108 protein-coding genes and 2 pseudogenes (1 of these 110 cut by a window edge) are annotated in these 111535 nt (G+C 63.6%); 67 read left to right on the plus strand and 43 right to left on the minus strand.

The features are described from left to right. A pseudogene (locus tag ACODRZ_RS12600) lies at positions 1 to 432 on the plus strand (hypothetical protein); the annotation flags it as partial. A gap of 9 nt (positions 433 to 441) precedes the next feature. On the opposite strand, the gene ACODRZ_RS12605 reads toward ACODRZ_RS12600, so the two are convergent. Beyond that, positions 442 to 2562, minus strand: coding sequence for an acetoacetate--CoA ligase (locus ACODRZ_RS12605; RefSeq protein ID WP_488970747.1), 2121 nt, complete (start codon positions 2560 to 2562; stop codon positions 442 to 444). A gap of 426 nt (positions 2563 to 2988) precedes the next feature. Between ACODRZ_RS12605 and ACODRZ_RS12610 the strand changes: the two genes are divergently transcribed. From ACODRZ_RS12610 to ACODRZ_RS12665, 12 genes are all read left to right on the plus strand, one after another. Next, a complete protein-coding gene (locus ACODRZ_RS12610) occupies positions 2989 to 4191 on the plus strand; it encodes an acyl-CoA dehydrogenase family protein (protein ID WP_488970746.1) in 1203 nt (400 codons plus the stop codon). An 81-nt stretch (positions 4192 to 4272) separates the two neighbouring features. Further along, a complete protein-coding gene (locus ACODRZ_RS12615) occupies positions 4273 to 5397 on the plus strand; it encodes an acyl-CoA dehydrogenase family protein (protein ID WP_488970745.1) in 1125 nt (374 codons plus the stop codon). A gap of 54 nt (positions 5398 to 5451) precedes the next feature. Beyond that, positions 5452 to 5775 carry a 2Fe-2S iron-sulfur cluster-binding protein gene (locus tag ACODRZ_RS12620; protein WP_488970744.1) on the plus strand — a complete coding sequence of 108 codons (324 nt, stop codon included), beginning with the start codon at positions 5452 to 5454 and terminating at the stop codon, positions 5773 to 5775. A 20-nt stretch (positions 5776 to 5795) separates the two neighbouring features. After that, on the plus strand, positions 5796 to 6935 hold the full coding sequence (locus tag ACODRZ_RS12625) for an acyl-CoA dehydrogenase family protein (protein ID WP_488970743.1): 1140 nt from the start codon (positions 5796 to 5798) through the stop codon (positions 6933 to 6935). A gap of 31 nt (positions 6936 to 6966) precedes the next feature. Continuing rightward, a complete protein-coding gene (locus ACODRZ_RS12630; RefSeq protein WP_488986205.1) occupies positions 6967 to 8019 on the plus strand; it encodes a phosphotransferase family protein in 1053 nt (350 codons plus the stop codon). A 151-nt stretch (positions 8020 to 8170) separates the two neighbouring features. Continuing rightward, the gene (locus tag ACODRZ_RS12635; RefSeq protein WP_488970741.1) at positions 8171 to 8902 is read left to right on the plus strand and encodes a TetR/AcrR family transcriptional regulator; all 732 of its coding nucleotides are present in this window, start codon (positions 8171 to 8173) and stop codon (positions 8900 to 8902) included. 224 nt (positions 8903 to 9126) lie between these two features. Then, a complete protein-coding gene (locus ACODRZ_RS12640) occupies positions 9127 to 9861 on the plus strand; it encodes an SDR family NAD(P)-dependent oxidoreductase (RefSeq protein ID WP_488970740.1) in 735 nt (244 codons plus the stop codon). 23 nt (positions 9862 to 9884) lie between these two features. Beyond that, positions 9885 to 10877, plus strand: a complete 993-nt coding sequence (locus ACODRZ_RS12645; RefSeq protein WP_488970739.1) for an NADPH:quinone oxidoreductase family protein — start codon at positions 9885 to 9887, stop codon at positions 10875 to 10877. Further along, positions 10874 to 11635: an SDR family NAD(P)-dependent oxidoreductase gene (locus tag ACODRZ_RS12650; protein ID WP_488970738.1), complete on the plus strand. Its 762-nt coding sequence runs from the start codon at positions 10874 to 10876 to the stop codon at positions 11633 to 11635. The genes ACODRZ_RS12645 and ACODRZ_RS12650 overlap by 4 nt, the downstream gene beginning before the upstream one ends. 12 nt (positions 11636 to 11647) lie before the next feature. Further along, complete coding sequence (locus ACODRZ_RS12655) at positions 11648 to 12733, plus strand: CaiB/BaiF CoA transferase family protein (protein ID WP_488970737.1); 1086 nt, start codon at positions 11648 to 11650, stop codon at positions 12731 to 12733. Between the two features lie 23 nt (positions 12734 to 12756). Then, the gene (locus tag ACODRZ_RS12660; protein ID WP_488970736.1) at positions 12757 to 13599 is read left to right on the plus strand and encodes an alpha/beta fold hydrolase; all 843 of its coding nucleotides are present in this window, start codon (positions 12757 to 12759) and stop codon (positions 13597 to 13599) included. A 16-nt stretch (positions 13600 to 13615) separates the two neighbouring features. Then, positions 13616 to 14398 carry an enoyl-CoA hydratase-related protein gene (locus ACODRZ_RS12665; RefSeq protein ID WP_488970735.1) on the plus strand — a complete coding sequence of 261 codons (783 nt, stop codon included), beginning with the start codon at positions 13616 to 13618 and terminating at the stop codon, positions 14396 to 14398. Between the two features lie 30 nt (positions 14399 to 14428). On the opposite strand, the gene ACODRZ_RS12670 is transcribed toward ACODRZ_RS12665, so the two are convergent. From ACODRZ_RS12670 to ACODRZ_RS12685, 4 genes are all read right to left on the minus strand, one after another. Next, entirely contained in the window at positions 14429 to 15409 is a 981-nt protein-coding gene (locus ACODRZ_RS12670) for an NADPH:quinone oxidoreductase family protein (RefSeq protein WP_488970734.1), read from the minus strand. Continuing rightward, positions 15406 to 16803, minus strand: a complete 1398-nt coding sequence (locus ACODRZ_RS12675; RefSeq protein ID WP_488970733.1) for an FAD-dependent oxidoreductase — start codon at positions 16801 to 16803, stop codon at positions 15406 to 15408. Before ACODRZ_RS12675 ends, ACODRZ_RS12670 begins: the two co-directional genes overlap by 4 nt. A 17-nt stretch (positions 16804 to 16820) precedes the next feature. Further along, positions 16821 to 18452 (minus strand): FAD-dependent monooxygenase, encoded by a 1632-nt coding sequence (locus tag ACODRZ_RS12680; protein WP_488970732.1) that lies wholly within the window; start codon positions 18450 to 18452, stop codon positions 16821 to 16823. 117 nt (positions 18453 to 18569) lie between these two features. Next, entirely contained in the window at positions 18570 to 19544 is a 975-nt protein-coding gene (locus tag ACODRZ_RS12685) for a LysR substrate-binding domain-containing protein (protein WP_488970731.1), read from the minus strand. A 216-nt stretch (positions 19545 to 19760) separates the two neighbouring features. Here ACODRZ_RS12685 and ACODRZ_RS12690 point away from each other — a divergent pair, with 216 nt between their 5' ends. Then, entirely contained in the window at positions 19761 to 20846 is a 1086-nt protein-coding gene (locus tag ACODRZ_RS12690; protein ID WP_488970730.1) for a phosphotransferase, read from the plus strand. Positions 20847 to 20863: 17 nt separating this feature from the next. Here the strand turns inward: ACODRZ_RS12690 and ACODRZ_RS12695 are convergent, their stop codons facing one another. Genes ACODRZ_RS12695 through ACODRZ_RS12705 form a run of 3 tightly spaced genes read right to left on the minus strand, consistent with a single transcriptional unit; the run spans position 20864 to position 24197 of the window. Continuing rightward, positions 20864 to 21637 (minus strand): SDR family NAD(P)-dependent oxidoreductase, encoded by a 774-nt coding sequence (locus ACODRZ_RS12695; protein ID WP_488970729.1) that lies wholly within the window; start codon positions 21635 to 21637, stop codon positions 20864 to 20866. Continuing rightward, positions 21634 to 22110: a MaoC family dehydratase gene (locus ACODRZ_RS12700; RefSeq protein WP_488986206.1), complete on the minus strand. Its 477-nt coding sequence runs from the start codon at positions 22108 to 22110 to the stop codon at positions 21634 to 21636. The genes ACODRZ_RS12695 and ACODRZ_RS12700 overlap by 4 nt, the downstream gene beginning before the upstream one ends. 20 nt (positions 22111 to 22130) lie before the next feature. Then, positions 22131 to 24197 carry an oxidoreductase gene (locus ACODRZ_RS12705; protein WP_488970727.1) on the minus strand — a complete coding sequence of 689 codons (2067 nt, stop codon included), beginning with the start codon at positions 24195 to 24197 and terminating at the stop codon, positions 22131 to 22133. Between the two features lie 205 nt (positions 24198 to 24402). On the opposite strand from ACODRZ_RS12705, the gene ACODRZ_RS12710 reads away from it, so the two are divergent. Both ACODRZ_RS12710 and ACODRZ_RS12715 read left to right on the plus strand, forming a co-directional pair. Then, positions 24403 to 25464: a phosphotransferase gene (locus ACODRZ_RS12710; protein ID WP_488970751.1), complete on the plus strand. Its 1062-nt coding sequence runs from the start codon at positions 24403 to 24405 to the stop codon at positions 25462 to 25464. A 47-nt stretch (positions 25465 to 25511) separates the two neighbouring features. Beyond that, a complete protein-coding gene (locus tag ACODRZ_RS12715) occupies positions 25512 to 26846 on the plus strand; it encodes an MFS transporter (protein WP_488970726.1) in 1335 nt (444 codons plus the stop codon). Positions 26847 to 26855: 9 nt separating this feature from the next. Here the strand turns inward: ACODRZ_RS12715 and ACODRZ_RS12720 are convergent, their stop codons facing one another. Beyond that, a complete protein-coding gene (locus ACODRZ_RS12720; protein WP_488970725.1) occupies positions 26856 to 27716 on the minus strand; it encodes a DMT family transporter in 861 nt (286 codons plus the stop codon). 386 nt (positions 27717 to 28102) lie between these two features. On the opposite strand from ACODRZ_RS12720, the gene ACODRZ_RS12725 reads away from it, so the two are divergent. From ACODRZ_RS12725 to ACODRZ_RS12735, 3 genes are all read left to right on the plus strand, one after another. After that, positions 28103 to 29407, plus strand: coding sequence for an aromatic ring-hydroxylating oxygenase subunit alpha (locus ACODRZ_RS12725; protein WP_488970724.1), 1305 nt, complete (start codon positions 28103 to 28105; stop codon positions 29405 to 29407). Continuing rightward, a complete protein-coding gene (locus tag ACODRZ_RS12730) occupies positions 29404 to 29916 on the plus strand; it encodes an aromatic-ring-hydroxylating dioxygenase subunit beta (RefSeq protein WP_488970723.1) in 513 nt (170 codons plus the stop codon). The genes ACODRZ_RS12725 and ACODRZ_RS12730 overlap by 4 nt, the downstream gene beginning before the upstream one ends. Positions 29917 to 30018: 102 nt before the next feature. Then, positions 30019 to 30849, plus strand: a complete 831-nt coding sequence (locus ACODRZ_RS12735; RefSeq protein ID WP_488970722.1) for an SDR family NAD(P)-dependent oxidoreductase — start codon at positions 30019 to 30021, stop codon at positions 30847 to 30849. A 72-nt stretch (positions 30850 to 30921) separates the two neighbouring features. Here the strand turns inward: ACODRZ_RS12735 and ACODRZ_RS12740 are convergent, their stop codons facing one another. Beyond that, positions 30922 to 31911, minus strand: coding sequence for a zinc-dependent alcohol dehydrogenase family protein (locus ACODRZ_RS12740; protein WP_488970721.1), 990 nt, complete (start codon positions 31909 to 31911; stop codon positions 30922 to 30924). A 17-nt stretch (positions 31912 to 31928) separates the two neighbouring features. Continuing rightward, on the minus strand, positions 31929 to 32912 hold the full coding sequence (locus ACODRZ_RS12745) for an NADPH:quinone oxidoreductase family protein (RefSeq protein ID WP_488970720.1): 984 nt from the start codon (positions 32910 to 32912) through the stop codon (positions 31929 to 31931). A 282-nt stretch (positions 32913 to 33194) separates the two neighbouring features. On the opposite strand from ACODRZ_RS12745, the gene ACODRZ_RS12750 reads away from it, so the two are divergent. Genes ACODRZ_RS12750 through ACODRZ_RS12760 form a run of 3 tightly spaced genes read left to right on the plus strand, consistent with a single transcriptional unit; the run spans position 33195 to position 35503 of the window. Then, the gene (locus ACODRZ_RS12750) at positions 33195 to 33992 is read left to right on the plus strand and encodes an enoyl-CoA hydratase-related protein (RefSeq protein ID WP_488970719.1); all 798 of its coding nucleotides are present in this window, start codon (positions 33195 to 33197) and stop codon (positions 33990 to 33992) included. A gap of 4 nt (positions 33993 to 33996) precedes the next feature. Continuing rightward, entirely contained in the window at positions 33997 to 34815 is an 819-nt protein-coding gene (locus ACODRZ_RS12755) for an enoyl-CoA hydratase/isomerase family protein (RefSeq protein ID WP_488970718.1), read from the plus strand. 1 nt (position 34816) lies between these two features. After that, positions 34817 to 35503 carry a nitroreductase gene (locus ACODRZ_RS12760; RefSeq protein WP_488970717.1) on the plus strand — a complete coding sequence of 229 codons (687 nt, stop codon included), beginning with the start codon at positions 34817 to 34819 and terminating at the stop codon, positions 35501 to 35503. Between the two features lie 45 nt (positions 35504 to 35548). Here the strand turns inward: ACODRZ_RS12760 and ACODRZ_RS12765 are convergent, their stop codons facing one another. Further along, a complete protein-coding gene (locus ACODRZ_RS12765) occupies positions 35549 to 36109 on the minus strand; it encodes a VOC family protein (RefSeq protein WP_488970716.1) in 561 nt (186 codons plus the stop codon). A gap of 17 nt (positions 36110 to 36126) precedes the next feature. Here ACODRZ_RS12765 and ACODRZ_RS12770 point away from each other — a divergent pair, with 17 nt between their 5' ends. The 4 genes from ACODRZ_RS12770 to ACODRZ_RS12785 are packed head-to-tail and all read left to right on the plus strand — an operon-like array spanning position 36127 to position 39407. Next, positions 36127 to 36888 carry a short-chain dehydrogenase/reductase gene (locus tag ACODRZ_RS12770; RefSeq protein ID WP_488970715.1) on the plus strand — a complete coding sequence of 254 codons (762 nt, stop codon included), beginning with the start codon at positions 36127 to 36129 and terminating at the stop codon, positions 36886 to 36888. After that, a complete protein-coding gene (locus tag ACODRZ_RS12775; RefSeq protein WP_488970714.1) occupies positions 36888 to 37799 on the plus strand; it encodes an NAD(P)-dependent oxidoreductase in 912 nt (303 codons plus the stop codon). The genes ACODRZ_RS12770 and ACODRZ_RS12775 overlap by 1 nt, the downstream gene beginning before the upstream one ends. An 11-nt stretch (positions 37800 to 37810) precedes the next feature. Beyond that, positions 37811 to 38587 (plus strand): enoyl-CoA hydratase/isomerase family protein, encoded by a 777-nt coding sequence (locus tag ACODRZ_RS12780; protein WP_488970713.1) that lies wholly within the window; start codon positions 37811 to 37813, stop codon positions 38585 to 38587. 31 nt (positions 38588 to 38618) lie between these two features. Then, on the plus strand, positions 38619 to 39407 hold the full coding sequence (locus tag ACODRZ_RS12785) for an enoyl-CoA hydratase/isomerase family protein (RefSeq protein WP_488970712.1): 789 nt from the start codon (positions 38619 to 38621) through the stop codon (positions 39405 to 39407). 10 nt (positions 39408 to 39417) lie between these two features. On the opposite strand, the gene ACODRZ_RS12790 is transcribed toward ACODRZ_RS12785, so the two are convergent. Both ACODRZ_RS12790 and ACODRZ_RS12795 read right to left on the minus strand, forming a co-directional pair. Next, entirely contained in the window at positions 39418 to 40275 is an 858-nt protein-coding gene (locus ACODRZ_RS12790) for a MaoC/PaaZ C-terminal domain-containing protein (protein ID WP_488970711.1), read from the minus strand. Between the two features lie 17 nt (positions 40276 to 40292). Next, positions 40293 to 41096 carry an SDR family NAD(P)-dependent oxidoreductase gene (locus ACODRZ_RS12795; RefSeq protein ID WP_488970710.1) on the minus strand — a complete coding sequence of 268 codons (804 nt, stop codon included), beginning with the start codon at positions 41094 to 41096 and terminating at the stop codon, positions 40293 to 40295. 269 nt (positions 41097 to 41365) lie between these two features. Here ACODRZ_RS12795 and ACODRZ_RS12800 point away from each other — a divergent pair, with 269 nt between their 5' ends. From ACODRZ_RS12800 to ACODRZ_RS12810, 3 genes are all read left to right on the plus strand, one after another. Then, positions 41366 to 42256 carry an SDR family NAD(P)-dependent oxidoreductase gene (locus ACODRZ_RS12800; RefSeq protein WP_488970709.1) on the plus strand — a complete coding sequence of 297 codons (891 nt, stop codon included), beginning with the start codon at positions 41366 to 41368 and terminating at the stop codon, positions 42254 to 42256. A 62-nt stretch (positions 42257 to 42318) separates the two neighbouring features. After that, on the plus strand, positions 42319 to 42807 hold the full coding sequence (locus tag ACODRZ_RS12805; protein WP_488970708.1) for a nuclear transport factor 2 family protein: 489 nt from the start codon (positions 42319 to 42321) through the stop codon (positions 42805 to 42807). Positions 42808 to 42975: 168 nt separating this feature from the next. Continuing rightward, entirely contained in the window at positions 42976 to 44526 is a 1551-nt protein-coding gene (locus tag ACODRZ_RS12810) for an acyl-CoA synthetase (RefSeq protein ID WP_488970707.1), read from the plus strand. A gap of 25 nt (positions 44527 to 44551) precedes the next feature. On the opposite strand, the gene ACODRZ_RS12815 is transcribed toward ACODRZ_RS12810, so the two are convergent. Next, positions 44552 to 45355, minus strand: a complete 804-nt coding sequence (locus ACODRZ_RS12815; protein ID WP_488970706.1) for an IclR family transcriptional regulator — start codon at positions 45353 to 45355, stop codon at positions 44552 to 44554. Between the two features lie 131 nt (positions 45356 to 45486). On the opposite strand from ACODRZ_RS12815, the gene ACODRZ_RS12820 reads away from it, so the two are divergent. The 7 genes from ACODRZ_RS12820 (at position 45487) to ACODRZ_RS12850 (ending at position 53165) form a co-directional block, all read left to right on the plus strand. Beyond that, complete coding sequence (locus tag ACODRZ_RS12820; protein WP_488970705.1) at positions 45487 to 46272, plus strand: 2-keto-4-pentenoate hydratase; 786 nt, start codon at positions 45487 to 45489, stop codon at positions 46270 to 46272. After that, positions 46269 to 47210 carry an acetaldehyde dehydrogenase (acetylating) gene (locus ACODRZ_RS12825; RefSeq protein WP_488970704.1) on the plus strand — a complete coding sequence of 314 codons (942 nt, stop codon included), beginning with the start codon at positions 46269 to 46271 and terminating at the stop codon, positions 47208 to 47210. Before ACODRZ_RS12820 ends, ACODRZ_RS12825 begins: the two co-directional genes overlap by 4 nt. Continuing rightward, on the plus strand, positions 47210 to 48244 hold the full coding sequence (dmpG, locus tag ACODRZ_RS12830; RefSeq protein WP_488970703.1) for a 4-hydroxy-2-oxovalerate aldolase: 1035 nt from the start codon (positions 47210 to 47212) through the stop codon (positions 48242 to 48244). The genes ACODRZ_RS12825 and dmpG overlap by 1 nt, the downstream gene beginning before the upstream one ends. Before the next feature lie 131 nt (positions 48245 to 48375). Next, positions 48376 to 49563: a CaiB/BaiF CoA transferase family protein gene (locus ACODRZ_RS12835; RefSeq protein ID WP_488970702.1), complete on the plus strand. Its 1188-nt coding sequence runs from the start codon at positions 48376 to 48378 to the stop codon at positions 49561 to 49563. A 64-nt stretch (positions 49564 to 49627) separates the two neighbouring features. Then, positions 49628 to 50668 carry a class III extradiol ring-cleavage dioxygenase family protein gene (locus tag ACODRZ_RS12840; RefSeq protein ID WP_488970701.1) on the plus strand — a complete coding sequence of 347 codons (1041 nt, stop codon included), beginning with the start codon at positions 49628 to 49630 and terminating at the stop codon, positions 50666 to 50668. Between the two features lie 42 nt (positions 50669 to 50710). After that, positions 50711 to 51880 carry an acetyl-CoA C-acetyltransferase gene (locus ACODRZ_RS12845; protein WP_488970700.1) on the plus strand — a complete coding sequence of 390 codons (1170 nt, stop codon included), beginning with the start codon at positions 50711 to 50713 and terminating at the stop codon, positions 51878 to 51880. 31 nt (positions 51881 to 51911) lie between these two features. Then, positions 51912 to 53165 carry an acyl-CoA dehydrogenase family protein gene (locus ACODRZ_RS12850; RefSeq protein WP_488970699.1) on the plus strand — a complete coding sequence of 418 codons (1254 nt, stop codon included), beginning with the start codon at positions 51912 to 51914 and terminating at the stop codon, positions 53163 to 53165. 70 nt (positions 53166 to 53235) lie between these two features. On the opposite strand, the gene ACODRZ_RS12855 is transcribed toward ACODRZ_RS12850, so the two are convergent. From ACODRZ_RS12855 to ACODRZ_RS12865, 3 genes are read right to left on the minus strand one after another with little or no spacing between them, the layout of a single operon-like run. After that, complete coding sequence (locus ACODRZ_RS12855) at positions 53236 to 54189, minus strand: SDR family NAD(P)-dependent oxidoreductase (protein WP_488970698.1); 954 nt, start codon at positions 54187 to 54189, stop codon at positions 53236 to 53238. Between the two features lie 2 nt (positions 54190 to 54191). After that, positions 54192 to 54824: a 2-hydroxychromene-2-carboxylate isomerase gene (locus ACODRZ_RS12860; RefSeq protein WP_488970697.1), complete on the minus strand. Its 633-nt coding sequence runs from the start codon at positions 54822 to 54824 to the stop codon at positions 54192 to 54194. Further along, on the minus strand, positions 54814 to 55530 hold the full coding sequence (locus ACODRZ_RS12865; protein ID WP_488970696.1) for a glutathione S-transferase N-terminal domain-containing protein: 717 nt from the start codon (positions 55528 to 55530) through the stop codon (positions 54814 to 54816). The genes ACODRZ_RS12860 and ACODRZ_RS12865 overlap by 11 nt, the downstream gene beginning before the upstream one ends. A gap of 315 nt (positions 55531 to 55845) precedes the next feature. Between ACODRZ_RS12865 and ACODRZ_RS12870 the strand changes: the two genes are divergently transcribed. The 8 genes from ACODRZ_RS12870 to ACODRZ_RS12905 all read left to right on the plus strand — a co-directional run bounded on the left by ACODRZ_RS12870 (position 55846) and on the right by ACODRZ_RS12905 (position 62579). Then, positions 55846 to 57396, plus strand: coding sequence for an acyl-CoA synthetase (locus ACODRZ_RS12870; RefSeq protein ID WP_488970695.1), 1551 nt, complete (start codon positions 55846 to 55848; stop codon positions 57394 to 57396). A 34-nt stretch (positions 57397 to 57430) separates the two neighbouring features. Further along, positions 57431 to 58453, plus strand: coding sequence for an amidohydrolase family protein (locus tag ACODRZ_RS12875; protein WP_488970694.1), 1023 nt, complete (start codon positions 57431 to 57433; stop codon positions 58451 to 58453). After that, positions 58450 to 59214, plus strand: a complete 765-nt coding sequence (locus ACODRZ_RS12880) for an enoyl-CoA hydratase (protein WP_488970693.1) — start codon at positions 58450 to 58452, stop codon at positions 59212 to 59214. The genes ACODRZ_RS12875 and ACODRZ_RS12880 overlap by 4 nt, the downstream gene beginning before the upstream one ends. Positions 59215 to 59250: 36 nt before the next feature. Then, a complete protein-coding gene (locus ACODRZ_RS12885) occupies positions 59251 to 60153 on the plus strand; it encodes an alpha/beta fold hydrolase (RefSeq protein WP_488986207.1) in 903 nt (300 codons plus the stop codon). A gap of 111 nt (positions 60154 to 60264) precedes the next feature. Then, positions 60265 to 61284, plus strand: a complete 1020-nt coding sequence (locus tag ACODRZ_RS12890) for a zinc-dependent alcohol dehydrogenase family protein (protein WP_488970691.1) — start codon at positions 60265 to 60267, stop codon at positions 61282 to 61284. Next, positions 61268 to 62068, plus strand: coding sequence for a tyrosine-protein phosphatase (locus ACODRZ_RS12895; RefSeq protein WP_488970690.1), 801 nt, complete (start codon positions 61268 to 61270; stop codon positions 62066 to 62068). The genes ACODRZ_RS12890 and ACODRZ_RS12895 overlap by 17 nt, the downstream gene beginning before the upstream one ends. Before the next feature lie 48 nt (positions 62069 to 62116). After that, positions 62117 to 62254: a hypothetical protein gene (locus tag ACODRZ_RS12900; RefSeq protein ID WP_488970689.1), complete on the plus strand. Its 138-nt coding sequence runs from the start codon at positions 62117 to 62119 to the stop codon at positions 62252 to 62254. Further along, on the plus strand, positions 62217 to 62579 hold the full coding sequence (locus ACODRZ_RS12905; RefSeq protein ID WP_488970688.1) for a hypothetical protein: 363 nt from the start codon (positions 62217 to 62219) through the stop codon (positions 62577 to 62579). Before ACODRZ_RS12900 ends, ACODRZ_RS12905 begins: the two co-directional genes overlap by 38 nt. Before the next feature lie 81 nt (positions 62580 to 62660). Here the strand turns inward: ACODRZ_RS12905 and ACODRZ_RS12910 are convergent, their stop codons facing one another. Next, a complete protein-coding gene (locus tag ACODRZ_RS12910; protein WP_488970687.1) occupies positions 62661 to 63932 on the minus strand; it encodes an acyl-CoA dehydrogenase family protein in 1272 nt (423 codons plus the stop codon). A 209-nt stretch (positions 63933 to 64141) separates the two neighbouring features. Here ACODRZ_RS12910 and ACODRZ_RS12915 point away from each other — a divergent pair, with 209 nt between their 5' ends. The 5 genes from ACODRZ_RS12915 (at position 64142) to ACODRZ_RS12935 (ending at position 68446) form a co-directional block, all read left to right on the plus strand. Further along, the gene (locus tag ACODRZ_RS12915; protein WP_488970686.1) at positions 64142 to 65284 is read left to right on the plus strand and encodes an acyl-CoA dehydrogenase family protein; all 1143 of its coding nucleotides are present in this window, start codon (positions 64142 to 64144) and stop codon (positions 65282 to 65284) included. A gap of 25 nt (positions 65285 to 65309) precedes the next feature. Further along, positions 65310 to 66098 (plus strand): crotonase/enoyl-CoA hydratase family protein, encoded by a 789-nt coding sequence (locus tag ACODRZ_RS12920; RefSeq protein ID WP_488970685.1) that lies wholly within the window; start codon positions 65310 to 65312, stop codon positions 66096 to 66098. Beyond that, positions 66095 to 66871 (plus strand): SDR family oxidoreductase, encoded by a 777-nt coding sequence (locus tag ACODRZ_RS12925; RefSeq protein WP_488970684.1) that lies wholly within the window; start codon positions 66095 to 66097, stop codon positions 66869 to 66871. Before ACODRZ_RS12920 ends, ACODRZ_RS12925 begins: the two co-directional genes overlap by 4 nt. Before the next feature lie 34 nt (positions 66872 to 66905). Beyond that, positions 66906 to 67727 (plus strand): SDR family oxidoreductase, encoded by an 822-nt coding sequence (locus ACODRZ_RS12930; RefSeq protein ID WP_488970683.1) that lies wholly within the window; start codon positions 66906 to 66908, stop codon positions 67725 to 67727. Between the two features lie 98 nt (positions 67728 to 67825). Continuing rightward, positions 67826 to 68446: a TetR/AcrR family transcriptional regulator gene (locus ACODRZ_RS12935; protein WP_488970682.1), complete on the plus strand. Its 621-nt coding sequence runs from the start codon at positions 67826 to 67828 to the stop codon at positions 68444 to 68446. 2 nt (positions 68447 to 68448) lie between these two features. Here the strand turns inward: ACODRZ_RS12935 and ACODRZ_RS12940 are convergent, their stop codons facing one another. From ACODRZ_RS12940 to ACODRZ_RS12965, 6 genes are all read right to left on the minus strand, one after another. Beyond that, a complete protein-coding gene (locus ACODRZ_RS12940) occupies positions 68449 to 69279 on the minus strand; it encodes an SDR family NAD(P)-dependent oxidoreductase (protein ID WP_488970681.1) in 831 nt (276 codons plus the stop codon). A gap of 43 nt (positions 69280 to 69322) precedes the next feature. After that, positions 69323 to 70756, minus strand: coding sequence for an NAD-dependent succinate-semialdehyde dehydrogenase (locus ACODRZ_RS12945; protein ID WP_488970680.1), 1434 nt, complete (start codon positions 70754 to 70756; stop codon positions 69323 to 69325). Continuing rightward, on the minus strand, positions 70746 to 71327 hold the full coding sequence (locus tag ACODRZ_RS12950) for a 3,4-dihydroxy-2-butanone-4-phosphate synthase (RefSeq protein ID WP_488970679.1): 582 nt from the start codon (positions 71325 to 71327) through the stop codon (positions 70746 to 70748). Before ACODRZ_RS12950 ends, ACODRZ_RS12945 begins: the two co-directional genes overlap by 11 nt. A 74-nt stretch (positions 71328 to 71401) precedes the next feature. Continuing rightward, the gene (locus ACODRZ_RS12955) at positions 71402 to 73039 is read right to left on the minus strand and encodes a long-chain fatty acid--CoA ligase (RefSeq protein WP_488970678.1); all 1638 of its coding nucleotides are present in this window, start codon (positions 73037 to 73039) and stop codon (positions 71402 to 71404) included. A gap of 69 nt (positions 73040 to 73108) precedes the next feature. Beyond that, positions 73109 to 74257 (minus strand): LLM class flavin-dependent oxidoreductase, encoded by a 1149-nt coding sequence (locus tag ACODRZ_RS12960; protein WP_488970677.1) that lies wholly within the window; start codon positions 74255 to 74257, stop codon positions 73109 to 73111. A 1-nt stretch (position 74258) separates the two neighbouring features. Continuing rightward, complete coding sequence (locus ACODRZ_RS12965) at positions 74259 to 75035, minus strand: alpha/beta fold hydrolase (protein ID WP_488970676.1); 777 nt, start codon at positions 75033 to 75035, stop codon at positions 74259 to 74261. A 242-nt stretch (positions 75036 to 75277) separates the two neighbouring features. Between ACODRZ_RS12965 and ACODRZ_RS12970 the strand changes: the two genes are divergently transcribed. From ACODRZ_RS12970 to ACODRZ_RS12985, 4 genes are all read left to right on the plus strand, one after another. After that, positions 75278 to 75586, plus strand: a complete 309-nt coding sequence (locus tag ACODRZ_RS12970) for an NIPSNAP family protein (RefSeq protein WP_488970675.1) — start codon at positions 75278 to 75280, stop codon at positions 75584 to 75586. Positions 75587 to 75708: 122 nt separating this feature from the next. Next, positions 75709 to 76500: an alpha/beta fold hydrolase gene (locus ACODRZ_RS12975; protein WP_488970674.1), complete on the plus strand. Its 792-nt coding sequence runs from the start codon at positions 75709 to 75711 to the stop codon at positions 76498 to 76500. Beyond that, positions 76470 to 77393 carry a LysR family transcriptional regulator gene (locus tag ACODRZ_RS12980; protein WP_488970673.1) on the plus strand — a complete coding sequence of 308 codons (924 nt, stop codon included), beginning with the start codon at positions 76470 to 76472 and terminating at the stop codon, positions 77391 to 77393. Before ACODRZ_RS12975 ends, ACODRZ_RS12980 begins: the two co-directional genes overlap by 31 nt. After that, on the plus strand, positions 77390 to 78385 hold the full coding sequence (locus ACODRZ_RS12985) for a LysR family transcriptional regulator (protein ID WP_488970672.1): 996 nt from the start codon (positions 77390 to 77392) through the stop codon (positions 78383 to 78385). Before ACODRZ_RS12980 ends, ACODRZ_RS12985 begins: the two co-directional genes overlap by 4 nt. Here the strand turns inward: ACODRZ_RS12985 and ACODRZ_RS12990 are convergent. Next, positions 78372 to 79163, minus strand: a complete 792-nt coding sequence (locus ACODRZ_RS12990; RefSeq protein ID WP_488970750.1) for an SDR family NAD(P)-dependent oxidoreductase — start codon at positions 79161 to 79163, stop codon at positions 78372 to 78374. The two genes, ACODRZ_RS12985 and ACODRZ_RS12990, sit on opposite strands and share 14 nt — an antisense overlap. 221 nt (positions 79164 to 79384) lie before the next feature. On the opposite strand from ACODRZ_RS12990, the gene ACODRZ_RS12995 reads away from it, so the two are divergent. The 3 genes from ACODRZ_RS12995 (at position 79385) to ACODRZ_RS13005 (ending at position 82997) form a co-directional block, all read left to right on the plus strand. Next, positions 79385 to 81592 carry a TonB-dependent receptor gene (locus ACODRZ_RS12995; protein ID WP_488970671.1) on the plus strand — a complete coding sequence of 736 codons (2208 nt, stop codon included), beginning with the start codon at positions 79385 to 79387 and terminating at the stop codon, positions 81590 to 81592. Positions 81593 to 81738: 146 nt separating this feature from the next. Beyond that, positions 81739 to 82572 (plus strand): alpha/beta fold hydrolase, encoded by an 834-nt coding sequence (locus ACODRZ_RS13000; protein ID WP_488970670.1) that lies wholly within the window; start codon positions 81739 to 81741, stop codon positions 82570 to 82572. A 50-nt stretch (positions 82573 to 82622) separates the two neighbouring features. Further along, the gene (locus ACODRZ_RS13005) at positions 82623 to 82997 is read left to right on the plus strand and encodes a carboxymuconolactone decarboxylase family protein (RefSeq protein ID WP_488970669.1); all 375 of its coding nucleotides are present in this window, start codon (positions 82623 to 82625) and stop codon (positions 82995 to 82997) included. Between the two features lie 179 nt (positions 82998 to 83176). On the opposite strand, the gene ACODRZ_RS13010 is transcribed toward ACODRZ_RS13005, so the two are convergent. The 3 genes from ACODRZ_RS13010 to ACODRZ_RS13020 all read right to left on the minus strand — a co-directional run bounded on the left by ACODRZ_RS13010 (position 83177) and on the right by ACODRZ_RS13020 (position 85956). Next, complete coding sequence (locus ACODRZ_RS13010; protein ID WP_488970668.1) at positions 83177 to 83470, minus strand: putative quinol monooxygenase; 294 nt, start codon at positions 83468 to 83470, stop codon at positions 83177 to 83179. Between the two features lie 383 nt (positions 83471 to 83853). Then, complete coding sequence (locus tag ACODRZ_RS13015) at positions 83854 to 84936, minus strand: IS5 family transposase (RefSeq protein WP_488970667.1); 1083 nt, start codon at positions 84934 to 84936, stop codon at positions 83854 to 83856. Positions 84937 to 84981: 45 nt separating this feature from the next. Next, on the minus strand, positions 84982 to 85956 hold the full coding sequence (locus ACODRZ_RS13020) for an AraC family transcriptional regulator (protein ID WP_488970666.1): 975 nt from the start codon (positions 85954 to 85956) through the stop codon (positions 84982 to 84984). A gap of 145 nt (positions 85957 to 86101) precedes the next feature. Here ACODRZ_RS13020 and ACODRZ_RS13025 point away from each other — a divergent pair, with 145 nt between their 5' ends. From ACODRZ_RS13025 to ACODRZ_RS13035, 3 genes are all read left to right on the plus strand, one after another. Further along, positions 86102 to 87109 carry an aldo/keto reductase gene (locus ACODRZ_RS13025; RefSeq protein ID WP_488970665.1) on the plus strand — a complete coding sequence of 336 codons (1008 nt, stop codon included), beginning with the start codon at positions 86102 to 86104 and terminating at the stop codon, positions 87107 to 87109. 670 nt (positions 87110 to 87779) lie between these two features. Continuing rightward, positions 87780 to 88085, plus strand: coding sequence for a sugar phosphate isomerase/epimerase family protein (locus tag ACODRZ_RS13030; RefSeq protein WP_488970664.1), 306 nt, complete (start codon positions 87780 to 87782; stop codon positions 88083 to 88085). A gap of 213 nt (positions 88086 to 88298) precedes the next feature. Further along, the gene (locus tag ACODRZ_RS13035; protein ID WP_488970663.1) at positions 88299 to 89210 is read left to right on the plus strand and encodes a histone deacetylase family protein; all 912 of its coding nucleotides are present in this window, start codon (positions 88299 to 88301) and stop codon (positions 89208 to 89210) included. 11 nt (positions 89211 to 89221) lie between these two features. Here ACODRZ_RS13035 and ACODRZ_RS13040 read toward each other — a convergent pair whose 3' ends face one another. From ACODRZ_RS13040 to ACODRZ_RS13075, 8 genes and pseudogenes are all read right to left on the minus strand, one after another. Next, entirely contained in the window at positions 89222 to 89473 is a 252-nt protein-coding gene (locus tag ACODRZ_RS13040; protein WP_488970662.1) for a hypothetical protein, read from the minus strand. 210 nt (positions 89474 to 89683) lie between these two features. Further along, complete coding sequence (locus tag ACODRZ_RS13045) at positions 89684 to 90715, minus strand: c-type cytochrome (RefSeq protein WP_488970661.1); 1032 nt, start codon at positions 90713 to 90715, stop codon at positions 89684 to 89686. Further along, positions 90712 to 91302, minus strand: a complete 591-nt coding sequence (locus ACODRZ_RS13050) for a cytochrome c oxidase assembly protein (RefSeq protein WP_488970660.1) — start codon at positions 91300 to 91302, stop codon at positions 90712 to 90714. The genes ACODRZ_RS13045 and ACODRZ_RS13050 overlap by 4 nt, the downstream gene beginning before the upstream one ends. Next, complete coding sequence (locus tag ACODRZ_RS13055) at positions 91299 to 91676, minus strand: hypothetical protein (RefSeq protein WP_232495463.1); 378 nt, start codon at positions 91674 to 91676, stop codon at positions 91299 to 91301. Before ACODRZ_RS13055 ends, ACODRZ_RS13050 begins: the two co-directional genes overlap by 4 nt. Further along, entirely contained in the window at positions 91676 to 94198 is a 2523-nt protein-coding gene (gene ctaD, locus ACODRZ_RS13060; protein ID WP_488970659.1) for a cytochrome c oxidase subunit I, read from the minus strand. The genes ACODRZ_RS13055 and ctaD overlap by 1 nt, the downstream gene beginning before the upstream one ends. Then, positions 94195 to 95145: a cytochrome c oxidase subunit II gene (gene coxB, locus ACODRZ_RS13065; RefSeq protein ID WP_488970658.1), complete on the minus strand. Its 951-nt coding sequence runs from the start codon at positions 95143 to 95145 to the stop codon at positions 94195 to 94197. Before coxB ends, ctaD begins: the two co-directional genes overlap by 4 nt. A 321-nt stretch (positions 95146 to 95466) precedes the next feature. After that, positions 95467 to 95802 carry an Lrp/AsnC family transcriptional regulator gene (locus ACODRZ_RS13070; RefSeq protein WP_488970749.1) on the minus strand — a complete coding sequence of 112 codons (336 nt, stop codon included), beginning with the start codon at positions 95800 to 95802 and terminating at the stop codon, positions 95467 to 95469. A 12-nt stretch (positions 95803 to 95814) separates the two neighbouring features. After that, positions 95815 to 95871: pseudogene (locus ACODRZ_RS13075) on the minus strand (hypothetical protein); the annotation flags it as partial. Here ACODRZ_RS13075 and ACODRZ_RS13080 point away from each other — a divergent pair. Next, a complete protein-coding gene (locus ACODRZ_RS13080; protein WP_488970657.1) occupies positions 95855 to 96136 on the plus strand; it encodes an AMP-binding enzyme in 282 nt (93 codons plus the stop codon). The pseudogene ACODRZ_RS13075 and the gene ACODRZ_RS13080 overlap by 17 nt on opposite strands. Further along, positions 96136 to 97359 carry a thiolase family protein gene (locus ACODRZ_RS13085; RefSeq protein ID WP_488970656.1) on the plus strand — a complete coding sequence of 408 codons (1224 nt, stop codon included), beginning with the start codon at positions 96136 to 96138 and terminating at the stop codon, positions 97357 to 97359. The genes ACODRZ_RS13080 and ACODRZ_RS13085 overlap by 1 nt, the downstream gene beginning before the upstream one ends. A 198-nt stretch (positions 97360 to 97557) precedes the next feature. Here ACODRZ_RS13085 and surE read toward each other — a convergent pair whose 3' ends face one another. Then, a complete protein-coding gene (surE, locus tag ACODRZ_RS13090; protein WP_488970655.1) occupies positions 97558 to 98328 on the minus strand; it encodes a 5'/3'-nucleotidase SurE in 771 nt (256 codons plus the stop codon). A gap of 144 nt (positions 98329 to 98472) precedes the next feature. Between surE and ACODRZ_RS13095 the strand changes: the two genes are divergently transcribed. From ACODRZ_RS13095 to ACODRZ_RS13110, 4 genes are read left to right on the plus strand one after another with little or no spacing between them, the layout of a single operon-like run. Beyond that, complete coding sequence (locus ACODRZ_RS13095; protein WP_488970654.1) at positions 98473 to 99222, plus strand: PEP-utilizing enzyme; 750 nt, start codon at positions 98473 to 98475, stop codon at positions 99220 to 99222. Then, positions 99222 to 99836 (plus strand): hypothetical protein, encoded by a 615-nt coding sequence (locus ACODRZ_RS13100; protein ID WP_488970653.1) that lies wholly within the window; start codon positions 99222 to 99224, stop codon positions 99834 to 99836. The genes ACODRZ_RS13095 and ACODRZ_RS13100 overlap by 1 nt, the downstream gene beginning before the upstream one ends. A gap of 2 nt (positions 99837 to 99838) precedes the next feature. After that, positions 99839 to 101545 (plus strand): pyruvate, phosphate dikinase, encoded by a 1707-nt coding sequence (locus tag ACODRZ_RS13105; protein ID WP_488970652.1) that lies wholly within the window; start codon positions 99839 to 99841, stop codon positions 101543 to 101545. Between the two features lie 4 nt (positions 101546 to 101549). Further along, positions 101550 to 101945 carry an acyl-CoA carboxylase biotin carboxyl carrier protein subunit gene (locus ACODRZ_RS13110; RefSeq protein WP_488970651.1) on the plus strand — a complete coding sequence of 132 codons (396 nt, stop codon included), beginning with the start codon at positions 101550 to 101552 and terminating at the stop codon, positions 101943 to 101945. Positions 101946 to 102168: 223 nt separating this feature from the next. Here ACODRZ_RS13110 and ACODRZ_RS13115 read toward each other — a convergent pair whose 3' ends face one another. The 5 genes from ACODRZ_RS13115 to ACODRZ_RS13135 all read right to left on the minus strand — a co-directional run bounded on the left by ACODRZ_RS13115 (position 102169) and on the right by ACODRZ_RS13135 (position 106907). After that, on the minus strand, positions 102169 to 103158 hold the full coding sequence (locus ACODRZ_RS13115; protein WP_488986208.1) for a phosphatase PAP2 family protein: 990 nt from the start codon (positions 103156 to 103158) through the stop codon (positions 102169 to 102171). Positions 103159 to 103366: 208 nt separating this feature from the next. Continuing rightward, on the minus strand, positions 103367 to 104350 hold the full coding sequence (locus tag ACODRZ_RS13120; RefSeq protein WP_488970649.1) for a phosphotransferase family protein: 984 nt from the start codon (positions 104348 to 104350) through the stop codon (positions 103367 to 103369). A gap of 6 nt (positions 104351 to 104356) precedes the next feature. Beyond that, entirely contained in the window at positions 104357 to 105565 is a 1209-nt protein-coding gene (locus ACODRZ_RS13125; protein ID WP_488970648.1) for an Rv3169 family protein, read from the minus strand. A 1-nt stretch (position 105566) separates the two neighbouring features. Next, a complete protein-coding gene (locus ACODRZ_RS13130; protein ID WP_488970647.1) occupies positions 105567 to 105899 on the minus strand; it encodes an EthD family reductase in 333 nt (110 codons plus the stop codon). A gap of 261 nt (positions 105900 to 106160) precedes the next feature. After that, complete coding sequence (locus ACODRZ_RS13135; protein WP_488970646.1) at positions 106161 to 106907, minus strand: GntR family transcriptional regulator; 747 nt, start codon at positions 106905 to 106907, stop codon at positions 106161 to 106163. Between the two features lie 275 nt (positions 106908 to 107182). Here ACODRZ_RS13135 and ACODRZ_RS13140 point away from each other — a divergent pair, with 275 nt between their 5' ends. Continuing rightward, positions 107183 to 109504 (plus strand): TonB-dependent receptor, encoded by a 2322-nt coding sequence (locus tag ACODRZ_RS13140; RefSeq protein WP_488970645.1) that lies wholly within the window; start codon positions 107183 to 107185, stop codon positions 109502 to 109504. A 186-nt stretch (positions 109505 to 109690) separates the two neighbouring features. Then, on the plus strand, positions 109691 to 111535 hold the 5' portion of the coding sequence (locus tag ACODRZ_RS13145) for a linalool dehydratase/isomerase domain-containing protein (protein WP_488970644.1). 96 nt of this gene lie beyond the right edge of the window; the window shows 1845 of its 1941 coding nt (coding positions 1-1845); its start codon is at positions 109691 to 109693; the stop codon falls past the right edge of the window.

A 111535-nucleotide genomic window follows, 5' to 3' on the forward strand; every position in this document is an offset into this window, starting at 1 on the left:
CCTGACGATGGCCCACGGCCACAGCCGAAATTACACCACCTTGACGGACGCGACCCGCTGACGCTGCTGATGCCGGCCGATGGGAGTAATGCCTGCGGGGTGGCAACTTTGGCAGGTATACAGGTCGCCAAGCTTAGCCGAGCCCATGGCGTGCTGCTGTCCGAGGCGGTGGCGCACTGGCTGTCTCGGCAAGGGGCGGTGCTTGCTGATTTTCCGGAAGGTGATGCGCCCTCTCTCATGCGCTATGCGGCGATGCTACGTCGCCCTGCGGTGTCGCTTGGCTGGTTCGGCCCGCCGCCGCAGGGGCTGGTCGAAGTGCCGCTGGCCAATCCGCTTTACACGGCTCTGGTCGTGCTGACCCGCCGCGGAGAACGCCGCCGTACAGCCGAGCGTTTCCTTGCCGGGCTTCCGGCACCGGAACCCGGCGGGTAGGCTATAAGGTCAGGGCGTGGTGAGGCGGGGCGTGCCCATGCAGGGCAGCGCCTGCGCGTAGGCTGCATACCATCGCGCCGCTGCAGGTTCCGCCATGCTGCTGGGTTGGAAAAGATCCTGCACCTCAGCGCCTTCGAGCAGCAGTCGGAGCGGCACTTCCATCCGCTTCCCGGTAGCGGTGTAAGGGATGAACGGCGCTTCAACGATCAGGTCGGGCACATGACGGCGGCTGGCGCGGCGGGTCAGGGTTTCCGTGATCCGCATGCGCAACCCCGCGTTTAGTCCAGCGCCGGGAGCAAGCTGTACGAACAGCACCAGCAATTCTTTATGTGGGCCGGACTGAGGGTAGAGCGCGATCGCGTCCGCGACTGCATCGACGGTATCCAGGGCGCGGTAAATCTCTCCAGTGCCAATGCGGATGCCGTTGCGCTTGATCGTCGCATCCGACCGACCGAGCACATAGCAGCCGCCCTCGTCGGTGATGCGCAGGAGATCTCCCTGTCGCCATACGCCGGGGATCGTCGCGAAATAGGTGGCTTCAAACCGGCAGCGCTGCGGATCGTTCCACAACCCGATCGGCATATTTGGAAATGGGGAGCGGATGACCAGTTCGCCGGCGGCCTCTCGCACCGGCGCGCCGTCCGGCCCGAGCGCTTCGACATCCATGCCCAGTGCGCGGGCGCTGATCTCTCCGGCGCGGGTAGGGATCGTCCGCACTCCACCGGCATAGGCCCCGCACAGTTCGGTGGAGCCGGACTGTGAAGTGATCCGTGTGCGGGGTGGCAGCGCGTCGGTTAGCCAGTCGAACAACTCGGGGCTGGCCGGGGCGCCGCCCATGATCAAGAGTTCGAGAGCGTCGAGCGCATGGCAGTCACGCGGGCGATATCCCTGTGCTATCAGCTTGTTGACGTACGTAGGGCTGGCGCCGATCACGGTAGCGTTGGTTTCCGCGGCGATGGCCCAGAGTCGCCCGAGATCAGGGTGGAAGGGGCTGCCGTCATAGATGGCGATTTTCGCGCCCAGCAGCATGGCGCAGATCGTGGTGTTCCAAATCACCCAGCTCGTCGTCGAATAGAAGAAGATCGTCGACTGCCTGGTGATCTCTGCGTGGAAGAAATTGTCCTTGAAAGCGCCCAGCAGCATTCCGCCGTGGCTGTGGACGATGGGCTTGGGCAGTCCGGTCGTGCCGGATGTGAAGAGGATCCACAGAGGATCGTTGCTTTCCACCTGTTCGAAATGGAACTCTGCGCGCGCAGGCGCCGGTGTGGCAATCAGCGCTGCCCAATCCCGCAGGCGCGGATCGGCGTCTGCGGGATTGCCAGCTCCCAGCGCCGGAAGCATGATCAGGTGCTCAACTGAGGGCAACCGGTCGGCGATTTCGCGCACCAGCGCTCTGCGATCGTGCTCGATCCCGTTGAAGTGGTATCCATTTACCGCGAACAGAACTTTGGGTTCTATTTGCGCAAAGCGGTCCACGACGGCGGGAGTCCCGAATTCGGGGCTGCAACAGGACCATATCGCGCCGATCGCGGTCACGGCCAGCATGGCGATGGCCGTTTCGGCGATGTTCGGCATATAGGCGGCGACACGGTCGCCGGATTTGACTCCCAGCGCGCGCAGGCCTGTGGCCACGCTGCGCACAGCATTGCCCACCTCGCCCCAGTTCCAGTCGCGCCGCAGCCGTGCTTCGGAGTAGCAGTGCAGCAGGGTACGGTCCGTCAGCTCCGCTTCCATCTGCAGCATGTGCTGCGAGAAATTGAGCCGCGCGCCGGGAAACCAGAGCGTGTCGCGCATGGCCTCGCCTTCACAGACGGCGTGCCAGGGGGAGGACGCTTGAACGTTGAAAAAGTCCCAGAGCGTAGACCAGAAGTCATCGCGTTCGGTGACGGACCAGTGCCACAGCGCATCGTAGTTGGGCAAGTGGATACCGCGCTCTGCGGACAGCCAGTTCAGGAACAGCGTGATGTTGGAGTTTGCGCTGTCCTCGGCCGAAACCGCGCGCAGGACGGTGCCTTCGGCGACCAAGCGCCGCGACGGGCAGCCGACCGCGCGAATCGCTTCAGGCCGCTGGGTATCGCCCCCGGTCGACGGCCGCTGCCGGCCATCGGCACTGGCTGGCTGCTGCACCATGGCATCCTCCTTGGTCTTGTTATCGGCCGCACTATGATCGTTTCAGCGATAGGCGGCAAACGGCAAGACGTCGAATTCACCCGCTTCCTCCCGCCATGTGGGGAACTGCGACGAGGCGTGCCGTTATGGATCAGGCGTCAGATTGTCAGAATCGTTTGAAAAAACCAATTCGATCGTTTTATTATTTTCGGCATATTTTGGAAAAATGCGCCATTTAGAGCCACTAATGACGTCATTGACAATCCGGATATGTAAGCCTAGACGATAAAACTATTGCTTTAAACGATGGCTTTGAGAGGCGTCGCTCGAAGGGTGTTGGGGGTGGCTTCCGGTGGTGTCGATCGCCGCGAACGGGCCATTTCCGCATCCGTTTCTTTGCAGGCGCAGGGTGATTGTGGGCTCCGGCCCGATTGGGAGAAGCAGTTCATGGATTTCAACCTTCCCGGAGAAGACGACCCGCGCCGCGTCGAGGTGCGCCGCTGGTTCGAGGCCAATCCGAAGCCGACATATGCGCAGATCGCCCAGCAGGGGTACACCGCACCGCATTGGCCGCGGCCTTGGGGCTTGGGCGCTGATCCCGAGACGCAGCTCATCATCGAGGAGGAGATCGTCCACGCCGGCGTGCCGCATCCGCACACGATCAATGCAATCGCGATCAACCAGTGCGGCCAGTCGCTGCTCGCTTACGGCACCGAGGAGATGCGGCAGAAGTTCCTGCCGCCCGCCCTTGCCTGCGATCATATCTGGTGCATGCTGTTCTCTGAACCGTCCTGCGGGTCAGATCTTGGCGGTCTGCGGACCCAAGCTCGGCGCGACGGCGACGATTATATCATCAACGGCCAGAAGATCTGGAATTCGGCGGCCAATCACGCTGCCGTCGGCGTGGTGATCGTGCGCACCGATCCCTCTGCGCCCAAGCACCGCGGTCTCTCCGTGTTCCTGATCGACATGAAGGCCCCCGGCGTTGAAGTGCGCCCGATCCTCGACATGTCGGGTGAAGAGCCGGAATACAACGAAGTGTTCCTCACCGACGTGCGTGTGCCCGCTGCCAACCGCCTGGGCGAAGAAGGCCAGGGCTGGCAGATCGTCATGGAGCAGCTCCAGACCGAACGCATGAGCATGACCAAGCCGGGCGCGGTATGGGGCTATGGTCCGAGCGCGCGTGAACTGGTCTATGGCCTGATCGAGAGCGGCGGTATCAAGGATCCGTTGGTCCGCGACGAGGCCGGGAAGCTCTATGCCGAGGGCGAACTGCTGCGCCTGCTGGGCTATCGCAACCTGAGCAACCGTATCAATGGCACCCCGGCAGGCCTTGAGGCGAACCTGGGCAAGATGATCGCATCGCCGCATGGTCAGCGTCTTTCGGCGCTGGCCAAAAGCGCCGAGGGTGTCGCCGGACTGGTCCGCGACGATGACGAACTGGCGTTGCCGCCGGGCGATTACGGGCTATTCCGTAATTGGGACTATTCCTACTGGTTCGGCCCTGCCGCGACACTGGGCGTCGGCACGCAGGAGGTTCTCAAGAACAGCGTGTCCGAGCGTATTCTGGGCCTGCCGCGCGATGTCGATCCTTCGGCCAAGATTCCCTTCAACGAGATCAGCCGTGCTCCCGCCAAGACTGCGGCCTGAGAGTAGAATCGCGCAAAACACTTTCCGGAACGGCGGCCGAGGCAATGCCCGCCGTCGTTCACGAGAGCAAGGAACAGGCAAATGAATTTTACGCTGAGCGACGACCATCTCGCGCTGAAGGATGCGGCGCAGACGTTTCTTTCCAAGGAGGTCAGGCTGGACCCCTATCTCCGTCCGGAAGCGAACCGCACCCCGGTCCAGCCGGATGGACTGTGGGACGGCATCCGGGCATTGGCCTGGCAAAGCATGGTCATCCCCGAGGCCTACGGCGGTCTGGGCATGGGTTACCTCGATCTCATCATGATTATCGGCGAAATGGGCCGCTCGCTGGCGCCCGCGCCGCTGTTCGGCACGCTGGCCGGAGCATGGGCCATCGAAAAGGCCGGGTCGGAAGCGCAAAAGGAAACGCTTCTCGGTCAGGTCGCTGCGGGTGAGCTTTCGCTCGCGCTTGCTGTGGCGGATCCTTGCGGCGATGTGAACGGGCTTTCGGGCGGCGTTACTGCCAGCGCCTCCGGCGATGGGTGGACGCTGAACGGCGCGAAGTCCTTCGTGGTCGATGCAGCTACTGCGGACAAGCTGGTCGTCGTGGGTGAGGTCGACGGCGCGCAGGCGTTCTTCGTGGTCGATGCCACCGCACCGGGCGTTGCGATCGAGCGGCTGGATTGGCGTGACATCACGCGCACCGTCAGCGCGGTGCGGTTCGACAACGTGCCCGCCGACCGGCTGGCCGAAGCGGATGCGGGCACCTGGTCGTGGATTCGAGATCGCCTCTACCTCGTTCTGGCTGCCGAAAGTGCCGCAGGAATCGAGCGAGTCCTGGCCGACGCGGTGGCCTATGCCAAGGAGCGGATCGCTTTCGGTCGTCCGATCGGTTCGTTCCAGGCGATCAAGCATCCGCTGGCTGAAGTGGCAGGCATGTCCGAATGCGCCACTGCCGGAGTTCAGTACGCCGCATGGGCGCTGGACGAAGGCGATGCCGGTGCCAGCAAGGCGGTCGCGATCGCGCAGAGCTATGCCAGCGACGCCTACTGCGACGCTACCTATCGTAACATCCAGGTATTCGGCGCGATCGGCTTCACCTGGGAGATGGCAAACCACCTGTTCTACAAGCGTGCCCGTGCGAACGCGGCGCTGCTGGGAACGCCGCGCGATCAGCGCGATCAGCTCATCCAGATGCTCGAACGCGAACACGTCCGGGCAGCTTGAGGCAACGGCTTCCCCGGCGCATCTGGCGCCGGGGAAGGGCAACTGGAGTATGCGATGGTTCAGGTAAGGTTCGTTTCGCCCGATGGCGGTGAGACCGAACTCCAGATCGACGAGAACACGTCGGTGATGGAAGGCGCGGTGCGCGGCGGGATCGAAGGTATTGACGCGGATTGCGGCGGACAGCTTTCCTGTGCGACCTGTCACATCTACGTTGGTAAGGAATGGTTCGACCGGCTGCCTCCGATGAGCGAGGATGAGAAGGATCTTCTCGAATTCGCCCCGGAACTCGAAGAAACGTCACGCCTGTCCTGCCAGATCATGCTGAGCGCGGAGCTGGATGGGATCGAGATTCGCATTCCCCGCTGCCAAGGCGGTTGAGAACGCACGGAAGCAGCCCGATGATCGACATGACCACCCGTACTGCCGGCGACGAGCAACTGGCGATGTTCCGCGAGACAGTGCGCCGGTTCATGGCCTCCGAACTTGAACCGCATATCGAGCAGTTCGAGCAGGACGGCATCAGCGACCGCACGTTCTGGCGCAAGGCCGGTGACGCCGGGCTGCTGGGACCGCAAGTGCCGGAGGCCTATGGCGGTCCGGGTTTGGATTTCCGCTATAATGCGGTCGTGGCGGAAGAACTGGCCTATGCCGGTTCGGCGATTGCGGTGGGTGTGCATAGCGATATCACCCCTGATTACCTGATCCATTACGGCACCGAAGCGCAGAAGTTGCGCTGGCTGCCGGGAATGGTGTCGGGCGAGGCGATCGGCGCGATCGTGATGACGGAGCCTGGCGGGGGCTCTGATCTGGCGCGGCTTCGCACCACCGCGCGGCGGGACGGCGATCACTATGTCGTGAATGGGGCCAAGACGTTCATCAGCAACGGGCAGATGGCCGAACTGTTATTCGTTGCGGTCCGCACCGGCGACGAGGGGGCACGGGGCATTTCCATGCTGCTGATAGAGGCGTCCACACCGGGCGTTTCGCGCGGCCGCAATCTCGACAAGATCGGCCAGTGGTCTGCCGACACGTCCGAACTGTTCTTCGAGGACGTGCGGGTGCCGGTGGAGAACCTCATCGGCGGGGAAGGGCAGGGCTTCGCGCTGATGATGCGGCAGCTTCCGCAGGAACGGTTGAGCATCGCTCTGACCGCGCAGGGCTATGCCCAACGGGCCTTCGACGAGGCGCTGCGCTTCACCCGCGACCGACAGGCCTTCGGGAAACCGGTGATCGATTTCCAGAACACCCGGTTCGCGCTGGCGGAATGCCGGACGAAGCTGCAGGTGGGCTGGGCGCATATCGATGCCATGGTGAAAAGTCTGGTGGACGGCACGCTGACGGGGGCGCAAGCCTCTGCCGCTAAGCTGTGGCATACCGAAATGCTATGGGAAGTCGTCGATGCCGCGCTTCAACTGCATGGCGGTGCCGGGTACATGAACGAGTACGCCATCGCCCGGTTGTGGCGCGATGCGCGCGTCATGCGGATTTACGGCGGCACTTCGGAAATCATGAAGGAAGTTGTGGGGCGCGCGCTCTGAGCGCCGTCCGTCGCAGGTAGCCGGAAAGGGAATGAGCGACATGGCCGCAAACGTCGAGACAATCGACTACGGACGCCTTGGTGACTGGATGGACGGACAGGGTCTGGGGCGCGGTCCGATCGAAGACATCATGCCACTGGCCGGCGGTACGCAGAACCTTATCGTGCGGTTTACCAAAGGGGGGCGCAGCTTCGTGATCCGCCGCCCGCCTCCGCGCATACGGCCTGAAAGCAATGAGACGATGCGCCGCGAAGCCCGCGTGTTGACCGCGCTGGCGGGTAGCGACGTACCGCACCCTGCGCTGATCGCGGCGTGTGCTAATGAGGACGCGCTGGGCTATGCCTTTTACCTGATGGAGCCGGTGGACGGCTTCAATCCAACGGCAGGGTCGCTGCCTGCGCTGCACGCGTCTGATCCGGACCTGCGGCGCGGGATGGGCTTTGCGATCGTCGACGGCGCGCTGGCGCTGGGACGCGTGGATTACCGGGCGGTCGGGCTTGAAGGGTTTGGAAAGCCTGACGACTATTTGCGCCGGCAGGTTTCGCGCTGGCACTCGCAATTGGAAGGCTATGCCCGTTATGATACGTGGCCTGGCCTTGCTGCGCTACCGGACGTGCGCTCGATCGAGCACTATCTGGAAGAGAACTGCCCGGCGGCGTTCGTGCCGGGCATCATTCACGGCGATTACTCGCTGGGCAATGTCATGTACCGCAACGACGGCCCCGAACTGGCCGCGATCATCGATTGGGAACTCGCGACGATTGGCGATCCACTGATCGATCTGGGCTGGCTGCTGGCGACATGGCGCGGGGTTGCGCCGGTGGATCTGGCCGTCCTGCAGGTCGATCCATGGGACGGTTTCCCGCGCGCCGATGAACTGGTGGCGCATTACGCCGAGCGCAGTCCGCGCGATCTGTCGCGGATCGACTGGTATATGGTGTTGGCCTGCTTCAAGCTGGCGGTTATCCTGGAGGGCACCCATGCGCGGGCGCATGCCGGGATCGACGCGATGGACACCGGCCTGCAACTGCACGATACTGCGACCCGGTTGCTGCGTCGCGCTCTGGCGCGGATCGGAGCGTAATTCGGCCCTGTCTGTGGACTGCCTTGGCGTTCGCCGATTGCCTGCCTTGGCAAAGAAAACATATTTGGGTTATGACCAGTCCGTTTTAGACGATAGACCTGTATCCGTGCGGGAGGGATCGTCCGCAAAAGCCTAATGGACGGAAAAGTAGATGCGCTTCACTGACTTGCCCATCGTGGATACCGAGGACAGGACGAAAACCCGTCAGACGATCAAGGTTGCCGCACGACGGCTTTTCGCAGAACGCGGTGTCGAAGCTGTCAGCGTACGGGAGATCGTAGCCGCGGCGGGGGCGAAGAATGGCGGTTCATTGAACTACTATTTCAAGTCCAAGGAAGGCCTGATCCTGGAGCTCCTGACGGACTTGTTCCAGGAAAGCAGCCGGGCCTGGCTGGACGGGCTTTCCGGCCTTGAAAAGCGCGGTGGCGCCAAGTGTGTGCGCGATATCGTCGAAGTCGTGGTGCTGGCGCCGGATACCGATACGTTTTCCGATCCCGCCCCCACGTCCGCCCGTTTTCTCGCCAGCGTGTTGTTCACGCGCCGAAAGATGACAGCGGAATTCCTGGAGCAGATGAACTTTTCCGTCTTCGGGCGCCTTCTTCAGTACATCGGTGAAGTGCGCAGCGATATCCCGGGACCGGTGATGCGTCAGCGGCTGATATACTTTGCCTGGTATGTCCTGTCCGTGCGTGCCGCGCATGAAGCCTGGGTCGCCTCGCGCAAGCGCAGTGAAATCTGGAGCGGTTACGACCCGTTGCTGAACCTTGTCGAATCGGCGACCGGTCTGCTCGAAGCCGGTTATACCGATGCCGAAGAAGCAGCGGCTGCGGCTCCCAAAAAGCCGCGCCGTGCCCCGCGTGCGCCGAAGAAGCCGGCTTCCTGACCGGGATAAAAGCCGTTCCACTTTGACGTAATGCGATCGTTTTATGGATGCTTGCCTGTTTCCATGATTTCGGCGCGCTTCGGGAGAGGTTTTCGGGTCTGCATTTTCGGCACAGAATGTGGTCGGGCACAGCTGTTTGGATTATGTATTGATGAAAGCGTTTGTTTTATGTTAGCCAGATCTCAAGCGGAGGGCATGATCCCCCGTTGAGAGGGGAAGGCTACGTGAACGATCTGGATTTCAGCGGAAAGAAGGCGCTTGTCGTCGGTGGTTCCAGCGGAATCGGCAATGCCATCGCGCAGGCTTACCGGGCGCGGGGTGCGCACGTGGAAGTTTGGGGCACCCGCGCTGCCGCCAAGGATTATGACGGTGGGGAGCAGAGCGACCTGACCGGACTTTCGTACCGCCAGTTCGACATGAGCGACGCTGCCGCAATCGAAGCCTGGGAGCCCGATTTTGATCGGCTCGACATTCTGGTGCTGTCGCAGGGTGCCGTGCTCTACCGTCGTCAGGAATACGCGATGGAGGGGTTCCGCAAGGTTGTGGAGATCAACCTCATCAGCCTCATGGCCTGCGCAATGAAGTTCGAACCGCTGTTACGCGCGGCTCGGGGCAGTCTGCTGATCGTCAGTTCCACCGCCGCGTTCCATGCGACGCCGGGCAATCCTGCCTACAATGCCTCCAAGACAGGGGCTTTCGGGCTCACGCGGACGCTGGCCCATGCCTGGGCGGCGAACGGGGTGCGGGTGAACGGCCTCGCACCCGGGTTCATCCCCACCAAGATGACCGCCGTGACGACCCAACGCGACGCGCAGCGCGAGGCGGCGCTGGAACGCATCCCGATGGGCCGATTCGGAACGATCGAGGAAATGGCCGGCGTGGCGCTGTTCCTTGCATCGCCGCTGGCGTCCTATGTCACCGGGCAGACCATCATCGCCGATGGCGGCCTGCTCCTGTGACGATGACTCCCGACGGGATTATGATGAACGCGGCGATTTGTGAGGCGGTCGGCGAGAATTCAGCCCTGCGCGTCGGTCCGTGGCCCCGTCCCGAAGCCGGACGCGGGCAGTTGCTGGTCCGGGTCGCGGCAGCGAGCATCAACTTTCCCGATCTACTGGTGACGCAGGACCGCTACCAGTTGAAAGCTGCCCCGCCGTTTGTGCTGGGAGCCGAAGCGGCGGGCGTGGTTGTCGCGGTGGGCGAAGGCGTGTCCGACGTTGCACCGGGCGATCGTGTTGTGTTCATGGGGGCGATCGGCGCCTTTGCCGACTATGCGGCGTGCGACCGAGGCGAGGCCTTCGTGTTGCCGCCGGAGTTTCCGCTCGATCTGGCAGCGGGCTTCGGCGTAGCCTACTCTACCGCCTATCTGGCGCTCGTCACACAGGGTCGTGTGCAAGCGGGGGAAACGGTGCTTGTGCTGGGTGCGGCGGGCGGTGTCGGCCTCGCTACCATTGAAGTCGCCCGGGCCCTGGGCGCGCGGGTGATCGCCGCCGCTTCTACCCCCAAAAAGCGGCAGGCAGCGTTGGCAGCGGGTGCTGATGAGGCGATCGGCTATGATGCGATCAAGGCTGACGTCATGCGGATCACCGACGGGCGGGGCACTGACGTGGCCGTGGATATCGTCGGCGATCGCCATGCCGAGGCGGCTTTGCGCGCGCTGGGCTGGCAGGGGCGCTATCTGGTTGTCGGCTTCGCGGCGGGGGCGATACCCCGGTTGCCGGCGAACCTGCTGTTGCTGAAAAGCGCCAGCGCGATCGGCGTCGTTCTGGGGGCATGGGCCGCACGCGATCCGACGACGGCGGCGAACAATTTCGCGGCCATCCTTGCCTTATATGCACAAGGCAGGCTGCATCCGCGCATTCACGCGCGCTACCCCCTGAGCGCAATCCGGGCGGCACTGGCCGAGGTAGGCGAGCGCAGGGCGATCGGCAAAGTCATCGTGGACATCGAAACTGACGGGAGCAGGCAAGCATGAAGATTGATGGCATATCCGCGATCGTGACCGGAGGCGCATCGGGCTTGGGCGGAGCAACCGCCGCCCGGCTTGCCGCTGCCGGCGCAAAAGTGACACTTTTTGACTTGAACGAGGCGCTGGGCAAGGCCCATGCGTCCGCGATCGGTGGCCGCTTTGCGCGGGTGGACGTGACGGACGAAACACAAGTGTCCGCCGCGCTGGAAGACGTCGAAGGGCTAGACGGGAAAGCCCGCATCCTGGTCAACTGCGCAGGCACCGGGCCGCCAGCCAAGATCATCGGGCGCGACGGCGCGGCGCTGCCGCTGGCCGACTTCGCGCGGATCGTGAACATCAACCTGCTGGGCACGTTCAACGTGATGTCCAAGTTCGCGCAGCGGCTACACACCGCCGATCTTCTCGGCGAGGAACGCGGCGTCATCATCAACACCGCCAGCATCGCGGGGTTCGACGGGCAGATCGGCCAGCCCGCCTATGCCGCGTCCAAGGCAGGCGTCGCCGGCCTGACCCTGCCCGCAGCGCGTGAACTGGCGCGCTATGGCATCCGGGTGGTGACGATCGCACCGGGCCTGTTCATGACGCCGCTGCTGGCATCGCTACCACAGGAAGCTCTGGATTCGCTGGGCAGCCAGACGCCGTTCCCCAACCGCCTCGGCCATCCGGACGAATATGCCCAACTGGTCGAGGCCATCGTCGGCAATCCGATGCTGAATGGTGAAACGATCCGCCTCGACGGCGCGATCCGTCTGGCGCCGAAGTGAGGGGGCGCAGCGATGGCTGACGAAAGCGCACGCGGCGGCCCTTTGGCGGGACTGCGGGTAGTGGAATTCGCCGGGATCGGTCCCGGTCCGCATTGCGCGATGCTGCTGGCGGATCTGGGCGCGGAAGTCTTGCGTATAGACCGGCCGGGCGGTGTGGCCGCGCTTAACCCGGTGGTCGACCGGGGGCGGGCGATGTTGACGCTGGACTTACGCAGCGATGAAGGGCGCACCCGCGCGTTGGACCTGCTGGACCGTGCCGACGTGCTGATCGAAGGCAACCGCCCCGGCGTGATGGAGCGCCTTGGCCTTGGCCCTGATGCGGTGCTGGCCCGCAATCCCCGCCTCATTTATGGACGGATGACCGGGTGGGGGCAGGATGGCCCGCTGGCCGGGCGCGCGGGCCACGACATCGGCTATCTGGCGCTGACCGGCGCACTGGCGGCGATCGGACGGCGCGGCGAACCGGCAGCGGTGCCGCTCAACCTCGTCGGCGATTTTGGCGGCGGGTCCATGTTCCTGGCCTTCGGCATCATGGCCGCGCTGTGGGAGCGGGAGAAATCGGGGCAAGGGCAGGTGATCGACGCGGCAATCGTCGATGGGGTCGCCTCGCTCATGTCGATGTTCGCCGGGATGGTTCCCAGCGGCGCGATCTCGCTGGAGCGTGACCGGAATCTCTTGGGCGGCGGCGCGCCGTTCTATCGTACATACATTTGCGCGGACGGAGGGGAGTTTGCGGTCGGCGCGGTCGAGCCGCACTTCTATGCGCAGTTGCTCGATCTGATCGGTGCACCTGCGCAGTGGCTGGACGATCAGCTGGACGTAGCCGTGTGGCCCGACCGCTGCGTGCAGATGGCGGCGATCTTCGCCACCCGGACGCGTGATGAATGGACCGACATCCTTCAGGATACGGACGCCTGCGCGGCGCCTGTCCTGAATCTGAATGAAGTCCCTGCACATCCGCAGACGCGCGCGCGCGGCAGCTACGTTGAGCGCGACGGGGCCCTGCACAACACGCCCGCGCCGCGCTTTTCGCGAACGCCGGGCGCAATCGGCAAGAACGAAGATGCTTCAACCCTGCTGGCGCGGTGGGGCCTTTGACAGGAAAGACCGAGGAGAAGGACATGAGCGGGGATTTCGTTGCGAAGACAATCGATGTGGACGGCTGCCAGATCAGCTACGTCGAGGTGGGAGAAGACCGGGGTGGTGTGCCGCTGCTGCTGCTGCACGGTGGCGGACCAGGCGCGGGCGGCATCAGCAACTATATTCGCAACATCGCGCCCCTAGCCGAGAAAGTTGGGCGGGTGATCGTGCCCGACATGCCCGCCTTCGGCGCATCGGAAAACAAGATTCCGGCCGGTCCCGGTACCGGCCTGATGGGCACGTTCGGCGATGTGACGCTGCGCTTCATGGATGCGCTGGGTATCGATCAGGCGGATATGGTGGGCAACTCTATGGGCGGCGGGCAGTGCCTGTCCATTGCTTTGCGCCACCCAAAGCGGATGCGCCGCATGGTTCTGATGGGGCCGGGCGGCTTCCTGTCCATGCACACGCCGACCCCTTCGGAGGGCACTCGTCGCATGGCGACGTTCTACGCTGGCGATGGCCCGACGGAGGCCAAGATGCGCGGCGTTCTGGAACTGCTGGTTCATGACCAGTCGGTGATTACCGAGGAACTGGTGGCCGAACGGCTTGCCGCCGCCACCCGCGCTGACGTGATTAACGATCCCCCATGGGCGAAGCAGGGCCTCGATCCGTTCTGGCAGGAGCCGCTCTGGCAGATCCCGCACGAAACCCTGATCCTGTGGGGCAAGGACGATCGGGTAAATCCGGTGGACGGCTATCAGCTGTTCAGCCGCATGATCGCCAACAGCGAAGTCCATCTGTTCCCGCAATGCGGACACTGGATTCAATGGGAAAAGGCCGATCGTTTCAACGCGATCGTCGCGGACTTCCTGCAACGCTGAATAGGGGGCGACGATTATGGGAACCACGATCAACGCGGGCGGCCAGATTTTGGCCGAAGCCGATGGCGCGGTGCTGACCGTCACGCTGAACCGGCCCGATACGCTCAACGCGCTGACCGCTTCGGACTGCAGGGAACTGGATGCCATCTGGAACCGGTTCGAAGCGGACGACGCGCTGCGAGTAGCCATCATCACCGGAGCCGGCCGGGCGTTCTGTGCCGGGCACGATCTGGCTGACGATATGGACGCGCCGATGCCGGAAACCGGCTGGGGCGGGTTGCAACGCCGCTACACGCTGGACAAGCCGATCATCGCTGCGGTGAACGGCGTGGCGCTGGGTGGGGGCTGGGAAGTGGCGCTGGCCTGCGATATCGTGGTGGCGGATGCAGCCGCACGCTTCGCCTTGCCCGAACCCAAGGTTGGGTTCGCGGCGCTGGGTGGCGGAGCCAGCACGCTACCTCGGCGGATGCCCTGGCACCTTGCGATGCGCTGCCTGTTGACCGGCGAGATGATCGATGCGGCGACCGCGCATGGCTGGGGGCTGGTCAGCGAAGTGGCGCCGGCGGGAGAGGCGATCGCGGTCGCCCGGCGCTATGCCGATGCGATCCTCGCCGGTGCGCCGATGGCGATCCGGGCGACCAAGGCGATGGCGCGGGCTGCCGTGGAGCCCGCCGCCGGGCAGGAAGAGGCTTATGCCCTTGCGCTCCAGTGGTTCGATCGGCTCCTGACCCAGGACGATACCCGCGAAGGAATCGCCGCCTTTCAGGAAAAGCGCGCGCCGCGCTGGACGGGACGCTGAACAGCCGCCCCGTCCCTTTCGCATAAAGGGTCAGTATCCCCGGACAATGATCTTTCCGGGGATACGCCCGTCGCGCACGGCGGCGATCGCCTGTGGGACGTGCGCGAAGCCGAACACCTGGCCCACTGGCACGCGGATGCGCCCGGCGACGGCCATTGCGGTCAGCTCCGCATATGTTCGGTGCAGTTCGTCGGGTGTCATATCGCCCGCGAAGATACCCAGAGCCGACAGGTTGCGCATGACCAGCGCCTGTGGATCGAGGCGCAGCCATTCTCCGCTGGCAAAGCCGACGAGGCCGATCCGCGCACCCCGCGCAAGGCTGGGCACCAGCCCGGTCGCCAGATCGCCGCCGACCGCATCGAACAGCACCTGCGCGCCGCGCGCCCCGGTGATCCGCGCGATCTGCGCCGGCAGGTCGTCAGTACGGTGGTTGAGCACATGGTCGGCGCCGCAATCGCGGGCGAAGGCGGCTTTTTCCGCGCTGCTGGCGATCGCTATAACGCTTGCGCCCAAGGCCTTGCCCAGTGCCACCGCCGCAGCGCCCGAACTGCCCGCAGCACCGGGCACCAGCATCACTTCGCCCGGTTGCAGCGCCAGCCGGTGGACCAGCGCCATATGCGCGGTCTTGTAGGGAATATAGAACCCGGCGGCTTCCTCGTCCGAAAGCGCGCCGGGGGCGGGCAGCACGTTCTTCGCTTCGGCGATGCAGTATTCGGCAAAACCGCCCCAGCCGCGCGCGGCGGCGGCCAGCGCCATTACCCGAGTGCCAGGGACAACGTCCACGTCCGCCGCGACGGCATGGACATCGCCGACGACTTCCATGCCCGGCGAGACTGGCGGCTGCGGCACCAGCGGATACCCGCCGCCCAGCATCAGGGCGTCAGGCAGGCCAACGCCCGCGGCGCGCACCCGCAGCACCACTTGCCCCGGACCGGGCTCCGGGAGCGGGACGTCGATGAGTTCGAGAACCTCTTCAAGCCTGCCGAACCGCTGCGCGCGCCATGATTTCATGCAATTACCCCTTCACCATTGCGCGCAGCGGCCTCGCCGGCGCAGATTCCGAACGTTGCGGACGAGGAAAGTGAGGAGGCGCTGTAATAGCCCGCTCCGTGAAACCCGCCAACGACTTCGCCGGCCGCATAGAGGCCGCCGATGGGCTGGCCGAGCCAGTCGGTCACCGCCATGTCGGCGTTCGTGGTGATGCCGCCATACGTCGATGTCAGCGCATTGGCGCTTGCCGCGATGTAGTAGGGCGCACGATTGATCGGAAGCAGCGTGGCGGTGCGCCCGAAGTCCGGGTCGTGCCCTTGCGCGACATGAGCGTTGTAGCGGGCGACCGTGGCGGCCAGCGTGGCCGGGTCCAGACCCATCGTCTCTGCCAGAGCTTCGACCGTTTCGGCGGAGCGGATATAGCCGCCGACGATTCCTTCCTGGAAGTTGTTGACCGAACTGTCCGCCATCGACTGGTCGATCAGCGTCTGGTCGAAGACCTGGAATCCCACCCCGCCGGTCTGTTCCATGCCGACGCCGCTCAACGTCTTGTAGCTCTGGCCTTCGTTGACGAAGCGTTTCCCTTCAACGTTGACCATGATGCCGCCGGACATGAAGGTGAACAGCAGTGGCGGCACTTCGTCTGCGCCCTGCACCCCGCGTGGATAGTCCCGGATGGCGCCGCCGAACGATCCGCTGACATAGCCGATGTCGGCAAGCCCCGCACCCAGTTGGCAGGCCATCATCAGTCCGTCGCCGGTGTTGGCGACCCCGCCGTGCCGCACCGCGCCCAGCAGTTCCGGCGCGAACGTGGCGATTAGTTCGCGCGACCGGGAAAACCCACCGGTCGCCAGCACGACGCCGTGTGTGACCGCGACCGTCAAGATTTCATCTCCGAAGGCGATCACCGCACTTTCAACACGCCCGTCTGCACCGGGCCGGTTGAGCGCCATCGCCGCGCATTTGGAGAAGTAGGTGATGCGCGGATGCGCGCGGGCGGCGACATGCAGGTTTGTTACCGCGCGGCCGGTACCGGTGGTGTGCATCCGCATCACGCCGGGCATCAGATCGAAATGAACCCCGTGTCGTTTCAGAAAGGTATAGGCATCCAGCTGGCGGGCCAGGAATGCGTCGATCAGCACGGGATCGTTTCGGTTTGCACCCGATTCCATAAGATCCGCGCGGAAGGCGGCAAGGCTGTCGGTCCGTCCGGCCGCTTCCATCAGATCGGTGCCGGAAAAGGCGAAACCGCCGCCCGCCATGGCGGAACTGCCGCCGGGCTGCGATGCCTTTTCGAGAAACAGCACGTCGCAGCCCCGTTCGGCGGCGGCGAGCGCGGCGCAGTGCCCCGCGATGCCGGCGCCAAGGACGAGAACCTGGGTGCGGGCGGGGATATGTCCGGTTTCGCGCAACATCGTCGGCTCTCCTACTATCAGCGCCGGAAGCCGGCGCTGTGGCCGGTCGCCATGCGGGCGAGGGCGACGGGATCGGCGGGCGGCCCGTCGCCACGCCAGGCGACATGGAGATCGGGGCGAAGCAGCAGAGCGCCTGCGTTGAACACGTCGCGCACGTGCGGTTCATTGCGCCGGACCACCGTCAGCGGCGCGCCCAGTGCGGCGAAGGCTGCTTCCAGCGGCGCGGTGTCGAAATCGCCGCCGAGATCCAGCAGCGTATAATCCTCGCCCAGATTGTCCTGAAGCGCGCTGCCGTCCTTCAGCCACATATGCGGCACGCGCACGCCGGGGCGGGCATGAGGTTCGATCCGGCTGATTTCCCAATGGGCAAGGTTTCCCGGTTCATGGGCGACCAGCGGCGATCCGGCGTAAGTATATGCGGCTTCGGCTCCGACCATGCCGTGCATCCTGCCATGTTCGCGCTCATAGGCCGCGCGCAGGCGTTCACGCGCGGCATCGCCAGCCGGCCCGACCGCGTCGATTTCGGGCGTGACGAAGGGCAGCCACAGCATCGACCCGTCGGCTGCCCAGCCCGAAGCTTCGATGTTGCGCTGGCCGACGAGGCGGCGTTCGGGTTCGTAGCTGTCCAGCAGTCCGGCTCCGCCCCAGCCATGAATGGTGCCCGCCAGCTTCCAGCCCAGGTCAATCGCATCGCCCACGCCTGTGTTCATGCCAAGACCGCCCGTGGGAATGACCAGATGCACCGCATCGCCCGCCATCAGCACCCGGTCACGCCGGTAGGAATCCGCCAGAAGCAGGTGCGGTCGCCATGAAACCACATGGCGTATCTCCAGATCGCAATCGAACCCGATCATCTGTCGCAGTATCGGCTCGAAATCGGTGTCTGCGGGCAGCGCCGTGTGAAACGTGAACTCGGTGCGGTTGCCTTGCGCCACAAAACCGCCGCCGCCGATGAAATTGTAGTGTCGCCCTTTGGGCACGGCCATACGCGTATAGAGATCCTTGGACCAGAAAATCACCTGCCGCAGCTCGATCGGGCTGGAACGGCCCTGCAAGGCGATGCCCAGGTGCTTGCGCACGGTGCTGCGCCCGCCATCGCAGCCTACCAGATAGCGTGCGCGCAGCGTTTCATAGCCACCATCGCTGCGCCGGGCACGGATGGTCACGCCATCGGCGTCCTGCTCGAAATCCACCAGTTCAAAGCCATAGCGCACGGTGGTTTTCGGTGTTTCCTCTTCCGCCACCTTGCGCAGCAGCGGTTCGATCGCGTTTTGCGACACCAACTGGTACGGCTCCAGCGGGATGCTGCCGTCGCAGCACGCAGCCACCGTCGCGCGTTTTTCCGCTACCGACGGGAAGGGGATGCAGGCAATCGGGGGCTCGTTCATCGAACGCACCAGCATCACGTCCATTGGGTTGTCCGCCGGATAGCCAAGCGCGCGGATGCGATCGGCAAGCCCCAGTCTGCGATACAGTTCCATGGTCCGGGCATTGGAACGGTCCATCTTGGGCCAGGGCGCGGTCGTGGGATCGCGCTCCATCAGCAGCGTTTCCACTCCGCGCCGGCCAAGATCGATGGTAAGGGTCAGGCCCACAGGCCCCGCTCCGGCGACGATGACGTCATAATCGTATTTCGTTTTATCGGACATGTCGGTTTCCGCTCCACTCGGTTGCCCATGATGGGCAGCGGTGGCCGTGCGCCGGAAGTCGCAATTTCATCAAACCCGGTTTGACCCCGGCGGGGTTGGCGTCAATCATGCCGGACTTCAGGAACTGGCAAAAGCGGGTTGCCGCCCATCCAGGGAAAGGCGCGGTGCGGGGCGCCCGTCGACGAACGGAACTAACGCTGCGCGGCTGGTGGCGATCTGCGCCATCAGCCAGTCACGGAATAGCACCAGCGGCGCATGACGGCGGCGGCTGCGACGGCACACCAGGTAGTGAGTCGCATCGGCGCGGTACACGGTGTCGAACGGCTGAACCAACCGTCCGCTCGTCAGATCGTCCACGATCATCAGCAGATTGCCCAGCGCGACGCCGCCCCCGCCCCGCGCGGCCTGATACGTCAGGCTCAGCGATTCGAAGCACAGCCGGTCCTGCGCGGGCAGCGGCCGGGCTCCCATCTGCGCCAGCAGCGCGTCCCACAGGGGAAGTTCGCGCGGCGCTACCAACAGCGTCTGGCCGGCAAGATCGTTGGGGGTCATCCCACCCGAGCGGGCTGCAAGCCCCGGTGCGCAGACCAGCGCCAGTTGCATGTCGAAAAGTTCGACCACGCAAAAATCGTCGCTGTCAGGCGGTGTCGCAGTCAGCGCCAGATCGAAAGGTTCGTCACGCCAGCGCGCGTCATGGGTGGATAGCGTGAAGTCCAGCGGCACGTCGGGGTGCCTGGCGCGGAACAGTGGCAGCCGGGACGCCAGCCATTCGGTCGTGAAGCTGGAATAGAAACGCAGTTGCAGCGGCTGTCCCTGGCTGTGCCCGCCGGACAGGCGTTGACTGGCGCTGTCGATGCGTTCGAACGCATCGCCCAGTGTCTGCAGGTAGGCGGCGCAATCGGGCGTAGGCGTGACCCCGCTCTTGTGGCGTTGCAGCAGGGGGCGTTCGAAATAGGCCTCCAGCAGGGCGACATGGCGGCTGACGGCACCTACCGATACGTGAAGTTCGCGCGCGGCGGAAGACAGGCTACCGTGCCGGCCCACCGCGTCCAGCGCGCGCAGGGCGTTGAGCGAAGGCAGGCGATATCGCACAATCAGCGCGCCTCGCGCCGGTTCGGAAGTTGGGGCTTTTCCAAGCGGGCATCTCTCCGGCTGCGCCGATGACCGGCGCACAAAGTCGATTACTTCGACGAATGTTTATTCGTTTGTCTAAAACGTATGGTAAAGGAAGCTTCCGGACCTGTCCATCGGCCCCGAGCCGAAAAGGAAGGGGCGGCAGAGGAACCTGCAAAGGATGAGAACTCGGACATGGCCACTCTCGAACGCACGCGGCGTACCCGCAGTCCGCTTCCCACCACGATGGATGGCGTCGATGCCGCGTGGCTTACCGAAGCGCTGCAGAACAGGTTTCCCGGTATTGCGATCGCCGGGGTGACGCGCGACAGGGAGCGCGCGGGCACATCGATGTCGGCGCGCTTCACGCTGGATCTGGCGTATCGCGGAGATCGGGGTGATGCGCCAGATACGGTCTACGTAAAGGGTGGCTTCGACGATGTCATGCGCCGTCGGGTGTGGCTCGGACTGATCCAGGAGGCGCGCTTTTTCCACGAACTTGCGCCCGCGATGCCGGCCAGCATCCCCACTGCCTACTACGCGGGTTGGGATTTCGACGAACGGCAGGGTATTGTCATTCTGGAAGACATGAGCGCGCGCAACGTCAATTTCGGCTATGCCACCGACGTGTTGACGGTGGATGACGTGGCGCGCATTCTGTCCGGACTGGCGCGGTTCCCTGCGCATTTCTGGGGCGATTTGCGCCTTGCGAGCTATCGCGACTGGGCCGATCCGCAGCGCACCTTCCTGCGTTACCTGATGCGGGACAGAAACTGGGACGTGGTCGAAGGTCGCATCTACGCGCCGATGCTGGCGCAGGTGTTCCCGACGCGCGAGTTCGGTCGCAAGATGCTGGAAACGCTATGGCGTACGAACGACGCCGCGCCCGTGCATACGCTGGTCCATGGCGACTGCCACAGCGGCAACCTGTTCTACGAGGCGGACGGCACGCCCGGTTTCCTTGACTGGCAGTGCACGTTCCCCGGCGTCCCCGGCCACGATCATGGCGAGATGATGGTGACCACGCTCGCGACGGAAGACCGTCGCAGGCATGAACGCGATCTGATCGGCCATTACCGCGACGAACTGATTGCGTACGGCGTCAGGGATGCGCCCGATCGCGACGCGCTGTTCCAGGACTATCGCCGTAATATTCTGCACATCATGGCGAGCGGGGTGTTCAACCCCTACGACATGCAGGTTCAGCTTGTCACCGACCAGTCGGCTACCCGCACCCTGCATGCCGCGATCGACCTTGAAGTGACCAGGGCTTTCGCCTGAGCCACTTCGATCGGTCGTCAGCGTTTGGTGTAACCGCCGTCCGCGCTGATGACCGATGCGGTCATCGAACTCGACAGGTCGGACAGCAGGAAGCCGATTGTATCGGCGATCTCGTCGGCGTCGATGAGGCGCTTTTGCGGCACCATCGATATCCACCCTTCGATCAGTTCAGGGCGGCGTTGCTGGGCGTTGCGGGTCATTTGCGTGTCGATGTGCCCCGGTTCGACAGCGTTCACGCGGATGTTCTCGCTCGCCCACTCGACGCCCAGCAGCCGGGCCAGGTGCGATATTCCCGCTTTGGCGACCGAATAGGATAAGACGGCCGGCGGCCAGGTGACTTTGGCGGCAGCGGCAGAGGAGACGATCACGATTGATCCGCCGCGCCCGCGCATCCGGCGGCCAAAGGCTTGTGCGCAAAAGAAAGTGCCGTCCAGATTTACCGCCAGCGTCTTGCGCCAGTCCTCCGGCGAAAGGTCGAAAGCGGGGCCGGGCCAGGTTGCCGCGGCATTGGCGACGAGGCCGGAAACTGGCCCGATATCGCGGTCTATGGCTTCGGCGGCCGCTTCCACGGAAGCCGGATCGGCCACATCCATTTCGACGAAGTGGGCGATCAGCCCCTTGGCCCGGATCGCCGCTGCGGCAGTCTCGCCCTTGCTCCTGTTGCGTCCGGCTATGACGGCCTTGCCGCCGAGTTCCGCGACAAGCTGGGCCACGGCCAATCCTATTCCGCCGTAACCACCTGTAATAACGATGGCTTCTCCGGCAATGCCTTTGGCTAGCCGCTCGGTCATGCGTGTTCACCGACCTCGGCCTGGTGCGCCAGCGCATCGGGGCTGTCGAACAGCATGAACAGCCACTCCGCGACGATGGCGGGCTTTTCGCGCCCTTCCACCTCGATCGTGAATCGCAGCCGAAGCAACGCTCCCTCGCCCCGCGGTTCCAGCCCCAGCGGGGTGATCCTGACCCGGACGCGGTCGCCGGCATGAACGACCGACATGAAACGAACCTTGTCGAACCCATAATTGAGATCGACTTCGGCGAAGGCCATCAGATCGCCAGCGAGCACCGGCGCAACCGAAAGCACCAGCAGGCCATGCGCAATCGTGCCGCCGAAAGCCGCCGTCGCACGGGGGACATCGGTGTGAATCCAGAAGCGGTCTGTGGTCCCTTCTCCGAAATGGTCGATCATGGCCTGCGTGATCGTTTCCCAGCGCGACGGGCCGAGTTCCTGCCCGATCACGGAGGGCAACTGTCGAGCTTCCACTTTGCCCATATCCTGATCCTTCAAATCTGCCGCGCCGTGTCGTAGGCGTGTGCAATGTTGGCGAAGATTGTTCCGGCGTTCTCCGATTCCGCGTCGTGGGCATCGCCTACCACCAGCAGTCGTGCGCCTAGATCGCGGGTCGCCTCGGCCAGTGTCCGGTCGGATTTGCGTTCCCCGGCGAAGACGATCGTGCCGATATCGGGCAGGGCCATCTCCCCCGCATCGGTCCGGAGGCGAACCCTGCCATCGCAATCCAGGGCGATCTCGAGGACATTCTTGATGCGCTTTACGCCCTTGGCGTTCTGTCGGTTCAGCAGATACCAGCGATCATGGGCGGCGAGCTTGTGGCCGAAATGGGCGCCTGTCTCGGCTACGGTGACCTGCACCCCGTTCTGCGCCAGATAGTCCGCAGCGACCATGCCGTTCTGGTCGCCGCCGATGACGAGGGCCTGCCCCGACAACGGCAGGGCATTGCCAATCAGATCGTCCAGAAGCAGGATCTCGATCCCCTCTGCATTGAGCACGAGGTCGATCATGTTCTGCGGGATCGCCGGGCGACTGCCTGTGGCAAGCACGATGACATCCGGTGTCAGCGTCGCCAGCAGCGCTTTGTCCGCCAAGGTCGAAAGCCGCAGATCCACGCCAAGGCGCGCCAGTTGACGTTCGTACCAGGGCACGATGTCGCCGATTTCTTGCCTGCCGGGAATCTGCCTCGCGATCCGAATCTGCCCGCCCAGCGCGTCGTCCGCCTCGATCAGCGTGACCCGATGCCCCAGATAGGCAGAAATGCGGGCCGCCTCCATGCCGGCCAGCCCGCCCCCGACCACGATCACGCGCCGGGGATCGGCCCGCGCCGCGCCCTCCACGTCGATGCAACTGCGTTCGCGACCCATGCGCGGGTTGACCACGCAACTGGCATCCGCGCCGCCCGGGTGGCGGTGGATATGCTCGTCGATACAGCCCCGGCAATCGGCAAGGCAGGGGCGGATATCGGCGATAGCGCCCCTGCGGGTTTTGGCGAAGATCTCGGGGTCAGCGATGGCACCCCGCCCGAAACACACGAAATCCGCCTTGCCGGAAGCGATAAGATCGCGGGCCATCAAGGGGTTCTTTATACGTCCGATGGTGCCTACCGGTACCGTGGCGTGCGGCTTTACGGCGGCCGCAAGGTCGGAATAGCAGCCCTGTGGCTCGTACATCGGCGGGATGGTCAGTTGTGGCGTACCCACCAGACCGGCAGTGATGGTGATGTAGTCGGCCCCGGCAGCTTCCACCAATGGCGCCAGGCGGCCGCTTTCTTCTATCGACCAGCCGTCTTCGCCTAGGAAGTCGCTGCCGTTGTACTTGACCCCCACGGCGATGGTATCGCCCACTTCGTGCCGCACCGCCTCGACGATTTCGATCAGGAACCGGGTGCGGTTCTCGAAGCTGCCGCCGTACTTGTCGTCGCGGCGGTTGAACAGCGGTGTCAGGAAGTTGCTGATGAGGTAGCCGTGCCCGCCATGGATCTCGACGAAATCGAACCCGGCTTCCGCCGCCCGGCGCGCGCCTTGCGCGAAACAGCCGATGACGCGGTGGATGTCCTCCACCGATAGGGCGCGATTCGGTTGGCCCAGTCGCCGCGATGTCGCATCGCCACGAGCGGTGCGTACGTTGGAGGACAGCCCGGAAGGCGAGATGAGCGTTCCCGGAGTCGTGCCCTCGGTGCCGCCGCCGTTCCACAGCTGAATGCCGATGCGCGTATCATGGCGATGCACGGCTTCCACCATCGTGCGCAGAGAGGGGACGACGTGATCGCTGTAAAGCGCGATGCCATGAATGCGCTTCGCCTCGATCGGGACCACCGGCGACGCGCCGATGGCGATCATCCCGGGTTCGCCTCGCGCGCGTTCGAGCAGGTAGGCGGTCATCTGGGGATCGACTTCGCCGTTCTCGTCCACTTTGATGCCGGCGGACATGCCCGCCATCATCATGCGGTTGGGCACCGTCATCGGGCCGACCTTCATTGGCTGGAACAGCGCTTTCAGATCCTGGTCGTAATGGTCGTGGTCGCACCGATCGGCGGCGCGGGCGCCGTGCTCCTTCATGGTTTCATCTCCGTCACTAGTCCCGAGGGCAATCTGCCGTTGACAGGATTAGTATCCCGCCTGGCCATAGCCTCTAGGATTTTTATCAATATTGTATAAAGCATATGAACTATAATGATGCAACGGCATATGCCGTGCGCGCAATGGTCGGTTCCCGGGCAGGTTACCCAGCCGGTGAACGCGGCGCGGATTGGGAGAACAGGCGATGGAAACCCGGACAGCGGCCGCTGCGGTACGGCGGCGCATTGAGGATGGCGTCGATGCACAAGCGCTTGCGGCATGGATGGAGAGGCATGTCAAAGGCTTCGTCGGACCGCTTGAAGTGTCGCGTTTCCAAGGTGGACAGTCCAATCCGACATACCGCCTGACGACTCCTGAGCGCGCCTATGTGATGCGGCGCAAGCCGTCCGGACAACTGCTGAAAGGCGCGCACGCGATAGAGCGTGAAGCGCTGGTGATTGCCGCCGTCGGTGAGGCCGGATTCCCCGTCCCCAAGGTCTTCTCGCTATGCGAGGACGTGGCCGTTATTGGCACAGCGTTCTACATAATGGAGCTTGTTGAGGGGCGAATATTCTGGGACGGCCGCCTCCCGGAAATCGCGCGCGAGGATCGTCCGCTTTACTATGAGGCCATGAACGCCACGCTGGCGCAGTTGCATGCGATCGATCCTGTTGCGGCGGGCCTGGCGGATTTCGGTAGGGCCGGCAATTATCTGGAGAGGCAGATCGCCCGATGGACCCGACAGTATCTTTCGGACGAGGCTGCCGGGCGCGATCCGTCATTGGATCGGCTGATCGAATGGCTGCCGCGGCACATTCCGCCCGAAGGGCCGGGCACGATCGTCCACGGCGATTTTCGCATAGACAACATGATTTTCCACCCGACCGAGCCGCGCGTGATCGCGGTTCTCGACTGGGAACTCTCGACGCTGGGTGATCCCATTGCGGATTTCACATATCACGCGATGGTCTATCGGCTGCCGCCGCATATTCTTGCGGGGCTGGCCGCTGCGGACTTTGCGGCGCTGAACATTCCGTCCGAAACCGATTACGTCGCGGCCTATTGCCGCCGGACCGGACGCGCGCGGATCGACGGGTACGAATACTACATGGCCTACAATCTGTTCCGTCTCGCCGCGATCTACCATGGGATCAAAGGGCGGGTGCTGCGCGGCACTGCCGCGTCGTCGGAAGCGCGGGTGCGCGCGGCGCAACTTCCGGAAATAGCGGCGCTGGCCCTTGAGAGCGCACGGAAGATCGGAGCGTGAAAGGCGATGTAGGCAGGGCGAAGATGGGGGCGGGGATGACACAATCGATGACGATGCGTGAAGATTCAAAGAGTGGCGCACCGGGCTATGCTGCCCCGGCCGAACGGACCGCGGAAGGGGCCTGGACTACCCTGATTCTCCTGTTCCTGCTGTTCGTGCTGTCCTTTCTCGATCGCAGCATTCTGGCGCTGCTGGCGGAACCGGTGGCGCAGTCGCTTGCGCTCGATGATCGGCAGATGGCGCTGCTGCTCGGGTTAGGGTTCGCGCTGGTCTATGCGATCGGGGGGGTGCCGTTGGCGCAACTGGTCGATACCCGCAGCCGCCGGGCGGTGGTGTCCATCGGCGTTGCGATCTGGAGCGTCGCAACGGTATTGACCGGTTTCGCACAAGGGTTCTGGAGCCTGCTTATCCTGCGCTGCGGAGTGGCGCTCGGCGAATCCGTGCTGACCCCGGCGGCGGTATCGTTGATCGCCGACCTGTTTCCGCGTGAGAAACGGGGTCTGCCCATGGCCATCTATCTGTCAGTCGGCAGCTTCATGAGCATCGGCTCTTACATCGTCGGCGCCATGGCGCTTGGTGTGGCGGAGGGTGTGGGCAAGATGGTGGGGCTGGCGCCATGGCAGCTGACGTTTGTGTTCGTCGGCGTGCCGGGGCTGGTGCTGGCGGGAGGTTTTGCCGTGCTGGTTAAAGATCCCGAACGGGGCGCGTCGCAGGCGATCGGGCGGGACGATGCCAGCCTGGCGGTCTTTGCAGACTATCTGCGCTCGCGCTGGAGAGTCTTTACGCCGCTGCTCAGTTGTGCCGGACTTTATTCAATATTCGCGCTGTCCATCGTGGCATGGCTGCCCACCGTGCTGGTGCGCGGTTATGGCGTTACGCTGGCGCAGGCGGGATACGTTTTCGGAATGGTGGGCGTGCCCGCAGGACTGGCAGGCACGTTCTTCTGGCCATGGCTGGCACACCAGATAGAGCGTCGCTGGCCGATGCGGGGCGCTGTGGCGGCGCTGTTCGTTTCAGCGATCGTCTGCGCTCCGGCTTTCGCTGGCGGGATTGCTGCCCCCACCCTTCCGTTGCTGCTGACGGGCGTGGGGCTTGGCGTCTTTGCCGGCACAGCCTTCGCGGTGATGCCGCCGCTGGCGTTTCAGGTATTCGGCCCGCGACGAATGCGCGCACGCATGGCGGCGGTCAACCTGCTGGTGATCTCGGTCCTTGGCTATGGCGTAGGGCCGCTGGCGGCGGTGGAACTGGGCGACATGATTGATGCCGGGCCAGGCGCGCTGCGCCTGGGGCTGGTGGCACTCACCCTGCTGTCATGGCCGCTGGTCGTCCTTTGCACCTGGTTCTCGCTGCGTCACATCCAGCAGGCCGAAGTGCATGACTGAGCGTCGCCCTCATATTCGCCGGGACGCAGGCGCGAGAATTACGCCAACCCCTACCAGCGCCAATCCCGCACCGAAGAAAAGCCCAGCGGACGGGCGTTCTCCCAGGGTCGCGATGCCCAGCATGATCGCCAGCAGAGGTGTCATCAGGATAAGCGAGGCCATGAGATTGGCATCGTGGCGCTGCAACAGGCTGTAATAGAGCGTGTGGCTCATCACCGACCCGACAAGGCCGGAGCCAACGATGCATACCAGCAACGGCCAACCCCCGCTCAAGGTATGCGCCACCTGATCGGTTTCGATCATGAGGGTGAGGGGCAGGAGAAGCACTGTTCCTGACAGCCCCGCCCAGGCCTGCAATGTCAGCGCGGGGACACCGCTGATCTTCTTGAGCAGGATTGAGCCGACCGCGCCTGCCGCCGCGCTGGCCGCCACGAAGATTAGCCCGACCGACGCCTTGACCCCGGAAGGACCGACAATGACCGTCGCTACCCCCACCAGCGTAACGATCATGCCCAGGCAGCGGCGCAGTCCGATCCGTTCGCCAAGGACCAGCATCGCCAGCAGCACCGTAAGCGGCATTCCGGAGAGTGTGACGATCGCGGCGGAAGACGCATCGGCGCTTTGCAGGCCGATCGCAAGCAGGCCGTAAGCTCCGCCGCTCAGCAGCATGGTCGCCACGCAGACCCGTATCGGAGACGGCGGAACCCGGCGTAGCCAGGGTGCCAGCAGAACCGCCACCAGCAGTGTTCGCAGGAACACGAACATGATCGGCGGCGCGGTCAGTTCGGACACCGCGACCTTTCCAATCACGATGTTGAGCGCCCAACCCACGCAGACCAGCACGATCAGTGCAAGATCCTTCAGCGGCATTGGAGCGCAATCGTGATCGCACGGTGCCCGTGAGCCGGTCGCTCCATGATTCTCTCTCCCATTTCGGCATTCTTCCGTCTGGAACGGTTCGCTGATTGTCGACGATAAAGTCAATCATTCGTTCTAAAGGCGATGAAAAATATGACCGTATCAATCCAAATATAACCTTTAAGATTTTGATATAGCACGATTTAAAAATAGACCTTTTGATGAAATCGAAAATTTTCCATGTCCTAAAAGACTCATACGATCGTATAAATATAGGTCGACTTTGAGAGGCAACCGGCGTACCAGAAGCGTGTCGACCGCGTAATCGTGGCGGGCGAGAGGGAGCATACGGCGGTGCCGGCATCGCTTGGCGCTGCAATCGAGAGCGGAGAGGTCCGATGGCGACAGCCTTCAAGTCAGTCCCCAATGGGGGGCGTTACATCATCGACGATCCCGAAAAGGGTGTGTTCAAGGTCAATCGCGACGCGTTTACCAGCGTTGACGTTCTGGAGCGCGAACGCGCGCTGATCTTCGAGAAGTCCTGGTTGTTCATCGGCCATGGCTCGGAACTTAAGAACCCCAATGACTTTCTGGTCCGCTCGGTGGGCGGCCAGGAGGTAATCTTCAACCGCGATCGCAAAGGCGAGTTTCACGCCTTCCTGAACGTATGCCCGCATCGCGGCGCGCAAGTGGAGCGCGAAAAATGCGGCAACGCGATCAGCTTCAAGTGCTTTTATCACGGCTGGTCGTTCAACAATAACGGCAAGTTCGGAACACGCAGTGCGCCCGGTGTCTACCCGCCCGATTTCGGCAAGGATGGCAGCGTCGATCTGCACAAGGTTCCGCGTCTGGAATCCTATCGGGATTTCTTCTTCGTCAACTTCGATGCCGGCGCAGGCTCCCTGGCCGACTATCTTGCGGACGCCAAGGAGGTGCTCGATCTGGTCGCGGATCACGCGCCGGACGGCATGGAAATCGTTGGCGGTGTGCAGGAATACAGCATCCGCGCAAACTGGAAGCTGCTCGTCGAGAACAGCTATGACGGCTACCATGCCGCCGAAACCCACGAGACGTATTTCACGTATCTCATGCAGGCCATCGGCAAGGAGCAGGTCGAGCAGGATCTTGCCGGGATGCGGACCGAGAACCTGAGTCGTGCGATTGACTTGGGCAATGGTCACGCGATGATCGAAGGCAGGGCGCCGTGGGGCCGCCCGATCGGCCGCACCATCCCTGCCTGGGGAGAGGAAGGCAAGGCCAAGATCGCCGAGATCGTCAAAGAGCTGGAAGAGCGTGTCGGCCCCGAACGGGCCAGGCGTATCGCGGATCGCGACCGCAACATGGGCATTTTCCCGAATTTCGTCATCAACGATATCATGGCCATCACCGTGCGAACGTTTTATCCGGTCGCACCTGATCTGATGCACGTCAGTTCCTGGGCCCTGGCGCCGGTGGGAGAAGACAGGAACTCGCGCAAGCGTCGCCTTGACAACTTCCTTGAGTTCCTCGGTCCCGGTGGCTTCGCCACGCCGGACGACGTAGAAGCGCTGGAATCCGCGCAACTGGGCTATGCCAGTTCCAAATTCTCCGGCTGGAACGACTTGTCGCGGGGCATGCTGAAGGAACAGCCGGCCAGCGATGACGAAGCGCAGATGCGGTACTTCTGGCGGCAGTGGAACCGCGTGATGGGAGAAGGGCAGTGAGCGTGGACACGATGAGCCAGACCAACGCCGCTGCGCTGCGTTCCGAAGTGGAGGACTTCCTCTACCACGAGGCAGACCTTCTGGACGAATGGCAACTCGACGAATGGCTGGCGTTGTTCGCCGAGGGCGCGACCTATGAAGTTCCGACGGCGGGCGCGGCTGACGATGTCGATTCCGCATCGGCGCTGTTCTACGTCGCCGACGACTATCCGCGTCTGCGTTACCGGGTTGAGCGTCTGAAGGACAGGGCGGCGCATTCCGAGTGGCCGCGCTCCGAACTGGTTCGCCTGATTTCAAACGTGCGCGTGCGCGCGGCTGAAGGCGAGAGGATCGAAGCCCGGTGCAAGTTCGCCTGCTACCGTTCGAAGCATAACGTGACTGACGTCTTCGTCGGCCATATCAACTATGTGCTGGTCAGGGACGGGGATGATCTGAAGATAGCGTCGAAGCGCGTGATGCTCGATCTGAACAGCCTGCGTCCGCATGGACGCGTCAGCATCCTTCTCTGATTTTCGAAGAAGGGATGGCGGTCGCCGGTCCGGTTCGCGCGTAGAGCGCTCCGGCTACCGGGCGGCTGCATGTCTCCCGCGCGGGGACGGAAAGGCCTATCGATGAAACTTGCCGGTAAAGTAGCTATCGTCACAGGAACCAGCCCCAATATCGGCGGCGGCATGGTGGAGGCGCTTGCCGCCGAAGGCGCGGCTATCGTTGCCGTGGACGCGAACGCGGAAAATGCGCGCGACTGTGCCGCTGCAGTTCAGGCAATGGGTGGGCGGTCGATCGCGATAACCTGCGACGTCATGGACGAGGCGCAAGTCCGAAGCGCGGTGGAGCAGGGCGTCAAAGCGTTTGGGACGATAGACATTCTGGTCAATAATGCGGCCATCTTCAACAAGAAGGGCGTCCTGGAGATGGACTGGGACGAATGGCAGCGCCAGTCTGGTATCATCCTGGGCGGGACGTTCCTGTTCACCAAGCATGTTGCAAAGACGATGATCGCGCAGGGTGGTGGCGAGGAGGGGCAAGCCAAGGGGGTGATCGTCAACATCGTTTCCACGGCAGGGCATCAGGGTGAACCCGGAAACATCGCTTACAGCACGTCGAAAGGCGGTTTGCTGAACTTCACCCGATCAACCGCAATGGAATTGGCACGGCACGGCATTCGCGTTGTCAGCCTGACGCCCACCGCCACCGATCCGGTGGAAAGCGTGGAACGTGCCCGGCGCTGGGGGCGCGACGTGACGATGCCGGAAGGCGTGGTAGAGATCATGGGCACGTTTGCCGCGCGTATCCCGATGCAAAGGCTGCCCAGCCCCAGCGATTACGGCCGCGCGCTGGTGTTTCTTGTGTCCGACGATGCCGCGTTCGTGACGGGCAGCGATCTTCGGATCGATGCTGGCGCGGTGGGCCGGTACTGGGCTTGGGATCCGCGCGCGGAGTAGGTGCCTTTTACCAGCAAGGCATGAATTGCAAGCTCCCGTCGCCCCGAAGAGGGCGGCGGGGGCTTTGCCAGTTCAGACCGTCAGGACGATCTTGCCGATATGGGCGTTGCTTTCCAGCGTACGGTGCGCTTCTGCCGCCTGCGCGAGGGGAAATGTCTGCGCGATCGGCATCCGGTAGACGCCGGATGCCAGATTCGGACCGATCGCGGCAACCGCCCGGTTGCAGCGCTGCGGGTCCACCACCATCGGATTGAAGTTGAAGCCGCGCATCGTCAGGTTGCGGCGGATTGCCAGTTGACGCGGGAACGTGACCGGCTGCTTGGACAGTCCGCCATAGATCATCAGCGTACCGCTTTCCGCCAGCGCTTCGGCCAGCCGTTCGGCGAACGGACCCGAGACCGGATCGAATATCAGCGATGCGCCCCTGTTTTCGGTCAGACGCAGGATTTCGGCGGCCACTTCCTGCTCGTCGCTGGCGATCACCGCGCCAGCGTGGAACGCGGCGAGTTGCGCGGCTTTGTCCGTGCCGCGCGTGGTGGCGATCACGGTCGCCCCGGCCTCTCGCGCGACCTGTAGCGCGGCAAGGCCTACGCTGCTGGACGCGGCGGTGATGACGACGGTGTCATCCGCGGTGATCGCCGCCTGTTCCACAAGACCGCCCCACGCGGTCATGAACGCGACCCAGCTTGCGGCGGACTGCACTGCATCCAGCCCGCTGGGGCGGGCAATCAGGCGGTTGGCAGGGTACAGTGTTTCGCTCGCATACGTCGCGTAGCGCTCCGATACAGGCACCGGCAGGGTGCAGACGCGGTCGCCCACCGACCAGCCGGTTACACCTTCGCCGATCGCGGTCACCAGGGCAGAGGCTTCGGATCCGATCCGCGCGGGCAGCGTCGGCGTCATGATGTAGTGGCCACCGCGCATTGCCGCCTCGGCGCGGTTCACGCCGATGGCCTCGATCGCAAGACGCACTTCGCCGGGGCCGGGATTGTCGACGGCGATCTCTTCAAGGCGCAGCACGTCGGGCGCGCCCAGTTCATGAAAGCGTATGATGCTTGCCATAATCGGTATGTCCTCTCCTAATCGTGGGGCCGCAGGATGGTGCGGCCGACGACGGCGCGATCGTCCATCGTCGCAAAAGCCGCACGCCATTGTGAAAGCGGAAATGCGGCGCTGACATGAGGCCGGATGACCCCGCGCTGCGCCATGTCCCAGAGCCTTTTGATGGCGGCGCGCCCGGCATCGGGCCGGCGGCGGGAGAACTCTCCCGCGCGCACGCCCATGACCGAAAATCCCTTTATCAGCGGGATATTCGTAGGCAGCGTGGCGATCCGGCCGCTTGCGAAGCCGACCACCAGCAGCCGTCCTCCGAAGGCGATGCAGCGGGTGGATACATCGAAGGCGTCTCCGCCGACGGGCTCGAACACCACGTCCGCGCCTGATCCTTCGGTAATCTGTTTGACGTTCTCACGCAGACCGGGGCCGGCTTCGAGAACGGCTTCCGGTGCGTGGAGTTCTGTGATGGCGCGCGCCTTGTTCGGCGTGCTCGCCACGGCAATGACGCGCGCACCAAGCGCTTTGCCAAGGTCCACGGCGGCCAGCCCCACGCCGCCCGCTGCGCCGTGGACCAGCAGCCATTCGCCCGCCTTCAGCCTGCCGATTTCGACCAGCGCGACATGGGCGGTGAGGTAGGCGGAACCCAGTGCGGCAGCTTCGGCGAACGGCATCGCGCCCGGGATTCTGTGCAGCGCTTCGGCGCGATAAAGGCCGTATTGCGCATAGCCGCCCAGCGCCCGGGTTGCCGCCACACGATCGCCAGCGGCAAGTGCGCGTACGCCGGGGCCGGTTGCATCGACCGTGCCGGCAATATCGGTTCCTGGCACGAAGGGCAGGTCGGGTTTGAGCTGATAACCGCCCCGCGTCATCAAAATGTCGGGAAAGGCGATTGTAGACGCCTCGATCCTGACACGCACTTCCCCGGGGCCAGGGACCGGCATGGGCAGTTCTGCCAGCGCGCAGCCGCTGAAATCCGGTGTGATCGAGTGGACCTGAAGCGCTTTCATCCCCATGCCTTGCAAATTTGTTTTATCTATGGGGGTGGGTCTATCAACCGGAAGGGAAGTGCGCAATGCACCTGTTTCGGCACCCCAATGGGGTCTACAAATATATTATTATTCAATATGATATTTCTATTGAGGTGAAATGTTCCGGGCTCGAAATGGAAATTCGCTGCATAGGGTTGATCGAATCGGCTTGCAGTTTGGAAAATGATCGTTTTATCGTGTTTCCCATAGGCGCTTGCGCTCATTACGGTGACGGGCGCGAAATCTTGAGGAGGATTGCGGATGCCGGATACCCCGAACGGTCTGGGCGATGTGCTGCTGTATGAAAAGCGGCCCGATCACTGCGCCATCATCACACTCAACCGCCCTGCCGCACGCAACGCAATTAATGGGGTGATCACCGAGGTGATGGACTATCTGGTTCGCGAGACCGAGGCGGATCCTGATGTGCGCGCCGTCATTCTTGAGTCCAGCCATGATAGGGTATTTTGCGCCGGTGCCGATCTTGGCGAAGTGTCGCGCGGGAACAAGGCTTGCCTGTCCAGCCCGGCGGGCGGTTTCGGAGGTCTGGTCAGGGCCGGTCGTCGCAAACCGTGGATTGCTGCCGTACGCGGAGCGGCCTTTGCGGGTGGGTGCGAGATCGCTTTGGCCTGTGATATGATCGTCGCCTCTCCCGAGGCGCGGTTCGGCCTGCCCGAAGTGAAGCGCGGTCTTTTCGCCGCCGCTGGCGGGCCTTTGCGCCTGTTGCAGCGCCTGCCTCATGCCATTGCGCTCGAACTTGTCGCTACCGGAGACGGGCTGGACGCCGAGCGGGCCTATACGCTTGGCCTCGTCAATCGGCTGGTTCCCTTTACGGACGTGCGTGATGCCGCGTTGGCGTTGGCCGCTGCGATAACCTGTAATGCGCCGCTTGCGGTGGCAGAGGTGCTGGACGTTACCCGGCGCGCCGTCGACCTTGACGAAACCGGCTACTGGCGTCTTTCCGATGAGGTGGAAGCGCGTGTCTTCGCCAGCGAGGACGCGCAGGAGGGCCCTCGTGCCTTCCTGGAAAAGCGTCCTCCGGTCTGGAACGGGCGTTAAGGCCATGGCATTTCCGGACATGGACTGCCCGGGCGTTGAGCTTGCTGTTGACGGCGCGGTGCTGGTGCTGACGCTGGATCGGCCCGCCGCGTTCAACGCGCTTGACGAAGGCATGGTGGAATCGCTTGTCGCGGTCTTCACCGCCTTGCATGACCACCCGGAAATCCGCGTGGTAGTCTTTCGGGCGCAAGGCAAGCACTTCTGCGCTGGGTTGGACCTCAAGGCTTGGGGCGGCAGCGCCGAGACGCGGGAGTGTAGCGTCGGCGCTTCGCTGCACATGCAGCGGCGGATCGGCACGATCGTCAAGCTGATGCGATCGTGCCCGCAGCCGGTCATCGGCCTTGGGCACGGAGCCGCGGCCGGTGGCGGTATGTCGCTGCTGCTTGCCTGCGATGTGCGTTATGGCACGCCCGACCTGCGGATGAACGCCGCTTATGTTAAGATCGGACTGGGCGGCTGCGACATCGCGAGCAGCTATTTCCTGCCCCGGCTGGTAGGCAGTTCGCTGGCGGCGGAAATGCTGCTGACCGGGCGCTTTCTGGGCGCGGAGCGGGCGTTCGGTCTGGGATTGCTGAGTGAAATCGTTCCGCCGGAACAGCTGATCCACACCGGACTTGCGCTTGCGCGTGATATGCTGGCCCTGTCGCCTATGGGACTGCGCCTTACCAAGGACGTGCTGAACATGAACATCGATGCGGGCGGCCTTGAGGCCGCGATGGCGCTGGAGGACAGGCAGCAGGTGATGCTGACTATGACCCGCGATCATGGTGAAGCCGTGGCCGCCTTCCTCGAAAAGCGCTCTCCGCGTTTCGAGGATCGCTGACATGAGCGGGCAGGATATTCGCGGCGTGGCCGATGCGGTGCGCGCCCGGCGCTCGGTGCGAGCGTTTCGTCCCGATCCGGTACCGGAAGCGATGGTCGAGGCGATTCTGGCCGACGCGCTTCGGGCGCCGTCGGGAGGCAACCTGCAGCCCTGGCACATCCACTGCGTCACCGGCGAGGCTCTGGCGCGGCTCAAGCAGCGGCTTAAGGATCACGGCGAAAAGGGGTATGCCGAACAGCCTGCGCATGATGTCTATCCTCCCGCCTTGTGGGAGCCCTACCGGACCCGGCGGTTCGAGAATGGCGAAGCGCTTTATGCGACCATCGGCCTCGATCGCGGGGATAAGCCTGCGCGGCTGCGGCAGGTTGCGCGCAACTTCCAGCTGTTCGGGGCGCCGGTCGGTCTTTTCTTCGCCATCGAGCGCAAAATGGAGCCTGCCCAGTGGGTCGACATGGGGATACTCATGCAGACGATCATGCTGCTGGCAGCCGAACATGGACTGGCGACCTGCCCGCAAGCCGCCTGGGTGAACTGGCCGCAGACACTGGCCGATGCGCTGGCGCTGGATGCCGGCAGCGTGGTCGTGGCGGGCATGGCTCTGGGATACGAGGACACGAGGGCGCCCATCAACGGCTTGCGCACCACCCGCCAGTCCTTCGCCGAAGCGGTGACCCTGCATCGTGAATGAGAATGCCTGCGGGTCCGGGGCTTCGGATCCGCAGGATGCCTTGTGTCACCGGCCCATGAGCTCGCAGATATTGCCGTCCGGATCGCGGAACAGGGCCACCCGCTTGTCCGGCCCGATTGCCATTGGCCCTTCGAAGGGGGTATGGCCCGCTGCAGCCAGCGTGGCGATCCGGGTGTCGAGAGTGGTGACCCGCAGCGTGACATAGCGGATGCCGCTGTCGAACAGGCCGGAAGGCGGCAAGATGTCGATGCGGGCGCTGCCTGCGTCCATCACCTTGAGCTGTGCGTCCCCTACCGCCAGGCGATGAATGGTCAGATCTCCGAGCACCAGCGGGCCAAGATCGTCCAGTTCCAGCAAATCTCGATAGAAGCGCAGTTGCGCCGTGATGTCGCGGGCGACCATTCCAACGTCCAGACCCGTTCGTTCTTCCGTCACGATAACTCTCCATATGCCAATTTGTGATAGTTTGATCGTTTTAAATATTAGTGCTGGAGGCAGGCGTATCGCATGATAATCTGGCTTGGAAGTGATTCCTTTCCGTTGCATGAATTGCAACAAATAATAGAACAATATGATAATTTTCGCGACCGCCGCCGATGGCGGCATCGGGAGAGGAATGTCCTATGGAACTGGGTCTCGAAGGTAAGCGTGCTCTTATCACCGGCGGGTCGCGAGGAATTGGGCTGGCCGTGGCGCAAGTGCTTGCGCGGGAAGGATGCGACATTGTCATCGCCGCCCGCGATCCCGGTTCGCTCAGGGATGCGCAGACGGTTCTGGCCGCAGATGGGCATCGAGCGACGCAAACGTGCACGGTGGACCTCTCCACGGCCGAAGGGATCGCGGAACTTCAGGAGGCAGCCGGGCAGATCGACATCTTGGTCAACAACGCCGGGGCCATCCCGCCGGGCGATCTGGCGACAGTGGATGGCGCGCGGTGGCGTGCGGCTTGGGACCTAAAGGTCTACGGTTTCATAGACCTGTCGCGAGCGCTCTACGCCACGCTGGCGGCCAGACGGGGCGTAATCGTCAACATCATCGGTGTCGCCGGCGAGACGTTTCCTGCCGATTACATCGCCGGGGCAACCGGCAACGCGGCGCTCATGGCCTTCACCCGCGCGCTGGGCAGGGCGGCCCCGCGCGATGGGATGCGGGTGGTGGGCGTCAATCCGGGGCCCGTGGCGACGGAGCGCCTTGAAATGCTGATGCGGGCGCAGGCCGCGACGAAGCTGGGGGACGAGGCGCGCTGGCGCGAACTTGCCGCCACGATGCCATTCGGACGCTTTGCACAGCCTGCTGAAATCGCCGATGCGGTGGCGTTCCTTGCCTCACCCCGGTCCGCCTACACATCGGGCACTGTGCTGACCATCAATGGCGGTTGCGGGTGATGGTGCCGGGTAAAGGGCGACTGCGGTTTGGCTTCATCGGACTTGGCGCGATCGGTGCGCCCATGGCGATGCGCCTGTTCGATAGCGGACTACCGCTCGTCGTGTGGAATCGCAGTGCGGGTCCGCGCATGGCCTTCGCCGAACGCGGGGTGGACGTGGCACGATCTCCTGCAGATCTCGCCGCGCGTTGCGATGTGGTTTGCCTGTGCCTGTCGTCGCGGCAGGCGATCGAGGATGTACTGTTCGGGGCGCACGGCGTAGCGGCTGCGCGTCCCCGCCTGGTGGTGGACCATTCGACGATCCACCCCGACGACGCCCGCAGTCTGGCCGGGCGGATGCGGGAGATGGCGGGCGCCGGATGGCTGGACGCGCCGATTTCGGGCGGGCCGTCGGGCGCGCGGGCAGGAACGCTGGCGGCGATGGTCGGCGGGGATGCCAGCGACCTCGCTTTGGCGATGCCGGCGCTGCAAGGCTTTGCCAGCCGCGTCAGCCACACGGGGCCGGTGGGATCGGGACAACTGGCGAAAGCCTGCAACCAGATCATTGGCTTTCTCGCCACGGCTGCGTTGGGCGAGGCGATCGCGTTCGCACGTTCTTCAGGCTTTGATCCGTCTCTGCTGCCCGATGCCTTGGCCGGCGGTTTCGCCGATTCCACGGTTTTGCGCGAATATGCTCGCGCCACCGCAGCGGGCGAGCCGGGCGGGGTAAAGGGCCTGATCGATGCCTATGCCGATCTCGCGCGTGGACGGCCCGAGCCCGGATTGACGGGTGGGCTGGATCTGCTGTTGAAGGACATCGGCATCGTGACCGCCATCGCGCGCGATTGCGGCGCACCGCTCCCCCTGTTCACACATGTCGAGATGATGGCGCGCGTACTGCACAACCAGCCGCTCGCCGCCGGCCCCCAATGAAGGAGAAGCTGTTGACCGAGATCCACTGCAAGATCGCAGGCGGCGTTGCCACGATCGGAATAGCCCGTCCCGAAGCGCGCAACAGCCTCACCGATGACACTGCCGACGAACTTTACACGGCGATGCAGGCATTGGCGGCGGACGATTCCGTCCGCGTCGTCGTACTGCGCGGAGAGGGAGCGGATTTCTGCGCCGGAGCGGATATCAAGACGCTGAATGCGATCGAGGGGGACGTGCTGCAACTGCCGCGCGATCGCAAGCACTTCCGTCTGCCGCCGCTGCTGCATGACATGCCCGCGATCACCATTGCCGCCGTGCGGGGGGCCTGTGCCGGCGCGGGCATGGGCTGGGCCACCGCCTGCGACCTTCGCTTCGCGTCCACCAGCGCCGTATTCAACACCGCGTTCTTGGCGGTGGCGGTGGCAGGTGACATGGGCGTGAGCTGGTCATTGCCCCGTATCATTGGTGCGGGGCGCGCCCGCGATCTTTCGTTCTTCCCGCGCAAGGTGCTGGCGCCGGAGGCGCTGGAGATCGGGCTGGTCACGCGCGTGATCGACGACTCTGGCTTCGAAGACGCTGTCGATGCGCTGGCGCATGAACTTGCCGCGCGTGCACCGCTGGCGCTGCGGGGGCTCAAGGCGAACTATCGCGATGCCGAAGCGATGGATTTCCGCGCTTTTTGCGCCATCGAAACCGAACGCCACGCGGACCTGTTCGCCACTCGCGATCGTAGCGAGGCTTTTGCCGCTTTCGTCCAGAAGCGGACGGCGGTGTTCGAGGGGCGCTGATATCTTCGTTTCATCGAAAGGACGTACTCTGATGGCCGAATGGACCCTGCACGAAGAAGGCAACGTTGCCGTTGCAACATTTTTACGTCCGCCCCGCAACTTCATGAGTTTTGCCGCGCTGGGGGCGCTGGCGGATCTGCTGACGCCCCTGGCGGCTCGGGACGATATCGCGGTGATCCTGCTGCGCAGCGCGCTGCCGGGTTATTTCGTGGCCCATGCCGATCTGGAAGATCTGGCGCGCGCGGGCCGGGGCGAACCGGTCGCAGGCGACCGCAGCGCCTGGCGCACCGTACCCGATCTTCTGGAAGCGCTGCCCCAGCCGGTGATCGCCGCGGTACAGGGACAGGCCTGGGGTGGTGGCACCGAACTCATGCTTGCCTGCACGATGCGGCTTGCCTCTCCTGAGGCGAGCTTTGGCCTGCCAGAAGTCTCGGTCGGCCAGATTCCGGGAGCCGGCGGCACTCAGCGCCTGCCGCGTCTGGTCGGTGCGGGGCGCGCTTTGGAGATCATCCTCAGCGGCCGGAAGGTCGATGCGCAGGAGGCACTGGCCATCGGGTTGGTTCAGGCGGTACTCCCGGATGAGGATTTTGACCGGGCGGCGCTGCAATGGTCGGCGAATATCGCTCGCCAGCACCGGCCTGCCCTGACGGCCGCCAAACGCGCGGTGCTGGACGGATTGCAGCTACCGCTGGCGCAGGGACTGGATCTGGAACGCCAGCAGGTGATCCCCCGCACGGCGGACCCGGTGTCCCTCGCCGCACGAGCGGAACTGGCCTGCCGTTACGCCCGGACCCCCTCTAATGTAAGGGTCGATTTCTAGCTGAGGACGCTTAGGCCTCGTCCGTAAGCAGCGCCTTGCCGTTGCGAATTACGACGAGGTCGCGTTCCGCCACACGAGCCTCGAAGGAAACCGTGTCGCCATCGCGCCACAAGCGCACCACGATCGTCTCGCCGGGATAGACCGGCGCGGCGAAGCGGACCTCGATATGCCGAAGTTGTTCCGCATTATTGCCGCAATAGGCGGAAAGCACGGCGCGCTGGCAGATCGCATAGGTACACAGGCCGTGCAGTATGGGTTCCGGGAACCCGGCGCTGCGCGCATACCCGGGGTCGGCGTGTAGCGGGTTGAGATCGCCCGCCTGCCGGTAGAGAAGGGCCTGGTTGCGCGCGGTGGGAAGGGTCACGGTCTGGTCCGCGGCGCGATCGGGGATGGGATGCGGTACGGGTTGCCCTTCGTTCGGTCCACCGAAACCGCCGTCGGCACGCGCGTAGACCGTGGAGACACATGTGGCGAGCGGCTCGCCCCCATCCGCCAGCGTGATCTCGGTGACTTCGCGGAACACGGCACCGCGATCCGCCCCCTTGTCCCATGCGCCGACGACACGACCATGAACGTCCGCCACGCCTTCGGGCGGTAGCAGGCGGTGCAGCGTGACCGCCTGCTCTCCGTGCAGTGCCATACGGTAATCGAGCCCCGCCTGTTCCAGTGCCATCGCCTTCAACGGCATGGTGACCGCGAACGTCGGCAGCACGCACAGGCGATCCTCCAGTACGAAGGGCAACTGGCTTTCGTCCAGCGGGTCGCCCGCCATGCCGACGCCCAGCGCATAGATAATTGCGTCGCGCCGGTTCCATTCGAACCGCGACCGGCGTTCCAGCCGGGTGAATGCCTCATACGTCAGAGCCATGGTTCTATCTCCCTTCGTCATGCGCTGACGAGCGCGAAGCCGCCCGACACGGTAAGACATTCCCCCGTAACGTAGGCAGACATGTCGGTGGTCAGGAAAGCGAGCGCGCCCAGCAGGTCTTCAACTTGTCCCAGTCGCCGCAGTGGGGTGGACTGCGCCTGCATTTCCGTAGCCAGGCCGCGCTCTGCGGCGGCTTGCGCAACGCGCGGGGTGGCGATCAGGCCCGGTGAAATGCAGTTGGCACGAATGCCTTGCGGGCCAAGTTCCACCGCGAGGTTGCGGGTATAAGTAATGACCGCAGATTTCGCCGCCGCGTAGATCGCGAAGCGCCCGCCGCCGTCGCAAAGCTGGGTACCGATGGTTGCCACGTTGACGATTACTCCGCCCGGACGGGTCAGTACCGGAACGGCGGCCTGGCAGCAGTAGATCGCGCTCATGAGGTTGGCGCCCAGCAAAAGGTCGATATCATCGTCCGGCGAAAGCGAGGCGGTGCTGCGTTCGATGGGTGTGATGGCGCCGCCGGCGTTGTTGACGAGGATGTCGAGCCGCCCGAGCTCCGTCACCGTGCGTGACACCGCCTCCTGCGCGCCGCTGCGCTGCGAGAGGTCGACCTCCACTCCGATCGCGCGGCGGCCCAAGGCACGCACTTCGTCCTCGACGCTGGCGCCCGCGTATTCGTTGCGGCGCCGGCCTACAGCCAAATCCTTGTCGACGACCGCGACATCCGCCCCGAGCCGGGCGAGATGGAGCGCGTAGCCCAGCCCCATGCCGCCTGCCGCGCCGGTGACGAGAGCCACTTTCCCAACAAGCGGGGTGTCCATTGCCGATGCCTTTCCCAGACGAACCATTGGTCTTGTGCCAGGCCCCACGGTGACGGGATTCGCATAATGTGGCAATCAGGGAGCACTAGCGCGTCTTAATAATTATCTATATGAATTATATGGATAATATACATATCTTGCCGTTTGCTTCGCCTTGCAAATTACATCAACCGCCGGTTGAGGGGATTGTGAGTTGAAACACCCGTCCGGCCTCCCATCCTTAGGAGCGCGCCGTGTCTTCGCAGATGCGGCTGGCATGGAGTACGCGAATGGCTGAGCGACGTTTCGATGGGCGAGCGGCCCTAGTCACAGGGGCCGCGAACGGGTTGGGCCTGGCCTATGCCACGGCGCTGGCTCGGCGCGGGGCCAGAGTGGTGCTGAACGATATCGCGCATGACGCCGATGGCGCACTGATGGCGGAGAGGGTCGCCGCCCGGCTGCGCGCGGAAGGGCTGGACGCGATCGGGATAGGCGGCGACATAAGCGTGGAGGCCGAGGCGCGGGGTCTGGTCAGGGCGACGATCGGCGCGTTCGGGCAGATAGACATCCTTATCAACAATGCCGGCGGCGGCGGAGCAGGCACACTTCAGGACACGGACGGAGAGACGTTCGCGCGCTACTTGGCGAGCAACCTTTTCGGTGTGTTCTGGACGATGCAGGAAGCGATCGGGCCGATGCGGGCGAACGATTACGGGCGCATCGTCAATACCAGTTCGGCGGTGGGCGTATTCGGCGGCCGCGGCGCGCTGACGTATGCGACCGCCAAGTCGGGGGTTGTCGGGCTTACCCGGTCAGCGTCGCTTGACAACCGGGACCGCAACATCCGTATCAACGCGATCGCGCCGGTCGCTTATACGCAGCTGGCGAAGGCATGGTTCGACGCCCATCCGCAAGTCGATCCGGCCAGTTTGGATCCAGCCTGGGCGGCCCCCGTTGCGCTGGTACTGGCGCATGAGGATTGCGCCGTCCACGGCGAAGTTCTCGCCGCCGGTGGCCGCCGCGCCGCGCGCCTGTTTACCGCCGCCACGCCCGGATTTTCCAGTCGCGATCTCGATCTCGACCAGTTGGCCGACAACTTCGACGCGGTGATGGATACGGCGGATTTTCGCATCCTCGAAAGTTCGATCGAACAGTACGACATGTTGCCCGATTTCTCCTGAAACCGGTGGCGACAGGAAGGGGAGAACAGGCGATGCCAGAAACGAACGGCGGATTTCATGATGTGATCGACGGCTATGTCCATCCACGCGATTCGGCGGAAGGGCGGGCGACGGCGCTGGCGACGCTGCGATGCTGGACCGATGCCGTCGCCAGCAAGGACATCGATACGCTGCGCGCCCTGATGACGGACGATATCGTGATCGAACTGCCCTTTAACGAATCGGGCAGGACCGATCGCGCGTCGTACCGCATTTATGAAGGAGTCGCGCAATGTACTGCGTTCTGGCAGGCGGCTTTCGCGGCGGAAGGTGTAATGCACGCCCCCAGCGAAGTGGAGCTGACCATGGACGGCGCGGGAACCCGGCTGTTCTTGGAATGCCGGGGGCACCTGACAATGGTGGGTGGGCGCGAATACCGCAATCGCTACGTCATGCGGCTCGACGTTGCGGAGGGCCGGGTGAGTCACTGCAAGGAATACTACAACCCGATTCAGTCCGCCTTCGCGTTCGGCCGTCCGATCGCGAACCAGTTCAGGTTGGACAGAATTTGAAAGAATAAACGTTTTCTGATTCTTGCATAATACGCTATCAATTGGAATCAAGATTATATAAAACAGTGACATATATGATATGTCGACAGGTTGCTTTGCTGGGTATATGATAGTACAATCGCTTTATAGATAGCCCGAATGAACGGGTTGATCGGGAGAGACGTGTCGATGCGGGGAGTCCATCCTGGCGTTCATGCCCAGACGATGCCGGATACGCTGGCGTTCAAGATGATGCCGAGCGGGCGTGGCCTGACGTATCGGGAACTCGATGCGCGGTCGAACCAGGTCGCGCACATTCTGCGTGCCTACGGCCTTCGGCGCGGCGATTGCATCGCGATCCTCCTGGAGAACAATCCCTGCTTCTACGAGATTGCGTGGGGCGCCGATCGTTCGGGGCTGTACTATGCCTGCGTATCCAGCCGCCTGACGGTGCCGGAAGCCGATTATATCGTTGCCGACAGCGGCGCGCGTGTCTTGTTCACGTCGCTGGCGATGCTGCCTGTGGCGAAGGAGATCGCAGGGCTTCACCCCGATCTGGTGGTCTATTGCGTGGACGGTACGGCGGCCGGCATGCACGACTATTGCGCTGAACGCGACATGCAGCCGCAGACACCCGTTGCCGATGAAAGCTACGGTATGCCCATGCTCTATTCATCCGGCACAACAGGGCGGCCCAAGGGCGTGCAACTGCCTCTGTCCGAGGATCCGATCGATGCAATCGACAGCCTGACCCGGCTGGGTGTCGATGCCTTCGCCTATCGTCGGGGCATGATCTATCTCTCGCCCGCGCCGCTGTATCATACCGCGCCGCTGCGCTGGTCGATGAGTGTTCAGCGCATGGGCGGCACCGTCATCGTGATGGAAAAGTTCGATGCGGAATACGCGCTGCAACTGATCGAACAGGAATGCGTCACCCATGCGCAGTGGGTGCCCACTCACTTCGTCCGTATGCTGAAGCTACCCGATGAGGTGCGCCAGCGGTACACTCACGGATCACTCGAATGCGTCTGGCATGCCGCAGCGCCGTGTCCGCCACCGGTCAAGCAGGCGATGATCGGGTGGTGGGGCATGATCGTGCGCGAATTCTACGGCGCGACCGAATTCAATGGCATGACTGCAATCATGCCTGAGGAAGCGTTGGAGCGTCCCGGTTCCGTCGGCAGGCCCATCTTCGGTACGCCGCACATCTGTTCCGACGATGGGGAGACGGAGTTGCCGCCGCGCAGTGAAGGCGTCATCTACTTCGAGGGCGGCTTTCGCTTCGCGTATCACAACGATCCCGAAAAAACCGCGGCCGCCTACAATTCGCGCGGGTGGAGTGCGCTCGGCGACGTGGGTTGGCTGGACGAGGAGGGCTATCTCTACCTCACCGACCGCAAGAGCTTCATGATTATCTCGGGCGGGGTCAATCTCTATCCGCAGGAAGTCGAGGATGTGATTGTCGGCCATCCCAAAGTCTACGATGTCGCCGTCATCGGCGCGCCGGACGCGGATCTTGGCGAACGCATGGTGGCGGTCGTCCAGCCGATGGACATGGCCGCGGCCGGGCCAGAACTGGCGCAGGAGATCCTGGACTACTGCAGCGGGTGCCTGAGTCGGGCGAAGCAACCGCGCCAGATCGACTTTCGCGCCGAACTGCCGCGGCATCCTACCGGCAAGCTCTACAAACGGCTACTGCGCGACGAATACCGTGAGGCGGCGGTGCGGACACCGGCCTGACTGGTCTGGCGCAACCTCAGGAACGTTACTGTTTCGGGGTTTGCGCCAGAATCTCGCCGATCGCCTCAGCGCAGACCAGAAGCGGTTTGATAAGGGCGGGCCTATCGATAATTGCCCCTTTGCTGCGTGCAACGGACAACGATATCGCCGCGATCACATGGCCGGGTGCATCACTGACAGGTGCGGCCACGCAATATAGGCCTTCGGCGATCTCGCCATCGTCCACGGCATAGCCGTCGCGGGCAACTCGCGCCAGTTCGATGCACAATCGATCGGGATCGACAATCGTCTGTCCGGTCAGTGGCACCAAGGGCGAATCCGCCAGATAGCGCGCCATATCGTCTTGCGGCAGCTGTGCCAGAAGCACTTTCCCGATGCCCGAACAATAGGCTTCGAGCTGGCCGTTCTCGCAGGTGAACGGCGCGGCAGAATCGCCCGATCGCCCGGTTTCCTTGACCAGATAGCTGACCATGTCGTTTTCCAGAATGCCGAGGTGAGTCGTTACATTCAACGTCCGCGCCAGGCGGCGCAGAGCCGGGCGCGCGCTACGGGCGAGTTGGTCGCGCGAGGACACCTGCTCCATTGCGGCGCTCAGTCGAAGCGCAACATCGTACCGTCCGCGCCCGATGCGGCTGACAAAGCCGAACTTCATTAGCGATTGCAGCAGCCGATAGGAGGTGGAGGCCGGAAGATCGCGGAATGCCGCCAGTTCGGCGACCGGTGTGCGCCCGCGATCGCGAAGGATCGCGTCAAACAACTGCAACCCCTTTTCCAGCGATCTGGCGCCGGATGCCGAATCCGCGCGATCGGCCTGCTCTGCATAAATCATTCTCTCACCATATAAGAGAACTTTCAGCGGTCAAATCCCGTTTTTTGATGACATGAGCATGGAACGCAGTTAGCACAAGGTAGAACGTTTGTTTTGAAAGACGCGGGGCCGCGCACGACGGGAGACGGTAGTTGAACGACCTCACAGACATCGCCACGCGCTTACGCAACGCCTATCGCGATGGGCAGGTCGCGCCCTTGCGCGATGCCCTCGAACCTACCGATGTCGATGGCGCTTATACGGTTCAGGCGATCAACACCCGGTACTGGCAGGACCAGGGACGCACCATTGCGGGACGTAAGGTTGGGCTAACCGCGAAAGCCGTCCAGGCGCAGTTGGGTGTTGCCCAGCCGGACTTCGGAGTCCTGTTTGACGACATGGAAATCGTTGATGGCGGTACACTCGATCCTGCGCGGGCCTTGCAACCCAAGGCTGAGGCCGAAATCGCGATCATTCTGGGGCGCAACATCGACGATCCCAATGCCGATCGCGAAACGGTCGCGGCTGCGATCGAAAGCGTGGCCGTCGCTATAGAGATCGTCGACAGCCGCATCGCCGACTGGAAGATCACGTTCGCCGATACCGTGGCGGACAATGGTTCTTCGGCCTTCTACGTGGTGGGAACGGAACGCAAGCCTCTGTCCGGGCTGGATCTTTATACCTGCGGAATGGTGCTGGAAATTAATGGTGCAGTAGCTTCGCTGGGCGCTGGCGCGGCGTGTCTGGGGCACCCGTTGGAAGCGGCAGCCTGGCTGGCGCGCACGCTTGCCGCGCGCGGAGAGCCGCTGCGCAAGGGCGATGTGGTTCTCACCGGAGCACTGGGACCGATGGTGGCTCTCAATCCTGGCGACCGTGTTCGCGCGATCGTTGGCGGGCTGGGCGAATGCGGCTTCACGTATGAGGGAGAGGGTGCATGACGAAAAAGATAAAGGCCGCGATCATCGGTTCGGGCAATATCGGCACGGACCTGATGATAAAGATCATGCGCATGTCCGATGTGCTTGAAATGGGCGCGTTCGTGGGGATCGACCCTGATTCCGATGGCCTGAAGCGCGCGCAGCGGATGGGCGTGGCGACCACGCACGAAGGGATCGACGGCCTTCTCGGGCTCGACGTCTGGCCCGAAATTGAAATTGTTTTCGACGCGACGTCGGCAGGCGCCCACCAGCGGCACAATGCCGTAGTCACCGGTGCCGGCAAAGTCATGGTCGACCTGACGCCGGCCGCGGTCGGTCCTTATGTGGTTCCGGTCGTCAACGGGGAGGACCATCTCGACGCACCCAATGTGAACATGGTGACATGCGGCGGACAGGCGACCATTCCGATCGTCGCGGCGGTATCGTCCGTCGCGCGGGTGCATTATGCGGAGATCGTGGCTTCCATCGCCTCCAAATCGGCGGGGCCGGGCACCCGCGCCAATATCGATGAGTTCACCGAAACCACATCGACCGCGATTCGCTCCGTGGGCGGGGCGGAAATGGGCAAGGCGATCATCGTTCTCAACCCCGCCGAGCCACCGCTCATCATGCGCGACACCGTGTTCACGCTTTCGTCGGGGGGAGACGAGGCTGCGATCGAGGCTGCGATCGAAGCGATGGTGGCCCGGGTCAACAGCTACGTTCCTGGCTACCGCCTGAAGCAGAAAGTGCAGTTCGAGCGCTTTGGATCGAACAATCCGGTGCACATCCCGGGGCTGGGCACGCTCGAAGGACTCAAGACCAGCGTTTTCCTCGAGGTGGAAGGCGCCGCGCATTACCTGCCAGCTTACGCCGGAAACCTCGATATCATGACGTCTGCGGGGTTGCAGACTGCCGAGCGGATCGCCCGCCGCCGTTTGCTGAAGGAGGCCGCGTGATGCCGTTCGATCCCCTGACCGACAAGCTCTACATTCAGGACGTCACGCTGCGTGACGGGATGCACGCCATCCGCCATCAGTATGGCATCGAGCATGTGCGCAGGATTGCCCGTGCGCTGGATGAGGCGAAAGTCGATGCGATAGAGGTGTCGCATGGTGACGGACTCAACGGGTCCAGCTTCAATTACGGGTTTGGCGCTCATACCGACTGGGAATGGATCGAGGCGGTCGCCGATGTCGTCACTCATGCGCGGCTGACCACACTGCTCTTGCCTGGCATCGGCACCGTCCATGATCTGAAGGAAGCCCACCGGCGTGGGGTCACCTCGGTTCGCATCGCCACGCATTGCACTGAGGCGGATGTCGCCAGACAGCATATCGAGGCGGCGCGGGGGCTGGGCATGGATACCATCGGCTTCCTGATGATGAGCCACATGGTCGATCCCGAAACGCTGGCGGGCCAAGCGAAATTGATGGAAAGTTATGGTGCGACCTGCGTCTACGTGACCGACAGTGGCGGCGCGCTGGACATGGACGGCTACCGCGAACGGCTGCTTGCATATGACCGGGTGCTGGACCCGGCAACGCAGCGCGGCATTCATGCGCATCACAACCTCTCGCTTGGCGTGGCCAACAGTATCGTCGGCGCGCAGCATGGTGCGGTACGGATCGATGCCAGCCTCGCCGGTATGGGGGCAGGAGCGGGTAACGCACCGCTGGAAGTCTTCATTGCGGCCGCCGATCGAAAGGGCTGGAAACACGGTTGCGACCTCTATGGCTTGATGGATGCGGCGGAGGAGCTGGTGCGTCCATTGCAGGACCGCCCGGTGCGGGTCGATCGCGAAACGCTCTCGCTCGGCTATGCGGGGGTCTATTCCTCGTTTTTGCGCCACGCTGAAAAGGCCAGCGCCGACTATGGCGTGGATACGCGTGAAATCCTCGTCGAGTTGGGGCGGCGGCGCATGGTCGGCGGGCAGGAGGACATGATCGTGGACGTGGCATTGGACATGGTTGCGGCGAAATCCGGCGGCTGAACGGGCACAGAATTCGTTTGGAGAAGGGCGAATTTCGCATTACATTAAAACGATCGAATAAAATATCTGATCTATAAAAACACGACTTCACCTTGAGGTGCAGCCGGGGCGCTGCGGGGAACGGAGAGGGCATGACACAGGAACAGGCTAGCGGTCCGTGCGCAGGCGTGCGGGTTCTGGAAATCACCACTATGGTATCTGGGCCGATGGCCGGGCTCATGCTGGCGGACCTCGGCGCCACGGTAACGAAGATCGAATCGCTGGAAGGCGATCCGCTTCGACACCTGCAGCCTAGTCACAAGGGCATGTGCGCGCAGTTCTTCGCGATGAACCGGCACAAGCGCAGCATCCAACTGGATCTGAAATCGGAAGGCGGACGGGCGATCGCGCGCAAGCTTGCGATGGTCACTGATGTTCTCATCGTCAACGCCCGTCCCGGCGTGATGGAGCGGCTCGGGCTGGGCTACGACAGCCTTGCCGAGGAAAACCCCGGGCTGATCTATATCGCCATATCCGGGTTCGGAGAGGATGGACCTTACGTCAACCGGCCCGCTTACGATCAGGTGATTCAATCCCTGACCGGCAGCCTTGAACTGCAGAACCCGGAAGGCCCGCCGACCCCGCTGCGCGGCACTTTCGTGGACAAGTACACCGCCACGGCCGCGGCCAGCGCGGCCACTGCCGCGCTCTATCACCGGGAGCGGAATAACGGACAGGGGCAGTTCGTCTCGCTCTCGCTGATGAACGCCTTCGCGTCGTTCCTGCTGGTAGACAACCTCTACAACAAGGCTTTTCTCGAGAGCGACAACCGCATTCCGTCAATTAACATCATGCGGCCGATGCGCACTGCCGACGGCAGCGTGATGGGCCACATCCAGACGAACGAGCAATTCGCACTGGTTTGCCGCATTCTGGGGCGTGAGGAACTGTTGCAAGACGAACGCTTCAAGAGCCCTTGGCAGCGTATCTTCCATTATGACGAGATGTGGGAAGAGCTTGAGAAAGCTGCGATCAACTTCACTTCGGACCAACTCGATCATCTGTTCCTCACCGAAGGTGCTCCCGTTGCCAAAGTGAACAGCGTGGATGAGTTTCTTCAGGACGCTCAAGCCCGTCATGCCCAATCCGTGGTCGAATTCGACGATCCCGACTATGGGCCGGTCCGCGTCGCCAATTATCCCGCCCGTTTCTCGCGAACCCCCGCTGAAGTGCGCGGCACGGCACCTAAACCCGGCGAACATGCAGACATCGTGCTCGGCGAACTGGGTATGACCGCCACCGAGATCGCTTCTGCACGAGCGGCAGGGATCATTCGCTGACGACTGGCGGACATTCGAACACACACTCGGCTTTGGGCCGCAAGACTATGAAGGAGCAGACGCTGTGAGCGACATTCTGGTGCTGGGTATCAGCCACTACCCGCCGCTGATCTGGCCGGACGAGAACATGTCCGGCATCCTCAAGCGCATGTTGCAGAACCCCGATCTACCTGAAAGCCTGCGCGATCCGGCGAACTGGCCTGCCGGGATGCGCGAGGAATGGGGTGACGATGAAGGTACCGCTGCGGCGGCAGTTCATCGCGAGCGGATGCTGGAATGGATGCGCAAGGCGCGCACCGCCCTTGACGATTTCAACCCCGATTTCGTGTTGATCTGGGGTGACGACCAGTATGAGAACTTCAAAGAAGATGTCATACCGCCTTACTGCATCAACGCGCACCCGGAATTCCGCTTCCACAACTTTCCCGGCAATATCTGGGGTGAACCGACTGACAAGGAGTTCGTCCTCCCCGGTGTCGTGAAGGCGGGCAAGGAACTGACCAGCGCCCTGCTTTCTGCGGGCTTCGACACCGCATACTCGTACAAGCCGCTTCACCACCACCTCGGCCATGCGTTCACCAACGCGATCTTTTATCTGGACTATGACCGCAAGGGCTTCGATTATCCGATCCTGCCGGTTTCGATCAACTGCTACGGTCGCCATGTGATCTGCCAGAAAGGCGGTTTCCCGAGCTTTGAAAAACAGCTGACAGCCGACGATCTGGATCCGCCGGCGCCGACGCCCAAGCGACTGTTCGATCTTGGTGCGGAAACCGCTCGGATTCTTGCGGAATCGCCTTATCGTGTGGCGATCCTGGCCTCTTCGGGATGGTCCCACGCCTTTCTCACCGCAAAGAACCATTTCCTTTACCCAGATACACCGGCTGACCGCGGCCTGTTCGACGCGCTGTCCGCCGGGGACTATGAAACCTGGCGCAATTATCCGGCCGCGGCGGTCGAGGAGAGCGGTCAGCAGGAAGTGCTGAACTGGATGTGCCTTGCCGGTGCGATGCACCAGCTTGGCCGCAAGCAGGCCGATGAGGTCGGCTTTGTCGACACCTGGATTTTCAACTCGTCCAAGGCGTTTCTCCTCTCGGCCCCCTAAGGCGCCGCGTCACGCGAACTTCGATAGAAAAGGTCTCCCTTTATGCCAGAAGCCTTCATTGTGTCCGCCACCCGAACAGCCGGTGCCCGGCGGGGCAGCAAGCTTGCCGCCTGGCATCCCGCTTCGATGGCGGGGCGCGTACTCGACGAGGTCGTGCGGCGTGCGGGGATCGATCCGGCGGCGATCGAGGATGTCATCATGGGCTGCGTGAACCAGGCGGGGGAGCAGGCCAATCATGTCGGCCGCGGGGCGGTGCTGTCGTCTTCGCTGCCGCAGGGCGTACCCGCGGTTACCATTGACAGGCAATGTGGCAGCTCTCAGCAGGCTATTCAGTTCGCCGCGCAGGCAGTTCTGTCGGGCACCCAAGACGTGGTGATCGCGGCAGGCGTGGAAAGCATGACCCGTTCGCCGATGTTCTCCAATTTCGCGCTGCATGCCAAAGCGGGAATAGGCGTCGGACCCATGAGCGACGAGATGAAGGCGCGTTTCGGGGTCGAGGAATTCAGCCAGTTTACCGGCGCTGAGATGATGGCTGACAAGTACGGCTTCGATCGCGAGACGCTGGACCGTTACGCTCTGCAAAGCCACCGACGTGCTGCTGCCGCCACCGAGGCGGGCCTTTTCGACGCGGAAATTCTCGCTCTCCCGGTTGAACCTTCGGGCGGGGAAATGCACCGGATCGACGAGGGGATTCGTTTTGACGCGACGCTTGAAGGTATCGGATCGGTCAAGCCGTTGAACGAAGGCGGCCGCATCAGCGCCGCAAACGCCAGCCAGATCTGCGATGGGGCTTCCGGCATCCTGGTAGTCAGTGAAAAGGCGCTTGCCGATCATGGACTTACTCCAATCGCCCGTATCCACAACGTCACCGTGACGGGCGGCGATCCTGTCATCATGCTCGACGAGCCGATCGCGGCTACCCGCCGCGCTCTCCAGCGGGCAGGCATGTGCATCGAGGATATCGATCTTTACGAAGTGAACGAAGCGTTCGCGCCGGTGCCGCTTGCATGGCTGCGTGAAATCAATGCTGATCCCGAACGGCTCAATGTCAATGGCGGTGCTATTGCGCTCGGCCATCCCCTGGGATCGTCCGGGACGAAACTTATGACCACGCTGATTCATGCCCTGCGGGCGAGGGGCAAGCGCTATGGTTTGCAGACGATGTGCGAGGGGGGCGGAATCGCCAACGTCACTATCGTCGAGGCGCTTTGATCGGACGGCGGAACGCCGAGGGAGTACGAGAATGGTTGTTAGTCTTTCCGCACGCCAGACCGAATGGCGTGATCGGGTTCGTGATTTCGTGGAAACCGAGATCAGGCCGCGCGAGGGCGAGTATCACACGCAGGTCGAAACGGGCGATCGATGGGCGCCGGTTCACCTGGTCGAGGACCTGAAGCGCAAGGCAAAGGCAGCGGGCCTGTGGAACCTGTTCATGCCGCCCGATGGAGGCCACCACCACGTTGACGATACGTTCGGGTTCGAGGGGCCGCGTCTGACCAATGTCGAATATGCCCTTTGCGCCGAGGAGATGGGTCGGATCGAGTGGGCATCGGAGATATTCAATTCCTCTCCGCCCGATACGGGCAACATGGAGGTGTTTCACCGCTACGGGACCCGAGCCCAAAAGGATCGGTGGCTTCGGCCGTTGATGGATGGCGATATCCGCTCCGCTTTTCTGATGACCGAACCGGAAGTGGCCAGTTCCGATGCGACCAACGTGCGCACTCGGATCGAGCGCGACGGCGATCACTATGTCGTCAATGGGCGCAAGTGGTGGTCCAGCGGCGTGTCCGACCCGCGCTGCGAAGTCCTCATAGTCATGGGAAAGACGGACCCGATGGCGGCGCGCCATGCGCAGCAGAGCATGATCGTCATTCCCAAGGATACCCCGGGCGTTCGCATCCTGCGCAACCTTTCGGTCTTCGGGTATGATGATGCGCCACATGGGCACGGTGAAGTGTTGCTCGAAAATGTGCGCGTCCCGGCGGAGAACCTCCTGCTGGGCGAAGGGCGCGGTTTCGAGATCGCGCAGGGCCGCCTCGGACCGGGGCGTATCCATCATTGCATGCGCACGATTGGCGTTGCCGAAGAAGCGCTTGAAAAGATGTGCCGCCGCCTTTTGAGCCGCGTCGCGTTCGGCAAGACGCTGGCCAGCCAGTCGATCTGGCAGCAGCGCGTGGCGGAAGCCCGTACCGAGATCGAGATGGTACGCCTGCTCTGCCTCAAGGCGGCGGATGTCATGGATACCCGTGGCAACAAGGCCGCGCAGGCGGAAATCGCGATGATAAAGGTCGCAGGGCTACGCGTGGCGACAAAGGTCATCGACGACGCAATTCAGGCGCATGGTGCGGGCGGTGTATCCGCTGATTTCGGTCTGGCGCGCGCTTACGCGAACATTCGCGGCCTACGCTTTGCCGATGGTCCGGACGAAGTGCATAACCGCGCCATCGCCCGGCTGGAGTTCGCCCGCTATCCGCAGGAGGCCGGTGAAGGCTAAGGTGGGATAAAAATGAAAAGCCCCGCCGTTTGCACCTGAACGCAAACGGCGGGGCTTTTGCTGTCAGTCGTCAAACACCGGTGGTGTCTTGCGAAAGTGCCCACAGACGGTCCGCCGCCTCGCGATCAAGAGCATGAGGCGCGACGCCGCGCGCAAAGCCCTGGGCATCATCTTCGGCCTGGGCACAATCCTCCAGATAAAGGCCGCCGATACGGCTGAGTTCGCTTCCAAGCGCAGCCCATACCGAAGTCGCGGCGCCCTGGGGAATGGATTTGGACAACGGTGCTCCATTGGCACCGGAACGGTCCATGATCGCGCTGATCTCCTGCTCGGCCAGATGCCGGCTCAGCGAAGTATGGATGACTCCTGGCATCACCGAGTTCGCGAAGATGCCCCTGCCTCTGAAACGGTCAGAGAAGCCGACCGCGAACAGGGCGTTGGCCGTCTTCGACTGGCCATAGGCTTCCCACTTGTCGTAAGCTCGGCTGCGGTAGTGCGGGTCGTCGAAGTTCATGGCTGACCGGCGGTGCGCGCCGGAAGAAAGTACCACGACTCGCGCGCTTCCGTTTGTCGCTATCGCTCCGCGTTCAAGAGCGGGGACCAGAAGCATCGTCAACAGATAGTGGCCGAAGTGGTTGGTGCCGAGCTGCAGTTCCAGCCCGTCCCGTGTCACGCCCTGCGGGCAGGCCATGATGCCCGCGTTGTCGATCAGCAGATCGAGGCGGCGATCGCCCCACCGTTCGGCGAAGGTGCGGATCGATGCGAACGATGCGAGGTCAAGCCGTTCGTAGGATATGCGCCCCGGCGCATCTCTCTCCAGTTCGGCTACGGCGGCGGAGCCCTGTTCGGCGTTGCGCACGGCGATAACGACATCGGCGCCGTTTGCAGCGAGTACCCGTGCGGTTTCTCTGCCAATCCCGCCACCGCCACCAGTTACGATCGCGGTGCGGCCGCCCAAGTCATGTCCCTGCGCCACTTCCGCCGCCGTGGATTGCGCGCCGAAGGCGGATGTTACCCTTTGCATTGTCAAAGCTCCTGTCCCGCATCGGCTCGGTTGCGCTCTAGAGCGGCGCGCACCAATTGGAGTCGATCGACGCCGAAATACATGTCTGTGCCGTCAAGGAAAATGGTGGGCGATCCGAAGGCCCCGCGCGCGATGGCGTCGTCCACGTTGGCACGAAGGGCGTCCTTCACATCCTGCATCGCGATGCGCGCCAGTAGGGCAGGCCCGTCGATGCCGATGCGGTCGCATATTTCCAGAAGCACCGCATCATCGGAAAGCAGCTTGTCGTCTTCGAAGTAGGCGCGGAAACACGCGCGGGCGAAGTCCACCATCCGCCCTTCGCGTTCCAGAACGAGGCATGTCCGCATCGCCTTCACGCTGTTTACGGGGTGGCCTGTCGGTGGAAACCGGATCGTGATGTCGGTGTGTCGCGCCCAGTCCTGCATGTCCTTGAGCATGTAGTCGATCTTGCGCGGCGCCGTTGTTTCGCGCGCCTTGAAGAACTCCACGCCCGGGTTCACTGCGTTGAAGATGCCGCCCACCAATATCGGCTTCCAGATGATTGGCACGCCGAATTCGGCGGCAAGGGGAATGATGCGCTCAAAGGCCAGGTAGGTCCATGGGCTTGAGCAGTCGAAGAAGAATTCAAGCTTCATCGCGGGTTTTCCATCCATAGAGCCGCGCCTTTTCCTCTTCGCTCGGTTTTGCCGTGCGCATCGCATCCAGCCCGCCGCCCGCTGCCATGCCGCGCTGTACCGCAGGCCGTGCGCGAACTCGCGCGAACCAGTCCTTGAGCGCGGGATAATCATCCAGCGACAGGCCCTGCTTCTTGTGCGTCACGATCCAGGGGAAACACGCCATGTCGGCGATCGAGTATTCGCCTCCCCCCACGTAAGCGCCGGTGCGGGCGATCTGGGCGTTGAGCACGCCGTAAAGCCGCCGTACCTCCCGTCCGTATCGCTCAATCGCATACGGTATCGGTTCGGGCGCGTAGAGCAGGAAGTGGCCGTTCTGTCCGGCCATCGGTCCCAGCCCGGCGGCCTGCCAGATCAGCCATTGAATCACGGAGAGACGTTTCGCGCCATCGGCAGGCAGGAATCGGCCCGTCCGTTCGGCAAGATGCAGCAGGATTGCCGCACTCTCGAAGATCGTGACCGGCCCGCCGCCAGGGCCGTCGAGATCGACCAGCGCGGGGATCTTGCCGTTCGGGCTTGCGGCCAGAAAATCCGAGGGAAGATCCTGCCCCAGGTGGACCGGGATCAGTTTGTAAGGAAGGTCCATTTCCTCAAGGCAAATGGAGATCTTCCAGCCGTTTGGAGTCGAGGCGTAGTAGAGCTCCAGATCCGGTTCGAACGCGCGCATCAAAACGCTGTTCCGGTGATCCAATTCGCCTCTTTATCCCTTGCCCATGCCAACATGAGTGCGACTGCATGCGCCATGATCATCTCTCCTTAGGCGGCTTTTGAGAGCCGCTCCTGATTCGGGCTTTACTGTAATACAATTGAACTATATCGTCAAACATGCGCCTGGCCGGATGGGCGAAAATTGGCGGATTTATCAGGTAGTATTTGAGAATCGGCAGCCACGTTCCGGTGCTGTTTCCGACGACATCCGGAATCTAAAAAGAAAAACGATCGGCCTACATGAAACGGGCTGGAGGTTGAGGAGAAAACGCGAATGGACAGGTTTCATCCCTGTTTTCACGCCAGGCACGCGCCGGAGAAAATCGCATTCCGGATGATGCCGTCCGGTTTCGAAATGAGCTATCGCGAGCTTGACGAACGATCCAATCAGGCGGCGCATATCCTGCGGGAATTAGGCTTGCGGCGCGGTGACGTGATCGCCATCCTGATGGAAAATCACAGCCGTTATTTCGAGATCGCGCTGGCTGCCGATCGTGCCGGCATCTACTACACCGGCATATCCACGCGCATCGCTCCACCCGAAGCGGCGTACATTCTGCGCGATTCCGGCGCACAAGTGCTGTTTACCAGCAGGAAGATGGCGGATGTCGCGCGGGCTGCGCTTGAAGAGGCGCCAGATTGCACCGCCATCTGCGTCGATAGCCCGATTGCGGGGATGGCCGACTATTCCGAAATGCTTGCACGCCAGTTACGCACCCCGATCGCCGACGAAAGCCTTGGAGCTGCCATGCTCTATTCGTCAGGTACGACCGGACGCCCCAAAGGTGTGCGCTTCGCACTTGATGAAGAGCCGGTCGGGTTTCTCGACGGGTTGACGCGGCTCGTCCGCGATCGTTTCGCTTTCGGGCCGGATTCGGTCTATCTCATGCCCGCGCCGATGTATCATGCAGCGGCACTGCGCTGGGCGATCAGCGTTCTGCGCCTTGGCGGCACGGTTGTCGCCATGGAGCGCTTCGATCCGGAGTTGGCGCTGCAACTCATCGAGAAGGAGCGTATCACGCATTCGCAATGGGTGCCGACGCACTTCATCCGGATGCTCAAACTGCCGCCCGAAGCTAGGGAGGGCTATGACATGTCCTCGCTGGAAATGGTGTTCCATGCGGCTGCCCCATGCCCCATTCCGGTCAAGCAGGATATGCTGGCATGGTGGGGGCCGGTTATTCACGAATACTATGCTGGAACCGAATTCAACGGCATGACCACGATTGATCCGCAGGATTGGCTGGCGCATCCCGGATCCGTCGGGCGCGCGACTTTCGGCATCGCACATATCATGTCCGATGATGGTGAGACTGAGTTGACCGGGCGGCAGGAAGGGCTCATCTATTTTGAAGGCGGAACGCCGTTCACCTACCACAACGATGCAGACAAGACGGCCTCCGCTTACAATAGCCGCGGCTGGAGTACGTTGGGTGATGTTGGCTGGCTCGACGAGGAGCGTTATCTCTACCTGACCGACCGCAAGTCGTTCATGATTATCTCGGGCGGAGTAAACATCTATCCGCAGGAGATCGAGGATGCGATCATCGTGCATCCGCGGGTGGCGGATGCGGCGGTGATCGGCGCCCCGGACGATGATCTGGGGGAGCGCCTGGTGGCCATTGTCCAACCCCTCGACTGGGCCGATGCGGGAGACGATCTGGCAGCGGACATTCGGGCATCGCTGGAGGGCAAGCTGGGGCGTCTCAAGATCCCCAAACAGATCGATTTCCTGCAGGAACTGCCCCGCCACCCCACCGGCAAGCTCTACAAGCGGCTGCTGCGCGACACATACTGGGAGAACGCTCCGGCAGCCGCGCGCTGACGGCACCCGTTCCCGATTGCAGAGGATCATCGCCTTGACCCCATTCGTCGACGTTCATTCGCACGTTACGCCATCCGGTTTTCCCCCCGCGCCAAACGAGGCTGTCGGAGCGCGCTGGCCGTGCATGCAGTGCCACTCCTCCACAGAAGCGACCGTGCTCATCGGGGAAACGCCCTTCCGCAAGCTGGACGCACGGTCCTGGGACGTGGCGCGTCGGTTGGAGGACATGGATCGTGAACAGGTTTCCATGCAAGTGTTGTCGCCGATGCCGGAATTGCTGTCCTACTGGATGGATCCGGAAGACGCAGGCATCGTCTGCGATGCCGGCAACCACCTTATCGCCAGCATGGCAAGCGCCGCGCCAGGCCGTTTTCGTGGGCTGGGCTCGGTACCGATGCAGGATCCGGTCGCTGCAGGGCGTGCGTTGCGCCGGCTCAAATCGGAGTTTGGCCTGCACGGCGTCGAAATCGGCAGCAACATCAATGGGAAACTGTTGGGCGACGCCGCGTTCGATCCGTTCTGGGCGGCTGCGGAGGCAGAGGAGATGGCGGTTTTCATTCACGCCCTGCACCCTGTCGCGGCGAAGGGGCTGACGCAGCCGGACCCGACGTTCACCGCGTTTGCCCTGTTCCCTGTCGATACAGCGATGACGGCCGCTTCGCTTATCATGAACGGTGTGCTCGATCGCTATCCGCGTTTGCGTATCGGGTTTAGCCATGGTGGTGGAACGCTGGGCGCGATGCTGGGCAGGCTGCAGGTGGGCTGGGAAAAGACCGAAGGTTTCGGCGGTAAGGCGATCAGTTCGCCGGTCGAGCAGGCCCGGCGGTTCTTTTACGACACCAACGTCTACGACATCGATTACCTGCGGCATCTGGCGACGGTGGTCGCGCCGGGGAGAGTCTTCGGCGGAACGGATTATCCCTATCCGATCATGCAGCCGGAGCCCGCCCAATTCGTGCGCTCGTTGGGGCTGCCACGCGAGGTTGAGGAAAGCCTCTGCGTGGGGGCGGCGAGCGCCTTTCTTGCTGACAACCTTGCCGGGGAGGCACGGACATGAGCGATACCGTCCTGTTGACGCGCGATGGCGCAGTGGCGATCGTCACGCTGAACCGGCCGCAGGCGTTGAACGCGCTTTCCGGCGAGCTGCGCGGTGCGCTGTGCTCCGCGTTCCGGGTGATCGGGCGTGACGATGGGGTGCGCGCCGTGGTGCTGACCGGCGCGGGCGACCGTGCCTTTAGCGCTGGCCTCGATCTCAAGGAGTTGAGCGCCGGAGACGGCGAAGTGATGGCCGCGGTGGCCGAAGATCCGGTGCAGGCGATGCACGATTGCGGCAAGCCCGTAATCGGCGCAATAAACGGTGTTGCCGTAACCGGAGGGTTCGAGATCGCCCTTTCCTGCGATATCCTGATCGCATCCACCGCGGCCCGTTTCGCCGATACGCATGTGAAGGTGGAGGTTATGCCGGGCTGGGGGCTGTCGCAGCGCCTGCCGCGTATTGTCGGTCCATCTCGGGCCAAGGAACTCTCGTTTAGCGGACGGTTTCTCGATGCCGAAACCGCGCTGGCCTGGGGGCTCGTCAATCGAGTTGTGCCTCCCGAAGGCCTTCTGGATGCCGCGCTGGCGCTGGCGCACGAGATTGCCGTGCAGTCACCGACGATGGTCCAGGCCTACCGCACGCTGATCGACGACGGGCTGGCGATGCCGCTGGGCGAGGCGCTGAAGTATGAGCGAGATCATGCCGAAAGGCGCAACGCCACGGTCACTGCCGACGAAATAGCCGAGCGCCGGGGGCGGGTCATTGCCAGCAACCGTGCCTGAATAATTTTTCTTTGTTTAGTCAAACGCTTTGATAATATGATCTGGCGCAGTGGTTGCAAATCGACTCAGACACTTAAGAATTCCAAGGAGATAGCGATGTCCGGAGATATCCCAGAAACCAAGTTCGTCGATTCCCCCAAGGGGAGAGTGGCGTATCATGAAGCGGGCACTGGCCCGACCGTGATCCTGATTCATGGCGGCGGTCCCGGCGCGTATGGCTACAGCAACTATCGCCGCAATCTGGAGCCGCTGGCGGCGATGGGAAACCATGTAGTCATCATCGATCTGCCTGGCTATGGGCAGTCGGCCTACCGCGAATCCCCTGATGGCAGCCTGTTCGGCGCCGCGGCGGAAGCGACCCGCGAGCTGATCGACCATCTTGGCGTCGGCAAGGCCAGTCTTGTTGGCAATTCGCTGGGCGGCGGCACCGCGTTGCGGCTTGCGCTCGATTCCCCGGCGCACGTCGACAAGATGATCCTGATGGGACCGGGCGGCAGCCTCCCCGCCACGTCGACGTTCCCGACCGAGGGACTCTGGCGGATGCTGAACTTCTATGAAGGGGAGGGGCCGACGCTGGAGAAGCTGGACAAGGTCATCGACCTGCTCGTCTACGATCGCTCCACCATCACGCGCGAACTGGTGGAAGAACGCCTGAAAACCGCCACGTTGCCGGAAACCCTGGCCCATCCGCCGCTGCGTGGGCAGGCGCACAATACCCGCAATGACCTGTGGCGCGAAGATATCGACAAGCTGGAACATCCGACCCTGCTGATCTGGGGGCAGGAAGACCGGGTGCTGCCGCTGGACGCCGCGTTCATCCTGCTCAAGCGCATTCCGAATGCGGATTTGCATGTATTTTCGAAGTGCGGTCACTGGGCGCAGTGGGAACGGGCGGACGAATTCAACGAAATCGTCGGCGCATTCCTGGCCCGCCACTGAAAGGCATACAGCCACACCTGACGGGAAGGCGAGGCCCGGCCACGGCGCACACTGCGTCGTGACCGGGCCTTCCGACGCCGGGATGGATCGGCAACGAAGGAGAAGGCTGACATGAGGGTCTGGGAAGTTCAGGAGGCCTGGGGCATCGATTGCTTGCGCAAGGTCGAACGCGCCGATCCGCCCGCGCCAGGACCGGGCGAGATGGCCATCCGCATGCGCGCCGCCGCGCTCAATTATCGCGACTACGTGACCGTGCTGAACAAGACGCCGTTTGGCGCCTTGCCGCAGATTCCGCTGTCGGATGGCGCCGGTGAAGTAATCGCGGTGGGTGAGGGCGTCAGCCGCTTCGCGGTGGGAAATCGGGTGTGCCCGACGTTCTTCCTCGACTGGGCAGACGGCAGACCCTCCGATGAGAACAGGCGTTTCGGTCGAGGTTCGGCGAACACGCCGGGCGTGCTTCAGGACATCGTCGTCACATCGGCCGACGCGGCGAGCGCAGTGCCGGCGCACCTGTCCTGGGTGGAGGCGGCGACGCTGCCGTGCGCCGGGCTGACCGCGTGGCGCGCGCTGATGGTGGAGGCGGACCTGCAAGCCGGTGATACCGTGGTGGTACAGGGCACCGGCGGCGTATCGATCTTTGCGCTTCAGTTCGCGAAGATGCGCGGGGCGACCGTCATCGCCACGTCGTCCAGTGACGCCAAGCTGGAGCGCGCTCGCGAACTGGGCGCCGACCATGTCCTTAATTATCGCGAGACGCCCGAGTGGGGCCGTGCGGTGCTGGACCTCACCGGGGGCAAGGGTGCGCGGGTCGTTGTCGAAGTGGGTGGCTCGGGCACCATCAACCAGTCGATAGCGGCGGCGGCGATCGATGGTCACATCGTCATCATCGGCGTGCTGGGCGGGCGTTCCACCGAATTGCTGATGCCCGCGATCTTCGGCAAGAACCTGCATCTGCACGGCATTTCCGTGGGTAGCCGCGCGATGTTCGAGGATATGTGCGCGGCCATCAGCGCTGCCGGGATGCGGCCGCAGGTCGGCGAGGTATTTGGCTTCGACGCCGTGCCCGCCGCGTTCCGCGCGCTGGAATCGCAATTGCATATCGGGAAGCTGTGCATTGATTTCACCGCCTGATCCGATGGCCGCCCCGCAGGGCATCATCCTGCAGTGTGCCGCCAATTTCCGCGACATCGGCGGGATCGAAGCCGAAGGCGGCACGCGGGTCCGGGCCGGGCGGGTATTCCGGTCCAACCTCGTCTTCGAGCCCGATGCGGTGGATATCGCCGCGATCGATGCGTGCGGGATCGGCGTGGTGTTCGACTTGCGCAGCGCTTCGGAAAGCGCGCAGCGGCCTAACGCCTTCTGGACCGCGCGCGGCGTTGGCGTTCGCCAGTTCGATATCGGTGCGGACGTGCGTGCGGGCGGTTCGGTGTTTGCGCGGTTGCATGACGACAGCAGCCCCGAAGCCGTGACCGCGCTTATGGAAGAGGTCTATCGTCAGCTTCCGCTGGGCGTTGCGCCCGCGCTGAGCGAACTGTTCGCGCAACTGGCGACGCAGGCCGACCCGGTGCTGGTTCACTGTTCGGCGGGCAAGGATCGTACCGGCGTGGTCATCGCGATGCTCCTGCATGCGCTGGGCGTCCCGCGGGAGCGGATCTTCGCCGACTATCTGGAAACCGCCAACCGCGTGGGTGAGCGCGAGATGGTCGCCGGTCGCCGCCTGTTCCGCAAGATGCTGGGACGCGCCATGCCCGATGCCAGCCTGGCGATGATCGTCGGTGTGGACCGGCGCCTGCTGGCGATGGCCTACGCCTATATCGAGCGCAAGTACGGCGACGTCGACGCCTATCTGGAGGCCGAGACAGGCTTGACCAATGCCCGCCGGGCTGCCGTTCGCGATGCGCTTCTGGTCGGCTGAAGCGGACGTAAATGCCCGTCAGCGAGGGTTAATTTGGGATCAGTATGAATGATCGTCGTCAGCTTCGCCGATAACCGGCATGACGATGGAGTGCGCGATGAAGCTTTTTGTGACGGCTGCCCTTTCGCTTTCGGCGGCGTTTCTTTCCATGGCTTCGGCATCGCCGGCAAATGCCCATTCGCATGACCATGCGCCGGCGTTCATTCGCCAGTTTCCCAGTTGCGACCTGACGGCGCAGCACGCGCTGAATGGCCAGACAGGCGGTTCGATCACCGACACCCGGCAGGCCCATATCGCCATGCGCGCCAACATAGTCCAGGCCGATCTGAGCACCGCGAAGAAGGCCGGGATGCTATCGCAGAAGGAAGCGAACCGTCTTTACCGGCAGGTCGAGGGCGTGAAGGCCGGTGCGAACGGCTTCACCCGCAAGCAGGGTTTCCTCAGCGCAGGCGAAGTGGCGTCGTATGACCGCACGCTCGATGCGGTGACGACCCGCTACTGCCACGGCTGAGGCCGTCGACGTCCGCCGTCATGGGCTGGGCCGGGATAAGGCTGATAATGTCGGGCGCGCCGGACCAGCGCGCCCGATGCTTCACTCCGCGGTGCCGTAGAGTTCCTCCGCCCGTTCTTCGAGGAGGTGCCGCATGTAGCCTGGAAACATCGTGTTGGCCGGCGCATAATCGCGCAGCACCTGCCGGGCGACGACCTGCTTGTGGACCTCGGTAGGCCCGTCGGCCAGTCCGACGTGGTAGGAATTCACCAGCGCGTCGGAGAACGGCATCTGCGTGGACAGCCCCAGCGAGCCGTGGATCTGCAAGGCGCGCTCGGAAATGTCGTGCAGCACTCTGGGCATGATCGACTTTACCGCTGACACGTTCTTGCGCACCGCCTTCCAGTCTTCCGCCTGATCCGAAAGCCAGGCGGTTTCCAGCACCAGCAGGCGGAACTGGCGCAGTTGCACCCAACTGTCGGCGATCTTTTCCTGCACCATCTGGAGCGTGGACAGCGGCACCCCGCGCGTGGTGCGTGACAGCGCGCGTTCGCACATCATGTCGAAGCACTTGGTCGCTTCGGCCAGCGTGCGCATCGCGTGGTGCATCCGGCCACCGCTGAGACGCACCTGCGCCACCACGAACGCTTCGCCGCGATCGCCCAGCATGTTTTCGGCGGGCACCCGCACCCCGGTCCAGCGCAAGTGCCCGTGGACGTCCTCGGGTTCTCCGTGGAAGCTGTAGTTGCGCACGATCTCGATCCCCGGCGTCGCCGCATCGACGATGAACATGGAGGCGCGGCGATAAGGATCGGCGGCGTCGGGGTCGGTCACGGCCATGACGATATAGAAACTGGCGAAGCGGGCGTTGGACGCGAACCACTTCTCGCCGTCCAGCACCCAGTCGTCGCCATCGCGCACCGCCGTCATGGTAAAGCCCAGCGGGTCGGCGCCGCCCTGCGGTTCGGTAATGGCGAAGCAGGAGACGATGCGGTTGTCCAGCAGCGGCTCCAGATAGCGCCGCTTCTGGTCCGGCGTACCGTAGTGCGCAAGAATTTCGGAGTTGCCGGTGTCGGGCGCCTGAGAACCGAATACGATCGGACCGAAGCGTGATCGCCCGAACTGTTCATTCATCAGCGCCAGCTTGAGCTGGCCGTATCCCTTGCCGCCAAGGTCCGGGCCGAGGTGGCAGGCCCACAGCCCGCGCGCCTTCACCTCCTGCTGGAGCGGGCGAACCAGTCTTTCGAAACGCGGGTCATGGATGTTCCACTGGCTGCCGAGGATATGGTCGAGCGGTTCGACCTTCTCCCGCACGAAATTCTCGATCCAGTCCAGTTCCTGCTGGAAATCGGGCTCGGTCTGAAAGCTCCACATGGTCGGTATCCTTGTCCCATTGCCTGCCGGTTTGACCGGGCTGTCGAGGCCAGATTAGGCGTGTCCACGCCGGCCGGTCCAATACGAAACTCTGCCGCTATTGATCCGGAAACGTTATCGGTCAACTTGTACCTTGCAGCGCGCAGCGAAGCATGTTTAGTGCGATCAGATAAAGCGTTTGAATAAATTCGCCGACTGGAGAGAAAGCCGTGCTCAATACCTCGAACCGCACCGCCTATGGCAAGGAGCACGAGATGTTCCGCGATTCTGTGCGCAAGGTGCTGGAACGCGAACTGTTGCCCAATCTCGAAAAGTTCGAGGAGGAAGGCATTGCCAGCCGCGCGTTTTGGAAAGCCTGCGGCGACGCCGGGATGCTGTGCCCCACGGTTTCGGAAACGTACGGGGGGCTCGGCCTCGACTATGGATACAACGCCATCGTCGACGAGGAAATGTCCTATGCCGGTTCTTCTGTCAGTCTTGACCTGCAAAGCGATATCGTCGCGGAATACATCGAGATTTACGGGTCGGAAGAGCAGAAGCGCAAGTATCTGCCGGGCATGATCGCGGGCGATATCATTACCGCCATCGCGATGACCGAGCCGGGCACCGGGTCCGATCTTCAGGCGGTACGCACGACTGCGCGGCGTGACGGCAACCACTACGTCATCAACGGGTCGAAGACCTACATCACCAACGGCCAGTTGGCGGACCTCGTCATCGTCGTCGCCAAGACCGATCCGGAGCGCGGCGGCAAGGGAATTTCGCTGATCCTCGTCGATGCCGATACCCCGGGCTTCAAGCGCGGTCGCAACCTCGACAAGATCGGCAAGCATTCGGCGGATACGTCAGAACTGTTCTTCGAGGACGTGCGGGTGCCGGTGACGAACTGCCTTGGCGTGGAAAACCAGGGCTTCGGCTACCTGATGAGCCAGCTTCCGCAGGAACGCCTGACGATCGCGGTGTCGGCGCAGGCCTCCGCGCAGCGCGCCTTCGATGAGGCGCTGGCCTTCACGCGCGATCGCAAGGCGTTCGGCCAGGCGGTGATCCAGTTCCAGAACACGCGTTTCACACTGGCAGACATGGCCACGCAGTTGCAGGTGGGCTGGGCGCATGTCGACTGGGCGCTATCGCGCCACTTGCGCGGGGAACTGACGGCGGTCGAGGCGTCTTCCGCGAAGCTGTGGCACACCGAGATGCTGGGGCGGGTGGTCGACACGGCGTTGCAGCTTCACGGCGGCGCGGGCTACATGAACGAATACATGATCGCCCGCCTGTGGCGCGACGCCCGCGTCACCCGCATCTACGGCGGGACCAGCGAGATCATGAAGGAAGTGATCGGACGTTCACTCTGAGCCGGTGGGGACAAGGGAGGGGATCATGAGCCGGGTCGTCGTGACGGTGGAAGGCGGGGTCGCATCGGTGCGGCTGAACCGCCCGGACAAGCTCAACGCGCTGGATGTCGCGATGTTCGAAGCCATCGCGGCGGCGATCGAGGATATCGGGGCGCGCGCCGACGTGCGCTGCGCGGTGCTTTCCGGAGAAGGCCGGGGCTTCTGCGCGGGGATCGACCTGAAAGCCCTGGCCAGCGCGCCGCAACTCGGTGACCTTGCCACGCGTACGCATGGTGATGCGAACCTGTTCCAGCAGATCGCCTGGGGCTGGCGGCAGTGCCCGGTGCCGGTGATCGCCGCCGTCCACGGGGTCGCCTATGGCGGCGGTTGCCAACTGATGCTGGGCGCAGACATCCGCATTGCCGCGCCCGATGCCGACATCGCGCTGATGGAGGCGCGCTGGGGCCTGGTGCCCGACGTTGCCGGGATCGCCCTGCTGCGCGGACTGGTGCGCGATGACGTTGCGCGCGAACTGGTGTTTTCGGGCCGGCGCATCGGTGGAGAGGAGGCGGAACGGCTCGGCCTTGTAACGCGGGTGGCGGCGGACCCGCTGGCTGCAGCGATGGACCTTGCGCGCGAACTGACCGCCAGCAGTCCCGACGCGCTGCGCGCGGCCAAGCGGCTGCTCAATGCCGATCCGTCGGCATCCGCCCGCGAAATCCTGCTGGCGGAATCGGCGGAACAGCAGATGCTGCTCGCCTCAGCCAATCACCGCGAGGCGCTGACGGCCGCCGCGCAGAAACGGGCGCCTCTGTTTGGGGACGTACCGCGATGACCGATTGGTTCAGTCTTGCGGGCAAGACCGCACTGGTAACCGGGGGCGCACAGGGGCTGGGCCGGATGATGGCCGAGGCCCTGCTGCGGGCCGGTGCGTCGGTGGTCGTTACATCGCGCAAGGCGGATGCGGCGCGGGAAGCGGCGGCGCAGATGGGCGCTCTTGGTCCCTGCGCCGCGATCGCCAGCAATCTGGCGACGCCCGAAGCCGCCGTCGAACTTGCTCGCCGCTACGCCGAACAGGTCGGACGCTGCGACATTCTGGTAAACAACGCGGGCAAGACCTGGGGCAGTCCGCTGGAAAGCTTCGCGGACAAGGCCTGGCCCGATCTGATGGCGGTGAACGTGCAGGCGCCCTTTACACTGGTGCGCGAACTGCTGCCACTGCTGAAGGCCGCCGCCCGTCCGGGCGATCCGGCGCGGGTGGTCAACATCGGCTCCGTGGCCGGGGTGAAAGTGGAGCGGCTAAGCGCTTACAGCTACTCGGCCAGCAAGGCGGCGGTTCATATGCTGGGCCGCGAACTGGCGGCGGACCTCGCGGGCGAGGGGATCACGGTCAACACGATCGTGCCGGGATACTTCCCGACGCGGATGACCGCGCACTTGCGCACCCACGATGCCGTCGACCCGGCGATTCTCGCGCGCATTCCCCTGCAACGCATGGGAACGGCGGACGATATCGGCGGGCTTCTGGTGTTCCTCTGCGCGAGGGCGGGCGCCTACGTGACGGGTGCGCAGATTCCGGTCGATGGCGGCGTCACCGGCTGCGCCTGAGCGCGCTTACAGCAACAAGGAAAAGGAAACAGGGATGAGCGCAGAACAGGCAACAGGCGCATCGGCACTGGCGACGGAAGCCCTGGCCGGAAAGGTCGCCTTCGTTGCGGGAGGATCGAGTGGCATCAATCTGGGCGTCGCGCATGGCTTTGCGGCGGCGGGTGCGAAAGTGGCGCTCATAAGCCGGTCGCCGAACAAGATAGAGGCCGCCGCGCAAGGCCTGCGCGATGCCGGGTACGACGCGATCGGCTTTGCCGCCGACGTGCGCGATTATGCCGCCGTCGAAACCGCCATGGCGGCGACCGTGCAGCGTTGGGGCGCGATCGACGTGGTGCTATCCGGCGCCGCAGGCAACTTCATCTCCCCGGCAGCGCAACTGTCTGCCAACGGCTTCAAGACCGTGGTGGACATTGATCTGCTGGGTACGTTCAACGTCTTTCGCGCCAGCTACGATCATCTGCGCAAACCCGGCGCATCGCTGATCGCGGTGACGGCGGCGCAGGCGGTGCAGCCGACGCTGAACCAGGTCCACGCCTGCGCGGCGAAGGCGGGCATCAACATGCTGACCCAGTGTCTTGCGCTGGAATGGGGGCCGGTGGGGGTGCGGGTGAACGCCATCGCGCCCGGACCGATCGAAGGTACCGAAGGTATGAGCCGCCTGACCCCAACCCCGGAGACGGAAGCCGCGCTGATCGCCACGATCCCGATGCAGCGTTATGGCCAGAAGTGGGATATCGCGGAACTCGCGGTGTTTCTGTCCACTGACAGCGCCCGTTACATGACCGGCGCGATCGTGACGTGCGATGGCGGTGCGGTCCTGTCCGGCGGGTCGGTCGCCTCTTTTGGGGCCAAATGATTGATCGAAGGTGGCCAATGGAGGGACTGAGGACTTCGGGGGCATGCGGCAAGCATGACCGGGTGGCGAGAATCTCGACGTCGGAGAGCAAGCGGGAGATGCGAAAACTTCTTCGCAGGCAAGCCATTCTGACAGCAGCACGGCGCTCGTTTCTTGACGATGGCTATGCCGCGACCTCGATGTCAGGCTTGCTTAAAACGCTCGGCGGATCGAAATCGACACTGTGGGATTACTTCAAATCCAAGGAAGAGCTTTTCGCAAGCGTGATTGAGGATGTGACGCTGGAAGTGCGCGAACAGCTGGAAGGCTCGCTTGTCACGTCCGAAGATCTTGAGGCTACCTTGCAGGCATTCTGTCGCGCGTTCATGAACCGGCTGGCCTTACCGGACGTTCTGGCCGTGTGGCGCCTGGTGATGGCGGAGAGTGGCCACTTTCCCGGATTGGGGAAGGTGTTTTATGACCGGGCCGCTCGCCATGTCGAAAGGCTTCTTGCGAATTTTCTGGACAAGCACATCGCTGCGGGCACCCTGGTTGACGAGGGGAGCTTGTCGATGGCGCGTCTGCTGATCGGTTTGTGCAACAGCGATCAAAGCCGGAAACTCTGGGGTGTCGTGACGACTTCACCGGCAGAATCGGCCTCGCAAATTGATCAGGACGCCCAGAAGTTTACGCGGTATTTCCTCAGACTATTCCGACAAGACGCGCAGGAACGGCTCTGATTTCAGGTCCCCGCCCAAGTGGAGCGAGACAGGCTTTCGCAGGCCAGCAGTTCTTCGTGTCGAGCCGCGAGCCGGCCTTGCGCAGCTTCGAAGCCGTCCACGCCCAGCGGCAGGCGAGCCGGTGGAGCGGGGTTGTCGACGATCGTTAAAATCGCCTTCGCGGCAAGGCGCGGGTCGCCTGGCTCCTTGCCCGCCAGATTTTCAAAATACGATAGTGTCATGCCTACCGTGGCTGCATAAACCGGACTGGCTGCGGTCGGCAGGCGAAGCAGGCCGATTGCCCGCGTCCGGTGCGCGCCCGGTTCTATCGCCGTGGCTCGGATGCCGAAAGGCGCGCCTTCCTGTGCCACGGTTTCGGACAGATGGCTTAGCGCGGCCTTTGCCCCGCCGTAGAATGCCATTCCGGGCACCGGGCGGACCCCGGCGGTCGAGGATATGTTGATAACGTGACCGCCGCCGCTTTGGCGCATAACTGGCAGCACTGCCTGGATCATCGCAAGCGCTCCGAAGAAATCCACTTCAAAGAGGGCACGGACGTCTGCCATTGGCGTTTCTTCCACCGATCCGATCAGGGCGTACCCCGCGTTGTTGACCAGCACGTCAATACCGCCGCACCAACCGATCATGGTTTTGACGGCTGCATTGATCTGTTCTGCGCTGCGCAAATCCATGAGCACCGGGAGCACCTGATCGGGATAGGCAGCCACCAGGTCGTCGGCGGCCCCATCTTCGAGCACTGTAACAACTGCACAGTCCCCGCGATCAACGACTTCCTCGGCAAGCATGCGGCCAAAGCCGCTGTCACATCCGGTTATCAGCCAGCGCCTGCGCATCAATACTTCTCCCTATCCAAGATTTGCTGACCGATCGGGCGCATCAGACCGCTTGGCAGACATACTTGAATTCCAAGTAGTCATCGATCCCATGACGGGAACCTTCTCGGCCCAGGCCGGACGTCTTGATGCCGCCGAACGGCGCCACTTCGGTCGAAATCATGCCGGTATTGACGCCGATCATGCCAACTTCCAACGCTTCGCTCATGCGCCAGATGCGCCGGGGATCGCGCGTGTAGAAGTATGCCGCCAGGCCGGTGTCCGTGTCGTTGGCGCGCGCTATGGCTTCGGCCTCTTCATCGAAGATTTGCACGGCAGCCACCGGTCCGAAGGTCTCTTCCTGCGCGACCAGCATGGCGGGGGTAACGGCATCCAGCAAGGTGGGTTCATGAAAGAGGCCGCCCAAGGGATGACGGTGTCCGCCGATGGCAAGGGCTGCTCCCTTTTCCAACGCATCGGCGATATGCGTTTCGACCTTGCGTACCGCGCGTTCGTTGATGAGTGGGCCAATGGTCGTTTCGGGGTGCAGGCCCTCGCCCACCCGAAGCCTGGCCATAGCGGCCGCCAGACGGCGCACGTATTCGGCATGGATGCCGCGCTGCACCAGAATGCGGTTGATGCTGACACAGGTTTGTCCCGCATTGCGAAACTTGGCGCTGATGGTGCCTGCAACGGCTTCATCCAGGTCCGCATCGTCGAAGACGATCATGGCGGCGTTGCCACCGAGTTCGAGACTGAGTTTCTTGATTGTCGTGGCCGACTGACGGTACAGCAATGCCCCGGTCGACGTGGATCCGGTAAAGCTGATCTTGCGGACCTTCGGGCTGTCCGTCATTACCGTGCCGATGGCCCGGGCATCGCCGGTCAGGATGTTGAGCACGCCGGCGGGTACCCCCGCAGCCTCGGCCAGAGCCCCCAAAGCCAAGGCGCTGAATGGCGTTTCTTCGGATGGTTTGACGACGATGGTGCATCCGGCAGCGAGTGCAGGCCCGATCTTCCGCGTCAGCATCGCAGCCGGGAAATTCCAGGGCGTTATCGCGGCAACCACACCGACTGGTTGGCGCAGGACCATAAGCCGTCGGTCCGGCGCGTTGGGGGCCAGTATCTCACCATGGATGCGCCGTGCTTCCTGAGCGAACCATTCGACGAAGGCGGCGGCATACATGATTTCGTCCCGCGCTTCTGCAAGTGGCTTGCCCTGCTCCCGCGTCAGTATGTCTGCCAGCGCATCGCAGTGCTCCAGCATCAGCGCATGAAGACGCAGCAGCACGTTTGCCCGATCACGCGCCGGTCGGTCTCTCCAGCCCGGCAACGCTCGCGCAGCAGCGGTCACCGCGCGGAAGGTCTCTTCGCCTCCGAAGTTCGGAACATGGCCGATGGTTTTCCCCGTCGCGGGGTTGCGAACAGCTATCCTGTGGACGCTGTCCTCCCAGACGCCATCGATAAGGCAGGCTTCACGCCACAGGTTAATGTCCATGCCGTTGTCGCCATCGCGAGAGGGGCAATATGCGAAAGCCTGCAGTGGCAACGGAGGCCTCCGCATCGTCGGCTTGCAGAAGGTCGCCTTGTGCGTTCAGAATCAGGCAGAGTACCGCAGCGGGCTGTCCACTTGCCGCTGCGGCGATTTGCGTCACTAATCCGGCGATGCAGTCTGGCTGCGACGGTTGGGCGATCATGGGAAAGATGTGACCTGGACTGACGATGTCGGTGTGATCGGCTGCCTGAGCGACGGCCGTCCGGATGGTATGTGCACGGTCAGACGTGGAAATGCCGGTTGTAACGCCAACGGCGGCTTCTATCGAGGTCAGGTAACAGGGGGTGTCCCGGCGGGCATGGCGGCGCGCCTGAGGCGACAGGCCCAGCCGTTGCGCCTGCCCGGGCGACAGCACCAGCGAAAGAATGCCGCGCGCCTGCGTCGCCATGATGTTGACAGTGCGGTCGGTGGTCGCGTGGGCCAGCGCCATCATGTAGGCGCAGGGCACGTCGGCAGTATCGTCGTGCAGGATGACGATCTCTCCGCTCGCCAGCGCGGCGAGGGCGCGGTCCACGGTGGCGCATTTCGCGGACAGGGCGGGAAACGCGGTGATGTGAGAGAGAACAGGCATGGCTGGAGCCTTTCGCGTCAGGCGAGCTGATTTTCGACCAGGTGCTGGTAATAGGTGTCGCGCAGGGCGGATTTGAGGATCTTGCCCGTGGCTGTCTGTGGCAGAGAAGGGACGAACACCACTGCATCGGGGAGCCACCATCGGGCAAGGTGCGGGCGGATATGATCCAGCACCGCCTCCGCCGTCAGCGCCGCATCGGGGCCGGGCACGATCAGCAGCAGTGGGCGCTCCTCCCACTTGGGGTGATGAACGCCGATTACCGCCGCCTGCGACACGCCGGGGCAGTTGCAGGCGATGTTCTCGATTTCGACCGATCCGATCCATTCGCCGCCGGACTTAATGAGATCTTTTGCACGGTCGGTGATGCGCAGGAAGCCGGCGGCGTCGATCGTTCCGATGTCCCCGGTGGGGAACCAGCCCTGGGCATCGGTTCGGTCCCCGTGGCCGCCGAAGTAGCCGCTGGCGACCCAGAAGCCGCGCACCATCAGGTCGCCAGCGCTTTCTCCGTCGCGCGGCAGTTCGGCGCCATCGGGGCCGACCGCCTTCAGGTCCAGCCCCCAGCGCAGGCGACCCTGCTGCGCCAGCACTTCGCGGCGCCGGATAGGATCGAGCGCGTCGATTTCTGGGGTAGGCACGGCAATGGTGCCGAGCGGGCTTGTCTCGGTCATGCCCCAGAGCTGCTGGATCGTGCATCCGTACTCCTGCTCCATCGCCTCCATCAGCGCTCGCGGCACGGCGGAGCCGCCGATCGCCATGCGGGTCAGGCTGTCGATCCGGGTACCGCTGGCGCGCAAGTGGTCCAGCAGCATCGTGACGACGGTGGGCACGCCGACGGTGAAGGTCGCGCCTTCGGCTTCGATCAGCTGTTGCACGCTGGCGCCGTCGAGACGCGGTCCGGGCAGGATCAGCTTCGCGCCAACCAGTGCGGCGATATAGGGAAAGCCCCATGCGTTCGCGTGGAACATTGGCGGCAGCGCCAGCAAGGCGTCAAAGCAGCCGACGCCGAAGCTGTCGGTCCGGCAGGCACCCAGCGCATGCAGCACGGTGGAGCGGTGCGAATACAGGACGCCCTTGGGGTTGTTCGTGGTGCCCGAAGTATAGCACAGCGCCGCGGCGGCGCGTTCGTCGAACTCGCGCCAGACATGCGCCGGATCGCCGGCAGCGATGAACTCCTCGTAGTCGATCGCATCGGGCAGGAAGGCGCGGGCCAGTGCCACTTCGTCGGCCTCGCCCAGAAGCACGTAAGCTTCGATATCGGGCAGACGATCCGCCAGGCCTGCCACCGTCTGTGCAAACGCCGCATCTAGGAACAGAAGACGGTCGGCGGCATGGTTGACGATGTAGACGATCTGCTCTTCGAACAGGCGCGGGTTGATGGTGTGCAGAACAGCTTCCACGCCCGAAATGCCGTAGTAGAGTTCGAGGTGCCTGTAGCTGTTCATCGCCAGCGTGCCGACACGATCCCCCGGTGCGATGCCATGGGCGATCAGCGCGGATGCCAGCCGCCGCGCGCGTGTTCCAGCCTCCCGAAAGCCGTAACGGTGGATCGAGCCATCAGGCCGTCGCGTTACGATTTCGCGCAAGGGGTGGTGGCGCTCGGCGTGTTCAAGCAGTCCGCTGACGAGCAACTGGCGATCCTGCATCAATCCGCGCATGGGATTCCTCTTGTAGCATCGGTTGAACGGGGGAAGGGACGGCGGGTGGTTGCCCCTCCCCCCGGCCGGTCACAGCGACCGGAGTTTTGGCAGCACTTCTTCGGCGACCATCTGGATGTTCTTGCGCGCCAGTTCGTCGGGCAGAGTGGCGAATTGCATCATGCAGCACAGCTGCTGGAAGCCCGTGCGGTGCTGAATCGAAGCGATCTGGTCGACCACAGTGGAGGGACTGCCGCAAACGAACGTGCCTTTTTCCATCAGGCTTTCGAACGTCTGGCGTTCCACCGCCATGCCCTGCCGCATCGCCATGACCGCCTTCATCGACGCCATCGACGTGTAGCCCGGCGGGAACAGCATTTCGGGTGGCATGTAGAGGAATTCGTTGAACAGCCGCTCGATATGCACGCGGGCTTCGCGTTCGGCCTGTTCGTCCGTTTCTGCGACATAGATCGGCGCGCACCATCCGAGCTGGCCGCCGCTTGCTTCGTAGCCGTGGCGTTCGGCCTGCTGGCGGTAGATGTTGTGATAGCGCACCACCGATTCCGCCGGGCTGAACGTCATGATGAACGGATAGCGACGCTCGGCGGCGGAGGCCCACTCGATCGTCTCGGACGACCCCTGCGAGGGGATCCAGATCGGCGGGTGACGCTGCTGCACCGGGCGCGGCCAGGTGTTCACATAGCGGAAGTTGTAGTGATCGCCTTCGTAGGACGTGGGGCCGGGCTGGGTCCACGCCTGGATGATGAGGTCGTGGGCTTCGTGAAAACGCTCGTGCGAGTAGATCGGGTTGACGCCGGTGGAGTGATACTCCGCGCCGATCCCGCGCACGAACCCGGCGATCAGGCGACCATCCGAAAGGTTGTCCAGCATCGCGTATTCCTCGGCGATCTGGAGCGGATTGTTGACCAGCGGCAGGGCGCGGCCGATCACGCCGATGCGCACATCGGTCCCGCGCGTCCGCTCGGCCAGGATCGGGGCGATCACGTTGGGCGCGGGCATGATGCCATAAGCGGTCTGGTGATGTTCGTTCACGCAGACCCCGTCGAACCCGAGGTCGGCGGCATAGAGCAGCTGTTCGATATATTCGCGATAGAGCGCGGAGCCCAGCTTGGGGTCATAGTTCTCGTTGGGCAGCACTACCCAGGACGAACGGTGCCCGGCGCGGTTTTCGAGATCGAGGTGCCGGTAAGGCATCAGGTGGAAGGCATAGAACTGCACGTCAGGCTCTCCCGTGGAACGACATGATGGCGGAATAGACCGCGTCGGCCTGCTCTACGTGCGGCAGGTGCCCGGCAGCGGGGATGGTCTGGACGGTTGCGTCGGGAAGCTGGGCTTCCCACGCTTTCGCATAAGCGGCCGGAAGCAACTGGTCGTCCTCGCCCCACAGCACCTGGACGGGCAGGCGCAGGCGCGGCAACCAGCGTTCGAGATCGGGGTTGAACAGGCGCGGTTCCCAGCCCAGCCGTGCCGTAGCGAAGCGGTTCTTCAGCTGGATGTCAGCCATTTCCGGCGCCACCGGCGCCGCTAGCACCGCCTCTGCGATCGCCTTGCTGGAATAGAGGCCGTATGCGTGCTCCTGCGTGTCCCATATGAAGTTGTCGGCGGCGGAGATGCCCTTCACACGCACGCCCGCCGGAGCGATCAGCGTCATCGCTCCGATCCGGCTGCGGTCCCGGACGGCGGCTTCCGCCGCGATCCAGCCGCCGATCGAGGTGGCCACCACGTCGATCCTCTCGAAACCGAGCTGTTCGATGAAATCGAGATAGTAGAGTGCCATGTCGTTCATGCCGCGCAACCAGGGCGGGGTGTCAGACTGGCCATAGCCCGGATGATCGGGAACGATCAGGTCGAACTGGTCGGACAGCTTGTCCAGCACCGGCAACCAGGCAGGCACGCCGCCTGCGCCATGAAGAAACAGCAGGGGTGCTCCACTTCCTGCCCGCTGCACACGGATTTTCACGTCTTTGATGGTGATGATTTCTGATCTTGGCTGCATGACCTGCTTCCATGTCCCGAGGTTCGGGTTCTGGATCGAGGACTCCCGTCATCGGAACAACGCGGTCTTTCGTTATGGGCGCGATAAGATATCGGCCCGCGATGCACGTGCGGCAGGAAGGGCGGGGGCGGGGCGCATCGATCTCCGTCCGCCCTTATGGCCATCATAAGCGAACATGCGATGCGCGGGCGGGGCCACGGCAATTATGTACGGCGGCGAAACCTTCAGCGGGAAGATCCAGAATGATTCAGGAATATCGCCAGTACCACGCCGTTCCCGGCAAGCTCGATGCAGTGCAGGACCGCTTTCTCCAGCATACGCTGCGCTTCTTCGGTCGCCATGGCGTCGAAGTTACGGGCATCTTTCGCCCCGTCGGCACTTCCGACAAACTGCACTACATGACCCGGTTCACCGACGAAGCCGCACGCGCTTCGGCTTGGGCGGCGTTTCAGGGCGATCCTGAATGGCAGGTGGTCAAGACCGCGTCGGAGACGGACGGCCCGCTCCTGGAAAAGCAGACGGTTACGATCCTTGAGCCGGTGTCCGAATGACGCCAGCGGGGCTGAGGTCGGGAAGCACCGGGGTCAGGGTCCGGACGGACGACGGGGCTGCCCTTGAGGTCACCGTGGCCGGGCGTCGCGGCGCGCCGGTGCTTACCTTCAGCAATTCGTTGATGACCGACATCCGCCTGTGGGATGCGGTAACGGCGGAACTGGCCGACGATTTCTTTATCGTGCGTTACGACATGCGTGGCCACGGTGGTTCTTCCGCCCCGGCCGCGCCTTATGCGATTGATCGGCTGGCGGACGATATCGTTGCAATCTGGGATGCGCTGAGTGTCGCGCGCAGCCATCTCATCGGCCTGTCGATCGGCGGGATGACGGCGCTGGGCACCGCCCTGCGCGCGCCGTCGCGGGTGCAGAGCCTGACGCTGCTCAGTATGCGGGCCGATGCGCCGCAGCCGTTCCGCGACAGCTGGGAGCCGCGCATCGCAATGGCCCGTGACGACGGCATGGCGGCGCTGGCCGACGCCACGGTCGATCGCTGGTTCCCCCCGACGCGGTTGGACGACGCCGCCCGCGAACTGACCCGTGCGATGATCCGTGCCACCGCCGTCGAAGGCTTCGTCGGCGGGGCGCGGGCGATCCAGGGGCTGTCCTACCTTGACCGGGCCGGTTCGGTGGCCATGCCCGCCCTGCTGATTGCGGGGAGCGAGGATGGCGTGCTGCCGGGCGCAATGCGTGATCTGGCCGACGTGATGCCGCAGGCGCGCTATGTCGAGATGCCCGGCACCGGGCACCTCGTCAGCCTGGAAGAGCCCCGAGTCACCGCTGCGCAGATTCGGGCCTTTGTGCTGGGCCAGCAGGAGTGGCCCCCGGCGCGGGAAAGGAATAGGGTCCGTTCGAAGAACCGTGGAGGGGAGGTGGCAAAGCGATGGAAATTCTTCCCCTCCTCTATTTCATGACCGTCCTCGAACAGCGCAGCGTCACCCGTGCCGCGCGGCAGTTCGGCGTTACCCAGCCCGCGCTCAGTGCCCAGATCGGGCAGCTTGAGCAGGAACTTGGGGTGTCGCTGTTCGAACGGTCGCGGACCGGAGTGCAGCCGACGATATTCGGGCGGCGTTTCTACGATGACCTGTTGCCAGTTATGCGGGGCCTGTCCGGCGTTCCAGCGCGCCTGATGGACCAGCGCGGCGGCGGATTGACCGGGCGGATACGCTGCGGGATGCCGCCGGCGCTCAACAAGTCGGTTTTGCCCGCGATCCTGCGTGAATTCGTGGAGCTGTATCCCGGCGTCGAGGTCGAAGTCTCCGAAGGGTTCAGTGGCACCCTGACGCAAGGGGTCGAACGTGGTGACCTGGACCTCGCGATCGGGGCCTGGGACGCCGACAGCCTCAGCCTGCGCATTGAATTCGCGATAGAGGAAGACCTGATGCTGGTGGCAGGCCACCCCATCGCGGGCGCGGCGATGACCCCGTGTCGGCTGGACGCCATAGACGGCTTGCACCTGTGCGCCACGTCGGAGGAACATGTTCTGGGTGCGCTCGTCCACAATCACATCCGGCGCGGTGCGATCCGGGTGGAGCGGTTGCTGACGCTCAACGGCTTCGCCTCGACCATGGGTGTCGTGCGGGCCTCGGAATGGGCGGCGATCGTGCCGGTCAGCGGGATCATCGATGAAATGGACGACCCGGCGTTTCATATCTATCCGATCGCGTATCCCGCGCTCAGCTATGAGGTTTATTGCGTCAGCAACAGCAAGGTGCCGCTATCGCGCGCATCCTCGCTGTTCCGGGACATGCTGCTGCGCACGCTGTCGGGCCTAAAGCCGGGCCGCTTGCGGGTGACCGCGACATGAAGGCGGGCGGACGCGACGGCCATCTGCTGACCATCCGCATGATGCGCTACTACGTGGCAGCGGTGGAAGAAGGTACGTTCGCGGCGGCGGCTGCGCGCGTCAACATCGTGCAACCTGTCATCAGTGGCAAGATCCGCGACCTGGAACGGGATCTGGGCATACCATTGCTGTTACGCACGCCTGCCGGTCTTGAGACCACCCCTGCGGGCCGTGACCTGTTTGATGCCTGCAAGCGCACGCTGGAAGGAATACAGGGCGCCGTCGAAGGAGTGCGCGCGCTCCGCCGCGAAACCGCGATCTTCGGCACGGTCCGTTTCGGCATCACGCCTGAACTGGGCAAGGCGCTGCTGCCGCAAATCCTGCCCCATTTCATGGCCGCTCATCCCGGCGTCGAACTGGTGGGAATGGAGGGCGGCGCACAGCTGGAAAGCTGGCTGGAAGAAGGCCGGGTTGACCTCATCATCGGTGGCGCCGGGGCCGCGCACTGGTGGATAAGTGAACTGGCAGGCTTCGATATGGATCTGGTGCTCTATTCGGGCCAGCCGTTGCCGGGCGCGCGGTTCGCCCCGCTGTCGCTTACCGAGATGACGGACCTGCGGCTGGTGCGCCCCCGCATCGCCTCGCGCGCCAAAGGCCAGATCGCGGCGCAGATCAACGATGCTCTGGTGCACGGCACCATCTGCGCCGCGCGGGTGGTGGAGATAGAGGGGCTGCTCGCCACGCTGGCATTCCTTCGCGGGGCGAACTGGTGCGGCATCGTGCCGGCCATCACGATCCTGGAGGAGATCGCTGCGGGCATCTACGACGCCCGTCCGATCGCATATCCGCTGGTGGATGGGGAATGGCGCATCGCCCACCACACCGACCGCCCGCCGAGCCCGGCCACGCTGCGTTTCGTGGATGCGCTGAAGCAGGCGATCACCGAGCGGGCGCAAAGGTGGCGGGCAATGCAGGCGGCGGAATTCGCTTCCGCCAGCGTCACCAGGCCGTAGTACCCCCGTCGATCGGGATCACGGTCCCGGTGATGTACGACGCCGCGTCCGACGTCAGCAGCAGGGTCAGCCCGGCAAGCTCGTGCGGCTCGGCCAGCCGACCCAGCATGGTGCGGGCGACGAACGGCTCGGTGAAGGCCGGATCGTGCATCCGCCCGCCGCCAATGTTGGTGCGGAACGGCCCTGGCGCGATGGCGTTGATGACGGTGCCTTGGCGCCCCAGTTCCATCGCCGCCTGCCGCACCAGATTAGCCACTGCCGCCTTGCCCGCGGTATAGACGTAGCCGACCTGCGGCTCGGCCCGGATGCCGGCGGTGGATGCGGTGACGACGATCCGCCCCCGACCGCTTGCGGCAAGATGCGGTGCGGCGGCGCGGATCGTCGCGAAAACGCTGGTAACGTTGGCATGGAGGATCGCGTTCCAGTGTTCCATGGACAGCCCGGCCAGGCATCCTGAAGCGGTAAGTGGCCCCGGCCCCCCGGAGATTCCCGCATTCGCAAGCACGATATCCAGCCCGCCCATGGCGCTCGCCGCCGCATCAATAGCCTGGCCTATGGCATCGGTGTCCGTGATGTCGAGACGCGCCGTCTCTACTGACCCGCCGGCCCGGGCCAGGCTACGGCGGGCGTCTTCCAGCCGGTCGGCATCGATATCGGTCATCACGACACGCGCGCCGTTTTCGGCTAGCGCCGTTGCCATCGCCAACCCGAGGCCGCTGGCTGCCCCCGTCACGAAAGCCCTGCGCCCGCGTACGTTGAATATATCGGCTGCCTTCATTGTCACTTCTCTCGCCTCGACTGTGAACGGGAGCGTAAGACCCACCTGTGAAAGCAGGGACGCTTATTTCGCTTATGGAGGCTATCAGCGGTCGTTGAGTGCCGCCGCCCGCAATTTCTTCCTAGGGCAAGGTTGCAGGCACGACCGCATGAGCCGCCCGGTCATCGTCACCGGAACCGTGCAGGCCCTGCCGCAAAGATCAATAAGGGGAGGAGGGTTCCATGGTTACCAGTCATGTCTGGTTGCTACGTTCGGTGGCGGTCGCGGCGTTGATGATGCCCGGCATCGCGCTGGGGCAGGAGCAGGGGCGCTCCAGCGCTCCGCATCAGGCGCAGCCGGTTTCGGAGAGTAGCATCAACGAGATTGTCGTTACTGCGCGCAAGCGCTCTGAATCGGTGCAGGACGTGCCGATCACCGTGACCGTGGCAAGCGGCGCGATGCTTCAGTCCAAGGGCATCACCGATATCGCGTCGCTTACTGCGATCGGCAGCGGCATCACCATCCAGCGTACCGGTAACAACATCGTCGCGCCCAAGCTGCGCGGCCTGGGCACCAACAATGGTACTGCCGAAGTGTTCGAACAGTCGGTCGGCATGTTCATCGACGGCACTTATGCAGGGCGCGGCGTCGAATTCAACCAGGCGATGTTCGATCTGGAACGGGTGGAAATCATCAAGGGCACGCAAGCCGCGCTGCTGGCGAAGAACACCAGCCTCGGCGCGATCAGCATGGTTACCCGCAAGCCGGGCGACGACTTCAGTTTCAATATGCTTGCCAGCTATGACTTCGCACTGGGTTCGCGTCTGTTCGAGGCGGGTGTCGACGTGCCGGTCAGTGACACGCTGAAGGTTCGCTTCTCCGGCCAGTCGAACCTTCAGGGCGGCTGGATCAGAAACGTGGTCACCGGCAACGACGTGCTCCGTTCGAACAGCCTTGCGGGCCGCGTCGTCGCGGTATGGAAGCCGACACCGGACTTCGATGCCACGCTGCTCTACCAAGCCTATCGCTACAACGGGTTGGGCGTGCCGTTCGAGCAGGTCAACGACGCTTATGGAAACGGAGCCAAGCGGGCGGTGGCGGTGGGTTACACCCAGTTCGAGACGAAGCTGGACTATCGCACCGGCCTTGGCGATCCCGCTTTCGGGGATACACAGGACCGGATCAACGGCCAGCGCGCGATCGCCACGCTGAACTACGATCTCAACGGTTATGTGTTGACGTCGGTTTCGGCCTATTCGCAGTATTTCCAGGCCCGCCGCTGGGATGCGGACGCTTTTCCGGGCGCGGATACCAAGGCTGATCCGATCACGCAGGGTTCCAAGCAGTACAGCCAGGAACTGCGTATTACCTCGCCAGCAGAAAAGCCGTTCAACTTCGTCCTCGGCGGCTTCTTTATGCATGAGGACTGGAGCTACTTGCGTGATGCGGTGTCAACCGCAGTTCTGCCGGGCGCACTTCACGAAACCTTCGATCTTGGCACCCGCGCACTGTCCGCGTTTGGCCAGGCGAACTACCAGATCACGCCGTCGCTCACGCTTACTACCGGCGTGCGCGTGACGGACGAAAAGCGTTCGGCGACGTTCCTGCGCCAGACGACTGCGCCCGGACCGCTCGTCACCGTGGTTTTCCCGCCCTATCCGCTGACGTCCCTGAGCAAATCGTCGACCACGTTCGATGGTTCCGCCGGCATCCAGTTCAAGCCGACCAACGACATGATGTTCTATCTGTCGGTGTCCAAGGGTACGAAGGGCGGGGCTTATCTCAATTCGCCGACCAGCCCAGCGCTGGCCGACTACGGCAACGAAATCGCCTATACGTATGAAGGCGGTGCAAAGCTCAGCTTCGGCCGCAGCTATCTGAACATCACCGCGTTCAACACCGACCTCAACCATCTCCAGCAAGCGATCTTCCGCGGTGGCAAGTGGGTGCTGTTCATCCAGGACGTGCGTTCGCGCGGCGCCGAAGTGGAAGCGGGCTATCAGGTCGCCGATGGACTGCGATTGGGCGCTTCGGTGACGTATGCACACACCCGCAACCGTTCCGACGGCACTCATGCGCTCAACGCGCCGGACTGGAGCGGCAACATCGACATGTACTACGAAAAGCCGGTCTCCGACGACCTGCATTTCGCGGGGAACCTCAATCTGGAATTCCGTTCGCGCGTGTTGTTCGCACCGGAATCGGATTCGATCGGCTACGGCACAACGACGACCGCGATCACGCCGACCGGAGACCCGTACGGCAAACTGAACGGCCGTCTTGCCATCGGCCGGGACGACAAGCGCTGGGAAATCGCGCTCGTTGCCCGCAACATCCTCAACCGCAAGAACCTGAACTATGCGGTTGCCGCACCGCTCGTTGCCGGGCTGATCGACGGAACTCCCGGGCTACCGCGAACGGTTTCGCTCCAGTTCCTCTTCCGCATGTAGGTCGTCCGGCACAGGCTTCGGGGCGGTGCAGCGCGTTTCGCATCCGCCGGCTCCGCCCCGAAGCCATCCCTGCGATCGCGTCATCGCATCGCTATCGTCACGTGATCCGAATACCCCTCCTCAAGTCAGTATCGAAAGGTTGCCCCATGCCAGTAAATGAAGCGCCGAGCGGACAGTTCGTGGAAAGCCCGAACGGCCGTGTCTTCTACTTTGAGGAAGGTCAGGGCGACCCTGTCGTCCTTATCCATGGCGGCGGGCCGGGTGCGTTCGGATACAGCAATTACCGCAAGAATATCGCCCCGCTGGCGCAGGCAGGCAATCGCGTGATCGTTTTCGACATGCCGGGCTTCGGCCAGTCCGATGCGCGCCCTGCGCCTGATGGACTGTTCGCGTGCGTGGCGGGTGCGCTGCGTGACCTGCTCGATGCCCTGGGTATCGCCAAGGCCAGCCTGGTCGGCAATTCGCTGGGCGGCGCCACGTCGCTGCGCTTCGCGCTCGACAACCCGGAACGGGTGGATAAGCTGATCCTGATGGGGCCGGCCGGCACCCAGCCCGCTGTCACCGTCACTCCGACCGAGGGCGGCTTCCGTCTGCTCGGCTTCTATCGTGGGGACGGGCCATCAGTCGCCAAGATGAAGGCCCTGCTCGAAGTCCTGATCCACGACACATCTGGTCTGACCGACGAACTGCTCGAGGAACGCATGGCGTCGGCCACCGCGCCGTCGGTGCTTGCCAATCCACCGTTGCACCTGTTCGGTCCGCAGGACAGCCTGTGGCGTGAGCCGCTGGAGCAGCTGACCCATCCCACGCTGCTTATCTGGGGCAAGGACGATCGCGTGGTGCCTTGGGATTCCTCGTTCACATTGCTCAAGACCATGCCGAACGCCGATATGCACCTGCTCTCGCAGTGTGGGCACTGGGCGCAGTGGGAGCGGCCGGATGAATTCAACGCGCTGGTGGCCGAGTTCCTGGCACGCTGAATTTGTCCGGCCCGCGCCTGCCAGGGCCGTCGCTTACGAAGGGAAATGACATGAGCGAAGATATGATGGAAAAGGGCCTCGGTATCCGCCGTGCGGTTCTCGGCGATGCTTATGTCGATGCCGCGTTGAAGTCGGCAGATGATTTCAACATGCCCCTGCAGGAACTCGTCACGAAGTACTGCTGGGGCGAGGTTTGGGGGCGCGAGGAGTTATCACCTCGACTGCGCAGCATCATCAACGTGGCGATGTTGAGCGTGCTCAACCGGCCGCATGAACTGACTGCTCATGTGCGCGGAGCGTTACGAAACGGGGTGACGAAGACGGAAATCCGGGAAATCTTGCTACAGGTTGCGATCTACGCGGGCGTTCCCGCAGCGATCGATGCGTTTCGCACGGCCCGGGGCGCATTGAATGACGATGGATGAATCCATGTATTTGTTATAATTGCTTTAATGTGTGTATTTTTACGGCGACGGGAGTTCGTTCGACGAAAATCAGATTCGTTGATATTGCTCCCGTTGCAACCCAAAGGGCGCTGGCGGCGCGCGGTTGTATCCGCAAAAGCGCAGGCTTGTCGTCCCCGGGTTCTTGAAGGAAACTGATTTTAAGGCGCAACAACGCTATCTAGCGAATGCACCTCCGGCGGCACCGCGATGTTTTCTATAACGGCCTGGAAGGCATTCCTGCCCAGCGTTGAAGCTCCTTCCTTGTACGCTTCCGCAGAAGACCAGCGTTCGATGAATGTGAAGCGTGCGGGGGTGTCACGGTCCTGAAATACCAGAACCCCGTTACATTCATTTATTGTTCGCACTTTCTCCGCCAGATCGGACAGCGCAGCGCCCAACACATGAACACCCTCTGCATTGGCGATCAGAACATAATGTTTGGCAAAAGTCATGAACGTTAACCGCCATTTTTTGGAGTGTAATGCACATTATCAGGGATATTAAAGAATTAATATCCGTATTTTGCAATGGCCTTCATCAAGATAGTAATTGTTTTTATGATGATCATTCGGCGCTAAGAATGTTTGTTTGTGTCAGATGGCTCGGGCGTGTGCTATTTTTAGCGGTTCAACCGCTTCATTGTATTTGGCTAGTCTGAAGCCGGCTGACGCAGATGTCGCTGCGCTTTCGCCGTTCACAAGATGGACGCCTCGAAGAACCGGCTGATTTCGACATGATGGCAAGGTGAAGGCGCGGGGGCCCGGTGTGCCTCTGTTTCATCCTCCTGATCTTCTGATTTTCGGGTGTTGGGCGGCCTGAAGGCCGGTTTTCGGCGTCACGCGGGCGCAGTTCGCCCCTCAAGCCAGGCGAGGCGTTGGAAATTATAGGCGAGGTTCGCCATTCCGATTTTGATGCGGGCGCGGGCGATGCCGATGGTGCGGACGACAAGCCCCATGCGGTGTTTCTGGCCGGCGAACACGTGCTCGACTGCTGAGCGCACGGCGGAGCGCTTCGCATTGGCCCTGCCGATGCGCTCGGGCATCGGCCGGCGAGGCGGCTTCTTCTGATGGATGTGGCTGGTGAACATGCCCTTGGCGAGGAAGGCCTCGTTCTTCTTGGACCGGTAGGCGGTGTCGGCCCACACGCCTGAGCCGGTGTTGTCCTTGCTGACCACCTCGCGCAGCCGCGCGCCGTCGTGGGCATTGGCGGCGCTCGCGTCCCAGGTGCGGATGAGGCCATGAGCGCGGTCGATGCCGATGTGATTCTTGTAACCGAACATCGGGATAGCGAGGTCGATTGGCTTCGCCGCCTTGGGATCGGCGCCCTCCTTCACCTTTGCCTTGGTGTACTTGACGCTCCAGCGCGCATCGCGATCCTTCTGCCTGATCTTGGCCGGTTTCCAGTCCTCGGGAACCCGGCCCTCCTTGATCGCCATCTTCTCGGCCTCGGTGTTCCTCTGCTTGGGTGCCGGCACGACCGTGGCGTCGATGATCTGCCCACCCATGGCGAGATAGCCCCGCTCGGTGAGCGCGACATCGAAGCGAGCGAACAGCCTGTCGATCGCCTTGGCCTTGACCAGCCTCTCGCGGAACAACCACACCGTCGTTGCGTCCGGCACCGTGCCGTCGAGCCCGAGCCCCAGGAAGCGCTGGAACGACAATCGATCCTTAATCTGGAACTCGGTGGCCTCATCAGACAGCGAGTAGAGCGCCTGCAGGAGTAGGATCTTGAACATGAGGACCGGATCAAACGGCGGCCTTCCACCCTTGCCGCGGACACTCCGCCGCAGTGCTGCTACCAACGGGCCGCGGAAAACCTCAAAGTCGACGACAGCCGCAAGCCGTTCAAGCGGATCGCCTGCCGCGCTCAACGCCTCGTATCGGTCCGAAAGATCGAAGAAACTCGGCTGTCCCGCCATCATCGCCTCCACCGTCGTGCAAAGGCAGTGAATCACCTCAAGCCGCTAGGCGCCAGCGGTTTTTCGAGGTGTCCAGATGGCATCGGCTGCGGGTTCCATGCGATTGACGCTTTTGCCAATCCGGTAATGCCCAGGGCTTTCACCCACCTCGCGACGAAAAGCGATACGGAACGCAGTCGCAGATCCATAGCCGAGGCGCTCTGCGAGCGCGGTGATGTTCCGCTCGCCGTCACGCAGGGCAGCACAGGCAAGTGTCATGCGCCAACGCAGGAGGTAGGTCATTGGCGGGACACCGACCGCCTCTGCGAACCTTCGGCTGAACAGCGAGCGCGACATGCTGGCATGCCGGGCAAGAAGGTCGAGCGACCACCTTGCCCCGACTTGCGCATGCATGAGCGCGAGTGTCGCACCAATCTGGGCGTCGGCCGTTGCTGTGAGCCAGTTGGGAGAGTGCTGCCCGATCGCAAGCCAGGCACGGACGATATGAATGAGAACAAGATTGGCAAGGCTGGATGCAGCGATGCGGCCCCCTTGCTGCAAGCCGTCGATTTCGGCTTTGATGAGATCCAGCAGAACCGCGAGCGCCATAGTTCCGCTTCTTTCGGCGGGTATATGTATCACCGGCGGGAGGACATGTAACATCGTCGCCATCTGATCGTCCGCGAACGTGAAGCGCCCGGCGACCGCGACTGAACTGGTGTCACCTTCACCGTAGACCAGAACACCCTGGGCTGGATCGTATGCGGCAAACGCTTTAGTTGCATCGGCAAGCGGTGCGTGCGGGGCGCTGCCCATGGCATAGGGTTTGCCATCGGTCATCAGGTAGAAGTCGCCTGCCCTGAGGCACAGCGGCTCCATGTCGTCTCTCCAGAGCCAGCGCTCGCCCTCCAGGATTCCTCCGAACTTCATGTGCTTGAACGCCGGGTAGCGCAGCCCCCAGCAACCTTGGGTCTCCATCTGTACCGGGAGGACAGTTTCGCAGCGCAGAACGGACAGGAAATCGGAAAAAGGATCGGCCATGGACGATTGCTTACACAATATGCCGTATTGATTATAGACCGCTGCGGATTTTCACGAGAGAAAAGAAAAAACGAAAGGTGCTCCCATGAAATATGCCCGTCTCGGCTCCACCGGCCTGTTCGTATCCCGTTTCTGCCTTGGTGCGATGACGTTCGGCGGTGCGGACAATCCGGCGGGCAATGCCATCGGCCGCCTTGAGGCCGCCGACGCAGACGCGATCGTTGGCATGGCATGCGACGCAGGGATCAACTTCATCGACACCGCAGACGTATATGGCGCCGGTGGATCGGAAACGGTGTTGGGAAAGGTGCTGAAGGAACGGCGCCGAAATATCGTGCTTGCCACCAAGGTCAGCGGCAAGGCGGGCGCCGGGCCGAACGATACGGGCCAGTCACGCACGCACATCATGGAAGCGCTGGAAGGCAGCCTGCGCCGTCTCAGGACCGACTATATCGACTTATATCAACTCCATAACTTCGATCGCGTTACGCCGATCGAGACCGTGCTGCGTACCCTAGACGACGCGGTGCGGCAGGGCAAAGTTCGCCATATTGGCTGCTCCAACTTCGCAGCGTGGCAGTTGATGAAGGCGCTTGGCATATCGGCACGTGATCGGTTGGAGCCCTTTGTTTCGATCCAGTCCTTCTACTCCCTCGCCGGGCGCGACGTCGAAGAGGAAGTGATACCGGCGGTGGCCGATCAGGGGCTAGGGCTGCTGTGTTGGAGCCCGTTGGCGGGCGGATTGCTTTCGGGCAAATTCGACCGGAGCGGAAGCAGCGATGCGTCTGCGCGGCGAGCGAAGATATCGTTTCCGCCTGTGGACGAGGACCGCACGTTCGACGTGATCGACGCACTCAGGTCCGTTGCGGCACGGCATGACAGTGAGCCTGCGCAAGTGGCTTTGGCTTGGCTGCTGGCGCAACCCGCCGTCACCAGCGTAATCGTCGGTATCAAGCGGCCCGATCAGCTTGCAGCGAACCTGAAGGCGCTGGACCTTGCGCTCGGCGAGGATGATCTGCGCGTGCTTGACGAGGCCAGCCGACGCCCCGCAGCCTACCCGGGCTGGATACATAGCTACAACGCCGCTGCACGCGTGCCGAACGGTCATCCCTTCGAAGGGCCTAACTGGGTGCTCGGCGAAAGGCCGCGCTGAGAAGCTGTATATTTCCGCCTGTCGTCGCCGCAGATCGCTCCGCTGCAGAAGGACGGTTATCGTTGGTGGCTGTTTTGTGGCTTGGGCGTGACAAGCGCCGTGCCGGTTAATCGAAACCGAGTTCTACAGCGGTGGAATTCGGCCCCCGCAACCATACAATACAATGACTTAGGCGCCAAGAGCCTCGCTCCGCGAAACACCGTGCCCGCGTCAGGTCCGTTTTCCAACGCAACATTTTTTAACAGCAACGCGCCAGCACGGCGAGTTCTGAGGACCGACTTGCCGTCGCGTGACGAACGGAAGGGGCGGAGAGCGGACTGACGGCTTTGAGATTTTGCGAAACATTAAGCCGACCTAAACCTTGAATGGGGCCACGGCTGAAAGAGCATTCCAGCGACCAGCCTCGAACATCGTGACCGCCGCTTGCGATTGATCTCCATCATGAAGGCCGGTGAAAGCCACTCCAAGCGATTTTAGTATAATGAACCCGACGCCTTCCAAGGGTTCCGGATCACTTGCGACCAAAGCTTTCCAACAGTCCGGGTCCGTGAATAGCGAAGGGATGGCAACGCACCTTCCAGAGTAGAGGATTGTAGTCAGCGCTTCCCGCCAAGAATGTCCGCTAACCACCCAAAAATCGCTGTTCTTCAGCTTTCAGAAGGGCCTGGCGATGTCACCTTGGTATCGCCTCAACTTCGACATCGGACATTTCGCGGCCGCCGGCTTCGATACGATTGCGTTTCTGGAAAAGCACAAGGCGCAAACTGTCAGCATTCACCTCAAGGACCGTAAGGCAAACCTCGGTGCGAATATGCCGTTTGGCCAGGGTGATACCCCCATCGCCGAAGTCATACGCTTTATCGATCGCGAAAATTTGAGCATACCGATGATGCTCGAATACGAATATGCAGGAGGAAATTCGGTGTCTGCTTTAAAGGAAATGCTGTCGTATTGTGAAAAATCAGTCAATAGTTGAGGTCATTAGTTACCGAGCGTGCCGCATCTGTTAGAGAAAGTTAATGGCCGTAAAGCAGGCCGTCTGCACCTCGGTGATGAAGTTTATCTGTTGCACCTCGTATATGGGGCCACCTTGCGTCTTCCATGCGGAAGCTGCTCAGCTGAAGTCAGCAAGTCCTGCGCCCGGCAATGATGCTCGACCTGCGTGCCTTGGCGTTATACCTGCCAAGCCATGCTGCATGCCGTCCATCATCCCGGTTATGTCGTCGAAACCGACCGCTCGGGCACCTTCCCGCATGACAAGTACGCGCTGGTCATGCGGGCGCTGGGCGATAGTGGCATACCAATGACAGTCCATGTGCCCGAAGTCATGCCGCGAGAATGGCTCGAGGCTGTCCATGACCCTGCCTACGTCGACGAAGTCATAAGTTGCTCGGTGCCGGCGGCCAAGCAGCGCCGAATCGGTTTTGCGATCGACGAGCGGATTTCCTGGCGATCGCAGCTCTCCCCCGGCGGAACATGGCTGGCGGCAAAGCTGGCGCTGCAGCACGGGTATGCAGCAAATTCCGCTGGCGGCAGCCACCACGCTCTGGCCGATACCGGTGCGGGCTATTGCGTGTTCAACGATCTGGCGCTCGCCGCCAACAGGCTGATCGAGGAAGGTGACGTCTCGCGCATCCTGATCCTCGATCTCGACGTGCACCAGGGCGATGGTACAGCAGCCCTGACCGCAGGACGCAGCGACATCTTCACGCTTTCCATTCATGCCGAGAAGAACTTCCCCACACGCAAGGCGCGTTCTTCACTGGATGTCGGACTGCCCGATGCAACGGGTGATGCGGATTATCTGACAGCTCTGGCTGGATCGCTGCCCATGGTCCTCGATCATTTCATGCCGGACCTGATCCTGCTGCAGGCCGGCGTCGATGCCCATGTGGGAGACAAGCTTGGCCGGCTGTCCTTGACCGACGATGGCCTCGCTGAGCGAGATCGCCTTGTGGGGACAGAGGCGAAGCGGCGCGCCATTCCATTGGCGAGCACGCTAGGTGGGGGATACGGCGCGGACCGCAGAGCCGTGGCCTTTCGGCATGCGCGCACGATCCTCACTCTTTCCGCCACGATCAACGCCAGGGATGCTGTCTGATCCCCCGGGGCTTACCGGGTTGCCTGCCTCTCGGCATTGAGACGCTCGACAAGTTTTTCGATCTCGTCGGGATTGAGAATCCAGGTGCGGGTCTTGCGGCCCTCGCGAAACACGGGCCGCGTCAGCAGGATGCGCGCCTGTTCCTTGGCGAAAGGCTTGAAGAGCGAGAAGTGCATCACGCATTCGAGCATCAATCCGATTACCGGCGTCTTGCCATCCAGATCGATCAAGGTTGCGGGCTGGTCCCAGGGAATATTCATCATGGCGCGCGCTTATCGCGGGTTATGACCAATGCAAAGGCTGAATGCCTTTCCGCACGGCGCCAAATCCCTCAAGTTGACAGTACCGAGAGTGGAGGAGACCATTTGTCCTGAGTTCACCGGTCAGTGAGACATCGTCCAGCATGGCGGGCATCGCACGGGGCCTTTCTCGCTTGCACGAACCGGACGCCGGGCAGGTGCTTTCCGGGAGTGTTACGGCTCGGTACGCGACAAGGCGTTGGCGAGTTGGTCGATGGTATCCGTAGGGATGCGGCGGGCGATCACGGGCATTGTCTGCTGAGGCTTGTGCGCATCGATCACCGTCTCGTCTCCGCGCCATTGGCGCAGCCGTTCCGCGAGATATTCCGGTCTTTGTCCAGCGATGCGGGGGGCGGACTTTCCTTCGGCATGGCAGCTTGCGCAGGGTGGGAGCCGGGTTCCGGGGATCCCTTTCGCGGCGATGGGATGCAGACGGGCGATGGATATGCGTGGAAGACCTCCAAGCCCTGCATAGTAGGCGGATAGCGCTCGGATCGCGCGATCGTCGAGCCCGGCTGCAGCGGCCTGCATTACCGCGCTGCCTCGCTTTCCTGCGCGATACTGGAGCAGGGCTTGAGCCAGGTAGGCGGAATCCTGCCCGGCTATGAGGGGGATATCGGCCTGTCCCCGGCCCATTCCGTCCGCACCGTGACAGCCAGTGCAACCGGCCGCGACAGCGGGGGCAGAGGAACCGAGGTTCGGCGCAGTCAGCTCGCGGTATCGCTGCGGAGTCATCGTCGGCAGGTCGCGCACGAAGCCGACCATGCGGCGCACTTCGTCGTCGCGGCCGGGAGCGGGCCACGCGGGCATGCCCGTGTACTTCACGCCATGCCGGATGATCCAGAACAGCTCGCGGTCGGTATAGTGTCCCGCTGTCTTCGCGAGGTCCGGCGCGGGCGGCGTCGCGGCCTGCATGACGGGGGAGGGAGGTTCGCCCGGCGCGCCGTGACAGACCTGGCAAGCCTGCCGGAAATGCCCCGCCGCGCTGACGAGGCCGCCGTCGTCGCGCACCTGCTTCGGCGTTTGCACGGCGCTGTAGGTGCGTGCGGAATTCTGCATGGTCCAGTGGAGGAACCAGTCGGTGATCTTCCAGTGGCCGGAGGATGCCGCGATCGGCACCAGTCCCGCCGCGGCGACGCCAAGCACCAGCGTCACCAGCGCGCAGAGAACGAGCACAATGCGCCCGATCGTGATCTTCATCATCATGCCGAGGCGCTCCGTTCCTCACGCAGTAGCGCGCCCAGAAGGGCAAGCCCGCCGATGAGGTAGCTGATGCCGCCGATCAGCAGCATGACCACTCCGCCAAGCTGCTGGTCAGTCAGGGGATCCAGCCCGCCGGAGTGGTGCATCCCATGGTACAGCGGTCGAGGGGCAAGGCCGATCAGCACGCCGAGCAGGGTCATGTGCATCGAGGTGAGCAGCAGCGCGCCGATGCCGCTCGCGCGGGCAGGCTGGTGGAGTGCGGCGCTCCACAGCAGGAACCCGGCGGCGAGGAAGCTCAGGTGTTCAAGGGCCGAAAGTACCGGGGATGCGCCGGCCGCGGTGCGCAGGGCGGGGAGGTGCCAGCTCCAGACGGTAAGGAGTTCAAGCAACATCATCGCTGGCGGCGTGACGAACCCTGGCCAGCGTGTTGCCGGATCGGTGCGGGTTCCGATCGTTGCGAGCGCGAGTATCGGTGCTGCCACGGCCACCGCGATCATGTGTCCGGCCATGTGCCCGGTCATTCCGTAGCTCGACAGCGACCAGCCCACCGGCACCAGAACAAGGCCGGATATCAGCGCCATACGCTTCATCGGCAGTCTCCGATGAACACCACAGGCAGTGCACTGAACAGCACCGAGACGAAACTGAGCCCTGCCAGAAGCAGTGTCGACTTCGCCAGAAAGCGTAGCCGGTCGACCTCGGTGCCCTGTTCATGCGGGGGTGGGTCGCCGACGGTGCGTTGCTGCTTCCAGGCGATCCAGCCGGACAACACGATCAGCGCGAGCGCGATCACCGTGCCCACCGTGAACAGCACCGGGAATTTGGCGAAGCGCCCGTCCTTGGCGCAGGAGATCGCCGCCCACAGGTAGCTGAACAGGAAGTGCCCGGCCCAGACCGTCGGTGGGACGATCAGCGTCCAGAGCGTGACCTTGAGTCGCTCGTGCCACTTGCGTCGCTCGCCCATCACGAAACCTCCGGGAACAGGCCGATGGTGAGGTACGTCACCGCCAGCGTCAGCGCTAGGAAGTGCATGTAGACCGTGACGTTGCGGATATCGGCGTCATGGTTGGGCGTCATCTTCCCGGCAAGGCTGCGGGCGAGCACGTAGGCCAGCATGATCGCCGCGACGCCGCAGTGCGCTGCGGTCCAGATCGCCAGAGTCCACACGATCGCAGGGTAGCTGTGCGCCTGCGGGTCCATGCCCGAAAGCCACGGCCCGGCAAGTCCGGCGAAGATGCCCGCCATGCTCGCGCCGATGCCGAGCAGCACCAGCACGCGGGCGAGTGCGACGCTGCCGCGCGCGTGGATTTCCCGCGCCCCGACCGTCGCCAGCCAGCTTAGGAGGCCGACCGCCAGCGCCACCATCGGCCAGACCACGCCGGGACCGTCCGCCATCGCCATCGGCGGGAAATCTTCGTGCCGGGTCCAGAAGAAGTAGTAGCCGAAAACGAGCCCCGAGAACGCCGTCGCATCGGCCATCATCGTGATGAACATTGCCCACCACCCCGGGGCCGCGTCGCCCGAGATGTATAGCGGCAGTTCGAGGCCATGTCCGATCGGCTTGCAGGGCTTCTCCGGGATTTCCGCCGTGCCGGTCCACAGCCACGCCAGCACCAGCGCCAGCGTCAGCACGCCCGAGACGAGCGCGGCCCAGTAGAAGTGGTAGGTCGTCAGGATGAACACCCCGCCCAGCGCCACCGCCGTCAGCATCGGCAGCCAGCTTGGCCCGCCGAGGCGGATGACGGAGACGGGCCGCGCGTCCAGTACCGAGGTCACGATGGTCTCACGCCGGCCGTCCTCGGCATCGGGCAGGAAGTAACGGCCTTCGTCCACCTTGCGCACGAAGTCTTCCTGATCCCAGATCGGGTAGCGGCTCTCGATCAGCGGGATTGAGCGGATGCCCCAGTCCTCGTCGTCGGGATGGGCAAGCCATTCCAGCGTGCCCGCCTGCCACGGATTACGCGGCGCCTTCTGCCGCCATGGCGATCGGCACAGGTCCAGCACGATCACCGCCACGCCCGCCGCGATCACGAACGAGCCGATGGTGGAGGCAAGGTTCAGCCCCCCGAGGCCAAGTTCCTCCGGATAGGTGAATACCCGGCGCGGCATCCCTTCCAGCCCCGACAGGTGCATCGGGAAGAAGCACAGGTTCGCGCCCACGAAGATCAGCCAGAACGCGGTGCGCCCGAGCCGGTCGGACAGCTTCTTACCCGTAATCAGCGGCCAGTAGTAATAGAGCCCCGCGAACAGCGGCATCAGCGTGCCCCCGATCAGCACGTAATGCAGGTGCGCGACGACGAAGTACGTATCGTGCGCCTGCCAGTCGAACGGGGCGACGGCTACCATCACTCCGGTCAGCCCGCCGATGACGAAGATCGCAAGGCTTCCCGTCGCGTAGAGCAGCGGCGTCGACCACACCACGCGGCCCGCCCACAGCGTCACGATGAACACGAAGATTTGCACCGCCGTGGGGATCGCGACCGCTTCCGACGCGGCGGAGAAGAACGCAAGGCTGATCTTGGGCAGCCCGGTCGCGAACATGTGGTGGACCCACAGGCCGAAGGACAGGAACGCGGTGCCCACTGCCGCCAGCACGATCCAGGGATAGCCCAGCAGGTGCCGCCGCGCGAACGTGGGAACCAGCATTGCGAACAGGGCGATGGATGGCAGGAAGACGATGTAGACCTCCGGGTGGCCGAAGATCCAGAACAGGTGCTGCCACAGCAGCGGATCGCCGCCGCGCTGCGCATCGAAGAACGGCCAGTCGAGCAGGCGCTCCATTTCGAACAGCACGTCGCCTGCGATCAGCGGCGGGAAGGCGAACAGGATCATCACCGCGACGACGAGGATGTACCAGGCATAGAGCGGCATCAGGTTGAGCCGCATCCCCGGCGGGCGGCACTTGAGCACGCCGACGATCAGTTCCACGGCGGCGGCCACCGACGACACCTCGATGAAGGACAGCCCCAGCATCCAGATGTCGGCGCCGAGGCCGGAGAGGTCGGTGCGCGTGGTCAGCGGCGGGTACATGAACCACCCGCCGTCAGGCGCGGCGTCGAAGAAGATTGAACCGGAAACGAACACTCCGCCGATCAGGAACGACCAGTAGCCGAAGGCGGACAGGCGTGGAAACGGCAGGTCTCGCGCACCCAGCAATTGCGGCAGCAGGATGATCGAGACGGCCTCGAACATCGGCACCGCGAAAAGGAACATCATTACCGAGCCGTGCAGCGTGAACAGCTGGTTGAACGTCCCGGCATCGACGAGGTCGTTGTCCGGCACCGCCAGTTGCATGCGCATGATCAGCGCGAGCACGCCCGCGAACAGCATGAAGCCGAACGCGGTCAGCACGTACCAGATGCCGACCTGGTTGTTGTTGGTGTCCGTCCAGCGCAGAAACAGGCCCTTGGGCGGCTCCCAGACCTTGCGGAGCCGTTCCTCCTGCGCGGCGCGTAGCGCGGGATCATCCTGATCGTGCAGGCTCATCGTCCTGCCTCCTTCAGCCAGCGGGCGATGGCGAGGGCGTCCGCCTCGGACATCGCAGCGTAGGATGGCATGCGGGCTCCGGGCTTGAACCTGTGCGGATCGCGGATGAAGGCGGCGGTGTTCTCCACGGTGGGGGGAAGGATCCCTGCGCCCAGCGTGCGGCGCTCGCCGAAGCGGGTGAGGTCGGGGCCGATACCCTCGCCATCGTTCAGCGAATGGCACGCATTGCAGCCACTGGTCGCGAACAGCGCCGCTCCGCGGCCCTGCGTGCGGATGGGCGGCTCGTGACTGGCGGCCAGCCATGCGTCGAAGGCGGCGGGCTCCATCGCGATCACCTCGAACGCCATCAGCGCATGGCTGAGGCCGCAGAACTCCGCGCAGACGCCGCGATAGGTGCCCGTCTTGTCGGCTTTCACGACGAGCCGGTTGGTGCGCCCCGGGATCATGTCCATCTTCCCCGCGAGGCCGGGAATCCAGAAGCTGTGGATCACGTCGGTCGCGGTCAGTTCGAATACCACGGTGCGGCCCACCGGAATGCGCACTTCGTTGGCGGACATCAGGCGCGGCTGGCCCTGAGGCTTGTAGCGTATGCGCCACCAGAACTGCTCGCCCTCGACATGGATGCGCAGATTTTGTGATGCATCGGGTAGCGGGCGCATGGCGGGCAATGCCCAGAGCAGCAGCGCGGTCAGCACGACCGTCGGCACGATCGCGCCGAGCCAGAGTACCATGCGCATTCCGCCCGCGTGGTCCAGTCGCCCCTCCGGCGCGCGTACCGCCATGATGAATACCCCCGCCACGCCCGCCGTGATGACCAGCGCGCCGATCACGAGCACCATGGTCATCGTCAGCGTTGAGCGCGCCTCCAGCCCGAAAGGCGCCAGAGAGGACTGGTGGCTGTTGCAGCCAGCCAGTAGCAGCGCGCAGACGACGGTCGATTTACGCAAGCCATTCTTCCCCTGTGTTGCGCAAGGCAACGCACGAGGAAGGCGGGGGTTCGGCAGATGCGGACCGTTTCCACATTACAAAGGGTTGCTGCCACCATCAGTCGTTGACGATGAGGCCGCCGTGGGAATGCGGCACCAGCCTGCTCATGAAGCTGGAATCTTCGCAGGTGAGTAACGGGAATGCGTTTGTTTGGGAGGCGCAGATCGGTGGAAAAGCTCGCGTTCCTGACGTGTCCCTTTACTGTTTTCCTGCTCGCGCCGGGCGTCTTCCCCGAGCAAAGCATCGACTATGCGCGGCGTCTCGCCGTCGTGCGCGATGCGTCAAATTGCAGGCTGCTCCAGCGGGGCCTTGACGATGTCAAGGACGACAAGTGTGCGGTAAGTCGAAACGGCTTCGTTGTCGGCAAACAACTCGCGAGCCAGCGCCTCGTAACGTTTCATGTCAGGCACGGCCATGATCAGAATGAGCCCGCCGTTTCCGGTCACGTAATAGCATTGGCTGATTTCCGCAGTCTTGCGGAATAGCGCCTTGACCGGCTCGACGGTTTCGGAGCGATCATTCTGCATATGGACCTCAACCACTATGGAAATGCGTGGTCCGTCGATGTCCGGCGAAACCAGCGCCACGTTTCCCACAATGATGCCGCCGGCTTCCATCGCCGCGATACGCCGTTGAACTGCGGCCGGCGAAAGATTTACGCGCTCTGCGATGATACAGGCGCTGATGGCCGATCCGCAAGTGCAGGACTGCGCCGTGATCGGCGTGCCTGACGACAAGTGGGGCGAGGCCGTCGTCGCCGTCGTCGAACCGCGCGGCGGCTGCACCATCGATCTCGAGCGGTTGCTGACAGAGGCGCGCGAGCGGCTCGGCCCGGTCAAGACGCCCAAGCGGGTGGAGGTGATGGCCGCGCTGCCGCGCTCCAACGCGGGCAAGGTGCTGCGTGCGGAACTGCGCAAGCGCCACTGGCAGGCGGCGGGAAGGGCGATCTGATGCGCGACGTGGTGATCCTCGGCATCGGCATGACGCCCTTTGGCCGCCATCTGGACAAGAGCCACGAACAGCTCACGCAGGCCGCGGTGCGGCTGGCGCTGGAGGATGCCGGGCTGGACGGCGCGGCGATCGACATGGCGGTCTACGCCAACGTCATTCAGGGCTTCTTCGCGGGCGAGATGTCGATCCCCGGCGAATATGCGCTGCGCCCGGTTGGCATTTCCGGTGTGCGCGGGTTCCATATCGAGCAGGCCTGCGCCAGTTCCACGGTGGGCCTGCACCTCGCGGTCGACTACGTGAAGGCTGGCCTTGCCGAAGTAGCGCTCGTCGTCGGTGTGGAGAAGCTCTTCAGCGACGACCGCGCCAAGCGCTTCGCCGTATTCCAGCAGCCGCGCGACATGGTGGAGGCGGCGGCCTATATCGAGCGCAGCCGCGATCTCCTCGCCCCCGTCCCGGCGGACAAGGTGGAGGCCAGTCCCAACGTGCTGATGGAAGCCTATGCCGCGCAGGCCCGCCTGCATATGGGCACTTACGGTTCGACGCAGGCCCAGATCGCGGCGGTGGCGGCCAAGGATCACCGGCATTCGCAGTTCAACTCGCTGGCGCAATACCGCGATGCGATGAGTGTCGAGGAAATCCTCGCCGCGCCGCAAGTCGCGTGGCCGCTGACCAACCCGATGTGCGCGCCCATCAGCGACGGCGCGGCGGCGGCGATCGTGTGCTCGGCGGAGTTCGCCAAGCGCTTTTCGGGCACCCCGATCCGCGTGCTGGCAGCGGAAAACCGCACCGGCAGCGACCGCGCGCCGGACGACTACGCGAACCACGTCACCCGCAAGGTCGCGGCCCTGGCTTACGAGCGCGCAGGGATCGGTCCGCAGGACGTCGATCTCGCCGAAGTTCACGACGCCAGTTCGATCGGCGAGATGATCCAGACCGAAGCGCTCGGCCTGTGCGCACCGGGAGAGGCCGGGCTCGCCGCCGAGCGCGGGGAGACGGCATTGGGCGGCCGCGTTCCGGTGAACGTCTCGGGCGGGCTGGTATCCAAGGGGCATCCGCTGGCGGCGACCGGGCTGGGGCAGATCCACGAACTCGTCACGCAGCTGCGCGGGCAGGCCGGAAAGCGGCAGGTCGAAGACGCGCGGGTGGCGGTTGCGGAGAACTCGGGCGGGTTCTACGGTGTCGAGGACGGCATGTCGGCGGTGACGATCCTCGCGCGGGATTGAGTGTTTCCTTCGTCATTGCGAGCGTAGCGAAGCAATCCAAGGTCGCGCAAACCGCCCTGGATTGCTTCGCTACGCTCGCAATGACGAAATGAGGGAGAGAACACGAGAGCTTCAGCCCCACCATCGTCATTGCGAGGCCCGAAGGGCCGCGGCAATCCAGGGCAGTGTAACGCTGCTCCCGGATCGCCGCGTCTCACGTCACCCAAACAGCGCCTCCAGCCCCGTCTTCGCCGCATGCGCCGTCATGTCGAGCTGCATCGGCGTAATCGAGATCTCCCGGTCCAGCATCGCCTGCAGGTCGTTGCCCGGAGCATGGCCGCCCGCCGGAAGGGCGATCTTCACCCAGTAATACGGGAAGTGCCGTGCATCGACGCGCCGCTCCGGGATGAACGCGCCCGGCGGCCGCTGCCCTTGGGTCGTCACGCGCATACCGGTCACTTCGTCGGCCGGGCATTCCGGGAAGTTGACGTTCACGAACAGCCCCGGCTTCCAGTCGAAGCGCAGCAGCTTCTCGATCACGTCCCCGGCGAAACGCTCGGCATTGTCCCAGGGCACCGCGTTCGGCGGGCGGAAGCACTGGCTGAGCGCGATCGCTGGGATACCCAGCAAAGCCCCCTCCATCGCCGCCGCCGCCGTGCCGGAATAAGTGATGTCTTCGGCCAGATTCGGGCCGCGATTGATGCCCGAGATCAGGATGTCGGGCCGCTTGCCCTCGATCAGCTCGTAGATCGCCAGAAGCGCGCAGTCGGTCGGCGTGCCCTTCACCGCGAAGTGCCGCTCGTCGCGCTGCTTCACGCGAATCGGCAGCGTGGTCGAGAACGAGTGCCCCGCGCCCGAACGCTCGTCGTCCGGCGCTACGATCCACACGTCGTCGGTGAACCGGCGCACGATCTTTTCCAGCATTACAAGGCCGGGCGCGTCGATGCCGTCGTCGTTGACGAGCAACATGCGTGGTGGGGTTCCAGTCATCCATATCCTCCCGATCATTCCCGAGCGAGGGCTACGACAGCCTGCGTGCGCGGTCAAGATCGTCCGACGATTTCATCCAATCATGTTGACAGGGTGATCGGCATGCGGCATCCCTGTGCGCAACAAAGAGGATTGGGAGGGACCGTGGGCTCCGTTAAATTGCCTATCGACGACGTGCTGCACGCAGGTCCGCCGGCGACGCCGCTGGTGGAAGCCGTGCTGGACCTTGTGCGAGAACGCATCCGCGCGCGTTTCGGCGAATCGGGTCTGGACTGGGACGCCTTTGCGCTCACCGCCGCCGACGACCTCGTCACACGCGAGGACATCGAGGCGGTCGAGGCCCGCATCCTTGCCAGTGGCCATCGCTTCGACTGGTCCGCGCGCGTCTCCGTCACCGAGCGGCCCGAAGCGCACAAGCCCGATGGCACCGCTTCGGAAGCCAGTACCGGTTTCACGCATCCCGAAGCGCCCAGCGGCGACGCGGACGATGACGGCAAGGCCCTGCGCGGGCTTGGCGACAACGTGGTGCGCTATCCCACCGATATCGTCGGGCAGGCGCTTTACGTGCGCTCGAACGAGCGGGTCATGGAACTGCTGTCGAGCGGCGTCCCCACCGGCGCCATCGCCATCATCGACGATTCGGGCGGCACCCTGACCGCGCCGATCATCGACCAGTTCGCGGGCGTGGTCTGCGCCGGGGGCTCGGTTCGCTCGCACCTCGGCATCTTGACGCGCGAGTACAACATCCCCTGTCTGATGAACGCGAAGGTCGCGGGCATCCGCGAAGGCGATCGCATCTCGGTGGAAGTATCCGCCCCGGCCAAGACGACCGAGGACTACCAAAAGGGCGTCGAGCGCGTCGCGCGCGTCTGGGTGATCGGGGAGGCGGCGTGATGACGACGACCATGACCGAGCGCGACCTTGTGCTTCATGCCACCGCAATCAAGCGCCATGCGCCGCTGCCCGCTATCGCCCACCTTGCGGGGCTTCCCGAAGCCACGGCACAGGTGGTGATCGCCCAGGCCGTCGCCACCGGCCGCGTGATCGAGGCGCGCGGGGCTTATGCGCTGACGCCGCTGGCGGGCGTGGCGCTCACCGCACGGTATGCGCGCCACTTCGCGGATGTACGCGAGGATGCGGCGTTCGTCGGCGCCTACGAAGGGTTCGAGCGGATCAACCGCACCCTCAAGCAGATCATCACCGACTGGCAGACGCTCGACATCGGCGGCGCCAAGGTAGCCAACGACCACAGCGACAAGGCCCACGACGACGCGGTGATCGATCGCCTCGGCGCGCTGCATGAACAGGCCGAGCCGATCCTCGCCAGGCTGGCGAGCCGCCTGCCGCGCCTGAAATACTACGCCGACAAACTGCTCGCCGCGCTGGAAGCGGCGGAGGACGGCGACCCCGAGTGGGTCAGCGATATCCGGCGCGACAGCTACCATACCGTCTGGTTCGAACTGCACGAGGAACTGCTGCGGACCATGGGCCGCGAGCGGGAGGAATGACGATGGCCGACTGGACTCTCCTGCTCGACGGGGCCGATCTGCCCGACCGCGCGCTGATCGGCGGCAAGGCATGGTCGGTGGCGCGCATGGCCGCGCTCGGCCTCGACGTGCCGCCCGCCTTCGTCATTACGACAAAGGCCTGCCTCGCCTATCTGGAGCGCGGCGAAATGCCCGAGGGGCTGGAGGCGGAGATCGCCGCCGGGCTGGACTGGCTGCAAGAGCGCACCGGGCGCAGTTTCGGCGCGGGCGACAAGCGGCTGCTGCTCTCGATCCGCTCGGGCGCGGCGATCTCGATGCCGGGGATGATGGACACCGTGCTCAACCTCGGCATCGACGATGACGGCGAGGCGGCGCTGGCGGCGGAGACGGGCCTGCCCGCCTTCGCCCGCGATACGCATCGGCGGTTCCTCGAACTCTACAGCGCGATCGTGCTCAAGCAGCCGGTCGAGCTGGAAGCGGGCGAAAGCCCGGCGCAGTGGCGCGCGGCGATCGGCGATGTGCCGGGGGCAGTGCATGACCAGTTGCTCGGCGCGGTGCGGGCGGTGTTCGACAGCTGGAACACCCGCCGCGCCCGGCGTTACCGCGACCACAACGGCATCCCGCACGACATGGGTACGGCGGTGACGGTGCAGGCGATGGTCTTCGGCAACCTCGATGACATGAGCGGCACCGGCGTCCTGTTCAGCCGCAACCCGCTGCAGGGCGACCCCGCACCTTATGGCGAATACCTGCCGCGCGCGCAGGGCGAGGACGTGGTTTCGGGCAAGTTCACCCCGCTCTCGCTGGGTGCGATGCAGGCGCATGTGCCGCAGGCGCACGCCGCGCTGCTTGCCGCCAGCGACATGCTGGAGCGTGAGAACGGCGATGTGCAGGATATCGAGTTCACCGTGCAGTCGGGCAGGCTGTATCTGCTGCAATCCCGCTCCGCCAAGCGCGCGCCGGAGGCGGCGGTGCGGATCGCGGTGGACATGGTCGGCGAGGGGCGGATCGACGCCGCCACTGCGCTCTCCCGCGTCAGCGCCGAGCAGGTGTCCACGCTGCTGCTGCCGCGCCTCGCCCCCCACGCCGCCGAGGGCGCACAGGTGGTGGCGCAAGGCGAGGGCGCCTGCCCCGGCGTCGCCACCGGCGTACTGGTGGCCGATTCCGACGAGGCCGAACGCCGCGCCGCCGCCGGGGAAGCGGTGATCCTGGTGCGCGCCACCACCAGCCCCGACGATGTCCACGGCATGATCGCCGCGCGCGCCGTCGTGACAGAGCAGGGCGGCTCCACCTCCCATGCCGCCGTCGTCAGCCGGGCGCTGGGGCGCCCTTGCGTGGTCGGCACCGGCAGCGGCGCCCTGGCGCTGGCGGGGCAGGTGGTCACCGTGGATGGCGCCAGCGGCAAGGTCTTCGCCGGCGCTCTCGCAACGCAAGTACCGCGCGAAGACGAGGACGAGCGCCTCTCCCGCCTGATCGGCTGGGCGCGCGAGCGTTGCCCGATCGAAGTGCTGCGCCCGGCGGACGGCGTCGCCGCAGATGCGGTGGACGTCGACCTGCTGCTGGCCGAAGGCACCCACGAACAGCTGGCGAGCGCGCTGGCGGGCCATGCCGCGGCGCGCGGCAGCGGCCTTGCCAATGCCGAGATCGCGCGCATCGCCCGGCGGGCGGGGATTACGCGCATGATAACCGAGCCGGTGCTGCCGGCCCTTCTGGTCGCGCTGGAGGATTGAGCCGATGACCTCTCCCATTCACGATATCCGCGCGATGCTGTTGCAGTTCGAGCGATCGCCGCTGAAGGACTTGTATTTCCGCTCGGCCGACTGGTCGCTGTTTCTTGCCCGGCCGGAGGGCGGCGCGAACCCGCTGCTGGCGCTGGAGGCGGGCGCGGCGCAGGCCGTCACTTCGGCCACGATCGCAGGCGCCGTGCAGGCGCCGCACCTCGGCCTGTTCGAGCCGTGCTGCGCGGCCGGAGACGCGGTGCAGGTCGGCGACGTGCTCGCCCGCCTCGACGTGCTGGGCCGCAAGACCGAGGTGATCAGCACCGCCGCCGGCGTGGTCAGCGCTGTGCGCGCAGCGGCCAACGACCTCGTCGAATACGGCGCCGACCTGGTGGAGATCGCGGCGGCCTAGGGCTGCAAGGTGACGCAGGTTTACACGGTTTACACGGTCCAGGGGAAAAAGTGTCACCTTGCGAGCGTAAGGTGACACTTTTGACGCGAGATGTGTCACCTTGTGAGGGTGATGTGTCACCTTGTGGTGTAACCTTGGCGCGTTGGTGGGCATGGTGCGCAGAGTATCGGATGGCGCCGTGTGTAGGAAAGCGGACCATCCGCAAGCGCCTCATGGCAGGCCCTTACGCAGGCGCCGCGAGCCCAAGAATTGGTTGCTCAGTTGCCGAGATATGCGGCTCACCAATGCGGCTTAATGACTCAACGAAAGCTATTGCTACAACTGCTGCGATGCAACCGGCCACAATATCGACATAGTAGTGCCCTCCGATCGGAATAGCTGAAATAGCCATCGCTGCATTCAAAGCGATCATTGGCCACCGAAGGGTTTTCCATGCAGAAAATGCCCAGGCTAAAATAGTTGCTGAGCACGCATGAAAGCTGGGCATTGATACAAGTCCACTGATCGTCCCCTCAGTAATTACAAGGTGTCGAGCATCACGTATTGCGTGAAGAACCTTTGGAAAATCGAATGGCAGACTTACGAGCATGCCAAATTTTGGCCCGTTATATATGCCATAGTGAAGGTACGGCCCATCTGCTGCGAAAAAGTAGAGGGGGATAATGCAGATAATAAGAGATATAGCCCATGCTGCTGTAAATTTTCTGGCTACATCGGTGCGGTCGAAGATAAAAACCATAATTAAAAGAAGTATGGGTTGCCAATTCATCGAAGTGTATATGAATGACATGCAGCGCTGAAGCCAAGCATGTTGCTTAAGAAATGCGATGAAATCCGGCCAGGGAATTGATATGAAAATAATTTCATCTAAGAATTGAAGTTGCTTGTCGATCAGCGGGCTTGAGCTAGCCGCTAGAACGGATGATGCCACTAACGCTACGAGCGATGTGATGACGATCAAAGCAAAGCTTTCGGCTACCCGAGCGGTCGTATGCGTTTGGGGAGACATCCAGCGTAAGGTTAGGCCTGCTAACCAAAGACCCGAGGCGCACAGCAAGACGGTTCGAAGAGCATATGCCGCAAATGTAAAACCATAGAACCATCCCCCTATGGTTGCGACGATAAGGAAAGTCGCAATCGATAAAATCGGAATAGCGTCGACTATATGCATGCCGAGCGGAGGCGAGGGCTTTAACATGGATTTGCGCGCCATGCCGCCATCTGTGGTCGACATTGGTTAACAAAGCTATAAGCGAGATTACCGATCTAAAATACTGTCGTTTGCAAGTCAGGGTGGGGCGTCGAAGGATGTCAGCCGTCCTCTAAAAGCGGACAGCCTTCTTCCTCCCATACTGGAGGGTGTTTCGCATTTCGTCATTGGCAGTCTTCCAACCCAACGCCCCCCGGGGTGAGGCGCAACCTCACCCCGCGACCATCGCCCGTTTCTCCAGCAGCGCCACATAGGAAGGGATTAGCGCGGCGAAGGCCTTGAAGCGCGGGTCGGCGATGCGGCCGGTCTCGAACAGGAACGCGCCCACCGAGATGATCGCCGCCACCTTGGCCTGACCCAGCACCGCATAACGATCGACATCCACCGCGGTGCGGCCGGTGCCCTTCTCCCACTCCTCGACCATGCGCCCGGCGGACCACCAGCCGGGCAGTTCGAACCCGGCGTTGGCCAGCGAAGCCTCGCCCTGATCATGGAACATCAGCACGTAGCCGAGGTCCAGCAGCGGCTCGGAGACTTGCGCCATCTCCCAGTCGAGCAGGCCGGTGATGCGGCCCCGGTGCCACATGCAGTTGCCGTGCTTGGGGTCGCCGTGGACCGGCGTGGGCGGGCCGGAAGTGCGCGGCGGGCGGGCCACCAGATCCTCCAGCACCGCGACCAGGCCGGGCGTGGAGTCGGCGCCGCGCGCCACGTCCAGCCAGTGCTGCGCTTCCTCCAGCACGGTGCGGCCACCCGGCGGCATCGCCGATACCGGCATCCTATGCAGCGCCAGGATCGCGTCGAACCACTGGCGGCAGACGCTGTCGGCGCCCTCGACCGGATCGGCGGCAAGCCAGTCGGGCACGGCATATTCGAACGCCTCGCCCTCGATGCGGCCCATCAGGAAGAACGGGTCGCCCAGCACCTGCGGATCGTCGCACAGCTCCAGCACCGGGGGTAGGGGCACCCCCGGCGCGGCCTTGGACACGGCGCTGAGCACCGCGTGCTGGCGCACCATGTCGTAAGGCGGCAACAGGCCCTCCTCGGACGGGGGCATGCGCAGGATTTCGTCGATCCCCTCGACCAGATAAGTCTCGTTGGAGTGGCCGGCGGAAAGGGTCTTCACCCCCGTCACCCGGTTTCCGCGAGGCAGCCAGGCGCGAAGCCCGGCTGCCAGCTTGTCGGTATCGCGCGCCATGGCGGCTCAGACCAGCGAGTTTTCGGCGGTCAGCCCGAGTTCGGGATGCGCGCCGTGGATGATGGTTTCCATGATGCCGTAGCCGGTCCAGTCGCCCTCGGTCACCTTGATCGGGCAATCGCGCAGCTGGCGGATGCGTTCCAGCGTCTTGCGGTCGAGCGTGTCGTCGAACTTTTCGCCCTCGACCGTCAGCGGGCCGTGCCACGAACCGTGCTTGCGCCCGTCGAAGCCGAGATAGAGGCCGGGGCCGAGGTGAACGCCCGAAGTGCCCACCACTTCCACCTCGATGGTGTGCGATCCGCCCTGCAGCATGTCGAAGTGGAGGCGGCCGCCGAGCAGGCGCCGGGTGCGGTCGTCGAAGCGCAGTTCGGGGCGCACGCGGGCGATCTTCTCCTGCGTGCCGTCCGGGTTGTTGCGGTAGCCGGATGAGTAGAAAATCCGCCCCTGCTTCGACTGGAAGTACATGTGATAGGCGACCTTCTCGCCGCTGGGCGAGACGAGCATGAACGGGCTCCAGATCAGCACGAACTCGCCCTGGCCGAACTTCACGTCGCCGAAGTCGGAAGTGGGGCGCACGTCGGCATTGTGCGCGCCGACATCGAGGCGGGTGCCCCAGGAGTGGTCGCGGTACTGGGTCCATTCCTCGGGGTTGATCTCGATGCGCTCGCCCTCGACCTCGATCCAGCCCGAGGGGGTGCCGATCTGGTGGTAGCGCACGACGTCGGAGCCGATGCGGAAGCCGTCCTTCTCGCGCTGCTTGTGGCGGTCCTCGAAGAACGGCGGCATTTCCGAGGTGAAGGTGATGTCGTAGGCGATCGGCTGCTGGTCGTTGGCGGCGCAGGCGAAGCGCACCTGACGCAGCGGCTCGATGATCTCGTAGGAGAGCGGCCCGGCTTCGGTGACGAGCGGGTCGTCGCGCAACTCGCGGTTGGCGCGCACGGTCCACTGCTCGCTCCCGCGCGAGATCGCGGCCCAGCCGTCGAGAACGCCGCGGTTGTGGTAGCGGCCGAGCCCGAAATCGACGCCCATGGTGCCGTCCTTGCGCACGATCGCGGTCCAGATCTTCTCGGTCCAGCTCTGTTCGGAGGTGCTGACCGAGGCGAACGTATCGACGATCTGGTGGTTGAGATGCTCGTCGAGCGCCGTGATCATGCCGATGTCTTCCATCGCATTGCGCACGTAGCGCACCGGCGTGTTCAGCAGTGTCGAATTCATTTCAGGCTCCCTCTTTGATGTCTTCTTCCGCCAGCGTGCCGACCTGCAGGACGGGGGTGACGGTGGTGTAGTTGGGAAGATCGGCGAACAGCGCCGCGCCGCATTGCGCCATGGCCTCGTCGAAGGCGGCGCGGGTGGTGAACAGCATTTCCGAGACGGCCCAGTAGGCCGGAGAAGCGCCGTCTAGCGCGGCTTCGCCCAGCACCGTGCGCACGCTGTCCAGTCCGAACGGCGCCAGCAGGCGGTGCGCGAAAGGCGTGTGATGGTGTCGGTAATAGTTACCGTCGAAACGGCTGCCAGCGTCGTTCGGATAGACCGCGAGAATGCGAATCATCGCGCTTCGCCCTTCTGTTCCTGTCCCGCTGATCTGTTTAAATCGTCTGACGATTTAGTCTATAGAAAATCGTGTTGCGCTTGGACCCTTCGACAAGCTCAGGGTGAGCGGAGGTAGTGCAGGCTTTCCGACACTGCTGAGGTTGCGCTGCTCGAAGCCCCGAACCCCCGCATCTCGTCATTGCGAGCGCAGCGAAGCAATCCCGGGCGGTTTGAGATGCCCTGGATTGCTTCGCTGCGCTTGCAATAACGGAAGGTGAAATCAGGACGCGAAGCTGGCGAAGGCCGATGCGGGCAGTTCCTCGATCGTGCTGCGGGTGCCGGCGAAGTGGCGCTGGACGGCGCGGTCGGCGGCGCTGACGGCGTTCTCGGCCACGGCCTTGGCAATCTTGCTGTAGCCCGAGGCATGGCGCACGCGCTGCTTTTCCGACTGGATCGATTCGATCTGGGCGCGGAACAGGTCGGTGCGGGTGAGCGGCATCGCGCGCTCAAGCTCTCCGTTGCCGCCGATCGCGACGAGCACCGAATAGAACTGGCGGCGCTGCTCCAGATAGAGCGCGCGGTTGTGGTTGCGGTTGGCCTCGTCGATGGCGTTCGCCGCCTCGACGATCTGGCGGCGCTTATCATCCGTGTCGCAATGCTCGGCCGCGAGTCGCGCGGCGAGGCAGGCGAGGGGCTCCAGCGTCTGCAGCAGGTCTAGCACGGCCTTGCGGTCCAGCGTGGCGATATAGGCGCCGCGATAGCGGTTGAGCGTGACGATGCCGTCCGCCGCAAGGTGCTTGAGCGCTTCGCGCAGAGAGCCCCGGCTGATCCCCAGCCGCTGCGTCAGGTCCGGCTCGACGAGGTGCTGGCCGGGCACGAAGACGCCCGCACGGATGCCGCGGATGATGGCTTCGGAAACCTTGTCCGCAGCGCTCCCGGCATCTGCCCTGATCGCGTCGGGCTTGAGTGCGTCGGGCGCCATGTCGAGGGTCGTTTCGTCTGCCATGTCCTTCAGCCGCGTAGCCATTTTCCTGTAGCCTCGTGTCAATCGCAGTTCCTTCCACTACCGGTCGGAACGGCATTCGTCCATCGTCAATACAAAATGATCGTCCATTCTCATATCACGAAATCGTCGAACGATATTGACAGATGGTGATGGGAGGGCAATACCTCGACGGCACGAAGGACGGAAGGAAGCAAATTTCCCGCCTCGTGGCTCCAAGGAGGGAGGAAACTGAAATGGCGACAGGCAATCGGATTGCGACCGGGTCGACGTGGCTGAGGTCGACAGGATTGGGAGCGGTGTCGCTCTCGCTCCTGGCCACCGCAACCGCCGCATGGGCTCAGGACGCGGGGAATACCAACACGGCCCCCGCACCAGCCTCGGTGAACGAGATCATCGTGACCGCCAACAAGCGCGAACAGTCCATCAACGACGTCGGCCTTTCGATCACGGCGCAGTCGGGCGAAGCGCTGATGGAAAGGGGCATCAATTCGCCCACGGACCTTGGCAAGATCGTGCCGGGCCTGACGGTCCAGCCCTCGCCGTTCAATACGCCGGTCTATACCTTGCGTGGCATCGGTTTCTACGAGACCACGCTGTCGGCCGCGCCCACCGTGGCGGTCTATACCGATGAAGTCGCGCTGCCGTTCAGCGCCACCACGCGCGGTGCCGCGTTCGACATCCAGCGCGTCGAGGTGCTGAAAGGCCCGCAGGGTACGCTGTTCGGCCAGAACACGACGGGCGGCGCGATCAACTATGTGGTCAACAAGCCGACGGACGTATTCGAGGCCGGCGTCGACCTCAGCTACGGCCGGTTCAACGAGATCGACGGCACCGCCTTCCTCAGCGGTCCGATCACGGACGGCGTCAAGGCGCGCCTTGCCGTGCGCGGCGTGCACAGTGACGACTGGCAGTACAGCTACACCCGCGACGACAGTCTGGGTCGCAAGCGCCAGCTGCAGGGTCGCTTCCAGGTGGAGATCGAGCCCACCAGCAATTTCCGCCTGCTGCTCAACGCTAACGGCTGGATCGACAAGGGCGATACCCAGGCCGCCCAGCTTGTCGAGGATACGTGCGCGGAATCCACCGCAGGCACCTGCGGCAGCCCGCAGGCGGCCGCCTTCCGCGATTATCCGCGTGCGCCGGACAAGGCCCGCGCCGCCGACTGGGGCTATGGCATCTTCGGGCGCCGTCCCAAGCGCGATGACCGGTTCTGGCAGCTGAGCGCCCGCGCGGATCTCGACCTCGACGATCACCTGACCCTCACTTCGGTGACCGCCTATTCGGATTACAAGACGGACTCGGTTCAGGACTTCGACGGCGCGACCATGTTCTCGGTCGATACGAACACGACCGGTTACATCAAGGACTTCGCGCAGGAGCTGCGCCTGTCCGGGCGTTATGGCGCGCTCAACGTCATCGTCGGCGGCAATTACAACCGCTCCCGCACGTTCGACCGGTTGTTCTACAACTTCAGCGAAGGCCCTTCGGCCAATCCGCTCTACATGATCCCCGGCGCGCCGCACGGTGAGCTGACATTCAATTATTCACGCCAGAACGTGAAGTCCTATGCCGTGTTTGGCAATGTGGAGTTCGAGCTGACGCCCAACGTGACGCTGATCGGCGGTGCGCGCTACACGAACACGAAGCGCAGCTTCGAAGGCTGCACCAACGACTACGGCGGCGGGACGGCGACGTGGTGGAATGCGATCTTCGGCACCAATGTCCAGCCGGGTGGATGCCTGACCTTCACGCCCACCTTCCCGGTGATATTCGATCCCGCCGACTTCGACCAGCTCAACGAAGATAACGTTTCTTGGAACGTCGGCGTCAACTACAAGACCGACAGCGACATGCTGCTCTATGCGCGCGTCAGCCGCGGCTACAAGTCGGGCAGTTTCCCGACCGCCTCGGTCGCCAGCTATACCGGGTATACCCCGGTGAAGCAGGAATCGGTCACGGCTTATGAAGCCGGCGTCAAGGCACCGTTCGGCAACGGCCTCGTCGAGATTTCCGCCGCTGCGTTCTATTACGATTACAAGGACAAGCAGTTGCGCGGCCGCAAGCCCGACCCGGTATTCGGCACGCTCGATGGCCTGGTGCAGATCCCCAAGAGCCGCGTCTACGGCTTCGAGACCCAGATCGACGTGCGGCCCGTCGACGGTCTGCGCCTCAGCGCCGGCCTGACTTACATCGATACCAAGATCACCGAGTTCACCGGTTACGATGCGCTTGGCGAACTTCACAATTTTGCGGGTCAGAAGTTCCCTTACGCCCCGGCGATCACCGCGATCGGCGACGCGGAGTACGACTGGGCGGTGGGCAGCGCCAATGCCTACGTCGGTGCCTCGGTCACTTACAACAGCCAGACGACCAGCGCGCTGGCCAACCGCAACACCGAATTCGTGGACCGCGACAGCCGTTTCAACATCAAGGAATATGCGGTTCTCGATCTGCGCGCCGGTGTGAAACTGCATGATGACAAGATCCGTATCGGTGCCTGGGTGCGCAATGTGACCAACACGTTCTACTGGACCAACATTCAGGACAACCTGGCCTCGATCGCGCGTTTCACGGGCATGCCGAGGACTTACGGTATCCAGCTTGGCTGGCGCTACTGACCCTCTCTCCGTTGCCCCGTGGTCTCGACGAGGGAGGCCACGGGGACTTTTTGGAGCGGGGCGGTGCTGCATCGAATATGCCCGGTCGGCATTTTCCAAACCGTCAAGATCGTATTACGATAATGCTAGGCGATTCGTACAGAGTCCGGCAGCCGGACCAGGCGATGCGCTGATATGGAGAGCAGGATGGCGACCCAGCCTTACGACCAGCCGCACACGGGGTATCCGGCCCAGACCGGTAGTGCTCCCGGAGCCCCGCACTTGATCGTATCGAGGATACCGCTGATCCCCGAGCGGACCCGCGCGCACGGCCCGTTGACGGCGCGCCGACTGCGGCGCTTCTACCTTGGCCTGGCGGTGGTGTTCGCACTGGCGGTGCTGCCCGTGGTGCTGGGCATGAGCGCGCAGTGGAAGGCCTTCGGGCTCGGCCTGATCTTCCCGGGCGGCGGGTTCCTCTATGCCGGTGGCATCGTCGGGGTAATCGGCGCACTCGTTTCCATTGCGGCGTTCGCGGTCATCCTGTTCATCTGGTGGGCGCGAGGACCGATCATCGCACCCCCTGGCGTGCTGATCGGCACCGGGTTGCTGTCGGCCGCGTGGATCCAGGGGCGCGAGGGGGTCACTTTCGTCGAATACGCGCTGCCGCTTGGCGTGCTGGCGCTGTTCATCGGCATGGCCCTGAAGCGGCAGCGACATTTCGTGCGGCAACAGGCGCGAGGGGAGGAGCTCAACCGCGTGCTGGCCAAGGCGCAGCCTATCCTGCGCGACGTTCCGGTAGAGGCTGGACCGGAGATGCCCGAGGGGCAGGTCGGCGAATATCGCCGGATGCTCGACCTCGCGCTGCAGCCGGTCGACAGCTGGACCGGTTTCTCGACCGGCGACACCTGGCAGGACGGAGCGCTGCGCTACCAGATCTGCACGATGTCCTGGAACCTCGCCTTCGGGCAGTACACGCAGCTTCCGGCGTTCCATGGCTATCTCAACACCGCGCAGGAAAACCTGATCCGCAAGCATGTGGACCGCAAGACGTGGAACTACTGGTTCTGGGAAAGCCTGTGGGGGAACCTGAAGATCGAGAAGAACCCCGTCGCCACCGACAACATCATGCTGTCGGGCTTCATGGGCGTGTCGCTGGGCCTGTTCGAAACCGCCAGCGGCACTTCGCCCTTCGCAGGACAGGACACTCTGTCCTTCCGCTGGGACGAGAAGACCGCGTTCCGCTACAGCCATGAAACGCTGATGGAAGAAGTGGTGAAGAACTTCCGCCGCTATGACATCGGCTGGTTCCCGTGCGAACCACGCTGGATCTATTCGATGTGCAACCTCGTCGGCCATACCGCGCTGGCGCTGCACGATGCCCGCCACGGCACCGACATGACCGGCCGGGTCGGCGACCGCTTCGAGCAGACGATGACCGAGGAAATGATGATGGCCGACGGCCGCATCAAGGTCTGCACCTCGTCCCCCTTCGGCTTCACCGTGCCCAGCCTTTCGGGCCTGTTCGGCGAGACATGGGGAATCCGCTTCCTCACCCCGCACGCGCCCGATCAGGCCGAGCGGCTGTGGCAGGTGCTCAAGCAGGACTTCATCGCCCGCCGGCCCGACGGCACGCTGGACTTCAAGCTGCTGCCGCTCGGCTGGGACACGCGCAAGCCCGCGAACTTCTCGTTCGCGCAGTGGCCAGAGCTGAACCCGCTGACGATGGTGCTGTGGGCCGCGCTGGAGATGGGCGACGAGGAGATCGTCGAGGCCACCCGGCGGAGCATCGATGCGCAGTACAACCCCGGTATGGCCGATGCGCTCACCTGGACCCGCCGCAATACCGTGCGCGACATGGTGACCAAGGGGCTGCCGGAAGCGTGGAAGACCGGTCTGCTGTTGGCCGAGGCGCGCTACCCCGAGACGGTCGTTACCCGTGCGGTGAGCGACGGGCGTGACCTTTCGCTGGTGCTGCGGGCGGGCGAGGCGCCGAAGCGCGTTGATCTCGGCTTTGCTCGGCTGGTGCCGGGCGGGCGCTACCGCGTGGTGCAG

The organism is Novosphingobium sp. FG90, assembly GCF_057808725.1.

What these genes read in the sequence shown, in the direction of transcription:
- ACODRZ_RS13005 (WP_488970669.1), top strand. Translation starts at nt 82,623, where the DNA reads ATGAGCGAAGATATGATGGAAAAGGGCCTCGGTATCCGCCGTGCGGTT.
- ACODRZ_RS12715 (WP_488970726.1), top strand. Translation starts at nt 25,512, where the DNA reads ATGACGATGCGTGAAGATTCAAAGAGTGGCGCACCGGGCTATGCTGCC.
- ACODRZ_RS12675 (WP_488970733.1), bottom strand. Translation starts at nt 16,803, where the DNA reads ATGTTGCGCGAAACCGGACATATCCCCGCCCGCACCCAGGTTCTCGTC.
- ACODRZ_RS12815 (WP_488970706.1), bottom strand. Translation starts at nt 45,355, where the DNA reads ATGATTTATGCAGAGCAGGCCGATCGCGCGGATTCGGCATCCGGCGCC.
- ACODRZ_RS12720 (WP_488970725.1), bottom strand. Translation starts at nt 27,716, where the DNA reads ATGCCGCTGAAGGATCTTGCACTGATCGTGCTGGTCTGCGTGGGTTGG.
- ACODRZ_RS12890 (WP_488970691.1), top strand. Translation starts at nt 60,265, where the DNA reads ATGAGGGTCTGGGAAGTTCAGGAGGCCTGGGGCATCGATTGCTTGCGC.
- ACODRZ_RS12625 (WP_488970743.1), top strand. Translation starts at nt 5,796, where the DNA reads ATGATCGACATGACCACCCGTACTGCCGGCGACGAGCAACTGGCGATG.
- ACODRZ_RS12865 (WP_488970696.1), bottom strand. Translation starts at nt 55,530, where the DNA reads ATGCGCGCGTTCGAACCGGATCTGGAGCTCTACTACGCCTCGACTCCA.
- ACODRZ_RS13000 (WP_488970670.1), top strand. Translation starts at nt 81,739, where the DNA reads ATGCCAGTAAATGAAGCGCCGAGCGGACAGTTCGTGGAAAGCCCGAAC.
- ACODRZ_RS12750 (WP_488970719.1), top strand. Translation starts at nt 33,195, where the DNA reads ATGCCGGATACCCCGAACGGTCTGGGCGATGTGCTGCTGTATGAAAAG.
- ACODRZ_RS13110 (WP_488970651.1), top strand. Translation starts at nt 101,550, where the DNA reads ATGACCTCTCCCATTCACGATATCCGCGCGATGCTGTTGCAGTTCGAG.
- ACODRZ_RS13050 (WP_488970660.1), bottom strand. Translation starts at nt 91,302, where the DNA reads ATGAAGCGTATGGCGCTGATATCCGGCCTTGTTCTGGTGCCGGTGGGC.
- ACODRZ_RS12655 (WP_488970737.1), top strand. Translation starts at nt 11,648, where the DNA reads ATGGCTGACGAAAGCGCACGCGGCGGCCCTTTGGCGGGACTGCGGGTA.
- ACODRZ_RS13080 (WP_488970657.1), top strand. Translation starts at nt 95,855, where the DNA reads ATGATACAGGCGCTGATGGCCGATCCGCAAGTGCAGGACTGCGCCGTG.
- ACODRZ_RS12760 (WP_488970717.1), top strand. Translation starts at nt 34,817, where the DNA reads ATGAGCGGGCAGGATATTCGCGGCGTGGCCGATGCGGTGCGCGCCCGG.
- ACODRZ_RS13100 (WP_488970653.1), top strand. Translation starts at nt 99,222, where the DNA reads ATGACGACGACCATGACCGAGCGCGACCTTGTGCTTCATGCCACCGCA.
- ACODRZ_RS13135 (WP_488970646.1), bottom strand. Translation starts at nt 106,907, where the DNA reads ATGGCTACGCGGCTGAAGGACATGGCAGACGAAACGACCCTCGACATG.
- ACODRZ_RS12790 (WP_488970711.1), bottom strand. Translation starts at nt 40,275, where the DNA reads ATGGCTCTGACGTATGAGGCATTCACCCGGCTGGAACGCCGGTCGCGG.
- ACODRZ_RS12870 (WP_488970695.1), top strand. Translation starts at nt 55,846, where the DNA reads ATGGACAGGTTTCATCCCTGTTTTCACGCCAGGCACGCGCCGGAGAAA.
- ACODRZ_RS12680 (WP_488970732.1), bottom strand. Translation starts at nt 18,452, where the DNA reads ATGTCCGATAAAACGAAATACGATTATGACGTCATCGTCGCCGGAGCG.
- ACODRZ_RS12855 (WP_488970698.1), bottom strand. Translation starts at nt 54,189, where the DNA reads ATGCAAAGGGTAACATCCGCCTTCGGCGCGCAATCCACGGCGGCGGAA.
- ACODRZ_RS12995 (WP_488970671.1), top strand. Translation starts at nt 79,385, where the DNA reads ATGGTTACCAGTCATGTCTGGTTGCTACGTTCGGTGGCGGTCGCGGCG.
- ACODRZ_RS13085 (WP_488970656.1), top strand. Translation starts at nt 96,136, where the DNA reads ATGCGCGACGTGGTGATCCTCGGCATCGGCATGACGCCCTTTGGCCGC.
- surE (WP_488970655.1), bottom strand. Translation starts at nt 98,328, where the DNA reads ATGACTGGAACCCCACCACGCATGTTGCTCGTCAACGACGACGGCATC.
- ACODRZ_RS12765 (WP_488970716.1), bottom strand. Translation starts at nt 36,109, where the DNA reads ATGCCGCCATCGGCGGCGGTCGCGAAAATTATCATATTGTTCTATTAT.
- ACODRZ_RS12920 (WP_488970685.1), top strand. Translation starts at nt 65,310, where the DNA reads ATGAGCCGGGTCGTCGTGACGGTGGAAGGCGGGGTCGCATCGGTGCGG.
- ACODRZ_RS12975 (WP_488970674.1), top strand. Translation starts at nt 75,709, where the DNA reads ATGACCGACATCCGCCTGTGGGATGCGGTAACGGCGGAACTGGCCGAC.
- ACODRZ_RS12955 (WP_488970678.1), bottom strand. Translation starts at nt 73,039, where the DNA reads ATGCGCGGATTGATGCAGGATCGCCAGTTGCTCGTCAGCGGACTGCTT.
- ACODRZ_RS12935 (WP_488970682.1), top strand. Translation starts at nt 67,826, where the DNA reads ATGCGAAAACTTCTTCGCAGGCAAGCCATTCTGACAGCAGCACGGCGC.
- ACODRZ_RS12695 (WP_488970729.1), bottom strand. Translation starts at nt 21,637, where the DNA reads ATGACCGAGCGGCTAGCCAAAGGCATTGCCGGAGAAGCCATCGTTATT.
- ACODRZ_RS12835 (WP_488970702.1), top strand. Translation starts at nt 48,376, where the DNA reads ATGACACAGGAACAGGCTAGCGGTCCGTGCGCAGGCGTGCGGGTTCTG.
- ACODRZ_RS12985 (WP_488970672.1), top strand. Translation starts at nt 77,390, where the DNA reads ATGAAGGCGGGCGGACGCGACGGCCATCTGCTGACCATCCGCATGATG.
- ACODRZ_RS12665 (WP_488970735.1), top strand. Translation starts at nt 13,616, where the DNA reads ATGGGAACCACGATCAACGCGGGCGGCCAGATTTTGGCCGAAGCCGAT.
- ACODRZ_RS13045 (WP_488970661.1), bottom strand. Translation starts at nt 90,715, where the DNA reads ATGATGATGAAGATCACGATCGGGCGCATTGTGCTCGTTCTCTGCGCG.
- ACODRZ_RS12610 (WP_488970746.1), top strand. Translation starts at nt 2,989, where the DNA reads ATGGATTTCAACCTTCCCGGAGAAGACGACCCGCGCCGCGTCGAGGTG.
- ACODRZ_RS13130 (WP_488970647.1), bottom strand. Translation starts at nt 105,899, where the DNA reads ATGATTCGCATTCTCGCGGTCTATCCGAACGACGCTGGCAGCCGTTTC.
- ACODRZ_RS12940 (WP_488970681.1), bottom strand. Translation starts at nt 69,279, where the DNA reads ATGCGCAGGCGCTGGCTGATAACCGGATGTGACAGCGGCTTTGGCCGC.
- ACODRZ_RS12880 (WP_488970693.1), top strand. Translation starts at nt 58,450, where the DNA reads ATGAGCGATACCGTCCTGTTGACGCGCGATGGCGCAGTGGCGATCGTC.
- ACODRZ_RS12645 (WP_488970739.1), top strand. Translation starts at nt 9,885, where the DNA reads ATGAACGCGGCGATTTGTGAGGCGGTCGGCGAGAATTCAGCCCTGCGC.
- ACODRZ_RS12690 (WP_488970730.1), top strand. Translation starts at nt 19,761, where the DNA reads ATGGCCACTCTCGAACGCACGCGGCGTACCCGCAGTCCGCTTCCCACC.
- ACODRZ_RS12735 (WP_488970722.1), top strand. Translation starts at nt 30,019, where the DNA reads ATGAAACTTGCCGGTAAAGTAGCTATCGTCACAGGAACCAGCCCCAAT.
- ACODRZ_RS13055 (WP_232495463.1), bottom strand. Translation starts at nt 91,676, where the DNA reads ATGGGCGAGCGACGCAAGTGGCACGAGCGACTCAAGGTCACGCTCTGG.
- ACODRZ_RS13125 (WP_488970648.1), bottom strand. Translation starts at nt 105,565, where the DNA reads ATGAATTCGACACTGCTGAACACGCCGGTGCGCTACGTGCGCAATGCG.
- ACODRZ_RS12620 (WP_488970744.1), top strand. Translation starts at nt 5,452, where the DNA reads ATGGTTCAGGTAAGGTTCGTTTCGCCCGATGGCGGTGAGACCGAACTC.
- ACODRZ_RS12670 (WP_488970734.1), bottom strand. Translation starts at nt 15,409, where the DNA reads ATGAAATCATGGCGCGCGCAGCGGTTCGGCAGGCTTGAAGAGGTTCTC.
- ACODRZ_RS13115 (WP_488986208.1), bottom strand. Translation starts at nt 103,158, where the DNA reads ATGGCGCGCAAATCCATGTTAAAGCCCTCGCCTCCGCTCGGCATGCAT.
- ACODRZ_RS12990 (WP_488970750.1), bottom strand. Translation starts at nt 79,163, where the DNA reads ATGAAGGCAGCCGATATATTCAACGTACGCGGGCGCAGGGCTTTCGTG.
- ACODRZ_RS12845 (WP_488970700.1), top strand. Translation starts at nt 50,711, where the DNA reads ATGCCAGAAGCCTTCATTGTGTCCGCCACCCGAACAGCCGGTGCCCGG.
- ACODRZ_RS12755 (WP_488970718.1), top strand. Translation starts at nt 33,997, where the DNA reads ATGGCATTTCCGGACATGGACTGCCCGGGCGTTGAGCTTGCTGTTGAC.
- ACODRZ_RS12825 (WP_488970704.1), top strand. Translation starts at nt 46,269, where the DNA reads ATGACGAAAAAGATAAAGGCCGCGATCATCGGTTCGGGCAATATCGGC.
- ACODRZ_RS12970 (WP_488970675.1), top strand. Translation starts at nt 75,278, where the DNA reads ATGATTCAGGAATATCGCCAGTACCACGCCGTTCCCGGCAAGCTCGAT.
- ACODRZ_RS12745 (WP_488970720.1), bottom strand. Translation starts at nt 32,912, where the DNA reads ATGAAAGCGCTTCAGGTCCACTCGATCACACCGGATTTCAGCGGCTGC.
- ACODRZ_RS12710 (WP_488970751.1), top strand. Translation starts at nt 24,403, where the DNA reads ATGGAAACCCGGACAGCGGCCGCTGCGGTACGGCGGCGCATTGAGGAT.
- ACODRZ_RS12860 (WP_488970697.1), bottom strand. Translation starts at nt 54,824, where the DNA reads ATGAAGCTTGAATTCTTCTTCGACTGCTCAAGCCCATGGACCTACCTG.
- ACODRZ_RS13010 (WP_488970668.1), bottom strand. Translation starts at nt 83,470, where the DNA reads ATGACTTTTGCCAAACATTATGTTCTGATCGCCAATGCAGAGGGTGTT.
- ACODRZ_RS12770 (WP_488970715.1), top strand. Translation starts at nt 36,127, where the DNA reads ATGGAACTGGGTCTCGAAGGTAAGCGTGCTCTTATCACCGGCGGGTCG.
- ACODRZ_RS13025 (WP_488970665.1), top strand. Translation starts at nt 86,102, where the DNA reads ATGACGTTCGGCGGTGCGGACAATCCGGCGGGCAATGCCATCGGCCGC.
- dmpG (WP_488970703.1), top strand. Translation starts at nt 47,210, where the DNA reads ATGCCGTTCGATCCCCTGACCGACAAGCTCTACATTCAGGACGTCACG.
- ACODRZ_RS12725 (WP_488970724.1), top strand. Translation starts at nt 28,103, where the DNA reads ATGGCGACAGCCTTCAAGTCAGTCCCCAATGGGGGGCGTTACATCATC.
- ACODRZ_RS13015 (WP_488970667.1), bottom strand. Translation starts at nt 84,936, where the DNA reads ATGGCGGGACAGCCGAGTTTCTTCGATCTTTCGGACCGATACGAGGCG.
- ACODRZ_RS12705 (WP_488970727.1), bottom strand. Translation starts at nt 24,197, where the DNA reads ATGAAGGAGCACGGCGCCCGCGCCGCCGATCGGTGCGACCACGACCAT.
- ctaD (WP_488970659.1), bottom strand. Translation starts at nt 94,198, where the DNA reads ATGAGCCTGCACGATCAGGATGATCCCGCGCTACGCGCCGCGCAGGAG.
- ACODRZ_RS12635 (WP_488970741.1), top strand. Translation starts at nt 8,171, where the DNA reads ATGCGCTTCACTGACTTGCCCATCGTGGATACCGAGGACAGGACGAAA.
- ACODRZ_RS12795 (WP_488970710.1), bottom strand. Translation starts at nt 41,096, where the DNA reads ATGGACACCCCGCTTGTTGGGAAAGTGGCTCTCGTCACCGGCGCGGCA.
- ACODRZ_RS12785 (WP_488970712.1), top strand. Translation starts at nt 38,619, where the DNA reads ATGGCCGAATGGACCCTGCACGAAGAAGGCAACGTTGCCGTTGCAACA.
- ACODRZ_RS13105 (WP_488970652.1), top strand. Translation starts at nt 99,839, where the DNA reads ATGGCCGACTGGACTCTCCTGCTCGACGGGGCCGATCTGCCCGACCGC.
- ACODRZ_RS12980 (WP_488970673.1), top strand. Translation starts at nt 76,470, where the DNA reads ATGGAAATTCTTCCCCTCCTCTATTTCATGACCGTCCTCGAACAGCGC.
- ACODRZ_RS12930 (WP_488970683.1), top strand. Translation starts at nt 66,906, where the DNA reads ATGAGCGCAGAACAGGCAACAGGCGCATCGGCACTGGCGACGGAAGCC.
- ACODRZ_RS12965 (WP_488970676.1), bottom strand. Translation starts at nt 75,035, where the DNA reads ATGCAGCCAAGATCAGAAATCATCACCATCAAAGACGTGAAAATCCGT.
- ACODRZ_RS12615 (WP_488970745.1), top strand. Translation starts at nt 4,273, where the DNA reads ATGAATTTTACGCTGAGCGACGACCATCTCGCGCTGAAGGATGCGGCG.
- ACODRZ_RS12630 (WP_488986205.1), top strand. Translation starts at nt 6,967, where the DNA reads ATGAGCGACATGGCCGCAAACGTCGAGACAATCGACTACGGACGCCTT.
- ACODRZ_RS12925 (WP_488970684.1), top strand. Translation starts at nt 66,095, where the DNA reads ATGACCGATTGGTTCAGTCTTGCGGGCAAGACCGCACTGGTAACCGGG.
- ACODRZ_RS12775 (WP_488970714.1), top strand. Translation starts at nt 36,888, where the DNA reads ATGGTGCCGGGTAAAGGGCGACTGCGGTTTGGCTTCATCGGACTTGGC.
- ACODRZ_RS12800 (WP_488970709.1), top strand. Translation starts at nt 41,366, where the DNA reads ATGGCTGAGCGACGTTTCGATGGGCGAGCGGCCCTAGTCACAGGGGCC.
- ACODRZ_RS12740 (WP_488970721.1), bottom strand. Translation starts at nt 31,911, where the DNA reads ATGGCAAGCATCATACGCTTTCATGAACTGGGCGCGCCCGACGTGCTG.
- ACODRZ_RS12660 (WP_488970736.1), top strand. Translation starts at nt 12,757, where the DNA reads ATGAGCGGGGATTTCGTTGCGAAGACAATCGATGTGGACGGCTGCCAG.
- ACODRZ_RS13040 (WP_488970662.1), bottom strand. Translation starts at nt 89,473, where the DNA reads ATGATGAATATTCCCTGGGACCAGCCCGCAACCTTGATCGATCTGGAT.
- ACODRZ_RS13035 (WP_488970663.1), top strand. Translation starts at nt 88,299, where the DNA reads ATGCTGCATGCCGTCCATCATCCCGGTTATGTCGTCGAAACCGACCGC.
- ACODRZ_RS12910 (WP_488970687.1), bottom strand. Translation starts at nt 63,932, where the DNA reads ATGTGGAGCTTTCAGACCGAGCCCGATTTCCAGCAGGAACTGGACTGG.
- ACODRZ_RS12850 (WP_488970699.1), top strand. Translation starts at nt 51,912, where the DNA reads ATGGTTGTTAGTCTTTCCGCACGCCAGACCGAATGGCGTGATCGGGTT.
- ACODRZ_RS13030 (WP_488970664.1), top strand. Translation starts at nt 87,780, where the DNA reads ATGTCACCTTGGTATCGCCTCAACTTCGACATCGGACATTTCGCGGCC.
- ACODRZ_RS12885 (WP_488986207.1), top strand. Translation starts at nt 59,251, where the DNA reads ATGATCTGGCGCAGTGGTTGCAAATCGACTCAGACACTTAAGAATTCC.
- ACODRZ_RS12810 (WP_488970707.1), top strand. Translation starts at nt 42,976, where the DNA reads ATGCGGGGAGTCCATCCTGGCGTTCATGCCCAGACGATGCCGGATACG.
- ACODRZ_RS13120 (WP_488970649.1), bottom strand. Translation starts at nt 104,350, where the DNA reads ATGGCGCGCGATACCGACAAGCTGGCAGCCGGGCTTCGCGCCTGGCTG.
- ACODRZ_RS12945 (WP_488970680.1), bottom strand. Translation starts at nt 70,756, where the DNA reads ATGGACATTAACCTGTGGCGTGAAGCCTGCCTTATCGATGGCGTCTGG.
- ACODRZ_RS13020 (WP_488970666.1), bottom strand. Translation starts at nt 85,956, where the DNA reads ATGGCCGATCCTTTTTCCGATTTCCTGTCCGTTCTGCGCTGCGAAACT.
- ACODRZ_RS12905 (WP_488970688.1), top strand. Translation starts at nt 62,217, where the DNA reads ATGGCTTCGGCATCGCCGGCAAATGCCCATTCGCATGACCATGCGCCG.
- ACODRZ_RS12605 (WP_488970747.1), bottom strand. Translation starts at nt 2,562, where the DNA reads ATGGTGCAGCAGCCAGCCAGTGCCGATGGCCGGCAGCGGCCGTCGACC.
- ACODRZ_RS12900 (WP_488970689.1), top strand. Translation starts at nt 62,117, where the DNA reads ATGATCGTCGTCAGCTTCGCCGATAACCGGCATGACGATGGAGTGCGC.
- ACODRZ_RS13070 (WP_488970749.1), bottom strand. Translation starts at nt 95,802, where the DNA reads ATGGAAGCCGGCGGCATCATTGTGGGAAACGTGGCGCTGGTTTCGCCG.
- ACODRZ_RS12650 (WP_488970738.1), top strand. Translation starts at nt 10,874, where the DNA reads ATGAAGATTGATGGCATATCCGCGATCGTGACCGGAGGCGCATCGGGC.